Origin of the sequence: Methyloterricola oryzae (assembly GCF_000934725.1) — a bacterium.
Lineage (GTDB): Bacteria > Pseudomonadota > Gammaproteobacteria > Methylococcales > Methylococcaceae > Methyloterricola > Methyloterricola oryzae.
Window position 1 is genome coordinate 1 of record NZ_JYNS01000005.1, and the last position, 114181, is coordinate 114181.

The 114181-nt window shown below is 61.8% G+C and carries 106 protein-coding genes and 2 tRNA genes (1 of these 108 cut by a window edge); 71 read left to right on the forward strand and 37 right to left on the reverse strand.

Features of this window, described 5'->3' with window-relative positions:
• Nucleotides 1-258 (forward strand): transposase domain-containing protein (locus EK23_RS08505; RefSeq protein ID WP_045224942.1); only part of this gene is annotated, 258 nt, incomplete at its 5' end.
• A 176-nt stretch (nt 259-434) separates the two neighbouring features.
• Here EK23_RS08505 and EK23_RS08510 read toward each other — a convergent pair.
• Nucleotides 435-511, reverse strand: a tRNA-Met gene (locus EK23_RS08510).
• A gap of 144 nt (nt 512-655) precedes the next feature.
• On the reverse strand, nt 656-1090 hold the full coding sequence (locus EK23_RS08515) for a cupin domain-containing protein (protein ID WP_045224943.1): 435 nt from the start codon (nt 1088-1090) through the stop codon (nt 656-658).
• A 216-nt stretch (nt 1091-1306) separates the two neighbouring features.
• Between EK23_RS08515 and EK23_RS08520 the strand changes: the two genes are divergently transcribed.
• From EK23_RS08520 to EK23_RS08530, 3 genes are all read left to right on the forward strand, one after another.
• Nucleotides 1307-2641 (forward strand): HAMP domain-containing sensor histidine kinase, encoded by a 1335-nt coding sequence (locus tag EK23_RS08520; protein ID WP_052808052.1) that lies wholly within the window; start codon nt 1307-1309, stop codon nt 2639-2641.
• Nucleotides 2638-3324: a response regulator gene (locus EK23_RS08525; RefSeq protein ID WP_045224944.1), complete on the forward strand. Its 687-nt coding sequence runs from the start codon at nt 2638-2640 to the stop codon at nt 3322-3324. The genes EK23_RS08520 and EK23_RS08525 overlap by 4 nt, the downstream gene beginning before the upstream one ends.
• Nucleotides 3325-3389: 65 nt before the next feature.
• Nucleotides 3390-4607 (forward strand): HDOD domain-containing protein, encoded by a 1218-nt coding sequence (locus EK23_RS08530; RefSeq protein WP_082054048.1) that lies wholly within the window; start codon nt 3390-3392, stop codon nt 4605-4607.
• Between the two features lie 140 nt (nt 4608-4747).
• Here the strand turns inward: EK23_RS08530 and EK23_RS08535 are convergent, their stop codons facing one another.
• Nucleotides 4748-5644, reverse strand: a complete 897-nt coding sequence (locus EK23_RS08535) for a LysR family transcriptional regulator (RefSeq protein ID WP_045224946.1) — start codon at nt 5642-5644, stop codon at nt 4748-4750.
• Between the two features lie 206 nt (nt 5645-5850).
• Here EK23_RS08535 and EK23_RS08540 point away from each other — a divergent pair, with 206 nt between their 5' ends.
• The 7 genes from EK23_RS08540 (at nt 5851) to EK23_RS08570 (ending at nt 13992) form a co-directional block, all read left to right on the forward strand.
• The gene (locus EK23_RS08540; RefSeq protein WP_045224947.1) at nt 5851-7458 is read left to right on the forward strand and encodes a proton-conducting transporter transmembrane domain-containing protein; all 1608 of its coding nucleotides are present in this window, start codon (nt 5851-5853) and stop codon (nt 7456-7458) included.
• Between the two features lie 12 nt (nt 7459-7470).
• Nucleotides 7471-10047: a YbcC family protein gene (locus tag EK23_RS08545; RefSeq protein WP_097990924.1), complete on the forward strand. Its 2577-nt coding sequence runs from the start codon at nt 7471-7473 to the stop codon at nt 10045-10047.
• The gene (gene cysD / locus EK23_RS08550; protein ID WP_082054049.1) at nt 10044-11012 is read left to right on the forward strand and encodes a sulfate adenylyltransferase subunit CysD; all 969 of its coding nucleotides are present in this window, start codon (nt 10044-10046) and stop codon (nt 11010-11012) included. Before EK23_RS08545 ends, cysD begins: the two co-directional genes overlap by 4 nt.
• Complete coding sequence (locus EK23_RS08555; protein WP_045224948.1) at nt 11012-12307, forward strand: sulfate adenylyltransferase subunit 1; 1296 nt, start codon at nt 11012-11014, stop codon at nt 12305-12307. Before cysD ends, EK23_RS08555 begins: the two co-directional genes overlap by 1 nt.
• A gap of 477 nt (nt 12308-12784) precedes the next feature.
• On the forward strand, nt 12785-13123 hold the full coding sequence (locus EK23_RS08560) for a Rieske 2Fe-2S domain-containing protein (protein WP_045224949.1): 339 nt from the start codon (nt 12785-12787) through the stop codon (nt 13121-13123).
• 93 nt (nt 13124-13216) lie between these two features.
• Entirely contained in the window at nt 13217-13537 is a 321-nt protein-coding gene (locus tag EK23_RS08565; protein ID WP_158002472.1) for a DUF4144 family protein, read from the forward strand.
• Between the two features lie 164 nt (nt 13538-13701).
• Entirely contained in the window at nt 13702-13992 is a 291-nt protein-coding gene (locus tag EK23_RS08570; RefSeq protein WP_045224951.1) for a cupin domain-containing protein, read from the forward strand.
• A 138-nt stretch (nt 13993-14130) separates the two neighbouring features.
• Here the strand turns inward: EK23_RS08570 and lnt are convergent, their stop codons facing one another.
• Nucleotides 14131-15717, reverse strand: coding sequence for an apolipoprotein N-acyltransferase (gene lnt / locus EK23_RS08575; protein WP_045224952.1), 1587 nt, complete (start codon nt 15715-15717; stop codon nt 14131-14133).
• A 324-nt stretch (nt 15718-16041) separates the two neighbouring features.
• Here lnt and EK23_RS08580 point away from each other — a divergent pair, with 324 nt between their 5' ends.
• Together EK23_RS08580 and EK23_RS08585 are read left to right on the forward strand one after the other, a co-directional pair.
• On the forward strand, nt 16042-16773 hold the full coding sequence (locus tag EK23_RS08580) for a LuxR family transcriptional regulator (RefSeq protein ID WP_045224953.1): 732 nt from the start codon (nt 16042-16044) through the stop codon (nt 16771-16773).
• Nucleotides 16774-17096: 323 nt separating this feature from the next.
• Complete coding sequence (locus EK23_RS08585; protein ID WP_145998607.1) at nt 17097-17984, forward strand: Calx-beta domain-containing protein; 888 nt, start codon at nt 17097-17099, stop codon at nt 17982-17984.
• A gap of 599 nt (nt 17985-18583) precedes the next feature.
• Here EK23_RS08585 and tnpB read toward each other — a convergent pair.
• On the reverse strand, nt 18584-18949 hold the full coding sequence (gene tnpB / locus EK23_RS22425; RefSeq protein WP_082054050.1) for an IS66 family insertion sequence element accessory protein TnpB: 366 nt from the start codon (nt 18947-18949) through the stop codon (nt 18584-18586).
• A 221-nt stretch (nt 18950-19170) separates the two neighbouring features.
• Here tnpB and EK23_RS08590 point away from each other — a divergent pair, with 221 nt between their 5' ends.
• The 4 genes from EK23_RS08590 to EK23_RS24660 are packed head-to-tail and all read left to right on the forward strand — an operon-like array spanning nt 19171 to nt 20179.
• Nucleotides 19171-19560: an IS66 family transposase gene (locus EK23_RS08590; RefSeq protein WP_158002473.1), complete on the forward strand. Its 390-nt coding sequence runs from the start codon at nt 19171-19173 to the stop codon at nt 19558-19560.
• The gene (locus tag EK23_RS08595; protein ID WP_045224956.1) at nt 19561-19764 is read left to right on the forward strand and encodes a hypothetical protein; all 204 of its coding nucleotides are present in this window, start codon (nt 19561-19563) and stop codon (nt 19762-19764) included.
• Nucleotides 19765-19773: 9 nt separating this feature from the next.
• Nucleotides 19774-20067: an IS66 family transposase gene (locus EK23_RS08600; RefSeq protein WP_082054051.1), complete on the forward strand. Its 294-nt coding sequence runs from the start codon at nt 19774-19776 to the stop codon at nt 20065-20067.
• Nucleotides 20054-20179: an IS66 family transposase gene (locus tag EK23_RS24660; RefSeq protein WP_145998608.1), complete on the forward strand. Its 126-nt coding sequence runs from the start codon at nt 20054-20056 to the stop codon at nt 20177-20179. Before EK23_RS08600 ends, EK23_RS24660 begins: the two co-directional genes overlap by 14 nt.
• A 12-nt stretch (nt 20180-20191) precedes the next feature.
• Here EK23_RS24660 and EK23_RS08605 read toward each other — a convergent pair whose 3' ends face one another.
• On the reverse strand, nt 20192-20560 hold the full coding sequence (locus tag EK23_RS08605) for a DUF488 domain-containing protein (RefSeq protein WP_045224958.1): 369 nt from the start codon (nt 20558-20560) through the stop codon (nt 20192-20194).
• Entirely contained in the window at nt 20526-21044 is a 519-nt protein-coding gene (locus tag EK23_RS22430) for a cbb3-type cytochrome c oxidase subunit I (protein ID WP_268748172.1), read from the reverse strand. Before EK23_RS22430 ends, EK23_RS08605 begins: the two co-directional genes overlap by 35 nt.
• Between EK23_RS22430 and EK23_RS24665 the strand changes: the two genes are divergently transcribed.
• Nucleotides 21016-21300 carry a site-specific integrase gene (locus EK23_RS24665; RefSeq protein WP_369112105.1) on the forward strand — a complete coding sequence of 95 codons (285 nt, stop codon included), beginning with the start codon at nt 21016-21018 and terminating at the stop codon, nt 21298-21300. The genes EK23_RS22430 and EK23_RS24665 overlap by 29 nt on opposite strands.
• 35 nt (nt 21301-21335) lie before the next feature.
• On the opposite strand, the gene EK23_RS08610 is transcribed toward EK23_RS24665, so the two are convergent.
• Nucleotides 21336-21410: transfer RNA gene (locus tag EK23_RS08610), tRNA-Val, on the reverse strand.
• A 154-nt stretch (nt 21411-21564) separates the two neighbouring features.
• Entirely contained in the window at nt 21565-21915 is a 351-nt protein-coding gene (locus tag EK23_RS08615; protein WP_045224959.1) for a hypothetical protein, read from the reverse strand.
• A gap of 242 nt (nt 21916-22157) precedes the next feature.
• On the opposite strand from EK23_RS08615, the gene EK23_RS08620 reads away from it, so the two are divergent.
• On the forward strand, nt 22158-22538 hold the full coding sequence (locus EK23_RS08620; RefSeq protein WP_045224960.1) for a hypothetical protein: 381 nt from the start codon (nt 22158-22160) through the stop codon (nt 22536-22538).
• Here the strand turns inward: EK23_RS08620 and galE are convergent, their stop codons facing one another.
• From galE to EK23_RS08640, 4 genes are read right to left on the reverse strand one after another with little or no spacing between them, the layout of a single operon-like run.
• Nucleotides 22539-23528, reverse strand: a complete 990-nt coding sequence (gene galE, locus EK23_RS08625; protein ID WP_045224961.1) for a UDP-glucose 4-epimerase GalE — start codon at nt 23526-23528, stop codon at nt 22539-22541.
• A 50-nt stretch (nt 23529-23578) separates the two neighbouring features.
• Nucleotides 23579-24835, reverse strand: a complete 1257-nt coding sequence (gene moeA / locus EK23_RS08630; protein WP_045224962.1) for a molybdopterin molybdotransferase MoeA — start codon at nt 24833-24835, stop codon at nt 23579-23581.
• The gene (gene mobB, locus EK23_RS08635; protein WP_045224963.1) at nt 24810-25352 is read right to left on the reverse strand and encodes a molybdopterin-guanine dinucleotide biosynthesis protein B; all 543 of its coding nucleotides are present in this window, start codon (nt 25350-25352) and stop codon (nt 24810-24812) included. The genes moeA and mobB overlap by 26 nt, the downstream gene beginning before the upstream one ends.
• Nucleotides 25349-26359, reverse strand: coding sequence for an NAD-dependent epimerase (locus EK23_RS08640; RefSeq protein ID WP_045224964.1), 1011 nt, complete (start codon nt 26357-26359; stop codon nt 25349-25351). Before EK23_RS08640 ends, mobB begins: the two co-directional genes overlap by 4 nt.
• A 339-nt stretch (nt 26360-26698) precedes the next feature.
• Between EK23_RS08640 and EK23_RS08645 the strand changes: the two genes are divergently transcribed.
• From EK23_RS08645 to EK23_RS08710, 14 genes are all read left to right on the forward strand, one after another.
• Complete coding sequence (locus tag EK23_RS08645) at nt 26699-28090, forward strand: TIGR03013 family XrtA/PEP-CTERM system glycosyltransferase (protein ID WP_045224965.1); 1392 nt, start codon at nt 26699-26701, stop codon at nt 28088-28090.
• 66 nt (nt 28091-28156) lie between these two features.
• Nucleotides 28157-30235 (forward strand): XrtA/PEP-CTERM system histidine kinase PrsK, encoded by a 2079-nt coding sequence (prsK, locus tag EK23_RS08650; RefSeq protein WP_045224966.1) that lies wholly within the window; start codon nt 28157-28159, stop codon nt 30233-30235.
• A gap of 15 nt (nt 30236-30250) precedes the next feature.
• A complete protein-coding gene (prsR, locus tag EK23_RS08655) occupies nt 30251-31600 on the forward strand; it encodes a PEP-CTERM-box response regulator transcription factor (RefSeq protein ID WP_200892126.1) in 1350 nt (449 codons plus the stop codon).
• A gap of 160 nt (nt 31601-31760) precedes the next feature.
• Complete coding sequence (gene phoU, locus EK23_RS08660; RefSeq protein WP_045224967.1) at nt 31761-32489, forward strand: phosphate signaling complex protein PhoU; 729 nt, start codon at nt 31761-31763, stop codon at nt 32487-32489.
• 141 nt (nt 32490-32630) lie between these two features.
• Nucleotides 32631-34913, forward strand: a complete 2283-nt coding sequence (gene bamA / locus EK23_RS08665; protein WP_200892127.1) for an outer membrane protein assembly factor BamA — start codon at nt 32631-32633, stop codon at nt 34911-34913.
• A gap of 180 nt (nt 34914-35093) precedes the next feature.
• Nucleotides 35094-35612, forward strand: coding sequence for an OmpH/Skp family outer membrane protein (locus EK23_RS08670; protein ID WP_045224968.1), 519 nt, complete (start codon nt 35094-35096; stop codon nt 35610-35612).
• Between the two features lie 47 nt (nt 35613-35659).
• Nucleotides 35660-36100: a 3-hydroxyacyl-ACP dehydratase FabZ gene (gene fabZ, locus EK23_RS08675; RefSeq protein WP_045224969.1), complete on the forward strand. Its 441-nt coding sequence runs from the start codon at nt 35660-35662 to the stop codon at nt 36098-36100.
• Nucleotides 36097-36867 carry an acyl-ACP--UDP-N-acetylglucosamine O-acyltransferase gene (lpxA, locus tag EK23_RS08680; RefSeq protein ID WP_045224970.1) on the forward strand — a complete coding sequence of 257 codons (771 nt, stop codon included), beginning with the start codon at nt 36097-36099 and terminating at the stop codon, nt 36865-36867. Before fabZ ends, lpxA begins: the two co-directional genes overlap by 4 nt.
• 17 nt (nt 36868-36884) lie before the next feature.
• Nucleotides 36885-37472 carry a ribonuclease HII gene (gene rnhB, locus EK23_RS08685; protein WP_045224971.1) on the forward strand — a complete coding sequence of 196 codons (588 nt, stop codon included), beginning with the start codon at nt 36885-36887 and terminating at the stop codon, nt 37470-37472.
• On the forward strand, nt 37460-38128 hold the full coding sequence (locus tag EK23_RS08690) for an MOSC domain-containing protein (protein ID WP_045224972.1): 669 nt from the start codon (nt 37460-37462) through the stop codon (nt 38126-38128). Before rnhB ends, EK23_RS08690 begins: the two co-directional genes overlap by 13 nt.
• A 111-nt stretch (nt 38129-38239) precedes the next feature.
• Entirely contained in the window at nt 38240-41752 is a 3513-nt protein-coding gene (smc, locus tag EK23_RS08695; protein ID WP_045224973.1) for a chromosome segregation protein SMC, read from the forward strand.
• Between the two features lie 9 nt (nt 41753-41761).
• Nucleotides 41762-42520 (forward strand): cell division protein ZipA, encoded by a 759-nt coding sequence (locus tag EK23_RS08700; protein WP_045224974.1) that lies wholly within the window; start codon nt 41762-41764, stop codon nt 42518-42520.
• A 6-nt stretch (nt 42521-42526) separates the two neighbouring features.
• Entirely contained in the window at nt 42527-44563 is a 2037-nt protein-coding gene (gene ligA / locus EK23_RS08705; RefSeq protein WP_045224975.1) for an NAD-dependent DNA ligase LigA, read from the forward strand.
• Between the two features lie 31 nt (nt 44564-44594).
• Nucleotides 44595-45404, forward strand: a complete 810-nt coding sequence (locus EK23_RS08710; protein WP_045224976.1) for an NAD(+)--dinitrogen-reductase ADP-D-ribosyltransferase — start codon at nt 44595-44597, stop codon at nt 45402-45404.
• A 19-nt stretch (nt 45405-45423) separates the two neighbouring features.
• On the opposite strand, the gene EK23_RS08715 is transcribed toward EK23_RS08710, so the two are convergent.
• From EK23_RS08715 to EK23_RS08740, 6 genes are all read right to left on the reverse strand, one after another.
• The gene (locus EK23_RS08715) at nt 45424-45882 is read right to left on the reverse strand and encodes a molybdenum cofactor biosynthesis protein MoaE (protein WP_045224977.1); all 459 of its coding nucleotides are present in this window, start codon (nt 45880-45882) and stop codon (nt 45424-45426) included.
• A 1-nt stretch (nt 45883) separates the two neighbouring features.
• Complete coding sequence (moaD, locus tag EK23_RS08720) at nt 45884-46123, reverse strand: molybdopterin converting factor subunit 1 (RefSeq protein ID WP_045224978.1); 240 nt, start codon at nt 46121-46123, stop codon at nt 45884-45886.
• Between the two features lie 73 nt (nt 46124-46196).
• On the reverse strand, nt 46197-48560 hold the full coding sequence (locus EK23_RS08725) for a DUF1631 domain-containing protein (protein WP_045224979.1): 2364 nt from the start codon (nt 48558-48560) through the stop codon (nt 46197-46199).
• Between the two features lie 146 nt (nt 48561-48706).
• Complete coding sequence (locus EK23_RS08730; RefSeq protein ID WP_045224980.1) at nt 48707-49249, reverse strand: NADH-quinone oxidoreductase subunit B family protein; 543 nt, start codon at nt 49247-49249, stop codon at nt 48707-48709.
• Nucleotide 49250: 1 nt separating this feature from the next.
• Nucleotides 49251-49973, reverse strand: a complete 723-nt coding sequence (locus EK23_RS08735) for a 2Fe-2S iron-sulfur cluster-binding protein (protein WP_045224981.1) — start codon at nt 49971-49973, stop codon at nt 49251-49253.
• Nucleotides 49970-51805, reverse strand: coding sequence for an NAD(P)H-dependent oxidoreductase subunit E (locus tag EK23_RS08740; protein ID WP_045224982.1), 1836 nt, complete (start codon nt 51803-51805; stop codon nt 49970-49972). The genes EK23_RS08735 and EK23_RS08740 overlap by 4 nt, the downstream gene beginning before the upstream one ends.
• 153 nt (nt 51806-51958) lie before the next feature.
• On the opposite strand from EK23_RS08740, the gene hemW reads away from it, so the two are divergent.
• The 21 genes from hemW to glmS all read left to right on the forward strand — a co-directional run bounded on the left by hemW (nt 51959) and on the right by glmS (nt 73941).
• Complete coding sequence (gene hemW / locus EK23_RS08745) at nt 51959-53170, forward strand: radical SAM family heme chaperone HemW (protein WP_438941137.1); 1212 nt, start codon at nt 51959-51961, stop codon at nt 53168-53170.
• 10 nt (nt 53171-53180) lie between these two features.
• Nucleotides 53181-54137 carry a DUF58 domain-containing protein gene (locus EK23_RS08750; protein WP_045224983.1) on the forward strand — a complete coding sequence of 319 codons (957 nt, stop codon included), beginning with the start codon at nt 53181-53183 and terminating at the stop codon, nt 54135-54137.
• Complete coding sequence (locus EK23_RS08755; protein ID WP_045224984.1) at nt 54134-54607, forward strand: DUF4381 domain-containing protein; 474 nt, start codon at nt 54134-54136, stop codon at nt 54605-54607. Before EK23_RS08750 ends, EK23_RS08755 begins: the two co-directional genes overlap by 4 nt.
• Nucleotides 54604-55599: a vWA domain-containing protein gene (locus tag EK23_RS08760; protein WP_045224985.1), complete on the forward strand. Its 996-nt coding sequence runs from the start codon at nt 54604-54606 to the stop codon at nt 55597-55599. The genes EK23_RS08755 and EK23_RS08760 overlap by 4 nt, the downstream gene beginning before the upstream one ends.
• Nucleotides 55596-57416 carry a VWA domain-containing protein gene (locus EK23_RS08765; RefSeq protein WP_045224986.1) on the forward strand — a complete coding sequence of 607 codons (1821 nt, stop codon included), beginning with the start codon at nt 55596-55598 and terminating at the stop codon, nt 57414-57416. The genes EK23_RS08760 and EK23_RS08765 overlap by 4 nt, the downstream gene beginning before the upstream one ends.
• Nucleotides 57413-59191, forward strand: coding sequence for a BatD family protein (locus tag EK23_RS08770; protein WP_082054055.1), 1779 nt, complete (start codon nt 57413-57415; stop codon nt 59189-59191). Before EK23_RS08765 ends, EK23_RS08770 begins: the two co-directional genes overlap by 4 nt.
• Nucleotides 59192-59280: 89 nt before the next feature.
• Complete coding sequence (gene mnmG / locus EK23_RS08775; protein WP_045225128.1) at nt 59281-61155, forward strand: tRNA uridine-5-carboxymethylaminomethyl(34) synthesis enzyme MnmG; 1875 nt, start codon at nt 59281-59283, stop codon at nt 61153-61155.
• Nucleotides 61155-61775 carry a 16S rRNA (guanine(527)-N(7))-methyltransferase RsmG gene (rsmG, locus tag EK23_RS08780; RefSeq protein ID WP_045224988.1) on the forward strand — a complete coding sequence of 207 codons (621 nt, stop codon included), beginning with the start codon at nt 61155-61157 and terminating at the stop codon, nt 61773-61775. The genes mnmG and rsmG overlap by 1 nt, the downstream gene beginning before the upstream one ends.
• Nucleotides 61776-61781: 6 nt before the next feature.
• Nucleotides 61782-62555, forward strand: coding sequence for a ParA family protein (locus EK23_RS08785; RefSeq protein ID WP_045224989.1), 774 nt, complete (start codon nt 61782-61784; stop codon nt 62553-62555).
• Between the two features lie 13 nt (nt 62556-62568).
• Entirely contained in the window at nt 62569-63429 is an 861-nt protein-coding gene (locus tag EK23_RS08790; RefSeq protein ID WP_045224990.1) for a ParB/RepB/Spo0J family partition protein, read from the forward strand.
• A 280-nt stretch (nt 63430-63709) separates the two neighbouring features.
• The gene (locus EK23_RS08795) at nt 63710-64042 is read left to right on the forward strand and encodes an ATP synthase subunit I (protein WP_235281969.1); all 333 of its coding nucleotides are present in this window, start codon (nt 63710-63712) and stop codon (nt 64040-64042) included.
• A gap of 15 nt (nt 64043-64057) precedes the next feature.
• On the forward strand, nt 64058-64840 hold the full coding sequence (atpB, locus tag EK23_RS08800) for a F0F1 ATP synthase subunit A (protein WP_045224992.1): 783 nt from the start codon (nt 64058-64060) through the stop codon (nt 64838-64840).
• Nucleotides 64841-64886: 46 nt separating this feature from the next.
• Nucleotides 64887-65153 carry a F0F1 ATP synthase subunit C gene (gene atpE, locus EK23_RS08805; protein WP_045224993.1) on the forward strand — a complete coding sequence of 89 codons (267 nt, stop codon included), beginning with the start codon at nt 64887-64889 and terminating at the stop codon, nt 65151-65153.
• A gap of 46 nt (nt 65154-65199) precedes the next feature.
• Nucleotides 65200-65679, forward strand: coding sequence for a F0F1 ATP synthase subunit B (locus EK23_RS08810; protein ID WP_045224994.1), 480 nt, complete (start codon nt 65200-65202; stop codon nt 65677-65679).
• Nucleotides 65679-66215 carry a F0F1 ATP synthase subunit delta gene (locus EK23_RS08815; protein ID WP_045224995.1) on the forward strand — a complete coding sequence of 179 codons (537 nt, stop codon included), beginning with the start codon at nt 65679-65681 and terminating at the stop codon, nt 66213-66215. Before EK23_RS08810 ends, EK23_RS08815 begins: the two co-directional genes overlap by 1 nt.
• Before the next feature lie 15 nt (nt 66216-66230).
• The gene (atpA, locus tag EK23_RS08820; protein WP_045224996.1) at nt 66231-67772 is read left to right on the forward strand and encodes a F0F1 ATP synthase subunit alpha; all 1542 of its coding nucleotides are present in this window, start codon (nt 66231-66233) and stop codon (nt 67770-67772) included.
• A 10-nt stretch (nt 67773-67782) separates the two neighbouring features.
• Nucleotides 67783-68646: a F0F1 ATP synthase subunit gamma gene (gene atpG, locus EK23_RS08825; protein WP_045224997.1), complete on the forward strand. Its 864-nt coding sequence runs from the start codon at nt 67783-67785 to the stop codon at nt 68644-68646.
• A 43-nt stretch (nt 68647-68689) separates the two neighbouring features.
• Nucleotides 68690-70072, forward strand: coding sequence for a F0F1 ATP synthase subunit beta (gene atpD / locus EK23_RS08830; protein ID WP_045224998.1), 1383 nt, complete (start codon nt 68690-68692; stop codon nt 70070-70072).
• A 21-nt stretch (nt 70073-70093) separates the two neighbouring features.
• Complete coding sequence (locus EK23_RS08835) at nt 70094-70513, forward strand: F0F1 ATP synthase subunit epsilon (protein ID WP_045224999.1); 420 nt, start codon at nt 70094-70096, stop codon at nt 70511-70513.
• A 142-nt stretch (nt 70514-70655) separates the two neighbouring features.
• Complete coding sequence (gene glmU, locus EK23_RS08840) at nt 70656-72029, forward strand: bifunctional UDP-N-acetylglucosamine diphosphorylase/glucosamine-1-phosphate N-acetyltransferase GlmU (RefSeq protein ID WP_045225000.1); 1374 nt, start codon at nt 70656-70658, stop codon at nt 72027-72029.
• 79 nt (nt 72030-72108) lie between these two features.
• Nucleotides 72109-73941: a glutamine--fructose-6-phosphate transaminase (isomerizing) gene (glmS, locus tag EK23_RS08845; protein ID WP_045225001.1), complete on the forward strand. Its 1833-nt coding sequence runs from the start codon at nt 72109-72111 to the stop codon at nt 73939-73941.
• Between the two features lie 109 nt (nt 73942-74050).
• Here glmS and EK23_RS08850 read toward each other — a convergent pair whose 3' ends face one another.
• Nucleotides 74051-74401 carry a hypothetical protein gene (locus EK23_RS08850; protein WP_045225002.1) on the reverse strand — a complete coding sequence of 117 codons (351 nt, stop codon included), beginning with the start codon at nt 74399-74401 and terminating at the stop codon, nt 74051-74053.
• 234 nt (nt 74402-74635) lie between these two features.
• Entirely contained in the window at nt 74636-75511 is an 876-nt protein-coding gene (locus EK23_RS08855; protein ID WP_045225003.1) for a carbohydrate kinase family protein, read from the reverse strand.
• Between the two features lie 349 nt (nt 75512-75860).
• On the opposite strand from EK23_RS08855, the gene EK23_RS08865 reads away from it, so the two are divergent.
• Complete coding sequence (locus EK23_RS08865) at nt 75861-77552, forward strand: ABC transporter ATP-binding protein/permease (RefSeq protein WP_045225005.1); 1692 nt, start codon at nt 75861-75863, stop codon at nt 77550-77552.
• 49 nt (nt 77553-77601) lie between these two features.
• Here the strand turns inward: EK23_RS08865 and EK23_RS08870 are convergent, their stop codons facing one another.
• Nucleotides 77602-78267, reverse strand: coding sequence for an alpha/beta hydrolase (locus tag EK23_RS08870; protein ID WP_045225006.1), 666 nt, complete (start codon nt 78265-78267; stop codon nt 77602-77604).
• Between the two features lie 130 nt (nt 78268-78397).
• Between EK23_RS08870 and EK23_RS08875 the strand changes: the two genes are divergently transcribed.
• Nucleotides 78398-79456 carry an SPM autocatalytic domain-containing protein gene (locus EK23_RS08875; RefSeq protein WP_045225007.1) on the forward strand — a complete coding sequence of 353 codons (1059 nt, stop codon included), beginning with the start codon at nt 78398-78400 and terminating at the stop codon, nt 79454-79456.
• A gap of 79 nt (nt 79457-79535) precedes the next feature.
• On the opposite strand, the gene EK23_RS08880 is transcribed toward EK23_RS08875, so the two are convergent.
• Complete coding sequence (locus EK23_RS08880; RefSeq protein ID WP_045225008.1) at nt 79536-80036, reverse strand: aminoacyl-tRNA deacylase; 501 nt, start codon at nt 80034-80036, stop codon at nt 79536-79538.
• A gap of 149 nt (nt 80037-80185) precedes the next feature.
• Between EK23_RS08880 and EK23_RS08885 the strand changes: the two genes are divergently transcribed.
• Nucleotides 80186-80446: a hypothetical protein gene (locus EK23_RS08885; protein ID WP_045225009.1), complete on the forward strand. Its 261-nt coding sequence runs from the start codon at nt 80186-80188 to the stop codon at nt 80444-80446.
• Nucleotides 80447-80465: 19 nt separating this feature from the next.
• Here the strand turns inward: EK23_RS08885 and EK23_RS08890 are convergent, their stop codons facing one another.
• Nucleotides 80466-81260 carry a cyclase family protein gene (locus EK23_RS08890; RefSeq protein WP_045225010.1) on the reverse strand — a complete coding sequence of 265 codons (795 nt, stop codon included), beginning with the start codon at nt 81258-81260 and terminating at the stop codon, nt 80466-80468.
• 209 nt (nt 81261-81469) lie between these two features.
• On the opposite strand from EK23_RS08890, the gene EK23_RS08895 reads away from it, so the two are divergent.
• The 3 genes from EK23_RS08895 (at nt 81470) to EK23_RS08905 (ending at nt 83049) form a co-directional block, all read left to right on the forward strand.
• On the forward strand, nt 81470-81742 hold the full coding sequence (locus EK23_RS08895) for a hypothetical protein (RefSeq protein WP_045225011.1): 273 nt from the start codon (nt 81470-81472) through the stop codon (nt 81740-81742).
• A gap of 132 nt (nt 81743-81874) precedes the next feature.
• Nucleotides 81875-82123, forward strand: coding sequence for a cysteine rich repeat-containing protein (locus tag EK23_RS08900; protein ID WP_200892128.1), 249 nt, complete (start codon nt 81875-81877; stop codon nt 82121-82123).
• A gap of 116 nt (nt 82124-82239) precedes the next feature.
• Nucleotides 82240-83049, forward strand: coding sequence for an SDR family NAD(P)-dependent oxidoreductase (locus EK23_RS08905; RefSeq protein ID WP_045225012.1), 810 nt, complete (start codon nt 82240-82242; stop codon nt 83047-83049).
• 37 nt (nt 83050-83086) lie between these two features.
• Here EK23_RS08905 and EK23_RS08910 read toward each other — a convergent pair whose 3' ends face one another.
• The gene (locus EK23_RS08910; RefSeq protein ID WP_045225013.1) at nt 83087-83482 is read right to left on the reverse strand and encodes a Rieske (2Fe-2S) protein; all 396 of its coding nucleotides are present in this window, start codon (nt 83480-83482) and stop codon (nt 83087-83089) included.
• 372 nt (nt 83483-83854) lie between these two features.
• On the opposite strand from EK23_RS08910, the gene EK23_RS08915 reads away from it, so the two are divergent.
• Complete coding sequence (locus EK23_RS08915; RefSeq protein WP_045225014.1) at nt 83855-85318, forward strand: protein adenylyltransferase SelO; 1464 nt, start codon at nt 83855-83857, stop codon at nt 85316-85318.
• 55 nt (nt 85319-85373) lie between these two features.
• A complete protein-coding gene (locus tag EK23_RS08920; protein ID WP_045225015.1) occupies nt 85374-86123 on the forward strand; it encodes an HAD family hydrolase in 750 nt (249 codons plus the stop codon).
• A 46-nt stretch (nt 86124-86169) separates the two neighbouring features.
• Here EK23_RS08920 and EK23_RS08925 read toward each other — a convergent pair whose 3' ends face one another.
• The 4 genes from EK23_RS08925 to EK23_RS08945 all read right to left on the reverse strand — a co-directional run bounded on the left by EK23_RS08925 (nt 86170) and on the right by EK23_RS08945 (nt 89418).
• Nucleotides 86170-87264 carry a hypothetical protein gene (locus tag EK23_RS08925; protein ID WP_045225016.1) on the reverse strand — a complete coding sequence of 365 codons (1095 nt, stop codon included), beginning with the start codon at nt 87262-87264 and terminating at the stop codon, nt 86170-86172.
• Nucleotides 87265-87295: 31 nt separating this feature from the next.
• Nucleotides 87296-87982, reverse strand: coding sequence for a DUF4410 domain-containing protein (locus EK23_RS08930; protein ID WP_045225130.1), 687 nt, complete (start codon nt 87980-87982; stop codon nt 87296-87298).
• 85 nt (nt 87983-88067) lie between these two features.
• Entirely contained in the window at nt 88068-88937 is an 870-nt protein-coding gene (arsC, locus tag EK23_RS24670; RefSeq protein ID WP_200892129.1) for an arsenate reductase (glutaredoxin), read from the reverse strand.
• A 25-nt stretch (nt 88938-88962) separates the two neighbouring features.
• Nucleotides 88963-89418 carry a CBS domain-containing protein gene (locus EK23_RS08945; protein ID WP_045225017.1) on the reverse strand — a complete coding sequence of 152 codons (456 nt, stop codon included), beginning with the start codon at nt 89416-89418 and terminating at the stop codon, nt 88963-88965.
• Nucleotides 89419-89681: 263 nt separating this feature from the next.
• Here EK23_RS08945 and groES point away from each other — a divergent pair, with 263 nt between their 5' ends.
• Entirely contained in the window at nt 89682-89972 is a 291-nt protein-coding gene (groES, locus tag EK23_RS08950; RefSeq protein ID WP_045225018.1) for a co-chaperone GroES, read from the forward strand.
• A 49-nt stretch (nt 89973-90021) separates the two neighbouring features.
• Nucleotides 90022-91662 carry a chaperonin GroEL gene (gene groL / locus EK23_RS08955; protein ID WP_045225019.1) on the forward strand — a complete coding sequence of 547 codons (1641 nt, stop codon included), beginning with the start codon at nt 90022-90024 and terminating at the stop codon, nt 91660-91662.
• A gap of 167 nt (nt 91663-91829) precedes the next feature.
• Here the strand turns inward: groL and EK23_RS08960 are convergent, their stop codons facing one another.
• Genes EK23_RS08960 through EK23_RS08970 form a run of 3 tightly spaced genes read right to left on the reverse strand, consistent with a single transcriptional unit; the run spans nt 91830 to nt 96362 of the window.
• Nucleotides 91830-93080 (reverse strand): glycosyltransferase, encoded by a 1251-nt coding sequence (locus tag EK23_RS08960; protein WP_045225020.1) that lies wholly within the window; start codon nt 93078-93080, stop codon nt 91830-91832.
• Between the two features lie 4 nt (nt 93081-93084).
• A complete protein-coding gene (locus EK23_RS08965) occupies nt 93085-93903 on the reverse strand; it encodes an HAD-IIB family hydrolase (RefSeq protein WP_045225021.1) in 819 nt (272 codons plus the stop codon).
• Nucleotides 93900-96362, reverse strand: coding sequence for a sugar phosphate nucleotidyltransferase (locus EK23_RS08970; protein ID WP_052808057.1), 2463 nt, complete (start codon nt 96360-96362; stop codon nt 93900-93902). Before EK23_RS08970 ends, EK23_RS08965 begins: the two co-directional genes overlap by 4 nt.
• Before the next feature lie 228 nt (nt 96363-96590).
• Here EK23_RS08970 and EK23_RS08975 point away from each other — a divergent pair, with 228 nt between their 5' ends.
• Together EK23_RS08975 and EK23_RS21640 are read left to right on the forward strand one after the other, a co-directional pair.
• On the forward strand, nt 96591-97133 hold the full coding sequence (locus EK23_RS08975; RefSeq protein ID WP_045225022.1) for a MarR family winged helix-turn-helix transcriptional regulator: 543 nt from the start codon (nt 96591-96593) through the stop codon (nt 97131-97133).
• A gap of 214 nt (nt 97134-97347) precedes the next feature.
• Nucleotides 97348-100725 carry an EAL domain-containing protein gene (locus EK23_RS21640; protein ID WP_052808058.1) on the forward strand — a complete coding sequence of 1126 codons (3378 nt, stop codon included), beginning with the start codon at nt 97348-97350 and terminating at the stop codon, nt 100723-100725.
• Between the two features lie 33 nt (nt 100726-100758).
• Here the strand turns inward: EK23_RS21640 and thpR are convergent, their stop codons facing one another.
• Together thpR and EK23_RS08990 are read right to left on the reverse strand one after the other, a co-directional pair.
• Entirely contained in the window at nt 100759-101280 is a 522-nt protein-coding gene (gene thpR, locus EK23_RS08985; RefSeq protein ID WP_045225023.1) for an RNA 2',3'-cyclic phosphodiesterase, read from the reverse strand.
• Nucleotides 101281-101284: 4 nt separating this feature from the next.
• Nucleotides 101285-101770 (reverse strand): CinA family protein, encoded by a 486-nt coding sequence (locus tag EK23_RS08990; protein WP_045225024.1) that lies wholly within the window; start codon nt 101768-101770, stop codon nt 101285-101287.
• Nucleotides 101771-101906: 136 nt separating this feature from the next.
• On the opposite strand from EK23_RS08990, the gene mutS reads away from it, so the two are divergent.
• The 5 genes from mutS (at nt 101907) to EK23_RS09015 (ending at nt 109636) form a co-directional block, all read left to right on the forward strand.
• A complete protein-coding gene (gene mutS, locus EK23_RS08995) occupies nt 101907-104471 on the forward strand; it encodes a DNA mismatch repair protein MutS (RefSeq protein WP_045225025.1) in 2565 nt (854 codons plus the stop codon).
• Nucleotides 104472-104588: 117 nt separating this feature from the next.
• Nucleotides 104589-105722 carry a calcium-binding protein gene (locus tag EK23_RS24450; protein ID WP_145998609.1) on the forward strand — a complete coding sequence of 378 codons (1134 nt, stop codon included), beginning with the start codon at nt 104589-104591 and terminating at the stop codon, nt 105720-105722.
• Nucleotides 105723-105805: 83 nt separating this feature from the next.
• The gene (locus EK23_RS09005; RefSeq protein WP_097990931.1) at nt 105806-108580 is read left to right on the forward strand and encodes a cation-transporting P-type ATPase; all 2775 of its coding nucleotides are present in this window, start codon (nt 105806-105808) and stop codon (nt 108578-108580) included.
• Entirely contained in the window at nt 108577-109230 is a 654-nt protein-coding gene (locus tag EK23_RS09010; protein ID WP_045225026.1) for a phosphatase PAP2 family protein, read from the forward strand. Before EK23_RS09005 ends, EK23_RS09010 begins: the two co-directional genes overlap by 4 nt.
• 4 nt (nt 109231-109234) lie before the next feature.
• On the forward strand, nt 109235-109636 hold the full coding sequence (locus EK23_RS09015; RefSeq protein WP_045225027.1) for a diacylglycerol kinase: 402 nt from the start codon (nt 109235-109237) through the stop codon (nt 109634-109636).
• Nucleotides 109637-109796: 160 nt separating this feature from the next.
• On the opposite strand, the gene EK23_RS09020 is transcribed toward EK23_RS09015, so the two are convergent.
• The 3 genes in view from EK23_RS09020 to EK23_RS09030 are tightly spaced (each overlapping or abutting the next) and all read right to left on the reverse strand, a layout consistent with a single transcriptional unit that may run on beyond the window.
• Entirely contained in the window at nt 109797-111212 is a 1416-nt protein-coding gene (locus EK23_RS09020; RefSeq protein ID WP_052808060.1) for a TolC family protein, read from the reverse strand.
• Nucleotides 111209-112558, reverse strand: coding sequence for an HlyD family secretion protein (locus tag EK23_RS09025; RefSeq protein WP_045225028.1), 1350 nt, complete (start codon nt 112556-112558; stop codon nt 111209-111211). The genes EK23_RS09020 and EK23_RS09025 overlap by 4 nt, the downstream gene beginning before the upstream one ends.
• Nucleotides 112551-114181: the 3' portion of an ATP-binding cassette domain-containing protein gene (locus tag EK23_RS09030; RefSeq protein ID WP_045225029.1), read on the reverse strand. The gene runs 67 nt beyond the window's last position; only the last 1631 of its 1698 coding nucleotides appear in the window; the start codon falls outside the window, past its right edge; the stop codon is at nt 112551-112553. The genes EK23_RS09025 and EK23_RS09030 overlap by 8 nt, the downstream gene beginning before the upstream one ends.

Below are 114181 nucleotides of genomic sequence, written 5' to 3' on the forward strand. Positions count from 1 at the left end.
GTCCCCCTGGACAATAACTGGTTGGAGAACCGCATCCGCCCGGTGGCCTTGGGGCGCCGCAATTGGCTATTCGCCGGAAGTCTGCGTGCCGGTCAGCGCGCGGCTGCCATCATGAGCCTGATCCAGTCGGCGAAACTCAATGGTCACGACCCCTACGTCTATTTGAAAGACGTGCTCACGCGACTTCCGACGCAACCCGCCCATCGGATTCATGAACTTCTGCCGCATCGCTGGCAGCTTGAAACCACTCCCGCTTAGTTCCTCCAAGCGCGATCCGATTCCGGATTGCGTCAACATGGGATCGCCACGCGCTTACCCCTTGCGGGCGCGATGAATAGAACAGAAACGTCACTTAAGCCGCTGTCCAATATTCCTGAGCCCTTTCTTATCGGACAAAAAAAGGCCTTGAGTGTTAGTCAAGGCCTTGGTTTGATTGGTAGCAACGGGTGGGCTCGAACCACCGACACCAGCATTATGAATGCTGTGCTCTAACCGACTGAGCTACGTTGCCATAAGATAATTATCAAAAAAATTAGGACGCTAGTCAATAGCTAGTGTCTGAGACACCCCCGCCTAACAACAGCGGTGCCGAACGGAAGTTAATATTTGGCGGGGCCGTCGATTGGCGTATCACGCCACAGGCGCTCACCTCCATTCAGGCTCTCATCCCGTTCTGAAGGTCGATGAAATCCTGCATGCCTAGGGTGGTGACAGTGTGGAGATCGTCGTCCAATATTTCGTAGAACACTCCATCACCACCACGGATACTAAATAGCACGATTGCATCGGTATCCCCGCCACCTTCGCGGTGAGGTTCATCACTGGCGGGACTAACGGTGTAGCTGCCCACTGGGCGAATCTCCTTAAGCTTGCCGTCGGCATGGTAGAGGCGGTGCTCGCCCTGGATCACAAGAGTCTTGTTCAACACTCTATGTCGGTGAAGCACGATTTGCCGGTTAGCGGAGAACCTGAACAGCACATCCACGATGCCGTTTTCTACGTCGATATCGAGGATGGCGTATTGTAAATGTTCAAAGCCGCCAAGGCTTCGCCAGGGAATGTTGCGATCGTCGAATAGATGGGTGTTCATCGTTGCTCCCTATCAGTCTTTTGGTTTTGGCACTATCAGTCAGCTGGAAAAGGGGAATCCGCTGTACGAGCCGTCCAAGACAATTTAGGGGCCGCCCGGCGCGACGTAACCCGAATATTGCCTGCAGAAGTCGGGCAATTTGCCCGCCGTGCTTGTGGCAACATAAATCACTATGAGTCGGCTTGTGCCCATCACGAGAGCCCCACGAATCTGCAATTGCACCTACTGTTCCGCATCGTTGCCGCGGCTTTTTTGTGTCTTTTGCTCAGCGGCGGCCTTTTGCTTTACCGCAGTGACCGAGAGGCCAGACAAGCAGTGCAGGATGCCGTGGACCAAATTAGCCAACGCCTGGAACTGCAACTTCTCAAGTTGAGCACCGGTATCGGTAACAGCAATCCCTTCCCAGACTTCGAGTTTTGGCAGCCGCAGTCAGCGGGAACTTGCGTCGAATTTTCCCCGGCTGGCGCTGGCACCCCGCGGCAGTTGTGCAGTAACGTGGATCCGTTCGCTCCGGCGCCGCCATGGTTCGAGCGGCTCTATCAGGTTTTCTTCACGCCAGCCGTGCCAGTCGCCAGAGCTTTGGTCTATCACCGGCACAACTATGGAACGCTGACCCTCAGGCCTAGCGCGCGCTGGCAGTTGGCCGCAACCTGGGCGCAATTGCGTGCACTGATGGAGCTGTCCGGGGTTACGGTGTTGTCGGTGTGCTTGTTGGTCGTTGTCAGCATCCGACGGGCCTTGCATCCCGCAGGGGTGATTGTTGCCGGGTTGCGAGCCATTCAGCAGGGCGATCTTGACCAGCGCCTGCCAATCTTCAGACTCCATGAGTGGCGTAACATTGCCCAGGCGTTTAATCAGTTGACCGCCGGCCAGCAGCGACTTTTGAACGAGCGGCAGGCGCTTGCGGTCCGGCTCATGGGGTTGCAAGAGGAGGAGCGCGCAGGACTTGCCCGGGAACTGCACGACGAATTTGGACAGAGCCTCGCCGCCATCAACGCCTTAGCGCTCGCCATCAGTCAGGGGGCAGGCAGCCGGTGCCCCGACGTCGCTGCCGACGCTGGACGGATTCGCACCATAAGCCAGCACATGTTGGCAAACATTCGCGACTTGCTGCGTCGGCTTCGGCCGGCGGAGCTTGACGAAACGGGTCTTGAATCCAGCCTCAGGAGTCTGATCGCCGGTTGGCGAAGGCAACGCCAAGCCACCACTGAATTTCACCTCGTCATCGCTGGAGACTGTGGTGGACTCCCGGAAGCCGTGTCCGTTGCATTGTTCCGTGTGACTCAGGAGTGTCTGACCAATGTGGCCAAGCACGCTTCTGCCACCCGCGTAGCTGTCGAGCTCGAAGTCAGTGCAAGCGATGTACGCCTAAAAATTGAGGATGACGGACGCGCGGTTGAGGTTCCCAAGAGTTCCGGCATCGGCTTGCTAGGCATGCGCGAGCGGGTGACACCGTTGCACGGGCGCATGAATCTGGCTATTGGACAGCCCCATGGCCTTGTCGTTGACGTCTGGCTTCCACTTACGGCCGATCGTGGGCCAACATCATGAACCAGAATGGAACCATCAAGCTTCTGCTGGTTGACGATCACGCTATTGTCCGAGAAGGCTACCGGGCGCTGCTGGGCAGGCAGCCGGGCCTTGCAGTGATCGCGGAGGCGGAAAGCAGCGCGCAGGCTTACGAGCAGTTCAAGCTGTGTGAGCCCGATGTGGTGATTACCGACATCACAATGGCCGGTAGTAGCGGTCTTGAACTGATCGGTCGCATCCGTGCGCGGTGTCGCGATGCAAAAGTGCTGGTATTCAGCATGCATCAGAACCCGGGTTTTGCCAGGCAGGCTCTGCGCGCCGGGGCTTTAGGCTATGTTAGCAAAAGCAGTCCACCGGAGGAACTGCTGCGAGCTGTGTTTGAGGTGCATGGAGGACGGCATATCCTCAGCGCCGACATTGCCCAGGTCTTGGCTTTGGAAAAATTGGGCGCCGAGCACCGCGCGCTGGAGTCCCTGACAGCGCGCGAGTTCGAGATTCTGCGCCTGCTCCTGAATGGTGAGCCGGTCGAACGCATCGCCGGCTACCTCAATATCAGTCCCAAGACCGTTGCTAACTGTCACTACCTGATCAAACGCAAGTTGGGGGTTGCCAGCGACATCGATCTGATACGCCTGGCTATACGCCTCGACGTGCTGGACCTGCTGCACTTGACGGCGGAAAGTGAACCGAGCAACCAGCGGTAGCGGCAGTGGACAGCCTGGGATCTCGGGAGTGATTTCCCGCTTTCGTGTTTGACCGTGGTGTGTGCATGCGGCCCAGACTGAAATGGCAACCGATTTCTAGCTTCGGTACTAGACTTTCCAGCCGGGGCGCGATTCGCGGCTCGGACAAGGCGGGCCGCAGCGACAACTATATTGATCCATTCCACCCGCCCGCGCTGCGAGGGCGTGTTCAACTGCAGAGGTATTCTTTGGGCTTCAGTTCCTTTTGGCGCAGGCTGTTCGGGAAGAAGGCACCTCGGCCCCCAACCGCGCAGTTGCAGCACGAACCGACACCCGTTGTCATTCAGTCCCCGCAAAGCGATCCAGACTACGTGGGGATGGACCGTCATGCCCTCGCTAACAGCTTCAACGAACTTTTGCTGGAAAGCGGACCTGGATCGGAAGGGCTGATCCTCAACGACGCTGAGCACTACATTGTCGAGCGTATTGAGAAACTGCTTTCGGGCAGCATTCCTGATTCCATGATTCCCAAACTTCCAGAGGTAGCAGCCAGCCTGTTCCGCGATTTATCCGATCCCGATGTGCACCAGGACCGCATCCTGTCTCATTTAAGGCGCGATCCGGCCATGGTTTCGGAGGTTTTGCGGCTTGCAAACAGTCCGATTTACCGGGTTACAGAAGAACCCCTGGAGAACCTGGAGCGGGCGGTCGTACTGCTGGGGCTGCAGAATCTAAAATCGCTGGTTAGCTCGGTGTTGATGAAGCCAGTCATGGAGATACGTCCCATCTATTTCCGGATGTTCGGCCAACATTTGTGGCAACACTCGCTGGACTGCGCGCAAGCTTGCCAAAACTTGGACCTCGTCAGACGCCGCGCTGACCCGTTCAATAGTTACTTGGTCGGACTGATGCACGATGTCGGCAAGCTGGTGATCTTTCGCTTGCTAGTGGATTCATTCCGCGAGGTGGCGCCCAGCATCCAACCCAGGGGTGAGTTTTTCTCCCAGGTTGTTCGCGAGAGGTCTGCCCGATTGTCACTAAGTATGGTGGAACAGTGGTCGCTGCCGCCCTATCTCCGATTGGCGTTAGAAGAGCAGCAGGAAAGCTGGCTTAGCCAAAATCTCAGCGTATACGGACACTGTCTGCAGCAAGCCAATATGCTGGCCGAATTCAAACATATTGTGGAGAGCCGCGCAGGCGGTTCTGAAAGTCTCACAGACCTGGCAGCCCGTTTTCGCATCCCCGTCGATCTGTACTATCAGGTATTCCCGCAGAGCTGTCTTGGTCAAGGGAAAGATCGATAGATGTTGGTTTCCTCGATCCGCTAATGAGCGGAGACCTTCCGCGTTTATCTCAGCACGATGCCGATTGCTCCTGGATCATGGGACACTCTGCAAATAGGCAGATGGTCATCCGCAGAGTTAACAGGCAACACCACCGGACTTTACGGAGTGACCTCCTCTTTCTTGCTTCCCAGCAATAACTCGCGGACTAAGGCGTTGGGAAAGCGACGTGACGGGGTGATCGCATAAAAGCGCTCCTTTAACCCTGGGATGCGGCATCGTTCAACCAGCATCCCGCTCTCAAGCTCGTCCTGAACGACCACGGGTGGCACCAAGGCCAGGTTGCCGCTCTCCCGGCACAACAGGCGCAACATGGCCATATCATCGACCTCCGCCAACACCCGTGGCCGGATACCGGCCTGCTCGAGGATGAAGTCGAAGGCGGCCCTGATCTCACTTTCCACGCTGGGCAGCAACAAGGAGGCCCAGCGCAAATCCTCCGGAAACTGGAACGGCTCAGCGTCTGGGCTGGGCTTCCCGATCAAACTGACCGGTTGCTCATCCAGCAGGTGAGAATGCCAGTTGATTTCGGCATCCCGCGGAACGGGCCGGTTGGACAAGACCAAATCCAGCGTGTGTGTGTGCATCTGCGCCAGCAGGTCGCGTAGGCTCCCCGACCTCAGCACCAACTCGATCTGAGCCTGGCCCAGGAGTGGCTTGAGCATCTGCAATTGAAAGTTGCGGGACAGCGTCGCAACGGCACCGATCCGAAGCACTTGCTGCGCACCGACCGGGCGGTTGTGCATCAGACTGAACAGTTCATCCCCGGTCCTGAATATCGCGTTGGCATAGTCCAGCGCGATCCTTCCCGCCTCGGTCAGCACCAATCGCTTGCCATCACGCTCGAACAGCGCCTGACCCAGGGACTCCTCGAGTTTGCGCAATTGAATGCTTAGCGCGGACTGCGATACGTGCAAGCGCTCGGCGGCCCGCGTCAGGTTTGATTCGGTTGCGATCACCCAGAAGTAGCGGAGGTGGTGGTAATTGAGTGCCGCCATACATTAACAGAATAGAACGATTGATTTAAAAACTTATATTGGATGAAACAAAGTCGGATTGCTAGCATTCTCGCGTGACTCAACGAATGGGAGGCTGCCACGATGAAACGAGCAACACTGACGTTTGTCCAGCGTGAAATCTGCGAGCGGCAGGCTATTCGGGGCCATGGTGCTCTCAGGCATCCACTATGCCAGGAGGTGGTGCCATGGATACGCTGATCGTCTCTTTGGTAATGCTTGGCCCCGGTCTGCTCATACTGACCGGACTGCCGCCGTCCAACTGGGCGGACCGCCATCCACGCTTCATGGAGAAGGCCAGCAGCGTTGTCGCCAAGACCGCACTGCTGGGGGCCGTAACGGGAAGCCTGCTTTACGCGGCCAGTTCCGAGGGCCCCATCGAGTTGGGCTGGGGGCCGATGGATCTTCATTTCGACGCGCTGACGGCGATCATGTTGCCCTTGGTCGGACTGATCGGAGCCGTGGTCGTCCGCTACTCGCGTAACTATCTCCGCGGGGACCCAGGCCAAGGTCATTTCTTCAAGTGGATGACGTTGACCTTGGGCGCCGTGCTGGCGCTCATCGTGTCCGGAAATCTGCTCCTGCTGGCCGCCGCGTGGATCTGCACCAGCCTCGCGCTTCATCAACTGCTGGTGTTCTATCCGGAACGCAAGGGCGCGCAAGTCGCCGCGCGCAAGAAGTTCCTGGTCAGCCGCGCGGGTGATGCGTGTTTGCTGGTAGCCATCATCTTAATCTACGACCTGTTCGGTACGCTGCGCTTGAGCGAAATCTTTACCGACAGTGCCATCCTCGCCGAGATGTACAGCCCGGGTGAACTGTACCTGCATTTTCCGCAAATATCCTGGATGGGTGGCTGCCTCGTGGCGGCAGCCCTTCTGAAATCCGCGCAATTCCCGTTTCACAGCTGGCTGCCCGAGGTGATGGAAACGCCCACCCCGGTGTCGGCCATGATGCATGCCGGGGTCATCAATGCCGGAGGTTTTCTGGTGGTGCGGATGAGCCCGCTCCTCGCCTTGGCGCCAGACGTGCTGAGCGTGCTGGCGCTGGTTGGGGCCGTCACCGCCTTGTTCGGCTCCATGGCCATGCTGACGCAGACCAGCATCAAGCGCTCGCTCGCCTTCTCCACCATCGGTCAGATGGGGTTCATGATGCTGCAGTGCGGGTTGGGCGCGTTTTCCTCCGCAACCCTTCACATCGTCGCCCACGCGCTCTATAAGGCCCACGCCTTCCTCTCCAGCGGCAGCATCGTGGATATGGCAAGGGCCGCCTGGACGCCTCCGGCCCAAGCTGCGCGTCATCCGGCCCATCTATGTCTTGCGCTGTTGGCCGCCGCCGGTATGACCTACCTCGTGGCTGGCTGGTTCGGATTCACGCTGGAAAGTCATCACGGCATTCTCGTGCTGGGCTTCATCTTGATGGCGGCCTTGACTTATCTGATGTGGAGCTCGATGCAGGGTAGCCCTGGCTGGGCCTTGCTGGGGCGGGGCGTTGCGCTGGCATTCGTGGCCTGTGTGGGCTACTTCGCCATGCAGGCGGCATTCGTGGTGACCTTGGATCAGGTGCTGCCGGTCGAGCCGAGCGAGATCAGTCCTTTTGAGGCGGTGCTGATGGCCAGCGTCGTGCTGCTGTTCATGGGCGTTCTCTTGTTGCAGGTGCGCTTCCCCGGAGTCCACGGGGACCGTGCCTGGCAGGCCGCCTATGTGCACTTATACAACGGCTTCTATATCAGCACTCTGGCAAACCGCTGCATCCGCAAGCTGTGGCCGCTGACTCTTGATCGCCAGACTAAACAGTAAGGAGGGAAAGTCGTGATAACTCCAGAGTATTTGACCAGTGAACTGTCGGACCAGGCTGCCGGCCATTCATCCGACGCTTCCTTTCAATCCGCTGCGCGCACTGAACTGCTCCGGGCCGTTGATGAAGCGTGTTCCCGTATTCCCCCGCTGTGGCCGCTGCGCCGTTTCGTGGCGGTCAATCCCTTCGTCGGTCTGGGTGACTTTCACTTCGACAAGGCCTGCGCGCTCATCCGCAAGGTGGGTCGCGGCGAATTGCTGATGCCTGCCGGGTTTTACCTGGAGCAGGTCGAAGCAGGCCATGTCACGCCTGCCGATATCGAAAGGGCCATGCATCTAAGGAATTCTGGCGAGCGCCCGGAATCGGCGTCGGAGCTTATCGATTTCCTGCGCAGGAGCGCCCATGCTTCGCCATCACCCGTCGCTGCCATCGAGACCCTTGCTGACGCCATCGACCGGGAGCGTGGGAGCGAGTGGGCCGCCTTCGTGGTGGAGGAAATCTCCAAGTGGTGCGCGGCCTATTTCGACCAGGGGCAGTCCTCCTGGACCATGCCGTGGCGGCATTTGTCCTTGTACGCCGCCTGGAAGCGGGCCGCGGAGTTGGATTACAACCCTGAGGCAGCCGGCATACCCGGATTCCGCGCCGCCGTCGCAACACTGCCGGATGAGCCTTGGGAACTCATTGCGCTGGCGGTTGACGAGTTAGATTTCTCCGCCGGAGCCCGGACGGACTTCCTGCATCGGGAACTGGCCACCATCGGCGGATGGAGTGCTTATGCCCGCTTCCGCGTCTGGGAGTCGGATATGCGCGGAGAGCGGGACGACGCTCTCATTCACCTGCTGGCCATCCGGCTTGCCTGGGATGTCGCGCTCAATCGCGTCTTCCGTCCCAAGCTCACGGGCCGGACGTTCCAACCGGCACAGTGCGCGGCCGAAGGCAGCGATCTGCGCATCCGCGTCCTGATGCAACTGGCTTATGAGCTGGCTGACCAGAGGCGCTTAATGCGGGTTCTCACCTCAGGTTCCGAAAACCATGCCGCCGCCAGCCCGGTGCCGGCGCCGCGCAAGGCCGCGCAGGCCGTGTTTTGCATCGACGTGCGCTCGGAAGTCTATCGCCGCGCTTTGGAGACCGTGAGCCGCCAGGTGGACACCATAGGCTTTGCAGGTTTCTTCGGCTTTCCCATCGAATACGTGCCCTTGGCCCATGAGCATGGCGAGGCTCACTGTCCGGTGTTGCTCTCGCCCGGCTACCGCGTGCGGGAGACACTGAAGGACGCGTCGGTGCACGAATTGCTTAAAGTGTATGACCGCCGCTGGCTGCACAAGCGCACCAGCGTGATCTGGAAGGCCTTCAAGCAATCCGCGGTCTCGTGTTTCTCCTATGTCGAGGTGAGTGGCCTGCTTTATGGGCTGAAACTCCTGACGGACAGCTTGGGACTGACGCGTCCGGTCCTTCATCCGGCCACCGCTGGCGTTTCGCCTCGCCACCAGGAGCGTATCGGCCCCACCGTCACCCGCCAGCGCGGGCGGCTGGTGCGGGGTGGCGCTGTCCGGGAGACTGGCATCGCTTTGAGCGAGCGAGTGAATCTGGCGCAGGCTGCCCTGAAAGGCATGGGTTTGACCTGTGATTTCGCCCGTCTGGTTCTGCTGTGCGGGCATGCCAGCCAAACGGTCAACAACCCCTATGGCTCGGCCCTGGACTGCGGGGCCTGTGGCGGACACTCCGGCGAGGCCAATGCGCGCATCGCCGCCACCATACTCAACGACCGCGACGTGCGCGCCGCACTTGCCGCTCAGGGACTGCGCATACCGCGAGACACCTGGTTTGTCGCCGGCCTGCACGACACCACCACTGACGAGGTGCGACTGTTCGACCTGGAATCGGTCCCCCACGGACACGAGGCAGACGTGGCGCAACTTCAATCCTGGTTGAACCTGGCTTCACGCCTGGCGCGTGGTGAAAGGGCTGATCTCCTGGGACTCGGTGACCTGTCATCGTTTGACTTAAGTCAGGCGGTCGAAGCGCGTTGCCGCGACTGGTCTCAAGTCCGCCCGGAGTGGGGACTGGCCGGCAATCGAGCCTTCATCGCCGCGCCGCGGGAACGTACGCGCAAGCTGGTGCTCAACGGACAGGCTTTCCTGCATGAATACTCGCCCGAGAAAGATCCCGGGGGGGCGATTCTGGAACTGATCATGACCGCGCCGCTGGTGGTCGCCAGTTGGATCAACCTCCAGTACTACGCATCCACGGTGGACAACCGCTTGTTCGGCAGCGGCAACAAGACACTGCACAACGTCGTTGCAACCTTGGGCGTTTTCGAAGGCAATGGCGGCGATCTCAGGACTGGCCTGCCCTGGCAGTCGCTTCACGACGGAAGCCGTCTGGTCCATGAGCCCCTGCGTCTGAGCGCGATCATCGAAGCCGAGGAAGACGCCATCGAGCGGGTGATCGCCAAGCACGAATCCTTGCGTCAGCTCATCAATAACCAATGGCTGCATTTATTCCGGATCGTACCCGGCGGAGCGGATGTGTTTCGCCGTCGCGGTCCCGGCAACTGGGTCAAAGAAACCAACTGGAGGTTCGAGGCATGAAGACACAGCAACTGCTGGACGTATGCGAATCAGGAATTGGCGGAGGCGCCGCCGCGGCCTTGGGCACGGAGCGGAAAGACCACCTGGATCTGTTGGAGTCGGAGGCCATCTTCATCATGCGGGAAGTGGCGGCGGAGTGCCGAAACCCGTTTATCTTGTTTTCGGGCGGCAAAGACTCGGCGGTGCTTTTGCACCTCGCGCACAAGGCCTTTCATCCCGAGCCGGTCGGTTTCCCCTTGCTTCACATCGACACGGGGCACAACTATCCGGAAGTGCTGCAGTACCGCGACCAGATGGCAAGGCGCTACGATGGCCGGCTCCTGGTGCGCAGCGTCCAGGATTCGATACGCCGGGGGAGCGTGCGTTTGCGCCGGCCTGACGAGTCGCGCAACCGCCATCAGTCGGTGACGCTGTTGGAGGCCATCGCTGAACTACAAATCGACGCCTGCTTGGGTGGGGCGCGCCGCGACGAGGAAAAGTCGCGGGCAAAGGAGCGGGTCTTCAGCGTACGGGATGAGTTCGGGCAGTGGGATCCGAGAAGCCAGCGGCCGGAACTTTGGGCACTGTACAACACCGCCCTGGCGCCGGGTGAGCACCTGCGCGTGTTTCCCATCTCGAATTGGACCGAACTGGATGTATGGCAATACATCGCGCGCGAGAGGATCGCCCTGCCTTCCCTTTACTTTGCCCATCAGCGCGAGGTGGTGCGCCGCGGCGGGCTTCTGGTGCCGGTCACCCCGCTGACGCCGCCCCGTACCGGCGAGACTGTTGAAACCATGACCGTCCGTTTCCGCACCGTCGGCGATATATCCTGCACGGCGCCTGTCGCCTCCAAAGCCGCGACGGCCGCCCAAATCATAGATGAATTAGCCCGTTGTACGGTCACCGAACGGGGTGCCACACGCCTCGATGACCAGACTTCCGAGTCCGCCATGGAACAACGCAAGAAAGAGGGGTACTTCTAATGCACGTGATTTCCCTGGAACCGTTTTCACTACAGGCACGCCCTGTTTCGAGCACGGGCCTGCTTCGCTTCGTGACCGCAGGCAGCGTCGATGACGGCAAAAGCACCCTGATCGGCCGCCTGCTGTATGACACGCAGAGCGTGCCCCATGACCTGATCGAGGCCATCAGACGTAGCGCCGCCGGTAGGGGAGGTGCAGAGTTGGATCTGTCCCTGATCACGGACGGACTGGAGGCTGAACGCGAGCAAGGCATTACCATCGACGTCGCCTACCGCTACTTCGCCACGCCGCGGCGCAAGTTCATCATCTGTGATGCGCCCGGGCACGAGCAGTACACCCGCAACATGGTCTCGGCGGCGTCCACGGCCGGCGCCGCAGTCGTGCTGGTCGATGCGAAAAAAGGAATCACGACGCAGACCCGCCGCCATTCCTGCCTGGTTCACCTGCTGGGCGTGAGCGAGATCATCCTCGCGGTCAACAAGATGGATCTGGTTGGATGGCGGCAGTCCGTGTTCAATGACATCGTCGCAGAGTACGCAGAGTTCGCCACGGCCTTGGGAGTCAGGCGTGTACAGCCTATACCGCTATCGGCGCTGCACGGCGACAACGTCGCACGAAACAGCGAGGCATCACCCTGGTACGAGGGGCCGAGTCTGCTCGAGCATCTCGAATGCTTGTCTGTCGACATAAAAAGCGAGGCGGCTGCGCTGCGTTTTCCCATTCAACGGGTCGTGCGCCCCCATTCGTCCAGAGGCATCGGGCGAAGGATCTATCAAGGCACCCTTGCCGCCGGATTCCTGCGGGAAGGTGATTCCGTGTTGCTCCTGCCATCCGGACGGAAAACCCGCGTGACATCCATCCGTCAGGCGGGCGAATCCTTGGCAGTCGCCGCTTCCGGCCAGGCCGTTGCGATTGAGCTGGAGGGTGACTTGGACGTGTCGCGCGGTGACATGTTGGTTTCCCCCGAGGCGCCCGCGCGAGTTGCCGGCGAGATCGAGGCACAGATTTGCTGGCTGGGCACGGCGGCGCTGGATCAGCGGCAAAAGTACAGGATCAAGCACACGACTCGGAGTGTGACTGGACGCTTTGCCGAAATACTTGGCATAGTCGATGTCAACACACTGGATATCCTGAGACCCTCAGGCGCGATCGGCATGAACGATATCTTTGCAGCGAAAGTCAGGCTCCAGCAGCCTCTGATTGTGGACCGCTATTGCAGCAATCAGGTGACTGGAAGCTTCATCATCGTGGATGAAGCGTCTTGCCTGACGGTTGGCGCAGGCATCATTCGCTGAGCGTTACAAAGGCTTCTTGGTCCTGCACTGGCGCTTTATCACCTCGGTCGACCGTATGCCACCATTGTTTCGAGAATTTGCAAGGCCCGAGTTGATGACACAAGCGCTTTGCATGCTCCAAAGGCCGATCCAGAGACAGTCACCCCAAGGCCATAAATGGCAGCAAGACTCCTGAAGGAGAAAGACAAGGGCACAGGTAAGGATGTCTTGGAGGTCAATAAGGTGGCAATTGTCTGGTTTCCAACACTCATTGGGGCGATGCCCGTTTTGTGGGCCAGACATGCGACTTGATGGCTCCTTTCAGGGGTTTCGCGCGGAATTGCCTGTTGCAGCGTGGAAGATCGTATTAGTGGCGAAGCTCTAGGAGATGAACAGGGCATCTGGTATCGGCCTGACTAGCCGATTAAATCCACCTGGGTCCATGGTCCGCGAATTGCTTCCTCCTGGGGAAAGGTTCACTTTTGACGGGAGGAAGTTATGGCGTTCACTGCGATTTGTCACAAGAATGACGTAACTGAAGGGGAGATGGGGTTCTTCCAGGCTGGCAAGAAGAGCGTGCTGGTGGTTTGGCCCAAAGGCAGTGAGTTGAGGGCGTTTCGTGGTCGCTGCCCCCATGCGGATATGCCTTTGAACGAGGCGAGCTTTGACGGGAAGACCGTCAAATGTCAGCACCATCAGTGGGGTTTCGACTGCACCAGCGGCAAGTGCGTGACACATCTGGTCCGCCACGCCATCCATCCCTACGATTTACGGATTGAGGGTGACGAGATCCAGGTCGACCTCGGGCCTGTCAGGCCACCGCGCGCAGCGGCCTGAGTCCACTGGATCTCGGGTGCGCATTCGAGCCACATCGCCAGCATTTAGGCATATTTGCCTCCTCCAGTGAGCCCCATGGTTGCATGGCCTGCCGTGGTCAAATACCTCGGCGACGACGAGTTGACCTTTGTCGATTCCCCGGAACAGCTCGATGAGCGCCCGGAGTTGCAGGGTGGCCAATTTCATCCGGGAGATGTCCTGATCGATTCCGCCGGTCAGGTTTACAGGCCACAAAGACGGCTGAGCCGGACCGAGGTCTCCGAGGAACCCTTGGAGAGGTTAACGCTTGATGCCGTGCTCGCTCTGGTACGCCGGCATGCTGCAAGCGGCGGCGCATGCTGCGTCAGCAAAATCTCTGCGCCGAGCGTGGCCGAGGCGATCGCCCTGATCAAATGCCTGGAATCGCCAGGCTGAGCAAGCCGGCCAGCGCGATGGCAGGTTTATCTTGGGGGCGAGTAAGACGGCGCTTCGGCCTTTGTTGGTTTGTGGGCGCGATAGCATCTGCCTCGGCGCAGTGGCTTCGTGATGATCACGGTGGTACGATCCCGCGCTTGTAAACTGCATAGTCAAGCAAGAACATGAGCAAAATCACGATTGAGCACAATCCGAGCGAAGACCGTCTGAAGGAACTCGGCGTTGACGCGTGGCCGATTTGGGAAAAGGAAGTGTCCAAATTCCCGATTGATTTTGATGAAACCGAAACGGCCTACGTGCTTGAAGGCGAGATTCTGGTGACGCCTGCCGGTGGCGAGCCGGTGCGGATTATCCCGGGTGATCTGGTCTCGTTCCACGCCGGCCTGGACAGTCAGTGGGAAGTGGTCAAGCCCTTGCGCAAGCACTATAGCTACGACTACCCGAACGGCGTCTAGTCGCGAACGAACAAAACAAAAGGCATCCTCGGGTGCCTTTTGGTCGCTGGACATGGGCTGGAGCCTTGATGGGCGGCATCCGCTTGTAGCCCTATTCCCTGCCGTGTCCGCCCACCGGCGGTGCGCGCTGATACCCGTTCAACCGTCCTGGAAACAAGTCTTTCGGGGTGTCCGCAAGCGCAAGCCCACGGCGATCAGCACTATCAGACTGCCCCATAGCAGCGTAGGAACCAGCCAAAACCACGTCTGATAGAACGTCGCCGGCGGACTTTTCAGGAACGGGACGTCATACGCGGCGGCCCATTCTTGGTTGATGGGTGATTTCTGTAATATCTCGCCCGAGGCCAGCGCCACCGTCGAGATACCAGTATTGGTGGCGCGCAAGACGGGCCGGCGGAATTCCACGCTTCTCGCCAGGGTCATCATCATGTGTTGATAAGGCTCCTGCCAGTCTCCGTACCAGGAGTCGTTGGTGGCATTGACGATGAATTGGGCACCCAGTTCAGCCAGGGCGCGGGTGAAGGCGGGAAAGAGGCTTTCATAGCAAACCTGCGCTCCCATTCTGAATTCGCCCAGTTTCAGCAAAGCCGTGGGGCCCTGCCCGCGGGCAAACTGTCCGATCTGCGGAAACCATTCGCGGATTTGCGGGAAGAAATGCTCGCCCGGTATGTATTCGCCAAAGGCCAGCAAAATGGTTTTGCTATAGGCAGGCGGGACCAGTGCACCCGTGTGATCCAGCACAAATATCGAGTTGGTGAGCAGGCCTGTCGGACGGTCTACGCCGAAGGCGCCGGTCACCAGCGCCAACTGGCGGTCCTTGAGATATTCCCGCAGGATCGTTGGATACACCTTGTTTTTGAAGTCTTCGCCGAGCAGCGTTGGGAATGCGGTTTCCGGCCAGAGGACGAAATCGACTTTTCCCCTAGCGCGGCTGGCCGCCTGATCGGTCAGCGCAAAGTAACGCCTAAGAATTTCCTCCCGAAACGAGTCGCCCGGCTTAGCTTGCAAAGTCTCGGGGTTACCGATATTGCCCTGCACCAGGACCGCTCGCACCGAGGCATCCGGCGAAGGCAGGCGATTCTTCAGCCAGAGGCCGCCAAGATTTAGCATCGCGACGCCGAGTAGGACGCTAGCCAGCAGCATCTTACCGCGCCCCATGGCCCTGTGTTGCCAGGCGAGATACAGGGGGAGATTGGCCAATAAGGTCAATGCACTGAGGCCGCTGAAACCGATCACTTCCGCCCAGTGATAAACGGGAAGGCCCGCACCATACCAGGAGTACCCAAAATTCCAGTCAAACAAGGTGAGGGAATAGGCTTCGCACAAGGTGGTTATCAACGCCATCAGGGCGACTGAAAGTCCGTCTGGCCATCGGAAGCGGGTGTGGCCCCAGAACCATAATGCGCCCGCCACAGGCACGAACAAGTGCGCTACCAAGGCAAATGCCAGCATGCCGATGACAGCCAGCGGCCAGTCCAGGCCGGCAAATTCATGGAGCAGATAGGTGACCCAGTTGAAGCCGATGAGCGTGAACACGAACGATGTGGTCAAGCCGCCAAGGAGCACCGCCTTGAAGGTGGTTTGGCGGCGCCAGAACAGCCATAGCGGGACGAAGCAGAACAGTGAGGCCCAGGGAGGAAAGGGAATATAGCTAGTTCCTATGAACAAGCCTGAAAGGACCGGGAGTAGCCACTGGGTTCGACCGCGGTCAGGTGGGGCATTCATTGATGCGGAGTCCTTAATGAAGTCATGGAGTCATTTATTTGATGTTGCGACCGCCAACCTTGCTCTTGCACGCTATCGATTAGGATGAATCATCTCCGCCCAGACTCCCTGAAGTCACTTCGGTAATGTTTTGGAAGGGATGTGCGTTTCGGGCATTGCGATCAGATCGGGATCTTGGATGGATATCTGTTGCGCTATAAATGAGTTTAAAAAGGGGTGCCGGTCTTGCGAGTTGCCTGACGCGCTCACCGAATCCATGTCCTGCGTGCGCGGAGGATAGCGTAAATCCAAGAATGACTGTTTTCTATTTCGGAATGTAATTTGATGGAAATTTATGAATTTCAAGACAGCTTGGGGGGGCTAGCCACGGCGGGAACACTGGATGAGATTACCGATCGGGTTCGCACGTACGTTGGACAACTGGGATTTGAGTATTTTATTTACGTCTTGCGCCTGCCAACCCGATTCGCCGAAGCCAGGGTCATCATGATTAACGGCTACCCGGAAGCCTGGCTGGAGCGTTATTGGGAGGCAAGTCACTACACTCACGATCCAGTAATCGCCCATTGCGCGCAACGTCTGGTTCCAGTCATCTGGCATGAGCTGCCCTCAGAAGGCCTCAGCAGGCAGGTCATGAATGAAGCCACCGAGTTCGGCTTGCGGTATGGCCTGAGCATGCCCATTCACGGCCCCAATGGTGATCTGGGAATCCTGAGCCTTGCGGTGGACCGGAAATTGGCGGCGGCACAGGAGATTTCGAGACGCGCCTTGCCCTACGTACAGATACTGGCCGTACATATTCATGAGGCAGTGCGGCGCGTCACTATTCAGGTCGGGGAAACGGCACCGATCCTGCTCACCGAGCGGGAACAAGATTGCATGCGCTGGGTGGCGGATGGCAAGACATCTTGGGAGATATCGCAGGTGCTCCACATGTCGGAGCGTACCGTCAACTTTCACATCAATAACGTCATGATCAAGCTCGATGTCCGTAACCGGCAGCACGCAATAGCCCGTGCAGTGTTGCAGGGCTTGATCAATCCGCGCCCCTTCTAGTTTCGGTATGAAGCAATCCAGCCGGGACTGCTTCGCACCGCCTATCACAACACGTGTCCCGCGGCGGTCGGCATAGTTTCCCGTCTGTAGAAAACGATTGGGGCAGCGTCAGTGTCCACGGAAAGTGCTGAAGGATTATGCTGACCTGTTACACGTCCGGATGAAGTTGCTGTCAGATTTGACAGGTTTCCGGGCTTAGCGATTTCCCCTTAAATTGAGCGACAGAAAAGATTCCACATCTGTCTCACGCCGTTACTGCTCGTCGTGCCTTGATGAGCGCTTCAGTCACACGTAGACGGAGCAGGAACGTCGCGAAGCGTCGGATGGACCCAGAGCAAGACGGCAACAGCCGGCCGCTTGACCGGGGTCTAAAGAAGCAGGCCCGCCAAGTTCAGTCAATTCCAATTTCATCGTTTTCTGGAGGATCAATGCAAATTGTGTCGCACAAGTCATCCTGGCTGCTGACTGTTGCACTTTGGCTGGTCAGTTCTTGGGCCATCGCCTTGGATTCAGATGGCAAGGGCAACTGGACCGCGATACAGGTCGATCGCTATACAGCCAACGGCAACAAGTTCGGAGATAACCTATTGGGCGTCAAGCGGGAAACTGGCGACTTGTACAAGGACGGCACGTTTTTGCCATTTTCCGTGCTGGAATCGACACAGATCCGGGTGGATGAGGCAACGTTGAACGCTTTCAGCGGGCGTTTCGTCATGTCGTTGGCTATATGGACAAATTTCGATGGCGCCCAGAAGCCACTGGGCAACAACAATGCCATGCGGTATTTCCCTCGCTCGGCAGAGACCTACTCCATCGATAGTGTGCCTTATGTCATCGTGACACCCGGAGGAGGCGAGAACCCGCCGAGTGCTGGAAAGCCCACGGTCACGTTGAGCGTGGTTCAAGCCGCAGTCTCGGAAACCGGCCCCAGCGCCGGACGTTTCCTGGTCGCGCTGGACTCTGCCAGGGGCAAAGATGTTAAGGTGCCTTACGCCATTTCCGGTAAGGCCAAGAACGGCAAGGACTACACCAAGATTGCCAAGTATGTATTAATTCCAGCCGGGAATGTCTCTGCGTTTTTAGACATTATCCCAATCGACGACAACATTCAGGAAAACGCCGAATCTGTGAAACTCAAATTGCAGAAGCGGCCTTCATACAAGCTGGGCGGCGCCAAATCGGCAACCGTTGAGATACTGGACAACGATTGAGTGTTCTTGAATGGATAATCTCGCCAAAACTCGAACTTCTTGTTTCGTCCTCCTATTAAGCCAGCCGAGGCTTGGCCATCCCTTGGTTTTCTGGTGATAGGGACAGAAAGCGCCGAGCGTGAAAAAAGGGTATTGCCATCGCGGCGGAAAGAACTGAGTTAGAGAATGTTCGTCCGCAAGTCCTACGGAAGATGTGCGGTAGGTCACTGGTTCCGGTTAGGGTGCCGATTCAGTCGGTATCAGCCGCGCCTCGACATGGCGACATCCGCATGACAGACCGGGTTTTACCCCATCGGCCGTGTGAGATTGCGCGTAATGCAGTAGAGGCGAGGCAATCAGCGGGGTTCCGATTTCACGTTGAGTCGGATTGGGAAAAAATCGAAGCGAAAGTGCCCCAGTATGGTAACCGTTCGGCGGAGCACATTCTTCCCGCGGGGTGATGGTTGAGAGACATTGTTGTCACTTTCTGTTGCCTGGAGGAATGTGATGACATTCGAAGAACGTGGGAATTATTGGGAGCGGCGCTTGGCCGAGCAGTCGGTCAGTGGATTGTCGGCGCGGGCCTGGTGCCGGCATGCGGGGGGTGGCGTATGGGACGTTCAGCTATTGGCGTCGTCGCGTACAGAGCGAGTCGCCATTGGCTTTGTTGACGTTGATTCCGGTCGTTGACGAGGCACCTGAACCAGTCGGGCTGCGGATCGTGGTGCGCGGTGCCAGCATCGCAGTGGCGCAAGACTTCGACCCTTCTCCAGACGCTTGCAAGCCAGCCAGAAGCCATGCCGGTCCCACCACAGCAGCTTCACTTTGCCCCGACCGCGATTGAAAAACACATAGACCGATCCCGACAACGGCGAAGCCCCCAGGCTGGTTGCCACCGCCAGCGCCAGCCCATCGATCGACTTGCGCAAGTCCACCGACTCCGCCACCACGTACACCGCGCTCGCACCCAACAGCGTCGTCAACACGTCGACAACGCCGCGACGACCCGACGCAGCAGTTCGCTATCGAATTCGCCGACCGCCGACGGCGTCAATTTCGCGTTCGGAACTGCTGTTGTTGCTGGAGGGGTGGATCTGTCGGTGCGGCGTCTTCGTGAGGTTCGGGCGGGGCGGGTGAGCTGATGGAATGGCTTGCCAAGCCGCATGAAACAAGGGACTTGGTGGTTTTCGGCGGGTGTCATAGGGCCATGAATGCAGATGCCCTCGCCGAAGAAATTACGACCCTGAAAGCCGCTTTGGCGGAGCGTGACGGCCGCATCGAATACTTGGAATTCGAGATGGCGAATCTCAAGCAGCTGATCTTCGGTGCCCGCTCGGAACGCTTGCAGACCCTGCCTGATCCCGCGCAAATGCCTCTCTGGGATGAACAGCCGGAAGACATCCCGCTCGCCAGCCCGGTGGAGTTCAAGACGGTGGTGAAATCCCCGGCCAAAGGGCAACCCAAGCGCGTCGTCTTGCCGGAACATCTGCCGCGAGAGATCGTGGTGCTGCCCCTCTCGGCCGAGGAACGGGCTTGCCCGGAATGCGGCGAAGAGCGGCCCGTCATCGGCTATGAGAGCTCCGAACGGCTGGACTAAGTGCCCGCACAGCTCAAGGTGGTCGAGACGCGCTGCGAGAAGTGCGCCTGCACCAAGTGCCAAGGACCGTTGGCTACTGCGCCGGCGCCGGCACAGGTGAGCGAACAGGGTATCCCACTGCCGGGGCTGTTGGCGTATGTGCTGATGGCCAAGTTCGGCTATCAACTGCCCTTGTACCACATCGAGCAAGTCTTCACCCACTAGGGTGTTCCCATCGCCCGCACCAGCCTGTGCGACTGGGTGCTGCAATGCGGCGTGGCCCTCAAGCCGCTGAGCGACCGGCTGCTGGTGTTGCTCAAGCGGCAGGCGGTGATTTTCTCCGACGACACCACTGTGGCGGTTCAAGACTGGGGCAAGACCTGCGAGACACGGTTCTGGGTCTATGCCGGTCACTCCTCGCCGATCATAGTCTACGACCACACCGAGACGCGGGCGGGCAAGCACCCCAAGGGCAGGCTGGAGGACTACAGCGGCTACCTGCAGGCGGACGCCTATGCGGGCTTATGACCAGGTCTTCGCCGATGGCAAGATCGTCAAAGTGGCCTGCTGGGCGCATGCACGTAGGAAATTCTTTGAGATTGCCCGACAGGCCGAGCAGGGTTCGCTGTGGTACCTTTAGCATCCTCTCCGGCTAAAGTAAAAGCCAGAAATTTTCCTGGATCACAATCGCCTGGTTGTGCTCCTCATCCTTAGCGCCGTAGACGAGCGTAACCATACCTTTTTGCAGTTCTTCCTTTAAGAGCCGTATCTGCTGGTGGTTGCCCCTGAGTTCCGCGAGATAACGATCCTTGAAGTCTTCCCATCTTTCAGGGTCGTGGTCAAACCATTTCCGGAGCTCCGTGCTGGGGGCAATATCTTTAAGCCATAGATCGATGCGTGCTTTTTCCTTCGTCAAACCGCGAGGCCAGACTCTGTCGACGAGAATGCGCCGACCGTCAGATCGATCCGGCAAGTCGTATACCCGTTTAATCTTGAAAATATGGCGCACTGACGGTTGCATTTGTGAGTCGAATTGGCCAGTTCAGTTTTGGCGTTAATAACGACGTATGGTACAGACGCACACCCAGCCAGCCATTGATGGATGCAATTGCCAATGGCAAGGCACCGAATAGAATAAATATCAGGTCACCGGGCAGGCGTAGCCATTCGATCAGGCGCGATCTTTCACTGCCTGTGTAATCAAGGCTGCGCGCATGCCAGTACCCATGCTGGACGACATCCCAGAACTTTAACACGCCACTGGGGAACAAGCTCATCGTTAACATCAGAGGCAGTCCGACATTGGTTCCCCAGAATCCGACCTTTACGAATCTTTCGATACCGACCCATCTTAGATCGGTGCTGGTCTGTCGCAACACGAATACCATGAGCGCCAGTGCCAACATGCCGAATACGCCCATCATCGCGGAATGGCCATGATTAGGGGTCAGTTGAGTGCTCCGCCAAACGGTTACTGTGTTTTGTGATTCGGAGGGTAACCGGATTCAGTCTATCAAGCGGAGTTTTGGAACCGTTTGTAGTCGCGCAGGCATCGAAGATTTTCATATCCACGATCTTCGGCGTGCGTGCGCCGCTTGGTTGGTTCAGGCCGGAGTGCCACTAATTCAGGTCCGGGACCTTTTGCGTCATAGCACCGTCGAGATGACGGAGCGCTACGCACACTTGTCGCCTGATAATGTGCGTACTGCTGTGGCTGCTTTAAATGGGTTGTCACGCTCTGGTCACGCCACATTTGGATAACATCCAATTTTATGGAGTAACCTACTGATTTTTAATGGTGGGCGGTGTAGGGTTCGAACCTACGACCCCTGCCGTGTGAAGGCAGTGCTCTCCCGCTGAGCTAACCGCCCATATATGATGGGACGCATAGGATCGCAACGTTTGCGAATTCTGTCAATTGGATTGCGATTTAGCGCCATCTCGGAATTGTTGCTTTCGCCCCGCTACATATATGAAAGCGTGACCGGCTGAATGCGAGGCATTTTGCTTCAAATTCATTAATTTTTAGCCACATTCGCCGCTTTCCAACAGGGCTGTTTCGAATGCGTCCTGCTCGTCGGCGTTTTGTTTCAAGTTGGCCTTGAGCACCTTCATACGTTCCTCCGCAGGCTTCAATTTAGCGCTGATCGCCTCGACCTTGGGCCAGAGCTCTTTTAGCGAGGCGTCGTCGTGATCGCGGTGCGCGAGCATCACTTTTCCCCTCAACTCCTGCTGTTGGCACTGGTCTTCGTGCATTTGCTGCAACAAGGCTTTTGCTTCCTCGAGATCGGCCGGCGATGACCGGGCAAGCGGGGGGAGCGACGCCAATCCAAGTGCGCAGAAAGGTAAGATGATTAAATTCGCCGCTATTTTCATTGATCGCCCCGAAGTTCTTATTGTTGATTTCAATTGCCCGTGTGGACGGACAAGGGTCGCTTAACTGGCTCGCCGAGCATAGAAATGTGTCATTGCGATGTCAACGCCCTGGGTTCGAAATCCGCAGTCAATCAAACCATCCCGTCGCTTCGAAACCTGAGTTTGAAGTGCGTCACAGTTTGAGCGCTTCGCAGAACGTATGCTGTCAGTGTGCTTTCTAGGACCGAGGAATATACAAAGCCATGGCCGCCACGTATTCAAGTATCTCAGATATCGATGTTTTTTCGTTTTCGATAGCGTTTGAAAGCATATTCAGCGTCATGTTGAATGTGGAATTGTATGTATTCGATGGTGATGGTCTTCTCATTGACCATCAACCGGTCTGGCGCGGAAAAGCTAATGTGCCAATGACCGAGGACGAATTGGTTTCGGCGCAAATCTTCGTTGGTCCCGCATTGGCGGGCCGAAAAATCACGACGTTGGCAGCACTGGAAGAAGCACGGTTCTGCCGGGTCGCGATTGGTTTTCGACCTGGGTTGCGCCATTACCATCTCACCGCCATTCCGGAGCGGGTTTGGCGATGGTGGCTGATCGATGAGGTCTGGCAGCGTGAGGAAATGTGACTAGACGCGAGCCAGTAGTTGTTTTTCCCATTCCAACGATGTTTTTACGATAAATTCCAGATCGTCAAAACGCGGCTTCCACTTCAGCGTGCGGTGAATTTTGTCGACTGCAGCGACGAGCGCGGGCGGGTCGCCGGCCCGACGCGGTTGCTCCTGGACGGTAATCGGCGAGCCATGCACTCGGTTAACGGCATTGATGACCTCACGCACGCTGTAACCATGCCCATAACCGCAATTCAAAAGCGTTGACTGCCCTCCGTGACGCAGATAATCCAATGCTTGGATATGAGCATCGGCCAGATCGCTCACGTGGATATAATCGCGCACACCGGTACCATCGGCTGTCGGATAGTCGGTTCCAAACACGTATAATTTCTCGCGTTTCCCCACTGCGACTTCTGCGGCCACCTTTATCAAGAGCGTTGCGTTTTTCGTGGACTGCCCAATCTGACCGTCCGGATCGGATCCGGCTACATTGAAGTAGCGCAGGATTACGTGCCTGAGATCACATGCCAGCGAGAGGTCTCGCAACATGGTTTCGCTCATCAGCTTGGACATGCCATACGGGTTGATTGGGCTGGTTGGCGTATCCTCCGTGCATAGGCTCCCTTCCGGTATCCCGTAGGTGGCGGCGGTAGAGGAAAATATGAAGTGCTTTACCCCCGCTTTTTGGCAGCATTCCAGCAGATTGCGTGTTTTGCAGGTGTTGTTGCCGTAGTATTTCAAGGGGTTTTCAACGGATTCGGGCACGATGGTATGAGCAGCGAAATGGATCACGGACTCCACGTCGTATTCCCGAAGGACACGGCTGACTAATTCCATATCCCCCGTGTCGCCTTCCACGAAGTCGCCATGGAGAACCGAGTCCCTGAAGCCCGTGGACAGATTGTCGATGATGACCAGACGCTCTCCCATGGGGCCCAATTGCTTTACCACATGGCTACCAATGTAACCCGCGCCGCCTGTGACCAAAATGCCTCGTTTGCTCATTTTCCGCTCCTTGATTCTGTATCGGATGCTTTATATCTGATTGCCAAAGCTTACCAACCGCCGCTATAGGGCTTGATGCTCACTGTTTCACCCGGCTGCACCGGTCCGCTCTCGGGCTGCAAGATAATGAAACAGTTGGCCTGGCTGGCACCGCTTAAGCGATGCGAGCCCTGCTTGCCACAGGCTGTCACCACGATCTGGCCGCTTCCGTTTTGCTCATAGTAACCTCGTTGGAATTCCATTCGTCCAGGTGCTTTACGAAGGTAGGATTGGCACACGGCGCTAAGCCTTAGATCCGGGTGAAGGTCGGTTCCCGCCATGCGCAGCAAGCCTGGCCGCACCAATTCATGAAACACAACCAAAACGGCCACAGGATTACCTGGCAACCCGAAAAAGCGAGCCCGCCCGATCGAACCAAAGGCGAATGGCTTGCCAGGTTTGATTGCGACTTTCCAGAAATTTACCTGCCCCAGATCATCGAGCAATTTGGCCACGAAATCGGCATCGCCTACCGAGACGCCGCCAGTAGTCAAGACCGCGTCTGACATCTCCGCGGCGGTCTCCAGGGCCTGCCGCAGCGACACCGGGTCGTCTCTGACCACGCCCAAGTCGCATGCTTCTAGAAACGGACGGTCCAAGAGCGCGCTCAGCGTATAGCGGTTACTGTCGTAAATCATACCGGGGACCAATGCCTCGCCTACTGGGCACAATTCGTCCCCGGTGGAGAAGTGTGCGACACGGATCCGGCGCCTCACTTGGACGGCGCCTATGCCGGCTGAGGCGAGCAATCCGAGATCGGCCGGCGTCAGTAGCTTGCCGGCTCGTAGCAGGGGAGCTTTGGCAGGTAACTCATCACCGATCGGACGAATATTCTCCAGGGGACGCGCAGGCCGGGAAAAGCGTGCATAACCCTCCTCGACGGCCACCTCTTCTTGCATGACAACGCTGTCTGCGCCTTCGGGAATGGCGGCACCGGTGAAAATTCGCACACATTCGCCGGCTTTCAATGCGCCTACGTAGGGGTGTCCGGCATAGGAGGTTCCAACGACCCGTGCCCGGAACTGAACAGTGCCGGCATCAGCGCAATCGGAACTGCGTAAGGCGTAGCCGTCCATGGCAGAGTTGGCAAATGGCGGTATGTCAAAGGGGGCGAGAATGTCTTCGACCAGCACCCGGTCTCTGGCCTTGGCGAGACTGAGGCGCTCGGTTTCCCTGGCCGGGCCTACGGTTTCCAATATGCGCTTTCTGGCCTCGGAAAGCGTGAGCGTCCTGGCCTTAGGCTCAGCGCAGCGGTCTAAGGATTCCATCGGGGAAGAAATGGCGGTGGATGAATTCAGCGATCTGGGCAGGCGCGTTCAGGTCGAGGGTCCTAAGTTCGGGCGGCACTGGTATCTTGGCGTCCGTGGCAACGGCAATGATGCTGGCGTCGTCGGGAAAAATCGGCGGATTATTCAACGAAGGCCGGCAGATTTCGATTTTGGGCATGATCTCTTGCTTGAATCCCTCCACCAGAATCAGATCGACGACCGACTGGTCGAAATGCGCCAATTCTTCGTCCAGCGAGAATTCGCGGGGTTCCGCGTGCTCGGTGATCACTGCGCGTCGATGCGACGAAGTCAGCATGACCGGCGAAGCACCGGCCATTCTCAACGTATGGCTGTCCTTGCCCGGGTAGTCGATCTCAAAATTGTGATGGCTACGCTTGATCAGACCGACCCGCAAGCCTTGTTGCTTCAAGAGCGGGATCACTTGCGTGAGGAGGGTGGTTTTGCCGGTACCACTGCGGGCAACAAAGCCAATAATGGGCACGCGGGAATTGATCATGTCACGTGGTAGTAATCGCGGTACCATGCGACAAATTTTGCGATCCCGGTTTCGATGGGCGTCTTCGGCGAATAGCCCACGTCGCGCATGAGGTCATCGACGTCGGCGTAAGTCGCCGGCACATCGCCTTTCTGCATGGGGAGAAAATTCTTCTCGGCCTTCTTGCCCAGGCAGTCCTCCAGCACTTCGATGAAGCGCATCAGTTCGACAGGCTGGTGCGCGCCGATATTGTAAATTCTGTAGGGCGCGCGGCTGGTGCCCGGATCGGGTCGCTCGCCTGACCAAGCCTCATTGGGTCGTGCCACATGGTCCAGAGTGCGCATTACACCTTCGACGATATCGTCGATGTACGTGAAATCTCTTTGGTGTTTGCCGTAGTTGAATACGTCAATGGGCCTGCCCTCCAATATGCTCTTGGTGAACAAGAACAATGCCATATCGGGACGGCCCCAAGGCCCATACACGGTGAAGAAGCGAAGCCCGGTTGTCGCGAGTCCATAGAGGTGGCTGTAGGTATGCGCCATGAGCTCATTGGCCTTTTTCGAGGCCGCGTACAGGCTGACGGGGTGGTCCACGTTGTCATGCACCGAGAATGGCATGGAGGTGTTGGCCCCATAGACAGAACTGCTGGAAGCGTAGACCAGATGCTCCACCGAATGATGCCGGCAGGCTTCAAGAATGTTGCAGAACCCCGCCAGGTTGGAATCGATATAAGCGTGCGGGTTGGTTAGGGAATAACGCACGCCCGCCTGCGCGGCGAGATTGACCACGCGGCGCGGCTTATGCTCGGAGAACGCCTGATTCAACGCGGGACGATCCTCCAGCCCGATACGCACTTCGGTGAAGCCGGGAAAGGCGTTCAAAATCTCCAGTCGGGCTTCCTTCAGGCTCACGTCATAGTAGTCGTTGACGTTATCCACGCCGATGACTTCGTCCCCGCGCGACAATAGAGCCTGGGCCAGATGGAAGCCGATAAAACCGGCGGTTCCTGTGACCAGCACTTTCATTCAGATCCTCTCCAGTGTTGCTTTTGTTCGCAAGTTTACACTGTCAGCCGGGAACGCAGAACGTCTGCCTGGCTGGGTCACGCATGCATCTGTATTTGGAAGGGGCTGCGCGCGCCTCGCGCCATGAGTGTCATGGCGGAACTGTGAGCTCGTTATGCTTCAGCTAGAATAGGTGCACATCATCATCGTCAGGTGCGAGCACCACGCTGGCTTCATCTAAAGAGTGATGGCGCTCTCACTGAGCCACGTCTGAACCGTTCACTTGCGTCCTGGAGGATTCACGACGCTGCCTGCTGTAACATCGCCGCAGAAATCGAATGGAAGAACAATCTTAGGACAATGATACGAATTTTTCGCCACTATATCTCCGGGATCTATCTGGTCCTGTTCGTCCTGGAGCTTCTGGTCTTCGGCGCCGCATTCTTCTTGGGTAATGTGCTGCGTTTCTACGCTAGCGTGCAGCCCCTGGTTCCAGTTGAATTGCTGAGCATACCGGCGCTGGTTTATACCGTCGTCATGCTGATGAGCATGGCGGGCATGGGGCTCTACCAGCGTGCGCACGATATCAGCGACGCCGCGCTGCTGCTGAGAATCCTCGCGAGTTTTCTGTTGGGTACGGCGGTGCTCAGCATCGTATTTTTTCTCTTTCCCCGGATATTTGTCGGACGCGGCCTGTTCGGGCATACCTTGCTGGTGTCGCTGACAGGGGTGTTGTTGTGCCGCTTTCTGTTTCTGCGCTTTGTGGACCGTCAATCGCTGAAGCGGCGGGTGCTCGTGCTAGGCGCGGGATACCGCGGCCACATGATCATGGATTTCGAGCGCCGTAACGGTGGCAAACGCTTTCATGTGATCGGCTATGTGCGCATGAATGACGAGCCGGTGCGCGTGGATCCCGAGCGCCTCATGGGCCTTCGCGGTCCGCTCAACCAATTCGTCCACAAGGAGGATATCGATGAGATCGTGGTGGCGCCGGACGATCGCCGGGGTGGCTTGGCGGTTGACGAGATTCTCGACTGCAAGATGGCCGGAGTGGCCGTGGTCGACCTATTGAGTTTCTTTGAGCGCGAGGGGGGCTTGTTGCGGGTGGACTGCCTGCATCCCAGCTGGCTGGTGTTTTCCGATGGATTTCGCTTGGGTGGCGCAAGACACGGCATGAAGCGGATGTTTGATGTTGTGGTGAGCCTGCTGCTGCTCGCGCTGGTGTGGCCCGTCATGCTGCTGACGGCAATCGCCATCTGGGTGGAAAGCGGATTTCGCGCGCCTGTTTTCTATCGCCAGTTGCGCGTGGGGCTCAACTGGAAAATGTTCCCGGTACTGAAATTCCGCAGCATGCGCACCGATGCCGAGCGCGGCGGAGTCCAGATGGCTAGAAAAAACGACGACCGAGTCACCTGGGTTGGCAGTTTCATCCGCAAGACGCGAATCGATGAACTGCCGCAGTTGTTCAATGTGCTGGCGGGGGATATGAGTTTTGTCGGCCCGCGTCCGGAAAGGCCCGAGTTTGTTGAGAAATTTGCCGAAACCATCCCCTATTATTCCGAGCGACACCGCGTCAAACCCGGCATCACCGGCTGGGCGCAGCTATGCTATCCCTACGGATCCAACTACCAGGACGCCATCGAGAAGCTGCAATACGATTTGTATTACGTGAAGAATTACAGCCCCTTTCTCGACATGCTGATCATCCTGCAAACCCTCGAAGTGGTGTTATGGGGGCGGGGAGCACGTTGATTAGGCCGTGCTTCGAAGTCCACGCTGGCGTCTTAGCCGGTCATTGCCCATCTTGAATCCAATTGCATGAGTATCGGTGCATTAAGCTATCTGGCAGGGTTCATTGCCAATCTGTTACTGACCGTACTGCTCTTATTGAGTTGGCGAGGGCATCCGCGCGGGCGTTGGCTGATCGTAGCCTGCGGGACCATGGTTATGTGGTCAGGCGTCCTGGCATTGGACGAAGCCTTTCACATGGTCTTCCCGCCGCTGCTGGCTACCCTGGAGGTGCTGCACATCTATGTGTGGCTGGCTTTTTTCAACCGACTGATGCGGACCGGCGCTGCGCCCTCGCTTTACGACAGCCGTTGGATTCGCTTCCTTATCCACGCGCTGGCCTGGTCTCTGATCGGTTACATCTGGATTGCCATGGGGCTGGGGCTTACGCCGGCGCCAATGTTTCATTCCACCGTGCAGTTGTCCGGACACATAGCCCTCGCGGTGATTGGCCTCCACCTGATCGAGCAGTTTTACCGCAACGCGCGACTCGATCAGCGTTGGCGCATCAAGTTCCTGTGCTTTGCCCTCGGCCTGCTATTCGCTTATGACCTCTACATCTACCTGGACGCTCTTTTCTTCGATCAGGTGAGGGTGGATCTGTGGCAGGCGCGGGGGGCGGTGACAGCCATGCTGGCGCCATTCATTGCGGTCGCCGCTGCGCGCAATCCGGATTGGTCCGTGGACATCTTTATCTCCCGACAAGTGGTTTACCAGTCGGCGGCTCTGCTGGTGACCGGGGGATACCTTCTTTTGGTGGGAGTCGGCAGCTATTACATCGAATACTATGGTGGCGAATGGGGAGAAGTAGGGCAGATCCTGTTCATGATGGCGGCACTGCTGATGCTCATGAGCGTGGTGTTTTCCGGCCAGATGCGCGCACGCCTTAAGGTATTTCTGAGCAAGAACTTCTTTAACTACGTTTACGATTATCGTCAGGAATGGCTACGTTTGATCAATACGCTGGCGGATAACCACACGGGCCTCAGCTTGGGGCAACGCGTCATCCTGGGGTTGGGGCAGGTGGTCGAAAGCCCGAGCGGCGTGCTCTGGCTCACTGAACCATCCGGGCGGCTCGTGCATCGCGCCAGTTATGGCGATCCGGAGATCGATGTTCCGGTCATTGAGGCCAACGATCCGTTGGTGGTGTTCGTTCGCGACAAGGAATGGGTCGTGAATTTTGAGGAATTGCTTACCCGCCGGGAGCTTTACGAAGACCTGAGCTGGCCCAACTGGCTGGAGCCGCACAGGCATGCCTGGCTGCTGGTGCCCTTGTGGAATACGGAACAGGCCTTGCAAGGCCTGGTGCTACTGACGCGGCCACGCACCGAAATTGCCTGGAACTGGGAGGTCATCGACATGCTTAAGAGCACGGGCAGTCTGGCCGCCAGTTACCTGGCACTGGAGGAAGCCGCTAGCGCCTTGGCCGAAGCAAGGCAATTCGAGGGCTTCAACAGATTGTCGGCCTTTGTCATCCATGACCTCAAAAATTTGGTGGCCCAGTTGAGCCTGGTGGTCTGCAACGCCGAGAAGCATCGGGACAACCCGGAGTTCATGCGCGATGCCATTACCACCGTGGAGCACGCGGTAGGCCGGATGAACAGCCTGATGTCGCAGTTGCGCAATTCAAGTCCGGCGGCTTCAGCGGCGCCTGTGGACTTGTGCAGTGTCCTGAAGGAAGTGCTTGAAACGCGCAAGAAGCAGGCGCCGCTTCCGGCGCTTGAGATAAGAGGCGCCGGGATCATCGTGATCGCCAATCGCGACCGGCTTGCCTCGGCGCTCGAGCACGTGATCCACAACGCCCAGGACGCCGCCGGAAAGGGCGGCTACGTGAAGGTGTGCCTGCGCGTGCCCGATAGGAATGCGGCCATGGTGGAGGTTGAGGACAATGGCTGCGGGATGGATCAGGACTTCATCCGCACGCGCTTGTTCCGGCCTTTCGATACCACCAAAGGCCTGACCGGAATGGGTATCGGCGCCTATGAAAGCAGGGAGTACATTCGCTCCATGGGTGGCGACCTCACGGTGCGCAGCGAGCCGGGAAAGGGCAGTAGCTTTTTGTTTACGATTCCCCTCGGTACGGGGAAGCAGATGGAATCCGTGGAATAGCTTGGGAGAAGTCGGGTGAGTGATCAGACATTGTTGATCGTCGAGGACGATCCGGGTCTGCGCAGCCAACTGCGCTGGAGTTTCGATCAATACAAGGTTCAGGTGGCAGAAGACCGCGAATCGGCCATAGCGGCGGTCAAGCGTCACGAGCCTGCCGTGGTGACCCTGGATCTTGGGCTGCCCCCCGATCCTGGCGGCACGCGGGAAGGATTTGCGGCGCTTAGCGAGATTCTGGCGATTGCGCCGCAAACCAAGGTGATCGTGCTGACGGGCAATGATGATCGCATCAACCCGGTCAAGGCCGTGGGCCAGGGCGCCTACGATTTCTATCAAAAGCCCGTGGATCCCGAGATCCTGTCCTTTGTGGTGCAACGTGCCTTCCGGCTATTCGACCTGGAGGAGGAAAACCGCAAGCTGGCCCGAATGCATGTGAGCAATCCCATGGAGGGCATCATCGCTGCGAGCCCGGAAATGCACGAGGTCTGCAAGATGGTGGAACGCTTCGCCCCCATCGACATGAATGTCCTGATTCTGGGCGAGAGCGGTACGGGAAAGGAAGTCGTGGCCCGCGCTCTGCATGCCCTCAGTCCGCGCGCAAAGAAGCCTTTTATCGCTGTCAACGCGGCTGCCATTCCGGAAAACCTGCTGGAAAGCGAGTTGTTCGGCTATGAGAAGGGCGCCTTCACCGGTGCCACGCAAATGGTCAAGGGCAAGTTTGAGCTGGCCGACGGAGGTACCTTCTTTCTTGACGAAATCGGCGATATTCCTCTGGCCTTGCAGCCCAAATTGCTGCGCATACTGCAGGAACGCGTAGTGGAGCGCATCGGCGGGAGGCAGCCCATCAAGGTGGATGTCCGGATCATCTGCGCGACCCATCAGAACATCGGGCAGCTGATCGAGGAACGGCGCTTTCGCGAGGACCTTTATTTCCGCATCAACGAGATGATCATCAACCTGCCGCCGCTGAGGGGGCGCACGGGCGACGTGACAGTGTTGGCGCGCGCATTTCTGGAACGCTTCGCCAAGCAGATGCGGCGTAACCTGCTTGGATTCACTGAGGACGCCCTGGCCGCCATGGAAGCGTATCACTGGCCGGGGAACGTGCGCGAGCTGGAGCACAAGATCAAGCGTTCCGTGGTCATGGCAACGGGTACCCAGGTGGACGCAAAGGACTTGGAACTGGCGTCCGGCGCCTATCCGCGCCGCATAATGACGCTACGCGAGGCGCGTGACATCGCCGAACGCCGGGTTATCTGCGAGGCTCTGAGCGAGGCCGGGGAGAATGTTTCCAAGGCGGCGGATCTGCTGGAGGTGACGCGGCCGACCCTGTATTCCCTGTTGAACAAGTTCAACCTGAAGGTCTGAATGCCGCCACAGCGCCGCTTGGCTTTGTTTTGTGGCGGCGCCACTGGAACCGGATGTCGGTGGGCCGCGCCCCGCCGCTTTAATGTCACTCATCGAGTTGATAGAATCGAGGAGAATTACCGACCGGAAACCCATCTTCTATCACCCTATGCAACGGCCCATGGCAAGCTTTAACGACGGAGATCTTCTCAACCAGCATACATCCCGTCAGTACGACCATGAATTGCTGGACATCCGCAGCCGTGTACTGAGCTTAGGCGGGTTGGTGGAGGAACAGGTAACGGCGGCGGTAACGGCGCTTCTCGATGGCGACACGGAATTGGCGCAGCGGGTCATTACCGACGACTACAAGGTCAATTCGCTTGAGGTCTCCATCGACGATGAGTGCACCCAGATACTGGCCTTGCGTCAGCCTACGGCACGGGATTTGCGCTTGGTCGTGGCAGTCATCAAGACCATCACGGACCTAGAGCGCATCGGCGACGAAGCGAAGCGCATCGCGCGTCATGCGATTGACATGGCGTTGCATTTTCCAAAGCGCAATCAGTTGACCGAACTGGAGCAATTGTCGAAGGCCGCGCGCAGTCTCTTGCGTTCCGCGCTGGACGCCTTCGCGCGCATGGACGTGGACGCCGCTTTCAGCGTGGTCCAGGGAGACCGCCAATTGGACCGGGAATATGAGAGCATCATGCGTCAGCAGATTACGTATATGATGGAGGATGCCCGCTCCATTCCAGTCAGCCTCGACATCATGTGGTCCGCGCGTTCCCTCGAGCGCATAGGCGATCGTTCCTGCAATATCTCCGAATACGTGATTTATTACGCGAAAGGCAAGAATATTCGTCATATCAGCCTTGAGCAGCTCGAACAAGATCTGAGGGGCGACTAGTTGGCAGCCAATCGCGCCACGGCGCGACGGTTCATATGCTAAGGCACTTCCAGTTTGCCCCGCGGACTCGCTGGTGTTGTGCGGGAAGCCGAGCTTCAGCGCGCCGCCGCTTGCAAGGAACGCCCAATCAACCTGCGATTCATGAAACTTTTTAAGTTCATTCTGCCGCTGGTCGTGGCTATATTGCTCGCCGGCACCGTTCGCGGTGCCGACTCGTTCGTCATCGAGGATATCCGGGTCGAGGGATTGCAGCGCATTTCGGCCGGAACGGTATTCAACTACCTGCCGGTGAAGGTGGGCGATATCTTCGACCGGCAGAAATCGGTGGAATCCATCAAAGCCCTGTTCAAGACCGGTTTTTTCAAGGATGTGCGGATTGGTCAGGAAGGTGATGTTCTGGTGGTGACGGTGGAGGAGCGACCTTCCATCGCCAGCGTGAAGATTCAAGGCAACAAGGACATCAGCACCGAGGACTTGACCAAGGGCCTCAAGAATATAGGTCTGACCGAAGGGCGCGTCTTCGACCGTCAGATATTGGACAAGGTCGAGCAGGAATTGCGGCGGCAGTATTACAGCCGCGGCAAGTACGGTCTTAAGATCGATTCGGAGGTGCAGGACCTTTCGCGCAACCGGGTGGCGGTGGTGCTGAAAATCTCCGAGGGCCGCGTCGCCAAGATCAGCCAGATCAACATTGTCGGAAACAACGCCTTTGCCGACGACGACCTGCTGTCCGTCTTCGAACTGAGCACGCCCAATCTGCTCTCGTTCTACACCAAGAACGATCAGTACTCCAAACAAAAGCTGGCCGCGGATCTGGAGCGCTTGCGCTCATATTATCTCGACCGCGGCTATATCAACTTTGATATCGAGTCGACCCAGGTCTCCATCACGCCAAACAAGAAAGAGATCTACATCACGATCAACGTCAAGGAGGGCGACATCTTCGCCGTCAAGGAAGTAAAGCTTACCGGCAAGACCATCGTATCGCCCGACGAACTGGTGCCCCTGGTCAAGATTGGTCCTACCGACACCTTTTCACGCAAACTTGCGACGGAGACATCCAAGGCAATCTCCGACCGTTTGGGCGATGAGGGCTACATCTTTGCCAACGTCAACATGGTCCCGGACATAGACAATGCCGCGAAGACCGTGAACATCACGTTTTTCGTGGACCCTGGCAAGCAGGTCTACGTCCGGCGCATCAACATGAGCGGGAACACCAAGACGCGTGACGAGGTACTGCGCCGCGAAATGCGGCAGATGGAAGCTGCCTGGGCATCGACGGCCAAGATCGAACGCTCCAAGACCCGTCTGGAACGCCTCGGCTATTTCCAGGAAGTGAACGTGGAGACTCCGGCGGTGCCGGGCACCAACGATCAGATCGACGTCAACTACACGGTGACGGAGAAGCCCTCGGGCAACCTGATGGCGGGCGTCGGTTACTCGCAGTTGCAGGGCATCGTGTTCAATGCCAGCGTGACCCAGGACAACGTGTTCGGATCGGGCAAGCGGGTCAGCTTCACGTTCAACAACAGTTCGTTCAACACCATCTACAAGCTGGGCTATTTCAATCCTTACACCACGCTGGACGGCATCAGTTCCGGTTTCGATCTCAGTTACCGCGACACCAACGCGTTTCAGTTGAACGTTTCCAGTTATTCGAGCAAGGTCTTCTCGGCGGGCATCAATCTGGGCATTCCCCTGGGCGAGTTCAGCAGCCTGCGCGCCAACCTGGACTACGAAAACACGCTGATCCGGACCAACAGCCGCACCTCGATTCAGATCATCGACTTCATCAATCGCTACGGCGACCAGTACAACACCTTCGCGGCGTCCCTGGGTTGGACCCACGACACCCTGAACCGGGCCATTTTCCCGACCCACGGCGGCATGGAGCGTATCCAGGCGGTGGCTACGGTGCCCGGCAGCGACCTGACCTACTACAAGGCAAACATCCGGGTACAGCACTATTTCCCTATCGCCAAGGACCTTACCCTCATGCTGGATGGTGAGGTCGCTTACGGCGACGGCTACGGTAGTACCGATGAGTTGCCCTTCTACACCAACTATTATGCCGGCGGCCCGCAATCGGTACGCGGCTTCATGGCCAATACCCTGGGCCCGCGGGACAGCAACAACCGCGCCTTCGGCGGATCCAAGAAGCTGGTGGGTACGGCGGAAGTGTTTTTCCCGGTGCCCTTCCTCGAGGACAGCAAGAACTTCAGGCTCGGCGCATTCCTGGATGCGGGTAATGTGTTTGTGGACAGCTACGAATTGGGCGATCTGCGCTATTCAACCGGCCTCTCGGCCAAATGGCTCTCGCCATTCGGTGCGCTGGTATTTTCCGTTGCGCAGCCCCTCAATTCCAAGGATCCACCCGACCAGTTGCAGCGCTTCCAATTTTCCTTCGGTTCCGGCTTCTGATGATGGTGTCGACACTAAAGGGGACAGAAGTTCGATGATAGCCCGGCAGTTCTTGTATAATGCGCGGACGTTATCACCTGCCTGTCCTCTACGGCGGGCTTCTGTCCGGCTAAATCGGGCCGCCGCGATTCGGAAGCTGTTGCGCTGAATCAACCATTTTTCTCTGGAGAGAGATAGAACATGCTAAGAAAAAGCCTTTATTGCGCGCTACTTGGACTGTTGGTGAGCAGTGCAGCTCAGGCGGCAGATCTCAAGATCGGCTTTGTCAACGTGGCGAGACTGCTGGAAAAGGCTCCGCAAGCCGAGCGCGCAAAGAAAGAACTGGAACGGGAATTTTCCCCGAGAGACAAGAAGCTCGTGGCCGAGCAGAAGTCCATCAAGGCCATGGAGGAACGCTTGACCAAAGATGCGTCCATCATGAGCCAGTCCGAGCGCGACAAGCTGGATCGTGATTTGCTGAATCGCAAGCGGGAGGCCAAGCGGGCCCAGGACGAGTTCCGTGAGGACTTCAATCTGCGCCGCAACGAGGAGTTGACCCAGTTGCAGAAGGAGATCTTCGAGGCGATTCAGACGCTGGCGAAGGAAGAGAGCTTCGACTTGTTGCTCACCGACGGGGTGGTCTATGCATCCGAGGGAATCGATGTGACCAGCAAGGTGGAAAGCAAGCTTGAAACTGGTTTCAAGGGCTCCAAGAAATAACCGGCCTCCTCGGTTACCACAATCAGATCAACCGGAAGGACAGCCCATTGGATATTCAACAAATAAAGGAATTTCTGCCCCACCGATATCCCTTTTTGCTCGTTGACCGCGTGCTGGAATGCGAGCCTGGCAAGCGTTTGCTTGCTATCAAGAATGTGACCTACAACGAACCTTGCTTTCTCGGCCATTTCCCGGACCTGCCCATCATGCCGGGCGTCCTGATTATCGAGGCGCTGGCCCAGACCACCGGCCTGCTGGCCGGCAATTCCGCCCCGGACGTATTGGGGAAGGGGCGTACTTACTATCTGGTCGGTCTGGACAAGGTACGCTTCAAGCGCCCGGTAGTACCCGGTGACCAGCTCAAGCTGGAGGCCACTTACCTCCGGCACAAACGCAATATCTGGGCATTTTCGTGCAGAGCAGAGGTGGATGGCGAGTTCGTCGCCAGCGCTGAAATCATGTGTGCCGCAGCGGAGCAGGATTCTTGATCCACTCGACGGCAATTATCGATGCCTCAGCCCAGATCGATGAGAGTGTCGCCATCGGTCCCTACACGATCATTGGGGCGAATGTCCGGATAGGCGCCGGCAGCAGCATAGGCCCGCATGTGGTAATCCGCGGTACCACGACCATAGGCAGGGATAACCGGATCTTTCAGTTCGCCTCCATCGGCGAGGACCCGCAGGATAAAAAGTATCATGGCGAGACGACTCGCCTCGAGATTGGCGACCGCAACGTCATCCGTGAATACTGCACCATTCACCGCGGCACGATGCAGGACAAGGAGGTCACTCACATCGGCGATGACAACTTGCTGATGGCCTACACCCATGTTGCCCATGACTGCCACGTCGGTAATCATGTGATCATGGCCAACGCGGCCTCCCTGGCGGGTCACGTGAGCGTCGAAGATCACTCCATCCTGGGGGGATTTTCTCTGGTTCATCAGTTCTGCAGGGTGGGCCAGTATGCTTTTTCCGCGATGGGCAGCGTAATATCGCGGGACATTCCTCCCTACGTCATGGTAGGCGGCCGCCCCACCAAGCCCCATGGAATCAATACAGTCGGTCTTGAGCGGCAGGGCTTTAGCGGCGAGGCGATCCGCCAGATACGCAAGGCATACAAGATCCTCTATAAGTCGGGCTTGAAGCTTGAGGATGCCATCCGGATGCTAGAGGAGATGACCGCGGAGACCCCAGAACTGGAAAGCATGGGGCAATTTCTCAGGGCGACTGGGCGCAGCATCATACGCTAAGGCGCGAAGTCGGGGCTATGAGCGAGCGACTCGTCATCGCCGGAGTGGACGAAGTGGGCCGTGGCTGCATCGTAGGTCCGGTCGTCGCCGCCATCGTGATCCTGGGTGAGGGTATTAAAATTCACGGTTTGGCTGACTCCAAACAGCTGAGCCCGGCTCGCCGCAGCAAATTGGCGCTGCTCATCCAGGAACAGGCCCAAGCCTGGGCTATCGGCCGGGCCGAGCCCGGCGAGATCGACCGCATCAACATTCACCACGCCTCTCTGCTGGCCATGCGCCGCGCCTTTGACGCACTCAGCGTGCGGCCGGACCGCGTGCTGGTGGACGGCAAATTTTGTCCCCAACTGCCATGTCCGAGCGAGGCCATCGTCGGCGGCGATGCCCGGGTGCCGGAAATTTCAGCGGCCTCCATACTCGCCAAGGTGGCCCGCGATGGAGAAATGCAGATTCTGGACGCACTTTTTCCCGGATATGAGTTTGCGAGCCACAAGGGTTACCCCACGGCCGAACACAAGTCGCGTCTTAAATCCCTCGGCGCGACGCCCTTGCACCGTTATTCCTACGCTCCCCTGCGAGCCCTGCAGAAAACGCCATGCTCAGCCTGAAAGCCGGGGAACCGCCACGGCTACTCGCCATCTGCGTCGCGGCCAGTTCCAGGGAGATTCAGCACAAGGGGCGCACGGAGCCAACCGGTATCTACAAGCAGCCTGTCAGCGGCGAACATCGAGTCACCTCGCTGGGTCTGGAGGGTGATTGCCAGATGGACCGGGAGAACCATGGGGGCGACGACAAGGCCATCTACGTCTACACGGCGGAAAATCACGCCTATTGGGAGCGCGAGTTGGGGCAACGCTTTCCCTTCGGGCAATGGGGGGAGAACTTCAGCGTGATCGGTTTGCCCGATGAGGCGGTCTGCATAGGTGATGTGTTTGCCATCGGTTCCCTGCGGCTACAGGTCACCCAGCCCAGGGTCCCGTGCTTCAAGCTCGGCGTAAAAATGGGGGATCCAGGTTTTGTCGGCCGTTTCCATCATTCTGGGCGTGTCGGTTTTTATCTGCGCGTGCTTGAATCTGGAACGGTATCCGCGCCCTTGGACATCCATGTCGTGGATCATGATCCTGCCGGGCTGAGCATTCAGGAAGCCATGCTCGCGCTGAGCCCAGGACCTAGGCAAAAGGAAGTCATCGCCCGTGCGCTGGGCCAGCCAGCCCTTTCCGCCGCCTGGCGGAAGAGCCTGACGAAGCGGCAGGCATCCCTGTAGCGCGGGAGACGGCAATGATCGCTGCATGGATGGCTATGTGTGTTTCGGCGCAACCTGGGCTGGAGGCCGGAACAATCCCGAAGCGCTGCTGGCCCGCTGGAGCTTGAGCAGATGCGGCTGGAAAAGATCAAGTTGGCGGGTTTCAAGTCCTTCGTCGATCCCACAACCATTCCCTTGCCGAGCAACCTGGTCGGGATCGTTGGGCCCAATGGCTGCGGCAAGTCGAATATCATCGACGCCGTGCGTTGGGTCATGGGGGAGAGTTCGGCCAAACATTTGCGCGGCGAGTCCATGGCGGACGTCATTTTCAACGGTTCCGCATCGCGCAAGCCGGTGGGTGTCGCTTCCGTGGAACTGGTGTTCGACAACACCGACGGCGACGCCCCCGGCGAATATGCGCAATACCGACAGATATCCATCAAGCGCCAAGTCGCGCGGGATGGCCAGTCCAGCTACTTCCTCAATGGCTCCCGCTGCCGCCGCCGCGATATCACCGATATCTTTCTCGGTACCGGCCTGGGTGCGCGCAGTTACGCCATCATCGAGCAAGGCACCATTTCCAGGCTCATCGAAGCCAAGCCCGACGAATTGCGCGAGGTGATCGAAGAAGCGGCCGGCATCTCCAAATACAAGGAGCGTCGCCACGAAACGGAGATCCGCATGCGCCATACCAGTGAGAACCTGGAACGGCTGCAGGATCTGCGCGACGAACTGGCCAAGCAGATCGCGAGCTTGCAGCGGCAGGCCCGCAAGGCCGAGAAATACACAGCGCTCAAGGCCGAGGAACGCAGCTATCGTACCCAACTGCTGGGCCTACGCTGGCGCAAATACAACGATTTGCTGCAGCAACATCACGCCGTGCTCGAGGAGGGCGGCGAAGCCTTTCGTCGTCTGATCAGCGAGGGCAATGGCCTGGCCGAGATGGAGTCGGCGGCCAAGGAACAGCAGGCTGAGCTGCAGCGCGCCACCCATGGCAAGCAGGGCGAGTTTTATGAACTGGGGGCCGAAATCAGCCGGCTGGAGCAGGCGATCAAGCATGCTCACCGCACCCGCGAGGATTTGCTGCGCGAGATTGATCGGCTCCGTGCCGACCAGGGGCGCTCCCTGGTTGAACTGGAGAGTGACCGCGAGCGGGTCGCCGCCGTGCGAGAGGAACTGGCCGAACTGCAGTCGCAGCAGGACGGCAGGTCACAGGAGGTGAGCGCCGCCGAGAGCCGCAGGCAGGGCGCCGAGCAGGCGCTGAGCGCCTGGCGCGAAGCCTGGGACGCGCACCGCTCGGAACTCGCCGAAACACGCGCGCAGATCGATTTGCAACGCACGCGCATCCGTCAGATCGAGGATCAGCAGCGTCAGCAGCAAGCGCGGCGGGAACGCCTGCAGTTCGAGCATGATGAACTACAGGACGCGCTCATGGATTCAGAGGTCGAAAGTCTTACCGAAAGCTTGACCGGTGCAGAGGACGAACTTGGGCATCTGCGTAGCCGCTTGGATGTGCTCTCGGAATCCATCCAAAGCGAACGCGACCGGGTGCGCACCCTGCAGACGGAGCTCAACGGGGCTCGTGCCGAGCTGCATGAAATGACCGGGCGCATCGCTTCGCTGGAGTTGTTGCAACAGCATGCCATGGGTAAGGACCGTGAGGGATTCGTGGATTGGCTGGCGGCACAGGGGTTGGTCGCAGCCCCCCGGCTGGCAGAGAGTCTGGAGGTGAGCCCCGGCTGGGAGGCGGCTCTAGAATCCGTCCTCGGTGATCACCTGCAAGCCATCTGCGTCGAGGATGCCGGTGTCTACCTGCCTCGGCTCTCGGAGGACCAGCCGCCGGACAATTTCTGCCTGTTGCAGATGAGTCCCGCGGATGCCCGGGAGAATTCCGGCGGACTTCCCCGTTTGGGCGAATGCGTAATATCCAGTTGGAGCCTGGAAGCTTTGATTGGCGGCGTCTACCTGGCCGAAGGGCTCGCGGACGCGTGGACTTTGGCGCAGGGGCTCGCGTCCCATGAATCGGTCGTTACCCCGGATGGCACGCGCCTCGGACCCGGCTGGATGGTCATCAAGAAGCCCCAGGACAGCGGAGCCGGCGTGCTGCTGCGTGAGCGGGAGTTGCGCGAACTGCGTCAGAGGCGCCAAACACTGGCCCTACAGACCGAGAGCCTGGAAACCGGCCTTGCCGGTGCCGAGGAGGCCTTGCACAGCGGCGAATTCGAGCGCGAGCACAAGCAGCGCGAGGCCAATCGCCTGGCAGCCGAGGTGACCCAGATCAAATCGCAGTTGAGTGCGGCTCTCGCGCGCGCCGAACAGGCGCGAAAGCGCCTGCAGCAGCTGGAATTCGAAATGGAAGATCTGGAAGATCAGTTGTTGCAGAGCGCGGAGGGTCTCGCCGAAGCGCGGACGCTGCTGGAGCGGGCGGAGAGCGTCTCGCGAGACCTTGAGGCTCAGGCATCAGGTCTCGCAGAGCGACAGGTACTCTTGGAAGAAGAGTCGCGTAATGCCGAAGCGGCGCTCAGATCCGCGAGGGACGGCATCCACGCCCTCAAGAGCCGCATCGAGACGCTGAAGTCGACCGACCAGCTCACCGTCAAGCATCTGGAGCGTGTTCAGACGCAACACGATGAGTTTCACCTGCGCTTGCAGGAAGCCAGCGCACGCTTGGCTGAAACCGGCGATCCCAAGGACGTGGAACAGCACGTTCTGGATGAACTGCTGGAGCGCCGCTTGCAACTGGAACGCGAGCTTGCCGAGCTGCGCCACCGCAGCGGCGAGGCTGATGCTCATGTTCGCGGCATAGTGGAGTCGCGAATGCGCGTCGAGCGTGAACTGAATGGTGTGAAGAGCCGCCTGGAGCAGGGCAAACTGGACTATCAGGCCGCGGAGTTGCGCCGGCAGACCATACAGGAGCAGTTCGAGGAGTTGGGAATCGAGGCACAGGATGTCGTTCCCGACTTGCCGGACGGCGCCGACGAGAAAGTCTGGCAAAGCCGCGTCACCGAATTGGGGGATGAGATCGCCCGGCTTGGCGCCATCAACCTGACCGCCATGCAGGAGTTCGAAGAGCAGTCCGAGCGCATGCAGTTCCTCGACCAGCAGCATCACGACCTGACCGAGTCTCAGACCACCTTGCAGCAGGCCATTGAAAAGATCGATCGCGAATGCCGGGCCCGCTTCAAGGAAACCTTCGAGCGGGTCAATGGCGGGATCCAGCGCATGTTCCCAAAACTGTTCGGCGGTGGTCAGGCCTACCTCGAACTCACCGAGCGGGATTTGCTGGAGACGGGCGTCACGGTCATGGCGCGGCCACCGGGCAAGCGCAATAGCTCCATCCATTTGCTTTCAGGCGGGGAAAAGGCGCTGACCGCCGTGGCCCTGGTGTTTGCCATTTTTGAATTGAATCCCGCCCCCTTCTGTCTGCTGGACGAGGTGGACGCCCCGCTGGACGATGCCAACGTTGGGCGGTTCAGCCAGTTGGTCAAGGAAATGTCCGAAAGGGTACAATTTCTGTATATCTCGCATAACAAGGCAACCATGGAAATCGCCCAGCATTTGGCCGGGGTCACCATGAAAGAACCGGGTGTCTCTCGCATCGTCGCGGTGGACATCGATGAAGCGGTCGAACTCGCAGCAGTCTGAGGTAAGGTAATGGATAGAGAAACGGTGCGCATGATTTTGCTCGTCCTCGGCGTGATGGTGATCATGGGCGTCTATGTGTGGGGTCGCTACAAGGAAAGGCTGTTGGACTTTTTCTACCGGCGCGGCGAGTTCGACGAGTTGGGTTACGAGGCCGAGGGTAACCCCGCCGAAATGGACCAGAGCTTCAGCCCCCGCGAGCCGGTGTTCGACACCCGCAACGAACTCGACGACGAACCGGCGCCCCTGGTGATCCCTGAGGTCAATGACGAGGAGGATTACAGCCTGGGGCGCGAGGCCGCTCAGCCGCATCGGAGCCAACCGGCCATGGCCCGCGCCGGCGAGAGCGCGAAAGCCGCGCCACTGGGCGCGCCATTCCTGATCCAACTCAGCGTGGTAGCCGGGGATTCCGCTTTCTTCAATGGCGAAGACCTGCGCGACGCCTTGGTGGAGCTGGATCTCATCTATGGCGACATGGGTATCTACCACCGTTACGACCGCGAGTACCGCGAGCCCTTGTTCAGTGTTGCCAGCCTGGTGGAGCCGGGCACCTTTCCCATCGAGAACATGGAGACGTTTGAGTGCCCTGGCGTTGTGCTGTTTTTCCAGCCCTCCCAGGTCGCGGACCCACTTTCGGTGTTCGACGACCTGGTGGCCACTTGCCACGAACTGGCGGTCAAGCTCGATGGGGTCGAATGGGATGAGCGCCGCGAGATTCTGACTGAGGACAAGCTTGCTCTGATGCGGGAGCGCCTCGAAGACGCGTACTGATTGCCGATGAGTGTTCCCGAAGCGGTCAAGGAGCGGCTGATCCAGCTACGCCAGGAGATCGAGCAGCACAATCGCCGCTACTACCAGTTGGATGAGCCCGCCGTTAGCGACGCCGAATACGACGCGCTGCAGCGCGAGTTGCGGGAACTGGAGCAGCAATATCCCGAACTCCTGACGCCGGACTCACCGAGCCAGCGGGTCGGCGCGGCGCCGATATCCGCCTTCGCGGCGGTGCGACACGAAGTACCGATGCTGTCCCTGGACAACGCCTTCGACGATGAAGACGTGCAGGCTTTCGACCGCCGAATTCGCGAGAAACTGGAACGCGAGTCGGTGGAGTATGTGGCCGAACCCAAACTGGACGGTCTCGCCGTCAGCCTTCTTTATGAAGACGGTCTGCTGGTGCGCGGCGCCACCCGTGGCGACGGCCATGCAGGTGAGGATGTGACCCATACCGTTCGCACCGTGCGCGATATTCCCCTGAAGCTCAAGGGCAGTGGCTACCCTGGGCGCTTTGAAGTGCGTGGCGAGGTTTTTATGCCCAAGGAGGGTTTCCAGGCCATGAACCGCCGTGCCCTGGAGGCGGGCGAGAAGGTCTTCGTCAATCCGCGCAATGCCGCCGCGGGCAGTCTCCGGCAGCTTGACCCAAGGATCTCGGCTGCTCGTCCGCTGGCGTTCCTGTGCTATGGCTACGGCGTGTTTCCCAAGTCTGCCTTGCCAGCCAGCCAGCAGGACATCATTGCCCGTTTCGGTGAATGGGGGCTTCCCGTCTCTCCGGAATTGCGGGTGGTCAAGGGGGCGGAAGGCTGCCTCACCTACTACCGGGAATTGCTGGCCAGGCGACATCAACTGCCCTACGAGATCGATGGCGTGGTCTACAAGCTGAGCCGCTTCGACTGGCAGGAGGAGTTGGGCTTCGTGGCCCGCGCGCCGCGTTGGGCGATCGCGCACAAGTTCCCGGCGGAAGAGATGACCACAACCGTTCTCGCCATCGAAGTGCAGGTCGGGCGGACCGGCGCCTTGACGCCGGTGGCGCGGCTGCAGCCTGTCTTCGTCGGCGGCGTCACGGTCACGAATGCCACCTTGCACAATGCCGACGAGGTCAAACGCAAGGATATCCGGGTGGGCGATGCCGTGGTCGTGCGCCGGGCTGGCGATGTGATTCCCGAAATCGTCAAGAGCATCCCCGAGAAGCGGCCGGCTGACGCCGAGGAGTTCGTCATGCCGGGCCACTGTCCCGTTTGCGGCTCGGAGGTCGAATGCCTGCCCGAGGAGACCATCGTCCGCTGCAGTGGTGGCTTGTTCTGTCCCGCGCAGCACAAGGAGGCCATCAAGCATTTCGCCTCGCGCCGCGCGCTGGATATCGAGGGCTTGGGCGACAAGCTGGTGGATCAGTTGTTGGAAAAGCACCTTGTCAGCGACGTCGCCGACTTGTTTGCGCTAACGGCGGAGCAGTTGGCCGGCCTTGACCGCATGGGGCAGAAGTCTGCGGAAAATCTCATTGCCGCTTTGGAAAAGAGCAAGCGTACGAGCTTGCCGCGTTTTCTATACGCGTTGGGGATACGCGAAGTTGGCGAGGTAACGGCGGCCAACCTGGCCACCCACTTGGGAAGCCTGGATGCTCTCAAGGCGGCGGATGAAGAGCGGCTGCAGGCCATTCCCGATGTCGGGCCAACCATGGCCCGCCACATCGCCACCTTCTTCCGCCAGTCACACAATCTCGAGGTAATACGCAAACTCCTTGACGCCGGCATCGCCTGGGAAGAGTGCGAGCCGCCGAAACTCGAGTCACAGGTGTTGCTAGGCAAGGTGTTCGTTTTGACCGGTACCCTAGCAGAGCTTACCCGCGACGAGGCCAAGTCAAGGCTGCAGGCCCTGGGCGCGAAAGTCACGGGCAGTGTCTCCAAGAAGACCGATTTTGTCGTGGCTGGCGCCGAGCCTGGTTCCAAACTCGACAAGGCTCGGGAACTGGGTGTCGAAGTGATCGACGAGGCAGTTTTGCTGAAGATGTTTTCAGGCGACTTGCCGGAGGGCGGGACCTGACCGGCACCCTTGCAGATTTTGGCGCAACACCGTGACGCAAGCGGGACGATGCATCGGGCATTCCATCAATATGCTGGGAATTCCAACCAGCCTCCTTGCCAGCGTTGAATTCAACGAAAATCCGGTGCCACTGCACATCCACGGCACTCGTGAGGCCAACAGCAGTTTTTTTTCCATGTTGGCCAAGGTTCCAAGTCTAAGTCGGGCTGGGGTTGTCTTTCAGGATTACATGAGCCTGCTGTTCGGGTTCGAGGAAGAACAGCGACAAGGTACCGATGCTTCGGGGCGTCGCCGCTTCCGCAGTAGTTACCTCCGTTTGCTCCAGGATTGGGGCTTTGATTCCAATCACCCACAGGGTGCGGTTCTCAAGGGTTGGGTCGAAAGTCGTTTTGGCATTTTTCCAACCTACCACAAGTCACCGCTGGAAGGTTTGCTCACTCCGGCATGGATGGAATACTTGGAGGAGAAGATGACCAGTCGCTATCACAACAACTGCATCTTCCTGCAATTGGACCTGCTCTTTGAGTTCTGCCAATTTGCGCTAGAACGCTTTGTCGCGCCTGGAAGTCGGCACCTGCGTTTGTTTCGTGGCGTCGACCGGCTCGATGAGCTGAGATTGGGGAATTCAGGCATTAGGCAAGGTGTGGCGCGGCTGAATAATGTCGTTTCGTTTACCGACAGCCGCGAGATGGCGGGGCAGTTCGGTTCCTACATCATCGAAACGCGAGTGCCGCTGGTCAAGATTCTATTTTTCAATGAGCTGCTGGTCTGTCACCCATTGCGCGGTGAGGCGGAGTATCTGGCGATCGGGGGCGACTATCAGGTAAGGATAAGTTCCTGACGCAACTTCCCGTCTCGAATCAGCGGGATGAGCCAACGTAGCCGTCGGTATTCTTCTCGACCCAGCGCTGCTCACCGGTGGGCAAGGTTTCTCGTTTCCAGAACGGGGCCCGTGCTTTCAGTTCCTCCATGATCTTGCGACAGGCGTCAAACGCCGGTCCACGGTGGGAGGACCATACCGCCACCAGGACAATCGATTCTCCCGGGGAAATGTCGCCGACGCGGTGAACCAGCAGACAATCCATATCAGGCCATTTGGCCAATTCGCTTTCGACGATACGCTCCAGGCACTTTTCCGTCATCCCGGGGTAGTATTCGAGGGTCATGTTGGCGACAGCCGTGCCGTCATTGAAATCACGCATGGTACCTACGAAACTCGCGGTTGCGCCGAACTGGAAATTCCCAGGGAGCCTCCCGGACTGGTAGCGCTCGAGTTCATGGTAGGCGTCGAATGGCGCCGCGCGCAGGCTGACCAGCATCCTAACCTCCCGTCACAGGGGGGAAGAACGCAACCTCGTCCCCGTCGCGCACCGGCGCGTCCGGGCTCGCATATTCCATGTTGACCGCACACAACAGGCGCGCGAGGGGTACATCTTCGCCGCGGACTCGCGCCCAGACGGCGGAGACCGTGGTGCTTGCTCCCTCATCCAGGTTCAGGATTTCCTCATGTTTGCCCATGGCATCCTGCAGACTTGCAAAGTAGCGTACTTTGATTGGCATTGATGTGCTTTGGAACTGAAGGTAACAAAAAACCCCTCCTTCCCACGGTAAGGAGGGGGGGCGGTGCAGTTGATCAAACCTGCGGTTCCGCCTTCTTCACAGGGTTCTTCAAAGTGTTCATCAACGCGGACAAGGCACGGTCCATCAAAGGAACCGTCGCTCCCTCGACCACGCGGGCGGCGCCGATCCGGAAGCGCCTCGCCAGTTCGCCCAAGCTCATTTCGGCGACCTTTACGCCCTTCCGGTTGACGAACACATAGAGCGAAGTCACCTGGCTTTTCCAGGAAAGCTTAGCGCGCGAACTCTTGTTCGAGCTTTCGTCCACAAACTCCACCCACTCGCCGATGTTGAGCGACCGGGCCTTGCAGTCGAACTCGTCGTTGCCGACGCTGAAATCGCGCAGGCTCTCCAGCACGATCTCTTCCGAGTTTGGGTGGTTGCCGCCGATCTCTAATGCATCAAGGTTGTCGATGTCTGGCAGATTGGCGCGGATTTCACGGATAGCCTCGGCAAGTTCCGGGTCGCGGATCGTGATTTCCAGCCCACTGTCCGTTTCCTTCCTCGGTTTCGTTAGCGGCTGGGGCGCGGCACGCAGAGCCTCTCGATGGACTTCTTCCAAATCCTGGATCAGAGCTCTGCCACGCAACGAGTCGAACGAGATACCATCTAGACCTGCGGTCAGTGATTTGACCAGACCCGGAATGGCTGCCAGCAGTTCACGACGGCCTTTGTCATCGACCGGAGGCGTCACGCTCCATAACAGCTTGTCCATGACCGCCAGGCCATGTTCCCAATCTTCACCACCCTTGTCTTTGCGCAGGTAAGCCAGGACGAGGACATCGTTCCATGCGTTGAGGAGAAAGGCCTTTACCGGTTGCGCAACCTCGCGTTGGCGCAGCCTGGATTCGATTTCATAGGCGACCATGCGTTTGGCCAGGCGCAATTGCTCCTTGCTTTGAGTCGACTGCCGCGTCCTTTCCTCCAGCACAGAACTTCGCTGGGATTCCTTGCCTACGAACTCGGTGAACTCCTCCAGCAACTCCGCAAACAGGTCTACGTTCTGGTCGAATTCCCCTAGTACCCGACCGACGACCTGTTCAATCTTGAGAAAGACAGGGTTCTCGCTGTCCGCAACATCGAGGGCGATCCCGGCTTGGGAAAGGCAATTCAGCAGTATGCGCGCCGGATGATTCTTCTTGGCGAAGAAGGACTTGTCCAGAATCGCCACCTTAACCAAGGGAATTTGCAGTCGCGCGATTAGCGCCTTCACCGGGTCAGGAAGGTTCCGGTCCTCCAAAATGAAATCGAAGATCATCGCCACCATGTCAATGATGTCTTCTTCCAGCCTCCCCAAAGGCCGGTTCGAGCTATCCGGTGCAATCCTGCCCAGCTGGTTTGCCACATACAGCTTGAGCCCTTCCCCGGTGATGCCTTCACCGCCCACGTTGGGCAGCAGCGAGGGTTGCTGAAGCAGGCTCAGGGCGTTGAGCACCTCACCCGCTTCACAGGCGGTTTCGCCGGGCAGCAGTCCCGCCGCCTGAGCCGGTAAGCCCAGTTGTTGCCTCCATCCGTCCAACAGCGATTGCATGGCGTGAAACGCTTCGATATAGACCGCTGCGTCGCTGGGGTCGTTCTCCTCCAGCGCGCGGCCAATCTTTTGCGCTGCCTGATCCAACTCGTTCCGGGTTGCGGGCGAGACAAGGCCGCCCTGGCGTTTGAAGTTCTTGGCAATGGAAGGGAGCACACCTTCATTGGCCAGGTAGGCGTTCATGTCCTGATAGGCATTGCCGAAGGCATTCAGCACCTGATGCTCAAAAAGTTTGTAGATCAGCAGCTTAACTTTAAGCTCCAGAAGCTGTGGCTTCATGACGGACTCAAAGCCACGGCACAGGACAGTTGGTGAAACCGGGTTCAACTCGGCTGCCACTTCGTCCCTGCCAAGAAAGCTGCCGAAACGCTTGCCCAGGGCAAACAACTCGCGATGAAAGAGGGTGTTGCCCTTTTCGATCATGGATGTGATCGCCAGATTTTCTTCCAGGATCTCATCGTCTACTAGGGCAAAGTCGTCTTCGCCCCCGAGCAGGCCGGCTCCATCCTTGGGCGAGACCGCTTTAACCGGCTTGGAGCGCCAGAATTCGTCATAACGCTGCGAAAGTTCCTCGATATAACGCGTGGTGAGGTTATCCCTTTCTCGCCTGATATAGCGCATGGCCTCGAAATAGAGCGACTGAGTGGCGCTGTTCTCCGCCTTGTCGGACATCTTGAACAACTCGTCGTCCACTTTGGCGAAGAAGGCCTGCATCAGCTCGTGGGACTGATCCGTCAGGATGGTGCGGCATTCCGCAATCAGGCGTGTTTGGTCGTTGCGCCGATGCACATCCTTATGTTTGTTGTGCATCGCGTCAAAAGCGACGACATTGGATTCTAGGGCAGCCATGGCATATCTCCTGGCATCAAGGGTCAGCATTTCCAGCCGAGATTCGGGGTTCTACGTGCAAGGCTACACGAGTTGCCTCCACGCATTGAGTGAAGTCCACCGCAAAATCCTGATGCCACCCGAGAGGCCGGGTTGACCCGCCAAACTCAATCGTAATGCACTAACGCATAGGGCAACGAAGGCTCCCTTCCCGATGCAAGATCGGTCAGGAATTTCCAGAAGGTGTCAGCCGATGGTGGGCAGCCGGGCAGAAAGTAATCCACTTTCACGACCTCGTGCACCGGGTGAACCTTGTTCAGGAGTAGCGGCAACTCGGGATCGTTGGGGATCTGCGGATTGTCTACGCCGACACCGTCCAGATAAGCCTCCTGCAAACATTCCTCCAGTGGGATGTGGTTGCGCATCGCCGGTATGCCGCCATTGATGGCGCAAGCCCCGACCGCTACGAGGATCTTGCAGTGCTTGCGGAACTCCCGAAGGGTGTGCACATTCTCTGCATTACAGAGTCCGCCCTCGATCAGTCCGATATCCACCTGCTCGCTGCAGTGCTTGATGTCGGTGATGGGCGAACGGTCGAAATCGGCCACTTCCGCCAGTTCCAGCAGTCGCTCGTCGATGTCCAGGAACGACATATGGCATCCGAAGCACCCGGCCAGGGAGGTGGTCGCCACTTTCAGTTTATCCGCCATTTTACTCTCCCGCCTCGCTGGCTTCCCGCTCAAGACTCCAGTCGCTGATTTCCTGTCCGTCGAAGATGCGCTTGCCGATGGGCACTTCAAAACCGTGCCGTTTGACGATGATGGCTCCCACCGGGCATACCTGCGCGGCCTTGTCGGTCGCGGCCATTGCCGTGTCTTTCAGCAGGCCCGAATCGGAATTCACCACCAGATGGCTGGCGATGCCACGCCCCGATAGGCCGAACACGTTCTTGCCGTCCACGTCGCGGCTGGCCCGGACGCAGAGTTCGCAGAGGATGCAGCGGTCACGGTCCAGCAAGATGTCCGGGTGGGAGGCGTCCACGCACCTTTGGGGATAAAAGTGCGGGAAATGGCCGTCCAGCATATTCAGGAAATAGCCCACCGCCTGGAGTTGGCAATTGCCGCTCTTCTCGCAGGAAGGGCAGAAATGATTGCCTTCAACGAAGAGCATCTGGGTGATGGTCCTGCGGGTGTCGTTCAGTTCCTTGGTGTCGTTCAGCACTTGCTGGCCGTCCGTCGCGGGGAAGGTGCAGGCCGAGCAATTGCGGCCGTTGACCTTCACCGTGCACAGCTTGCAACTGCCATGCGGGGTGAATTCCGGGTTGTGGCACAAGTGCGGAATGTAGACGCCGGCCCGGGTCGCCGCCTCCATGATGGTGTCACCTTCTTCGAAGGGAACCGCCTTGCCGTCTATTTCGATCTTCATGCCACTCATACGCCCTCCTGCTCCAGATGCGCGAAGGCGTCGTCGCGCCCCGTCATCCGCCGTGAAATCTCAAGTTCGCCATCCAGATCGAAGCCGGGTTCGAAACTGATTTCCTTGAGCCGCTGTTCGTAGAGTTCAGGGAAGCGCTCCAGCGTGGAAAGGATAGGGTTCGCGGCCGTTTGCCCCAGTCCGCAGTGGCTGGCGCTTTTCACCAAGTTGCTCAGGCGCGTCAGTTCCACCAGATCGCCCGCGGTGCCATGGCCGCCGCAAATCTTGTCCACTTCCTTGCGCAGCAGGCTGGTGCCTACGCGGCAGGGCGTGCAAAAGCCACAGCTCTCGTGGGCGAAGAAATGGGCGAAGTTACGCACCACTTCCAGCACGTCGCGGCTCTGGTTGAAGATCATGAACGAGCCGCCGGTGGCGAGATCTTCAAAGGCCAGCTTGCGGTCGAACTCCCGCGCGGAAATGAAGGTGCCCGAAGGGCCGCCGACCTGTACGCCCAAGGTATCGCTGGCGCCACAATCGCGCAGGATCTCGGCGATGGTGACGCCGAAGTCGTACTCGTAAATGCCGGGTCGGGCACAGTCGCCGCAGATGCTCAGGATCTTGCTGCCGGCGGACTTGGCGGTGCCGTGGCTTGCGAACCAGGCGCCTCCACGCAGCGCAATGGCGGCGGCAGCGGCATAGGTTTCGACATTGTTGACGACCGTGGGCTTACCCAGATAGCCGTGAGTCACGGGGTAAGGCGGGCGATTGCGGGGCACGCCCCGCTTGCCCTCGAGGGATTCGATCAGCGCGGACTCCTCGCCACAGATATAGGCGCCCGCGCCCAGGTGAATGTCGATGTCGAAGTCAAAACCGCTCTGGCCCAGGATGCCCTTGCCCAGCAGATTTAGACGGCGCCGCTCCGCGAGTACCTTTTGCAGATGCGGCACGAGATAGAGGTATTCCCCGCGCAGATACAGGAAGCCCTGGCGCGCGCCGATGATGGCGGCGCATAAGGTCATGCCTTCGAACACCTGATGCGCATGGCTTTGCAGCAGCACCCGATCCTTGAAGGTGCCGGGCTCGCCTTCGTCGGCATTGCACACTACGAAGCGCTCCAGTTCCTTGCGCTTGTCCACCGGGCACTCCGCCAGTTCTTCCGGGCCTTCGAAACAGAACTTCCATTTCCAGGCGGTCTGGAATCCGGCGCCGCCGCGTCCGCGCAAGCCTGATTTTTCGATTTCCGCAAAGGTGGACTCGATACCCCGCATCATGGACCACTTCAGGGCTGATCCAGGCGCCACAGGCTCCTTAAGCAGTAGTCCGGGGCGGCGCACATTGTCTTTGACCTGGAAAAACTCTCGCGGCCAAATCTCAAGCGGCGCTTCCTGCTCGATCAGGGCGGCAATCTTCGCGATGCGGGCGCTGTCCAGTCGGCTGATCGCCATGCCGTTGACCAGACCGGCCGGCCCCTGGTCGCAAAGGCCGGAGCAGGACGTGAAGTCCACGCTCACCTTGCCGTCGGACCGGGTCTGCCCGGGCTTGATGCCCAGCCGCTCGCACAACTGCTGCATGAGTTCCCGACTGCCCAGCATGTGATCGCTGATCGAATCACTGATCAGGACGTGGTAACGGCCCTGAGGCTCGGTGGAGAGGAAACTGTAGAATTCGGTGACCGCCAGCACGCGCGAGATGGGCACTTCCAGTCTATCGGCGATGAGACCCCGCACGGCGGGAGGAACGTGGCGGAAGTGCGCCTGAATGTCCCGGAGTATTTGCAAGAGGCGTGTTTCCTGAAAGCTGTGCCGTTCCAGGATGCCCAACACGAATTCCTGTTCTGCCTCGGTGAGAGTCATAGTCTGCTCCAGGTGGTTTCTCCCGCAGGATTCTACCGCGTAAACCGGCGCCATGAACGGGGGCCGGGGACTTTTTAGATGGCGGCCAGGTGCCGCTGCCGCCTAAGCCAAGTTTAGCGCGAGTCGCTCCGGGCAGGGCCGTGTGCCTGTAGAATGGCGCGGATAGTTCGCGATACGACCGTCATCGTTTCCACCGGCCCCACCTGCATGCTTCGAAATCCGCCACTTGCCCTCTACATTCATATCCCCTGGTGCGTGCGCAAGTGCCCCTACTGCGATTTCAACTCCCACGCAGGCGATGGTGCCCTGCCCGAGGAAGCCTATGTGGCCGCGTTGCTTGCGGATCTGGAGCAAGACCTTCCCCTGGCGGTGGGGCGCAGCCTCAGCACGCTCTTTATAGGCGGCGGCACGCCCAGCCTGTTCAGCGCCGAGGCCATCGCGCGCTTGCTGGAAGGCATTGCCGAGCGAATCGACATCGCCGACGACGTTGAGATCACTTTGGAAGCCAATCCGGGCACGGTGGACGAAAGCCGTTTCATAGGGTTCCGTCGGGCCGGCGTAAACCGGCTCTCCATCGGCATCCAGAGCTTCAATGATGCGCATCTTGCTCGGTTGGGGCGCATCCACGATGCCGCCGCCGCTGTGCGGGCCGCGCAGGCGGCGAGGAGCGCGGGTTTCGATAACTTCAACCTGGACCTGATGTTCGGCTTGCCCGGGCAGGGCGTCGCCGAAGCCTTGGCGGATGTGCAAACGGCCATAGGCCTGAGCCCAAGCCACATCTCGTTCTACCAACTGACCCTGGAGCCGAATACTTGGTTCCACCGGCACCCGCCAGCACTGCCAGAAGATGAGGTCATCTGGGAAGCGCAGCGGGCTTGCCAAGCCATGCTCGCCGAGCATGGCTATGCGCAGTACGAGGTTTCCGCCTACGCGCTAGATGGCCGAAGGTGCCGGCACAACCTCAACTACTGGCGCTTTGGCGATTACCTGGGCATAGGCGCCGGGGCCCACGGCAAGATCACGGATGCCGAACGCGGCACTATCGCCCGCCGCTGGAAGCAGAGGCATCCCAAACGCTATCTGGAAACCGCGGGCACACCTGAGTGTATAGGTGAACACATGGTGATCGCTCCCGGCGAACTGCCTTTGGAGTTTCTCATGAACCATCTGCGCTTAAGGGAAGGGTTCCGTTTGGCAGATTTTTCCTTGAGCACCGGGCTGGCTGCCGATGTGCTGGACCCAGGCATCCAGGCATGCGGCGAGGCCGGATTGCTGCATGCGGCGGACGGCCACATCCGCTGCACAGACAAGGGCTGGAATTTCCTGGATAATGTGCTGGAACATTTCATGTCTGAACATTCTTAGCCCGATCCCCATGTCCGCAATTCCCGCCCTAGGCCAGGCGCCGGCAGCCCAGCCGGCAGATGAGGTTGCGCGCGTATCGCTGGCGTCCTTGATCAACCTGAGCCAATCGGCCGCCGGCCTGCATTTCCGGCATCGGGGCGTGCGTTCATCGCAGGGCGGTAATTATCTGTCCAGCTTCAAGGGGCGTGGCATGGAGTTCGATGAGACCCGGCCGTACACGCCGGGCGACGATATCCGCAACATGGACTGGCGCGTGACCGCCCGCACGGGCAAGACCCACACCAAGCTGTTCCGCGAGGAGCGCGAACGACCGGTGTTCATCTCGGTGGACGCGCGCGCCAGCATGTTCTTCGCCACTCGCGGCAGTTTCAAGTCGGTGCTGGCGGCGCGCATGGCGGCGCTGGTGGCCTGGAGCACCGTGCAGCACGGCGACCGCGTCGGCGGTCAGGTCTTCGCCGAGGACGGCAGCCGCGAAATCAAGCCCGAACATGGCAGGCGCACCGTCCTGCGCTTGCTGCAGATGCTGGCCGCGCTGGATCCGGCGGATGGCGCGTCCGCGCATGCGCCGCACACCCTGGACGATGCCATGGCGCGCTTGTTCCGGCATGCCCGCCCCGGCAGCCTGGTGTTCGTATTCAGCGACTTCCGACAGCTCTCCCCCAGTGGGGAAGCCAGCCTGATCCGCCTCAGCCGCCACTGCGATCTGGCGCTGGGTTTTGTCAGCGATCGCCTGGAGCGCCAACTGCCGGACACAGGGCGATTGCGCTTCGCCTACGGTGAGCGCGAGCTGTTCCTGGACGCGACGCCCGCCGCGGCGGCCGCCCATGCGCAGGCCTTCGAGGCGCGGCTGGAACGGGTGCAGACCCTGGCGCGCCAGCACCAGATCCGCTTCCTGAACTGCGACACGGCGGCCGATCCCGTATCCATCCTGCGGGGCAGCCCCCCGCCAACTGTCCACACGGCATGAATCCGGAACTGCCGCTGCGCGATATTCATCTGCCGCCCGCCGTGGGCTGGTGGCCGCTGGCGCCTGGCTGGTATGCCCTGGCTGTGGGCATTCTGGCACTGCTCCTGCTCGGCTGGTGGCTCTGGCGGCGGCTTCGGCGGGTAACCGTGGTCAAGGCGACCCTGCGCCAACTCGACGCCATCGCCGCCCGCCAGCAAGCGCCTGTCGAACAGGTGCGGGAACTGGCCCTTGTATTGCGCCGGGCTTGCCTGAGCGCCTACCCGCGGGAGGATGTGGCTGGACTCACGGGCGAGGAATGGCTGCGCTTTCTCGATCAGTCCCTGCCAGAGCGGCCTTTCAGCGAAGGCCCGGGCCGTTTGTTGCTGGACGCGCCCTACCGCCCGCACTGCGAAGGCGACCTGAACGCCTTGCTGGATGTGTGCCGCACATGGGCAAGGCGCTTGCCGGTAGTCACCCTGGGAAAAGCATGATCCAGTTCGCCTGGCCCTGGCTGTTCCTGCTGTTGCCGCTGCCCTGGCTGGCGCGGCGTCTGTTGCCGCCTGCCGATCTGGGGATGAGTTCCGCCCTGCGTGCGCCGTTTCTGGACGAACTGGACCGGCTTCCCCGCACCGCGCAGACGCTGCGCGTCGACCGCAGGCACGTGCTGTGGGCGGCGGCCCTGGCTTGGCTGCTGCTCGTCGCCGCCAGCGCTCGCCCGCAGTGGCTGGGGGAGCCCATCGAGCAGACCGTGAGCGGCCGCGACCTGATGCTGGCGGTGGATCTATCCGGCAGCATGGAAATCACGGACTTCTTGCTGCAGGGCCGCCAGGTGGACCGGCTCACCGCCACCAAGGCGGTGGCCGGGCAATTCATCGAGCGCCGGGTGGGCGACCGTATCGGGCTGATCCTGTTCGGGGACAAGGCCTATCTGCAGGCACCGCTCACCTTCGACCGCAAGACGGTGCACACCCTTTTGGACGAATCCGCCATCGGCCTGGCCGGAGAAAAGACCGCCATCGGCGATGCCATCGGTCTGGCCATCAAGCGCCTGAAGGACAATCCGGACAAGCAGCGGGTGTTGATCCTGCTCAGCGACGGCGCCAATACCGCCGGGGCCGTTTCTCCGCTGCAGGCGGCGGATCTGGCGGCCAAGGAGGGTCTGAAGATCTACACCATCGGGGTGGGGGCGGACGAGATGGTGGTGCGGGACTTTTTCGGCACGCGCAAGGTCAACCCATCCGAGGACCTGGACGAGGACACCATGACAGCGCTGGCGAGCAAGACCGGCGGGCGTTATTTCCGTGCCCGCGACACCGCCGAACTGGCGGAGATCTACAACCTGCTGGACACCCTGGAGCCGGTGGAGCGCGACCGGCGCTATTTCCGCCCGCACATCGAATTGTTTCCCTGGCCCCTGGGGTGCGCGCTGATGCTGGCCGCGGCCCTCAGCCTGGCGCGAGTCCGCGGGGCGGAGCGGGCGTGAGCGAATTCCATTTTCTCAGGCCTTTGTGGCTGCTGGCCTTGCTGCCCCATGCCTTGCTGTGCTGGCGGATGCTGCGGCGCGGCGGGCGGGCCGGCGCCTGGGAAAACCTGATCGAGCCAGCGCTGCTGCCCCATATCCTGGTGCATCATCGGGTCGGCAGGCGCGGTCGATTCGTCCCTGTGGTCTACGCACTGGGCGGCTTGCTGGGCATCGTTGCCCTGGCCGGGCCGGTATGGGAGCGATTGCCGGCACCCGTCTTCCGCGACGATGCGGCCCTGGTCATCGCCCTGGACCTGTCCCGCACCATGGATGCGGCGGACATCAAGCCCAGCCGCCTGGAGCGCGCGCGCTTCAAGGTGGCCGACATCCTGGCGCAGCGCAAGGACGGGCTGTTCGCCCTGCTGGTTTACTCGGGGGGCGCCTTTACGGTCACCCCGCTCACGGACGATGCCCACACCATCAAGGCGCAGTTGTCCGCCTTGAGTTCGGCCTTGATGCCGGCGCAGGGCAGCCGCGCCGACCTGGCCCTGGATCTCGCCGAACGGCTGCTCAAGCAATCCGGCCTGACCCACGGGGATGTGTTGCTGATCACCAGCGGGGTCAATCTGACCCGGGCCGAGCCCGCGGCGGAACGCCTGGCCGGAGAGGGCTACCGCGTGTCGGTGCTGGGCGCGGGAGGGCTGGAAGGCGCGCCCGTCCCACTGCCCCAGGGCGGGTTCCTGGAAGACACCCAGGGCAATATCATCGTATCCAAGCTGGCCGCTCCCGCGCTGCAGCAGCTGGCCCGGAGCGGACGCGGGTTCTACGAGACCATGACGGCGGAAAACTCGGATATCGCCCAATTGCTGGCCTTCATGTCTCGCAGCGGGAGAGGGGCAGAAGGCGCGGAAGGCCAGACCAAAATGGATCTGTGGGAAGAGCGCGGCCCCTGGCTGCTGCTGCCGCTGCTGCCGCTGGCGGCCCTGGCCTTCCGGCGCGGCTATCTGGCCCTGCTGCTGTGCCTGCTGCCGATGCCGGACCCGGCGCATGCCTTGGAATGGCAGGACCTGTGGCGCACGCCGGACCAGCAGGCGCGGCAGAACTTTGAGGCGGGGGACGCCGCCAAGGCGGCGGAGACCTTTCAGCGCCCTGACTGGAAGGCCGCCGCCCAGTACAAGGCCGGCCAGTTCAAGGAGTCGGTCGCCACCCTGGATGGGCAGTCGGGCGCTCTAGCGCAGTACAACCTGGGCAATGCCCTGGCTCGCCAGGGGCGCTACCCGGAGGCCATCCAGGCCTATGACCGGGCCCTGGCGCAGAATCCCGGCGACGAGGACGCCCGCTATAACAAGGAACTGGTGGAAAAGGCCTTGCAGGAGCAGAAGAAGCAGCAACAGCAGGACCAGAAAGGGCAGGGCAAGGATAAGTCCGACGAAAAGCAGGACGGCAAGGACCAGAAGGATCAGCATTCGCAGCAGGATTCCTCCGAAGAGTCCCAGTCCGGCGACGAGGGCAAGGATCAGAAGCAGCCGGACCCGTCCCAGGAACAGAATGGCAAGGAAAACGAGGGACAGCAGGGGCAGCAGGGGCAGCAGCCGGAACAAGGCAATAAGGAGCGGGAATCCGACCAGCCCCAGACCGGCCAGGGGAAGGAGCAGGACAAGGCCGAACTCCAGGAGCCTGAAAGCCGAGGCGAGTCCAACTCGCGTCCCAATGAGGAGCAGCAGGCCAGCGAACAGTGGCTGCGGCGCATTCCCGATGACCCGGGCGGCCTGTTGAAGCGCAAGTTCTATTACCAGTATCAGCAGCGGCAAGGCCAAGGCAGGGGCCGACAACCATGATGCACACCTTCTCCCGAGGTTGGATTCAACTCCTCCACGATGGATGGACCTGGCGCGCCGTCGCGCTGATCTGTCTGTTCGCGCTGTTCGGTTCGGCGGCCCAGGCGGCCAGTATCCGTGTGGCCCCGGACCGCAATCCGGTCTCCCTGAACGAGTCCTTCAATCTGGTGTTCACCGCCACGGAGAAGCCCGACGACGACCCGGATTTCTCGCCCCTGGAGAAGGACTTCAAGATTCTGAGCCAGGGGCAGAGCAGCCAGATGTCCATCGACAACGGGCATTTCAGCCGCACCACCGAGTGGACCTTGACCCTGATGCCCAAGCAGGCGGGCACGTTCACCCTTCCGCCCATCGCTTTCGGCAGCGACCACAGCGAGCAGACGGTCATCACCGTGCAAGCCGGATCAGAGGAAACCGCAGCCGGAAGCGGAAGCACGGCGCCGGGTGAAGTGCTGCTGGAGGTGCAGGCCGAGCCGCGCAACCCCTATGTGCAGGCCCAGGTGCGCTACACCGTGCGGGTGCTGCGCCGGGTCAATTTCAATGGCGCGGAACTGAGCGAGCCGGTGGTGCACGACGCCCTGGTGGAACGTCTGGGCGAGGACCGCGGCTACCAGGCCGAGCGCGGCGGTCAGCAATACGCCGTGATAGAGCGGCAGTACGCCATCTTCCCGCAGAAAAGCGGCCCGCTGCGCATCGAGCCCTTGACCCTGGAGGCGCAGATTCCATCGGGCGGACGCTCCCGCTTCAACAGTTTCTTCGGGATGGGATCGCGGGTGGCACGCGCCCAGTCCAAGGCCGTGGAACTGAACGTGCGGCCCATTCCCGCCGGGTTCACCGGGCAGCACTGGTTGCCGGCGGAATCGCTGGAACTGACGGAGGCCTGGTCTCAGACACCGCCGCGGACGGAGGCGGGCGAGCCCATCACCCGCACCCTGGCCTTGCGCGCCAAGGGCGCGACGGTAGGCGTCCTGCCCGAACTGGCCCCCAATCTGGAGCGCGCCATCGGCGACCAGGCCAAGCTCTATCCCGATCAGCCCGCCATGAACGAGGAAAAGCGTCCGGATGGGATCATCAGCAGCCGTCAGGAAAAAACCGCCCTATTGCCGGGGAGGGCCGGCAGGATCGCGCTGCCCGCCATCGAGATTCCCTGGTGGAACACCCGGAGCGACCGCATGGAGGTGGCCAGGCTGCCGGAACAAACCCTGACCGTCACCGGCGCCGCCGGCGAACCCGCACCCACCGCGCCGCCGGCCGCAGAGCCTGCGCCCGCGGAGGCTTTTCCCGCGGTTTCCCGGAAGCCGGACGCGGCGAACCCGGCGGTTCCTGCTGCCCAGCTCACAGCCGACCCCTGGTTCTGGAGCACCCTGGTGGCTGCTATCGGCTGGTTGCTTACGGCCCTGTTCTGGCTGCGTGCTCGCCATTCCCCGGCTTCGCCCGCGCAGGACGGCGAGCAGGCGGAGCTTCCGGGGCTTCGGGCCGCCACGCGTGCGGCGAAAGAGGCCTGTGGGACGGGAGATCCGACGCGTGCGCGCGATGCCCTGCTGGTCTGGGCGGCGGCGCGTTGGCCGAAGGATGCGCCAAGCTCCCTGGCCGCATTGGCGCGGCACACCGGCGGCGAGCTGGCTCAAGCAATCGCTGAACTGGAGCGGGCGCTGTACAGCCGTTCCGGCAGCAGCTGGAATGGCGAGACCCTCGGCAAGTTGATCGCTGAGCCACAGCGGGGAGACGCGCAGACTCAGAAGGCGCCGGATCTGGAGCCCTTGTATCGCAGTTGAGGGTTTTCCGCCCCCCGGCGCCGGTTCCGGGCGGCCGGTATGGTATGATTTCGCCCAGTTTCAGCCAGCGCCATCCAGAGTTTTCCAGCATGCAGTACCCCAGTGAATTCGACGTGATCGTGGTCGGCGGCGGCCATGCGGGCACCGAGGCGGCCCTGGCGGCGGCGCGCGCGGGCGCGAGCACCCTGTTGCTGACGCAGAACATCGAAACCCTCGGTCAGATGAGCTGCAATCCCGCCATCGGCGGCATAGGCAAGGGGCATCTGGTCAAGGAGATCGACGCCCTGGGCGGACTCATGGCGTGCGCCATCGACCGCGCCGGCATCCAGTTCCGCATCCTCAACGCCAGCAAGGGGGCGGCGGTACGCGCCACCCGGGCCCAGGCGGACCGCCAGTTGTACAAACAGGTGGTGCGGCATGCCCTGGAAACCCAGCCGAACCTGTTCCTGTTCCAGCAGACCGTCGCCGACCTGATCGTGGAAAATGGCAGCGCGCGCGGCGTGGTGACGCAGATGGGGCTCGCCTTTCGCGCCCGCTGCGTGGTGCTGACGGTGGGCACTTTTCTGGCCGGGCGCATCCACATCGGCCTGGAGAACTACGAAGGCGGCCGCGCCGGCGATGCGCCGTCCAATGCCCTCGCGGCGCGCCTGCGGGAACTGCCGTTCCGGGTGGAACGTCTGAAGACCGGCACGCCGCCGCGCATCGCCAGCGCCAGCATCGATTATGCGGTGATGGCCGAGCAGCCGGGGGATACGCCCACGCCGGTGTTTTCCTTCCTCGGCTCGCGCGAGGAGCATCCGCGCCAGGTGTGCTGCCATATCACCCGCACCAACCCGGGCACCCATGACATCATACGCGGCGGATTGGATCGATCGCCCATGTATTCCGGCGTCATCGAAGGCGTGGGACCGCGTTACTGTCCCTCCATCGAGGACAAGGTGGTGCGCTTTGCTGAGCGCGATTCCCACCAGATCTTCGTTGAACCGGAGGGCCTGGACAGCCGGGAAATCTATCCCAACGGCATTTCCACCAGCCTGCCTTTCGACGTGCAGCTGGCCCTGGTGCGCTCCATCCGGGGTTTCGAACGGGCGCACATCACGCGGCCCGGCTACGCCATCGAATACGATTATTTCGATCCCCGCGATCTCAAGGCGTCGCTGGAGACCAAGCATCTGGACAGCCTATTCTTCGCCGGCCAGATCAATGGCACCACCGGCTACGAGGAGGCGGCGGCGCAAGGCCTGATCGCGGGCCTCAACGCGGCACGCAAGGCGAAGGATCTGGAAGCCTGGTCGCCGGCCCGGGAAGAAGCCTACATCGGAGTGATGATCGACGACCTCATCACCCGGGGTACCGCCGAACCCTATCGCATGTTCACCAGTCGCGCAGAGTACCGCCTGCTGCTGCGGGAAGACAACGCGGACCTGCGCCTCACCGAAATGGGCCGTGAGCTGGGTCTGGTGGATGATGATCGCTGGCGGCGCTTCGAGGACAAGCGCGAGCGCATTGCCCGGCTGCAGGCGGAACTGGACGCCACCTGGGTGAAGCCCAACAGCGGCGCGGCCGAAGCTCTCGGCGGCCAGTTGAGCGCGCCCCTGCAGCGCGAGGCGACCCTCACCGAATTGCTGCGCCGCCCGGAACTGGTCATCGCGGCCCTGGGCGGCATCTGTCCGGCCCTGGACGCCGAGGATGACCCGCAGGTGCTGGAGCAATTGGAAATCCAGGCCAAGTACGCGGGCTATATCGACCGCCAGCAGGACGAGATCGAGCGTTCGCGGCGCTACAACCATTGGCGCCTGCCGGAGCACATGGACTACGGCAACGTGGTGGGCCTGTCCAACGAGGTGCGCGAAAAGCTCAAGCAGCAGCGGCCCGAGACCCTCGGCCAGGCCTCGCGCATACCGGGCGTGACGCCCGCGGCCATTTCCTTGTTGCTGGTGCATCTGAAGAAGAAAAGCGCCTGATGGCACAGGACCTGGATCGCCTGCTCGCGGAGGGGCTGGCGCAGATGGGCGTCGCCGCCGATGCGGGTCAGCGGGAGCGGTTGCTGGTCTTCCTGCAGTTACTGCGCAAATGGAATCGTGTCTATAATCTCACCTCCATCACGGACCCGGCCGACATGGTCAGGCTGCATCTGCTCGACAGCCTGGCGGTCTTGCCGCACCTGAAAGGGTGGCGTGTGCTGGATGTGGGCACGGGGGCGGGTCTGCCGGGCATTCCCCTGGCGCTGTTGGCCGGAGAGAAGGATTTCACCCTGCTGGACGGCAACTCCAAGAAGACGCGCTTCGTGCAGCAGGCCATCATCGAACTGGGCCTTCGCAACGCCCGCGTGGTGCATGCGCGCATCGAGCGCTTCGCCGACCCGGAGGGCTTCGATGTGATACTGGCCCGCGCCTTCGCCAGCCTGCCGGTGATCGTGGAACACACGCGGCGGCTTTTGGCCCCGGGCGGCGTGATCCTTGCGCAGAAGGGCAAATGGGCGGAACAGGACTCACCGACCCCGTTTGCCGTTGAAAGCGTTCCCTTGAAAATTCCCGGAGTGGATGCCGAGCGGCACCTGCTTTCCGTCACCTTGCCAGGATAAAGAGCCATGGGAAAAATCATTGCGGTGGCCAACCAGAAAGGGGGGGTCGGCAAGACCACCACCAGCGTCAACCTCACCGCCTCGCTCGCCACCGCCAAGCGCCGCGTGCTGCTCATCGACCTCGATCCCCAGGGCAACGCCACCATGGGCTGCGGGGTCAACAAGAAGAAGCTGGTCCATTCCTCCTATGAGGTGCTGACCCGCCAGTCCAAGCCGGGCGACGCCATCCTGCCGCTGAAGGAGCTGGGCTTTCATATCCTCCCCGGCAATGCGGACCTGACCGCGGCTCAGGTGGACCTGCTGCATCACGACAACCGCGAGCGCGCCCTGCGCGAGGCGCTGGAGAGTTGCCGCGGCGACTACGATTTCATCTTCGTGGACTGCCCGCCGTCTTTGAACATGCTCACCGTCAACGCCATGGTGGCGGCGGACAGCGTGCTGATCCCCATGCAATGCGAGTACTACGCCCTGGAAGGCCTTTCCGATCTCATGGACACCCTGGAAAACATCCGCCGGACGGTGAATCCCAAGCTGGCCATCGAAGGGCTGCTGCGCACCATGTTCGACCCCCGCAGCCGACTGGCCAAGGAAGTTTCGGATCAGTTGCTGGAGCACTTCGGCGACAAGGTGCTGCGTACCGTCATCCCGCGCAACATCCGCCTGGCGGAAGCGCCCAGCCACGGCCTGCCGGCCCTGATGTACGACAAGTCCTCCCGCGGCGCCGTGGCCTATCTGGCCCTGGCGGGAGAGATCATGCGCCGCAACGAGAAAGCCGCCTGACCCGGAGAGTCACATGACAGCGAAGAAACGAGGCCTGGGGCGCGGACTGGATGCCCTGCTGGGGGCGGTTAGCATCGAGCCGCCCGGCGACAAGGAGCGCGACAAGCTCAAGACGCTGCCGGTGGAGTTCATGCGCAGCAGCCGTTTCCAGCCGCGCAAGGATTTCGACCCCGCGCGCCTGCAGGAACTGGCCGACTCCATCAGCGCCCAGGGCGTGGTCCAGCCCATCGTGGTGCGCGAGGTGGCGGAGAACCGCTACGAGATCATCGCCGGCGAGCGACGCTGGCGCGCCGCCCAGATGGCGGGGCTGCACGATATCCCGGTGGTGATCCGCGAAGTGCCGGACCAGGCGGCCCTGGCCATCGCCCTCATCGAGAACATCCAGCGCCAGGACCTCAACCCCCTGGAGGAGGCCGAGGCGCTCAAGCGCCTACTGGAGGAATTCTCCCTGACCCACCAGCAGGTGGCGGACGCCGTGGGCAAGTCCCGGGCCGCCGTCTCCAATCTGATGCGCCTCAACGAACTGCATCCGGACGCCAAGGCCCTTTTGGTCTCGGGCGAGATCGAGATGGGCCATGCCCGCGCCATTCTGGGCCTGCCCTACGAACGCCAGGGTGCGGTCGCCGCGCAGGTGGCGGCCAAGCGCCTGAACGTGCGCGAGACCGAGGCCCTCGTGCGCAAGCTCCAGGAGGCCGGTCAGGCAACCCGTCCCGGCCGTCAGCAGGACCCCGACATCACCCGCTTCGCCGAACAGATCACCGAGAAGCTGGGGGCCCGCGTGCAGATCCAGCACAGCAGCAAGGGCGCCGGCAAGCTCATCATCAGCTACGACAGCCTGGACCAATTGGAAGGCGTCATCGAACGCCTGGGTTGAAGGTCTGACGGCAACGGACTGTTTCCGGGGCGCCGGCGATCCCTGGCCCGTCCATGGCCTGTTGCGGGACGCAAAGCCCCGTGATGCCATGAATTTAGGGCCTCTGCCGGCGCAGTCCGGCCTGCCTTCTCACCTCCCCGAACCAGCCCGTCAGAACCGCACGTGACCGCCCCGGCGGACATAAATCGTTGATCTCCTGCACAACGGTTGATATGATTCCGACCGATTCAGAGGGGGGACGCCTATGAGCGGGACCGGCCTGTTCGTTGCAGTCAGGCACGTGCTCCTGATTCAGGTGCTAACAATAATTGGGATTTTCGCTGTAGCCTACGGGCTGGCTGGCTTCCAGGAAGCCAAGTCGGCGCTGCTGGGTGGATTGGTGGGGTTCTTGCCCAACGCCTATTTTGCCTTCAAGTTCGGTCGGCGCGATCCGACCAAGACGGCTCAGGCGGTGGTCAAGGCTTTCTATCTGGGCGAAACGGTCAAGCTGACCATCACCGCCCTCCTGTTTGTCATTGTATTCCAACTTCCAGGCATCTTGTTCATGCCGTTATTCATCGGCTTTGTCGCGGTGATAATGGTTTTTTGGTTTGCACTTTTGTTGCGCAATTAGGAGAGAAAAAGAAAGATGGCAACCGAAGCACATGGTTCCGAGGGCGGCGCGACGGGCTACATCGTCCATCACCTGACCACACTCTCAGCGGGTGAGGGCTTTTGGACCTTCCATCTGGACACCCTGTTTTTCTCCGCTTTTCTCGGCCTGACATTCATCCTGGTGTTCAAGACGGCGGCGGAAAAAGCCACCAGCGGCGTACCCGGTCCCCTGCAGAACTTCGCCGAGATGATCGTCGAGTTCGTCGACACCCAGGTCAAGGATAGCTTCCACGGCAAGAGTCCGCTGATCGCGCCCCTGGCGCTGACCATCTTCTGCTGGGTGTTCCTGATGAACACCATGGACCTGCTCCCTGTGGACCTGCTCCCGGACATCGGCAAGGCCGTGGGCCTGGACTACCTGCGCGTGGTGCCCAGCACCGACCTGAACGGCACCTTCGGCATGTCCATCTCGGTGTTCTTCCTGATCATCTTCTACAGCCTGAAAGTGAAGGGCCCGGTGCATTTTGCGATGGAATTCCTGTTCCATCCGTTCAACCACTGGCTGCTGATCCCTTTCAATCTGTTGCTGAACACGGTCGAGTATCTGGCCAAGCCGGTTTCGCTCGGTCTTCGACTTTTCGGAAACATGTATGCAGGCGAGCTGATCTTCATCCTGATCGCCCTGATGCCCTGGTATGTCCAGCCGCTGCTGAGCTTCCCTTGGGCCGTGTTCCACATCCTGATCATCACCCTGCAAGCCTTCATCTTCATGGTGTTGACCATCGTGTATCTGAGCCTCGCTCACGAAGATCACTAAATCCTTGTTATTCAACTCAACCTGTCTGAAATAATCGGAGAAAAAAATGGAAGCAGTAGCATCTGTACAAGGCCTGACCGCTATCGCCGTGGGCATCATCCTGGGTTTGGGCGCCATGGGCACCGCTATCGGTTTCGGTCTTCTGGGCGGCAAGTTCCTGGAAGGCGCCGCGCGCCAGCCGGAGATGGTCCCCATGCTGCAGGTCAAGATGTTCATCGTTGCAGGTCTTCTGGACGCAGTGACCATGATCGGCGTCGGTCTCGCTCTGTTCTTCACCTTTGCCAACCCGTTCCTGTCCGCGGTCAAGGGTTAATCGGAGCGAACTCGTTCCTTGATGTTTCTATTAAGAGGAAAGCGCTGTGAGTATTAACGCCACTCTAATTGGGCAGATGATCACCTTCGCGCTTCTGGTGTGGTTCACCATGAAGTACGTCTGGCCGCCCTTGATGCAAGCCCTCGAAGAGCGCAAGAAGAAGATCGCCGATGGACTGGCTGCCGCCGACAAGGGCAAGCACGAGATGGAGCTGGCCGAGAAGAAGGCCAAGTCCGTGCTGAAGGATGCCAAGGACCAGGCCGCGGAAATCGTCAACCTGGCGCAGAAGCGCGCCAACGAGCTGGCGGACGAGCGCAAGGAAGCCGCCAAGCAGGAAGGCGAGCGCATCATCACGGCTGCCAAGTCCGAAATCGACCGGGAGATCCAGCAGGCGAAGGAACAGCTGCGCAAGGAAGTGGCCACCCTGGCGGTTTCCGCGGCGGAGCAGATCCTGAAGAAAGAAGTCGACCAGGATAAGCACCGGGAAATCATTGACAACCTCGGCAAGCAGTTGGGTCAGGCGTAATGAGTGAAATAGCGACGTTGGCCAGGCCCTACGCGGTAGCGGCCTATAAACGGGCCAAGGAAACCGCGTCCACCGCCCAGTGGTCGGAAACCCTCGCCTTTCTGTCCGCCGTCATGAAGGACGAGCGGATCGCGCAGGCCGCGGACAATCCCAAGGTCAAGAAGGAGCAGTTCACGGCGGCGTTTCTGGATCTGTGCGCGGGGCACCTGAACGGCGAGAGCGAGAACTTCGTCAAGGTTCTGGTCGCCAACGGCCGCCTGGACCTCATTCACAGCATCGCCGAGCAGTTTGAGTACTACCGGGCTGAAGAAGAGGGCTATCTCGATGTGGAGGTCTGTTCGGCTTATCCACTGGAGGACGGGGAGCACGCGAAGCTGGTGACGGTTCTGCAGACGGAACTGGGCAAGCAACCGCGCCTGCACGTCCGGGTCGACGAATCCCTGATCGGCGGCGTGCTGATCAAGGCCGGCGACCGGGTGATCGATGCCTCCGTCCGCGGACAAGTTCAACGATTGGCAACAAGACTCTACAACTAGAGCGAGACAAGAATCATGCAACTAAACCCCTCTGAAATCAGCGAGCTCATCAAGAGCAAAATCGAGAACTTCGATTTGGGCGTCGAGTCCCGCAGCGTCGGCACCATCGTCAGCCTGACCGACGGCATCGTCCGCATCCACGGCCTGAGCGACGTCATGCAGGGCGAAATGCTGGAGTTCCCCGGCAACACCTTCGGCATGGCGCTCAACCTGGAGCGCGACTCGGTTGGCGCCGTGGTGCTGGGCTCCTACGAGCATCTGGCGGAAGGCGATTCCGTCAAGTGCACCGGCCGCATCCTGGAAGTGCCGGTGGGCGAGGCACTGCTCGGCCGCGTGGTGGACGCCCTGGGCAATCCCATCGACGGCAAGGGCGCCATCAATTCCGGCCTGCGCTCCCCCATCGAGAAGATCGCGCCCGGCGTTATCTCGCGCCAGTCGGTGAGCCAGCCGCTGCAGACGGGTCTGAAGGCCATCGATTCCATGATCCCCATCGGCCGCGGCCAGCGCGAGCTGATCATCGGCGACCGCCAGACCGGCAAGACCGCCATCGCCGTCGATACCATCATCAACCAGAAGGGCACCGGCGTTAAGTGCATCTACGTGGCCATCGGACAGAAGCAGTCCTCCATCGCCAACGTGGTGCGCAAGTTGGAAGAGCACGGCGCCATGGACCACACCATCGTGGTGGTGGCTTCCGCCTCCGAGTCCGCTGCGCTGCAGTTCATCGCGCCCTACGCCGGCTGCTCCATGGGCGAGTACTTCCGTGACAACGGCCAGGACGCCCTGATCATCTATGACGATTTGACCAAGCAGGCCTGGGCCTACCGCCAGGTGTCCCTGCTGCTGCGCCGTCCGCCGGGACGCGAAGCCTATCCGGGTGACGTGTTCTACCTGCACTCGCGTTTGCTGGAGCGCGCTTCCCGCATCAATGCCGAGGAAGTGGAGAAGCTGACCAACGGCGCCGTGAAGGGCCAGACCGGCTCCCTGACCGCGCTGCCCATCATCGAGACCCAGGCCGGCGACGTGTCCGCCTTCGTTCCGACCAACGTGATCTCCATCACCGATGGCCAGATCTTCCTGGAAACCAACCTGTTCAACTCCGGCATCCGTCCGGCGGTGAACGCCGGTCTGTCCGTGTCCCGCGTCGGCGGCGCCGCGCAGACCAAGGTGATCAAGAAGCTCGGCGGCGGTATCCGTCTCGACCTGGCGCAGTACCGCGAATTGGCGGCCTTCGCCCAGTTCGCCTCGGATCTGGACGAGAGCACTCGCAAGCAGATCGAGCGCGGTCAGCGCGTGACCGAGCTGATGAAGCAGAACCAGTACTCGCCCATGAGCGTGGCGCAGATGGCCGTGTCCCTCTATGCGGCCAACGAAGGCTATCTGGACGACGTGGAAGCCGCCAAGGTGCGCGATTTCGAGGATGCCCTGCAGAGCTACATGAAGGCCGAGCACGGTGCGTTGCTGGACAAGATCAACGAGAGCGGCGACTACAACGACGAGATCGCGTCCGGCATCGGAGCAGCCATCAAGAAGTTCAAAGCAACGCACGCCTGGTAAGGGTTAAGTCATGGCCGTAGGTAAAGAAATCCGTGTGAAGATTGCGAGTATCAAGAATACTCAGAAGATCACGCGCGCCATGGAAAAGGTGGCGACCAGCAAGATGCGCAAGACGCAATCGCGGATGCAGGCTACTCGGCCCTACTCCCGCAAGATTGCGCAGATCATCAAGCACCTGGCCCACGCCAAGCCGGAATATCAGCACCCGTTCATGATCGAGCGGGAGGTGAAGAAGGTGGGCGTCATCATCGTCTCGTCGGACCGCGGCCTGTGCGGCGGTCTGAACTCGAACCTGTTCCGCATGGCCTTGCGCCAGATGCGGACCTGGTCCAACGAGAAGGTCGAGGTGCAGGTCAGCGCCATCGGCTCCAAGGGCACCGGCTTCTTCAACGGCATCGGCGCCAACGTGGTGGCGCAGGTGGCCAAGCTGGGCGACACCCCGCACCTGGAGCAGATCATCGGCGTCATCAAGGTGATGCTGGACGATTACTACGCGGGCAACATCGACGCGCTGTACGTGATGTACAACGAGTTCGTCAACACCATGACGCAGAAGCCCAAGCTCGACCAGTTGCTCCCGGTCAAGACCGAGGAGATTGCGCCGGAGTTGAGCGGCCACTGGGATTATCTCTACGAGCCGGATGCCAAGGAGGTGCTGGATGACCTGCTGGTGCGCTACATCGAGTCCATCGTGTTCCAGGGCCTGGTGGAGAACAACGCCTGCGAGCAGGCGGCGCGCATGGTGGCCATGAAGAGCGCATCGGACAACGCCGGCAAGCTCATCAACGAGTTGCAGCTGATCTACAACAAGGCGCGCCAGGCGGCCATCACCCAGGAAATTTCCGAGATCGTCGGTGGCGCGGCAGCGGTCTAGCCGATAGTCAAAGCATACCTTTAAAGAGTTAAGAGGACGAAACATGAGTTCGGGCAAAATCGTTCAGATCATCGGCGCCGTTGTCGACGTGGAATTCCCCCGCGAGTCACTGCCGAAAGTGTATGACGCCCTGCGCGTCGAGAGCGCCAACCTGGTGCTGGAAGTCCAGCAGCAGCTGGGTGACGGCGTCGTCAGATGCATCGCCATGGGCAGCAGCGACGGTCTGCAGCGCGGCCTGGACGTCACCAACACCGGTGCCGCCATCTCCGTGCCGGTGGGCAAGGAAACCCTGGGCCGCATCATGAACGTGCTGGGCGATCCCATCGACGAGAAGGGCCCCATCGGCGAGCAGACCCGCTGGGGCATCCACCGCAAGGCGCCCAGCTACGAAGATCAGGCGGCAGCCAACGAGCTGCTGGAAACCGGCATCAAGGTGATCGACCTGGTCTGCCCCTTCGCCAAGGGCGGCAAGGTGGGCCTGTTCGGCGGCGCCGGCGTGGGCAAGACCGTCAACATGATGGAGCTGATCCGCAACATCGCCATCGAGCACAGCGGCTACTCCGTGTTCGCCGGCGTGGGTGAGCGCACCCGCGAAGGGAACGACTTCTACCACGAAATGAAGGACTCCAACGTTCTGGACAAGGTGTCCCTGGTGTACGGCCAGATGAACGAGCCGCCGGGCAACCGCCTGCGCGTGGCGCTGACCGGCCTCACCATGGCGGAGTACTTCCGTGAGGAAGGCCGCGACGTGCTGCTGTTCATCGACAACATTTACCGTTATACCCTGGCCGGCACCGAGGTGTCCGCGCTGCTGGGCCGTATGCCCTCAGCCGTGGGCTACCAGCCGACCCTGGCCGAGGAAATGGGCGTGCTGCAGGAGCGCATCACCTCCACCAAGACCGGTTCCATCACCTCGATCCAGGCCGTGTACGTGCCTGCCGACGACTTGACCGACCCGTCGCCGGCCACCACCTTCGCCCACTTGGACGCCACCGTGGTTTTGTCCCGCCAGATCGCCGAGCTGGGCATCTACCCGGCGGTGGACCCGCTGGATTCCACCAGCCGCCAGCTGGACCCGCTGGTCATCGGCCAGGAGCACTACAACGTCACCCGCGCCGTGCAGGGCACCCTGCAGCGCTACAAGGAACTGCGTGACATCATCGCCATCCTGGGCATGGACGAACTGTCGGAAGAAGACAAGCTGGTGGTGGCCCGTGCCCGCAAGATCCAGCGCTTCCTGTCACAGCCCTTCTTCGTGGCGGAAGTGTTCACGGGCTCGCCGGGCAAGTACGTTTCCCTCAAGGACACCATTGCGGGCTTCAAGGGCATCATCAACGGCGACTACGACGATATTCCCGAGCAGGCCTTCTACATGGTCGGCAGCATCGACGAAGTGCTGGAAAAAGCCAAGAAACTGGCTGCTTAAGCCGCGTTTGGAGAGCCTGATATGGCCATGAAGTTCCATGTGGATATCGTGAGCGCGGAGGAGCAGATCTTCTCCGGGCTCGCGGAATTGGTGGTGGCGCCGGCGGAAGAGGGCGATGTGGGCATCGCGGCCCGTCACGCGCCCCTGCTGACCCGCCTCAAGCCGGGCGAAGTGCGGGTGATGACCGACGACAAGGAGACCCTGCCGTTCTACGTCTCCGGCGGCATCCTGGAGATTCAGCCGCACATCGTTTCGGTGCTGGCCGACCGCGCCGTGCGCGCCAAGGACATCGACGAAGCGGCGGCCCTGGAAGCCAAGCAGCGCGCCGAGGAGGCGCTGAAAGACCAAAAATCGGCCATGGACATGGGCAAGGTGCAGCGGGAGCTGGTGGAAGCCATGGAGCAGCTGCGGACCCTGGAGCGCTGGCGCCAACGTCGCTGATCACAGCGGCCTGCGCTCCCGAAACCCGGCCTGTCATGGACATTCTCCATGGCGGGCCGGGTTTTTTATTTGCTAAGCTTTGCCGAAAGCCGCCGGTCTGCTGGCGGGCTTCAGTAAAACCCACGCAATCGGAATGGACCCAATGACCTTACAGACCCTCATCCTGGCGGCGGGCCAGGGGACGCGCATGCGCTCGCAACTGCCCAAGGTGCTGCACCAGATCGCCGGCCGCCCCTTGCTTGCCCACGTGCACCGGCTCGCCTCAAGTCTCGGCGACAACGCTATCAGCGTGATTTACGGCCACGGCGGCGAGCAGGTGCTTAAAACTCTGGGCGAACTGCCGGCCCGCTGGGTGGAGCAGAAAGAGCGCCTGGGCACCGGCCACGCGGTGATGCAGGTGGCCGACTGGATCCGGGATGACGCCACCGTGCTGATCCTTTATGGCGACGTGCCCCTGCTGCAGCAGAGCACCGTGCAGCGCCTGCTGCACCACGCCGGCGAGGGCAGCCTGGGGCTTTTGACCATCACGCTGGACAATCCCACCGGCTACGGGCGCATCATCCGTAACGGCAATGGCGACGTGGTCAGCATCGTCGAGGAAAAGGACGCGACGCCGGAGCAGCGGACGGTGCGGGAAGTGAATACCGGCATCCTGGCGGTCAGGGGTGGGCACTTGAAGCGCTGGCTGGGCCGGCTGACCAACGACAACGCCCAGAAGGAATACTACCTCACCGACATCATCGCCATGGCGGTGGCCGACGGGATCTACGTCGACACCACCCAGCCCGGCGAGGAAGCGGAAGTACTGGGGGTCAATAACCGGCAGCAGCTGGCGGAGCTGGAACGCTTGTTTCAGGCGCGCCAGGCGTGCAGCCTCATGGAGCAGGGCGTGACCCTGCGCGATCCGGCCCGCTTCGATTTGCGCGGCGATATCGTGCAACTGGGACAGGACATCGAGATCGACGTCAACGTAATCCTGGAAGGGCGGATCGAACTGGGCAGCGGTGTAAAGATCGGCCCCAACGTGTGGATCCGCAATGCCTCCATCGCCCAAGGCGTGGAAATTCTGGCCAACAGCGTGATCGAGGACGCGGTGATCGGCGCCGACAGCCGCATCGGCCCCTTCGCCCGCATCCGCCCGGAGACCCGGCTTTCCGCCCATGTGCACGTGGGCAATTTTGTGGAAATCAAGAAGGCCGAGGTGGGGGAGGGCTCCAAGATCAATCATCTTAGCTATGTGGGCGATGCGCGGGTCGGCTCCGGGGTGAACGTGGGCGCGGGCACCATCACCTGCAATTACGACGGCGCCAACAAGCACCTCACCGTGATCGAGGACGGCGCTTTCATCGGTTCGGATACCCAGTTGGTGGCTCCGGTGACGGTGGGCCGCAATGCCACCATCGGCGCGGGCTCCACCATCACCAAGGACACGCCCGCCGACACCCTGACCCTGAGCCGCGCCAAGCAGATCAACGTGGAAGGCTGGCAGCGGCCGGTCAAAAAGCCCAAGGCCTGATGCGGCTGCCACCGGCCGGTTCCGAGGGGTTTGCGGTCCCGGCCAACCCTATTCAAGTCCCCGAAAAGGAGAGTAATCCATGTGTGGAATCGTAGGCGCAGTCGCCCATCGCACCGTCACCCCTGTCCTCCTGGAAGGCCTGCGCCGCCTGGAATACCGCGGCTATGACTCGGCGGGCATCGCCGCCCTGGACGAATTCGGCCAGCTGCTGCGCGCGCGCCGTCCCGGTAAGATCCGCGAGTTGGAAGCTTACCTGGAGACGGCGCCGGTGAACGGCAAGATCGGCATCGCCCATACCCGCTGGGCCACCCACGGCGTGCCCTCGGAGCGCAATGCCCACCCCCACATGTCCCGCGACACGGTGGCGGTGGTGCACAACGGCATAATCGAGAACCACGACGAAATGCGCCGTACCTTGACGCAGAAGGGCTATCAGTTCACCTCCGACACCGACACCGAGGTGATCGCGCATCAAGTGCACGAGTTCCTGGAGCAGGGCATGGACCTGCTGGCTGCGGTCAAGGCGACGACGGCGCTTTTGCACGGCGCCTACGCCATCGGCGTCATCAGCAGCCAGGAGCCGCGCCGCCTGATCGGGGCGCGCCAGGGCAGCCCGCTGGTGGTGGGCCTGGGCGAAGACGAGAACTTCATTGCTTCCGACGTATTCGCCCTGGTGGGCGAAACCCAGCGCTTCATCTACCTGGAGGACGGCGATCTGGTGGATCTGGCCACCGACAGCCTAGTCGTCTACGACAAATCCGGCACCCGGGTGGAACGCCCGGTCAATGAGACCAAGCTGGTGGCCGATGCGGTGGAGCGCGGCGATTACCGCCACTACATGCAGAAGGAGATCCACGAGCAGCCGACGGCGGTGGAAAAGACCCTGGACGGCCGCGTGCATGCGGGCCATGTGCTGGAGGCAGGCTTCGGGCCCCTCGCCGAGCAGGCCTTCGAGCACGTCAAGTCCGTGCAGATCGTGGCCTGCGGCACCAGCTACCACGCAGGCATGGTGGGCAAGTACTGGATGGAATCCATCGCGGGGCTCCCCTGTAACGTGGAGGTGGCCAGCGAGTTCCGCTACCGCAAGAACGTGGTGACGCCCGGCACCCTGTTCGTCACCATTTCTCAATCGGGCGAAACCGCCGACACCTTGGCGGCCCTGAAGGACGCCAAGACCTTGGGCTACGCCCACACCCTGGCCATTTGCAACGTGCCGGAAAGCTCCATCGTGCGCGAGTCCGACTCCACCCTCATGACCCGTGCAGGCCCCGAGATCGGCGTCGCCTCCACCAAGGCCTTCACCACCCAGCTCACCGCGCTGCTGCTGCTGGTGGTGGCCTTGGGCCGGCGCAATGGCATGACGGTGGAAGTGGAAGCCAAGATCGTGCGCCAGTTGGAGGGCCTGCCCGCGCAGATCCGCCATGTGCTGCAACTGGAAGGGGATATCGAGCGCTGGGCCGAGCGTTTCGGCGACAAGCAGCATTCCTTGTACCTGGGCCGCGGCGCGCAGTACCCGGTGGCCATGGAAGGCGCGCTCAAGCTCAAGGAGATTTCATACATCCATGCCGAGGCGTACCCCGCTGGCGAGCTCAAGCACGGTCCCCTGGCCCTGATCGACGAGGAAATGCCGGTGGTGGCGGTGGCGCCCAACAACGAACTGCTGGAGAAACTCAAGTCCAACCTGCAGGAAGTGCAGGCGCGCGGCGGCCAGCTTTACGTTTTCGCCGACGTGGATGCGCCCATGGAGAGCGTGCCCAATGTCAACATCCTGCGCGTCGCCGAAGTGGACGAAGTGGTTGCCCCTATCGTCTACACCATTCCGCTGCAACTGCTGGCCTACCACGTCGCCCTGATCAAGGGCACTGACGTGGATCAGCCGCGCAACCTGGCGAAGTCGGTGACGGTGGAATAGCTCGAACAGGGTGTGCCAACGCGGGAGGCGCGCCGGGGTCCGACTCGATCGTTCGAGCGGCCCCGCCGTCACGTTCCGGCGACTGCACCCAAGTCCAGGCGCTTCGTCCCTACTTCTTCATCATCCCCGCCTTCAGGGCATTGAACAGCGCACTGCCGGCGTCCACGTCGGAACTGCTCACCAGGACCGCGATGACCAGTTTGTCGCCGAAGGGAATGCACTCGGCGACGCCCACGGTCTTCTCGCTCCAGGCGCGGACGGAATCGGCCGAACTGGTGATTTGTCCGGCCTGCTGGGCGGTCATGAGGCTGACCGCCTGTTTGACGCACTGGCCTTGATCAGGGGTCGGCGCTTCGAAATGGTCCCACCATAGATTGGGCGCGGCCCAGGCGCACGGGCTGGCGCCGATCATCAAGATGCTGACCAGGAAGAGTTGGCGGATTGTGATTGATCTGAACATCGGTTGATCCTCCCTCATGGATTAGTTTTCACAACGAGGCTTGCGCGGAGCGTGACCACGCTTGCGGCCGGGCTCGGGTGTCTAGCCGGTGAAGGAGTTCCCTCGAATCCGGCACCGGATGAGCGTCAAAGGACGAGCCCTAGGATCGAATTTCTGGCTGCGGGTCGCAGCCGTACATCCACGTAGTGGGGCGTGGACGAGTTGCCCATCGCGCCGTGGGCGCGCGCTGGGGAGCTAGGCGGGAGCTTGCGCAGCGTCGCCGGACGCGCCAAGGTCGGGCCGGCTGCCCGGCAGGGCAATGACCCGGGAAGCCAGCCACAGGCCATCGCGCAGACATTCCGTGACTGGAAACCCGCCGGCAAGGCCATGCAGGAAGCCGGCGGCGAACGCGTCGCCGCCACCTGTGCGGTCGATGACCTCCACCGGAAAAGCCGGGTGGAACTCTGCGCCATCCGCGCCCAGCACCCAGGCCCCTTCGGCACCGCAGGTCACTGCCAGATGCGTGCCGGCTGCGAGAAGTCCGCGCGTTGCTTCGGGATCGTCCGATCCGGTCCAGCGCTTGAGGCTGCTGTGATTCATGAAGAGCCAGTCCAGACAGGCTGACAGTTCGGCAGAGGGCGCGTCATCCAGGTCGGCGGAGACCGTCGCGCCGCGCGACTTGGCCAATCGCGCCAGGGGCAGGACTCGATCCAGCAGGGAAGTCGCCACATGCAGGTGCAGGCCGGGCGCGAAGACATTCATCGGAACCGCGCGTGGATCGAAGCGGAGATTGGCGCCGCCGGAGCTGACCATGCGCTTGCTGCGGGGATTGACGAAAATCGCCGCCATGCCTGACAGGATTTCCGGTGCACGCTGAACCCATTCCGTGCCAACGCCGGCATCGGCCAGCGCCTGGATTGCCAGATCGCCGAAGGGGTCGGCGCCGACACAGCCGAGCATGTCCACGCGGTGGCCAAACCACGCCAGCCAGTGTGCCGTGTTGGCCGCACCGCCGCCGAAACTCAAATAGGCCTCCGGACAGCGGAGCTTCTCGTGCTCGGCCGGCATCCGCTCCACGGGGAAGGTGATGTCCACGTTGAGGCTGCCCAGACAGAGGAATCGACGGATCATCGTTGACTCAGGCTCGAATGGCGGTCGGACCACGTGTGGCGCCAGTGGCTGCGCGTGCTCGCGGGCACGAGAGGCGAGCAAACCGTGGAATGGTATTCCGGCCTTTCGAATATCGAAAGACGTGGCCTCGACTTACACGCACAGCTGGACGAGAAAATGCCAGTGGCTCATCAATTGATTGAAGCGCTGCAGATCGCGCGCCGCGGGGACTTTTTAGCCCGGCCCTTAGTGGCCGGGTTAATGCGGGGCACGGATGCCCCGTCGGCCCGAAATACCATGAGGGTATTTTGGGCCTAATCAATAACAGATTCACCAAGCTAGAATGGGGCTCCCACGTTAAGGAGTCTCCATGGCAACGAGAACCAGGCAAACCTTTCAACTCGCCATCCCATTCTGGTTTCACTCGCCTGACCGCCGGTCGGCATGGCTGCTGTTGCTGGTGCTGGTGGTACTGATATCGGCCGTAACAGGACTGGTCGCCTGGGAGACCCAACTCCAAAAGGGCTTTTACGACGCCCTCCAGGACCATAACGCGCCTGCCTTCTGGCATAGCATGGGCATGCTGTTTTTCTCCATCGTGCTGATCGTCGCAGTCATGGTATTGCGCAGCTATCTGGAGCAGGCCTTGCAGATCAAATGGCGCAAGCACCTCACCGACGACCTGGTGGGCCGCTGGCTGCGTGGCCAGACCTTCTATCGCATCGAGCGCGACAATCTGGTGGATAACCCCGATCAGCGCGTGACCCAGGACATTACTGAGTACGGGCGCTTGATGATCAGCTTGTCCCTGGACTTCCTGACCAATCTGGGAACCTTGGGCTCCATGGGCTGGATTCTCTGGCAAAGCGCCGGCTCCGTGAGCTTCTTGCTGGACGGGAGCGCCTTCACCATCCCCGGCTATATGTTCTGGGTCGCCCTCGTCTGGGGTATCCTGCAGACGGGGGTGACCCACCTGGCGGGCCACAAGCTGTCCGGCGTGACCGTGGAGCAGCACAAGGTGGAGGCCGATTTCCGCTTCGCCCTGGCGAAGGTGCGCGATGCATCGGAACAAATTGCGCTTTATCGCGGCGAATCCGTGGAGCAGCAGCGGCTGTGGCGCTTGTTCGACGAAATACGGCGCAACTGGTTCGATCTCATGCGCTTCCATGTGTTTCTGAACATGGCCAGCGGCGGTTTCAGCATCATCTCGGTGCTGGTGCCCGTCCTGGCCCTGGCGCCCAAGGTCCTGTCGGGGGAAACCTCCATCGGCACCCTGAGTCAGGATATTGCCGCGTTCTCCGCGACGGCCGGGGCCATCGCCTGGTTCGCACGCTCCTATAGCGAACTGTTCAATCTGTCGGCGGTGGTGCAACGACTCACGGGCATGAACGCAGCCATCGACACGCCATTGCCTTTGGGCATCCGTGCGGAACTGGAGGCAGGGATCAGCGCCGTCCAGGGCGAGGACGTGGCGCTCAGCCTTCCGGACGGAAAGGCCCTCGCGGCAGTGGGCGACTTGAATTTTGCACCGGGCGAGCGCTGGCTGATCCGTGGCCCCTCGGGTTGCGGCAAGAGCACGCTCCTGCGCGCCATCGCGGGCTTGTGGCCTTTCGGTCGGGGAAAAATCAGCATCCCGAAGCGGGCCAGGCTCATGTTCATGCCACAGAAGAACTACCTTCCCGATGGTCCCCTGAAGGAAGCACTGACCTACCCGGCCCCTGCGGATGCCGTGGACGACGCTACCTGCGCCCGAGTGCTGGACTCCTGCAAACTGCCCCATTTGAAAGACAAGCTGCAGGAATCGGCGCGCTGGGCACAGCGGCTTTCGCCGGGTGAGCAGCAGCGCCTGGCCTTCGCGCGCGCCCTGCTATACAAACCGGACATCCTGTTCATGGACGAATCAAGCAGCGCCTTGGACAACGCCACCGAGGCCCATCTGTACCAACTCGTCATGGATAGCTTGCCGCGCTGCACCGTGGTCAGCGTGGCACATCGCACCACGCTGGAAGCCTACCACGACCGGCAGCTGACTTTGGGCGGCGACCTGGCCATCGTTTCCTGAGTCTTTATGCGATGGCTTCGGCCTGATTCAAGGGCCGGCTCTGGCTTGTTCAGCCGGGCTGTGGGTTGCTGGCCAATGCGGCCGACAACCATTGGCCGATGTCGTCGATTTCCTGCCCGCACACGGCGTGGGGCATGGGATAGGCGTGCCAGGACGGCTGGTAGCCTTTTTCCACCAGAAGGTCGCGGCTGCGCTCGCCCAGGGCGTAGGGCACCATGGTGTCCTGGGTGCCGTGGGCGATGAACAGGGGAAGTGCGTCCTGCGCATCCGGCAGATGCTGGGGCAGGGCCACGTAGGAAGAGAGCACCAGCGCGCCGCCGACGGCAGGGCGGCGTTTGGTCGCCAGGCCCAGGGCGATGACACCGCCCTGGGAAAAGCCCGCCAGGATGATACGCCCGCTCGGCACGCCTTTGGCGATTTCCGCTTCCAGCAGTTCTTCCACCTGCCGTTCCGACTCCAATATGCCTTTCTCGTCCACGGTGCCGTCCAGCGCCGGGGATGCGATGTCATACCAGGCGCGCATTACGAAACCGCCATTGATGGTGATCGGCCGGTGGGGCGCATGGGGAAACACGAAGCGCACGCCGTGGTCCGGCGGCAGGTCGAGTTCATGGACGATGGGCTCGAAATCGTGGCCGTCCGCGCCCAGGCCATGCAGCCAGATGACCACGGCCGTGACCGGCCCCTTGGGATTGATTTCAACGGTGGGAAGCATGTCGATGGGGATGCCTGTAGTGGGGAGGCTCCATCTTATCAATCGTCCTCTCGGTTTCAAAAAAGTGCGTTGGCATCAAAGGCGGGTGCCGTCCGCCGCTATAGGGAAAAACACTCGCGGAGTCCCGGCCATGAAAATCGAAAATGCCAAGCTGAACCTGGCGGCCCAGCATATCGCGCAAACCCGTATCACGGAGCAATCCAGCCTCAAGACCTGGGTGGGCGAAAGGCGCCCTGATTTCGAAGGCCGGTCTGCGCGCCAGGGCATGCGGCAGGATCTGTTGACCCTATCGCCTCAAGTACGTGACGCCGCGCCGACGCGCCAGTGTGCAAAGCTCGACGATGGCTGCGAGATGGACACGGTGGATTCCCTCAAGGCCACCATCGTCAAGATGATGGTGAAGGCCTTGACCGGTCGGGACTTCGAGATCTTCGATCCGTCGGAACTGGCCAAAGCCATGAGCGGCGGCGAGGTGCCGGTGCCGGAGGACGTTCCGCAAAGCCAGCCCGCTCCCAGTGCTGGCTGGGGTCTTGAATATGATTATTCCGCCAGCCACTACGAGTACGAGTCCCTGTCGTTTTCGGCCGAGGGCGTCATCAACACCGACGATGGCCAGGCCATCAATTTCTCGGTGTCATTGAACATGACCCGCGAGTTCTACTCCGAACAACGGGTGCAGGTGCGGGCAGGCGACGCCAAGGCGATCGATCCACTGGTTCTGAATTTTGGCGGAAAAGCCGCGGAATTGACCGAGACCCGCTTCAACTTCGATCTGGATACCGACGGACGCCTGGACCAGATCGCCTGGCTCGGTCCCCAGAGCGCTTTTCTGGCCCTGGACCGCAATGGCGATGGCGCGGTCAACGACGGCAGCGAGCTGTTTGGCCCACGGACCGGCAATGGTTTCGCCGAACTGGCCGCGTGGGACGAGGACGGTAACCAATTCATCGACGCCGGTGACAGCATCTATGACCGGCTGCGCCTGTGGATGCGTGGCGAGGACGGCAGTCAGCAACTGCTGGCGCTCGGCCAGAAAGGGGTGGGCGCCATCTATGTGGGCCACCTGGCAGCGCCTTTCGCCGTGAAGGATGCGCAGAACGCGCTGTTGGCGAATGCGGTTTCCGCGGGCTTTTTTCTGTCCGAATCGGGAGAGGCTGGAACCGTCCAGCAGTTGGACTTCACTGCTTGATGAGCGCTTGTATTCGAGGAGTCGGCGCGTGCGTTGCGCTTGCACATCGCGATTGCTCCCCCGAAATCATCAACTTTGATCATTCAGGCGCTTTACCGAAGCGCCCGAAATCCGACAATTCCATGAGATCACAGAGGTCGGCGCCGGCCAGGCCGAAGGCATAGCCCAAAACGCCGCTGCCGATGATGATCTTGTCGAAATCCCGAAGCGATTCATCCGCCAGCACCTGAATCGCTTCGGGGAGCGCCAGCGGCGGCACCGCGCCGATGACGCTTCCCGTCTGCTCTGCCACTTCCGGAGGTTCCGCCAGGGTCAAGCGCCGCTCGTTCAGGTGCTTGCGCAGCACGCCCCAGTCCGCCTTGTTCAAGCCGGCGATGGCCAGCAGCACATAGCGCCGGGCATCGGTGCGAAACAGGATGCTGCGCACCACGGAACCGGGCCGATAACCGTGTTCGTCCAAAATTTCCTCCAGCGCCCGGATCGGCTTCTTGTCCGGGGACAGGGGAATCACGATCTGTTCAAAGGAAATACCGCGGCTTTGCAACAGTTCGGCGACGGGTGATTGGACGGTTTCGCTCATGTCGTCTCTCCTGGGTCGGTCAGCACAAGGTCAAGCCGGTCTGCGACAGGGTGAATACTCGGTTTACCGGGGCCTAAGGTCCAGCGCGCCGGCGTCGGCGTATAGTATCGGCAGCGCAACAATCCAGGTTCAACCCTACACCGCTCGCCATGCAGACAGCCAGACACAGAATCATCTTATCAAGCGGACGGGAGATACATTGTCTCGGTCCGAATATCGGCATCAGCCTGGTCGCCTCGGGTGGCGGCTGGCGCATCACCACCGGGTATGACGACGTGATTCACACCCAGGCCGACGGCTCCTGGCACGACGACGCGCTGTCCCACGCCGAAGCCAGGGAAATCGCGGAGCACATGATCCGGGTCTGGACCGAATACCGGGAGGGTCTTCCCGGTAGCGACTCCATTTGAAGCGCCGCTGCGGATAGAGTCATCTTCGCACCCGCACGCCTGAGTCGGGATCCCATCTCAGCGGCTTTTCCAGTTTTGGCAGCGGGGCGCCGGGCTCTTCCCGGATGGTGAGGCCATGGGCCGAGTCCTCGGGGCAGATGGCGATGTAGCGGGCGTAGCCGCCCAACCCGCCCTTGAATTTCGCATAGCCGATGCTGACGAGGCAGCCGGTCTCCGGCACCTGGTCCAGGTGGGCCACGCCTTCGGCCTGGGCGTAGCCTTGGTGCATCAGCCAATGCTCCCCTTCCAGCGTGGGTGTGCTGTCGGTATCCAGGGGCTCATGGCCATGCATCAGGATGTGCCGCTGCGTGTGCAGCCACTGCAGGGCCGCGAGGGATACGCCGGGAAAGCGGGTTTGCGCCGCCAGACGCGGATAGGGCCAGGCCTTGGACCAATCGCTGCGAACCATAACCACGGCACCTTCCGGAATGCGTCCGTGCCTCGCCTCGAAGGTGGCGGGTAACTCGTCGATGGCCGGAAATTCGGGCGCCCAGTGCGCGGGAGGATCGAGTTGGGTGCCCAGTTGATCGGTACTCAGATCGTAGTGGGTCGCCTCGAAGCCGTCGCTTCCATAGCGATATGGGCGGCCGGTCGCGGGGTCGCTGGCCGGTCCGAACCGGGATGGGCCGAAACCCTTCCAGACCGGCATGGAAGGCGTCATGGCGTGGGTTAGATCAATATAGCGAGCATATTTCAAAGCACCCTCATAGACCGGCCACAGTCCGTCACCGCGCTCCCGCACGGGCTGCGGGCCGCAGGCGCTCAAGATCAACATCAGCGCGGCGGAAGGTATCCGGTAGCGCCTCAATAGGTTTGGCTGGCGTGAATACTTCACACGGACTTGGTTAATCATGAACTGAATTGAGGTGCTTAATCACCGAGTATAGAGTCCAACCCCGAGCGATCATGATCCGGATGCCCAGGGGCATCCATTCGGGGCTAAAGCGCTTGTCACACACATACAATGGAAGAAGGAGTGGACTCATGCCAATTCAAACCGTTCATGCTGTTTTCGCCGCTGCCGCGCTCATTCTGGTTGTTTTGCCCCTGAGCCCGGTTCACGCCATGGGCCGGTCCAGTGTTCAGCCGAAATCGGACACTAGTGCTTCGCCTGCCTACACCAATCAGGGCGCCCGCGGCAGCATCGCGAGGTCGCCGACGGGGGCCACGCCCGCCGAGGTGGCGGACCTGCGCAAGCAGATCGCGGACCTGCAGATGCAACTGGCTTCCGTCAAGGAACGAATTCCCGCAGAATAAGGTCCCTTGGGGCCGCAGACGGTCGAGGGGCGGCTCCAAGGGCCGCCCCGTTTTTGTCCGGGGCCATGGAATCGACGACTGTTTGCATCTTCGACCGCGCCCGGCGAGACACTACCACGAGGAGACAGTGCCATGAAATGTCGCTTGTTCGTTATTGCCATGCTGACGTTCGCGTCCACAGCAGGTTTCGCCCTCGGGATGGGGGGCATGGATCCAGCGGAAATGCAGGCGCTCCGCACCTACTGCAAGGCTGATGTGGAGCGGCTTTGTGCGAACGTGCAGCCGGGAGAAGGCAGGATCAAGGCTTGCCTCATGGCGAACAAGGAGCAGATGAGCGTGGGCTGCGCCCAGGCCCTGCAGAAACTGAAGCAGTCCAAATAGTCGCTGCCGGCCTCGGCAGCCTGAGGGTTTCAGTGCGGGTCCCTGGAATCAAGGCGGTTCCTGGATCGGGTAGCGGCTGATCCGGCACTCCTCGGGCAAACCGACAAAGCCCAAGCATGGCGTCCACCCAAGCGCATTACGCTCTCATCACCGGCGCGAGCCGCGGGATCGGCGCGGCGTTTGCAAAGCGTCTGGCCTCCGAGCATCAGCCCCTGATCCTCGTCGCCCGGGACAGGGAAAGCTTGGAGACACTCAAGGATGAACTGAGCCGGCACTACGGGATTCCGGTCCATGTGCTGGTTGCCGACCTCACCCAAGCCGGGGCGGCGAGGGAAATCCATGCTGCGTGCAAGAGCCATGGCTGGCCGGTGGCCTTGCTGGTGAACAATGCCGGCATGGGCCGATTCGGTGATTTGCTCGGACATCCGCTGGAAGACTACCGCGGGATGATCAGCCTCAATGTCCAGGCACCGGTGGAACTGACCCACCTGTTTCTTGCCGATATGCGCGATGCGGGGCAGGGCGAAATCATCAATGTCGTGTCCATGGCGGCGTTTCAGCCGACGCCTTATCTCGCGGTCTACGGCGCCAGCAAGGCGTTTCTGCTGTCCTTCTCCGAGGCGGTCGCGGCGGAGTGTTTCGGCACGCCTATCCGCATTCTGGCGCTGTGTCCCGGCGCGACCCGCACGCACTTCTTCCAGGCCGCGGGTCTGAGCAATGCGGCGATTCTCGAAACTTCAACCATGCAGACCGCCGAGGCGGTGGTCGATGCGGCCCTCTGTGCCTTGAGGAGCGGCAAAATTCGCTGCGTGCCCGGCCGGCTCAACCGCCTGATGGCGGTGATGGGCCGGCTCGGTGGCGGACGCTTGAAGTTGTGGCTGACAGCCCGTGCCATCAAACGAAGTTTCGGTCTGGGCGAGCGCTAGCCCCCCGGGCGCCTGACATCAAGCGCCCGCCGAGCTATCAGCCCGCGTCCAGATCCAGTCCGTCCTCGTCGGCGAGGTCGATACCGGTCACGCAGACATCGCCATCGTCGATCACCAGCATCACGGGCTTGAGGCTCTGACCCTGGCAGGGCCCGATGAAGCAGCGCCCCGTGTCGATATCGAATTGCGCGCGGTGTCGCCCGCAGGTTAGGAAGTTTCTGTCCTCATCCATGAATTCTCCCGGCGTGACATCCAGCCGGTTGCCGGTATGGGGGCAGGCATTCTCGAATCCGAAGAACCGGCTGCCCTTGCGGGTGATCAGGATGTGCCACGGCTTGGATTCGCCGGTTTCCGTGCGTATCGCCAGGCAGAATCCATGGCCCTGCTCTTCCTCGATTTCGTTGGTACGGCAAATTGCAAACAGCTCGCTCATAAGGGGTCGTCCAGGTTTGGAGGGTCAATTCGAACGCGCGTGGCGCCGCTTAAGGGCTTGAAGCAATTCCGGTACCAGCCGAAACTTCTGCCCCGAGCACCCACTTTTCCCTTATCTGGCGGCGAATTACCCGAACTCTTCCGGAAGGCTGCGAGGGGAAAGCGAGCGAAAGCCGACAATCTTTGTCGCGAAGCCTTCAAGCAGTGAGGTAGGGCGGGACGTATGCCGAGGGGCAACCCAAGCCGGCAGGATTTCTGCGCGCGCGGGTAAACAGTCTGGCAGCGCGCAAGGGCACGGAACTTTGGTAACCTAACTGGCCTAAGTCCTCGCCGAACCCAGATTGCTCGCGTCATTCGCCAGCCCGGAAATCCCATGCCCTTTTCCTTCGACAACACCTATGCGCGCCTGCCGGAGCGCTTCTACGCCCAACTGCCGCCGGAGCCCGTGGTACAGCCGCGGCTGGTCCGTCTCAACGAGGTGCTTGCCCGCCAATTGGGTTTGGACCCCGACGCCTTGCGTTCGCCCGACGGCGTGGCGGTGCTCGGCGGGAATCGGGTACCCGAAGGCGCGGAACCCCTGGCCATGGCCTATGCGGGACACCAGTTCGGCGGCTTCGTGCCGCAGTTGGGTGACGGCCGCGCCATCTTGCTGGGCGAGATACTTACTCCAGGCGGCGACCGCTTCGATATCCATCTGAAGGGTTCCGGGCGCACGCCCTTTTCCCGCGGCGGTGACGGGCGCGCCTGGCTGGGGCCGGTACTGCGCGAGTTCATCATCAGCGAAGCCATGCACGCTTTCGCCATACCGACGACACGCTCCCTGGCCGCCGTGGCCACCGGCGAGCCGGTTTTCCGCGAGACCACGCTGCCTGGCGCCGTGCTGACCCGCGTGGCGCGCAGCCATGTGCGTGTCGGCACCTTCGAGTATTTCCGGGCGCGGGGTGACACAGATGGACTCAAGCAGCTGGCCGATTACGTGATCGGCCGCCATTACCCCGAGGCAAGCCAGTCCGATCAGCCCTACCGAACTCTGCTGGCGGCGGTGGCAGAGCGGCAGGCGGAACTGGTCGCGCAATGGCTGGGGGTTGGCTTCATTCACGGCGTCATGAATACGGACAATATGTCCATCACTGGCGAGACCATCGACTACGGGCCCTGCGCCTTCATGGACGATTTCCATCCGGACCGGGTCTACAGCTCGATCGACCGTCACGGGCGCTATGCCTACAGCAATCAGCCGCCCATCGCACAGTGGAATCTCGCCCGCCTGGCCGAGTGTCTGCTGCCGTTACTGCATGCGGATGCCGACAAGGCGCTTGAGGCGGCGGAGCAGATCGTCATAGACTTTGCGCGCCATTACGAAAAAGCCTACCTGCGGCGATTCCGCGCCAAACTGGGGCTGCGGGAGGCGTGCGCCGAGGATGCCGGTCTGATCGATAGCTCGCTGCAGGCGATGGCTCAGGCCCGTGCCGATTTCACCAATACCTTCCGCGCCCTGTGCGATGCCGCCGAAGGCAACTGCGAACCGGTCCGGGCGCAGTGGGGCGAAAGCGAGCCGTGCGAGGCCTGGCTGGCGCAGTGGCGCGAACGCCTGGCGGTTGAAGCCGCCACGCCGCAGGAGCGTGTGGCTGCAATGCGCCGGGTGAACCCCTACGTCATCCCGCGGAATCACCGGGTGGAGGCGGCGCTGAGTGCGGCCGTGGCGGGTGATCTGGAGCCTTTGGATCGGCTTCTGCAGGCGCTTGCCGACCCGTGGACCGAGTGCTCGGCAAATGCCGATTTCACCCGGTCGCCCGAGCCCCACGAAGTGGTGCAGAAGACTTTTTGCGGAACCTGAAGTGCCATCCGTCCGGACGATAGTTTTGTAACATCAGACCGATTTCTCCATTTGCATGAAAGATTCGATCGTTTACGCCCTCGACTTCGACGGCGTCATCTGCGACAGCGCCATCGAGACCGCCATTGCCGGCTGGAAGGCGGCCTGCCAGCTCTGGGGCGACATGCCGGCGGAAGTGCCACCCGAGCACGTGGAAGCCTTTCGCCAGGTCAGGCCCATCATCGAGACCGGCTACGAGGCGGTCCTGGCCATGCGCATGTTGCATCAGGGGGCGTCCGTTCCAAACCTTTGCGACACCTACACGCGGGAATTTCCGCGTTTGATGGCGCAAGTCGGCATCGACAGCGAGGGCCTCAAAACCTTGTTCGGCGCAACACGGGATGCCTGGATCGCCGAGGACGGCGCCGGTTGGGTGTCGGAGAATCCGCTTTATCCGGGTGTCGCGGAGAAGCTGACCAAGTTGGGCGAAACGCGGGAATGGTACATCGCGACCACCAAGCAGGAGCGTTTCGTGGAGATGATCTTTAAGGCCAACGGCATCGAACTGGATGCGGAGCGGATTTACGGCCTGGATCGCAACATCGGCAAGGGCGAGGTCTTGAAACTCCTGTTGGAAAGACATCCTGGCCAGATGATCCAGTTTGTCGAGGATCGCTTCCTTACCCTCCAAAAAGCCGCGGAACTGGCAGAACTCGCGCCGGTGCAGATGGTCTTCGCCCTGTGGGGTTATAGCAGCGAGGAAGACAAACGTCTCGCGCAGGTTCATGGCTTCGCGTGTCAGCCACTGGACCAGTTTCTATCCTGAGCGCGACCAAACCCACCCTCCTGAATGACGGGAAGGGCGCCGCGTTTCAGCGCACCGGTATGGTCAAGGTCGGTCCTACGGATTTCGCGGCGCCTGCCTGCAGTCGGAACAACTGCATCAGCAGCATGAAGGTGGACTTGGATTCCAGGTCGTTGTCCGCCAGGTAGAACCAGTGCCCCCGGTAGGGAACGGCCAGGAAAGCCATGTCCGGCGGATCGTCGCTCTGGCGAACGTGGAACACGTTGCCGGCCGGTGTGCTGCCCCAGTCGAACTGGGTTCCGTCGGGATTGCGCGTCACGGTCACCAGGCCTGCCGTCTCGTGCGCTTTCGGCGCGTCCACATGCTGGGACAGGTAGAAGAAGATACTCATCAGCGAACGCGTGCGGATGGAGATTGTGTCCGGCCCCGCTTTCGTGAAATCGCTGGTGACGCGATAGACCTCCCGCGCCGGGTCCAGCCCCAGCAGTGCCTTGAACTCCGCAATGCGATCCCGGTAGGCCGGGGTCGAGAGCACGTGCAGTTCCGGTTCCTTGGTCGCGGGATTGACCTGCGGAACGATCAGGTGTTCGCGGCTGACCTCCTCGGCGAGATCTACGAGGCGGCGAAATTCTCGGTCAGGTTTGGGGGCTCGGGCAGGCGTGGGTCCCGAGGCGCTGGGCGCATTCTCGATGCCATTGATCCGTTCCACGCAGATGCCGAACACGCGTTTCGCACTCCAGCCCGAGCCCGACAGGGAAAAGAGGGTTTCGATGGAGATGGGGCTGAGCAGGCTCTTGACGAAGCCTTCTCCCTGCAAGGGCGTGTAGGAGATGGTTGGCGAGGTGGTATAGGCGGCGCCCAGGCTGTACTTGATGAGGTCGCTGCCGCCGTTCAGCCCGATTTCCGACTGGTCGAGCCCTGCGCTCATGTCCAGTTTGAGGGTGGCGGTCACGTTGGCCACGTCGAGGAAGAAGGCGGGGTCGCGATAGTGCAGGCGCACCACGTTATGCACGAACTGCTCGTTCATGCTGCCGACAATGGCCTCATTGTAAAGCGGGTGAGTTCCGCGGAGCCGGTCGGGGCCAAACGAATCGCAGCCGGTCAGCAGGCCGGCTGCCGCGAGCAGGAAAACCCTCATGGCGGCGCGGCGCGTCTGTCGCATGCGGCAAAACCCCGCGAGAACGCTGAACGACTCAGTTGCTCGAATGGCTCCCACCCTGTTCCACTTGCCGCCAGAGCTTCATGAATTCCCCGGCAATCTGTTTGGCCGAGTTGGAAACATCCTTGCCCGTGGCATTTTTCTCCAGAACGAACTTGGCTGCCGCGACGTAAGGGTTCTTGGACACGATGGCGCCAGGCATTTTGCTCCCATCCTTCGACGTCCCGAAAACGGCGAACGGCGCCGCGCTATGCTGGCTTTGCAGATCGCTGACCGTAACCTGGATTTCCATCTGCGTGGAGCCTTTGCCGAACCCCATGACCGCGCGCTTGATGCGGTTGCCTTCGTCCACGTCGAGAAAAACTCCTTGGATCAGCCACCCTTGCGAAGGTCGCCCGTACTGGCCGCCGGACAGACGCACGGCGTTGACGCCCTGAGCCTGCAGTTCCTGGGTGAGGTCCTGCGCCAGGCCGCTGACGATGGTCGCGGCGCTCTGCGCGGGGTCGCCGCTGCCCAGCGGCGTGGGCATGCCATTGCCCGCCTCGGCCAGGGGCCGGTGCATGAGCCCGGGCAGCAGGCCGCGAGCGCCCTCATCGGGATGAAAGTTGGCGGAATCCAGCTGAAAGTCCGTGACATAGACCTGGCTCGGTAGCGCTTGGGGTAGTGCGGCGTGCGGGCTCTCCTGAGCGACCTCGATGCCGCCGGTGGCGCTGCGATTCAAGACGCGGCAGCCAGCTGTCGTCAATGTAAGCAGTGCCAGCAGGCAGACTGTAAATCGATAGGCGAACACTGGCGATCCGGTTCAGTTAAAGTATTTCCAGCACCTTCTCGGGGGGGCGGCCGATGACGGCCTTGCCGTCGGCAATGACGATGGGGCGCTCGATCAGGATGGGGTTGTCCACCATGGCCTGGATCAGAGCCTGGCGGGTCAGGTCCTTGCTGTCCAGGCCCAGTTCCTTGTAGATGCTTTCACCCGTGCGCATCAACTCTCGCGGTTCCATGCCAAGCAGGGCCAGAATTTCCTCCAGCCGCGCCGCGCTTGGGGCGGTCTTTAGATATTCGACCACATCCGGTGCCAGCCCTTTGTCCTGCAGGATCTGCAAAGTCGAGCGGGACTTGCTGCAACGGGGGTTGTGGTAGATGGTGATGCTCATGCGTGTCTCCGTGCCGGGTGTAGGGAATGGCCGCGTCTGCGCGATCGTCTCCCGATGCGGGCGGTGGCCCGCGCAGTAGGAGCGCGCCGGGTCGATTATAAAGCGTTCCGCCAGGGCGCTCCGCCCCAGCAGCACGCGGAACATCATGGTTTCGCGGTTGTTCAGGGTCAGTTCAATGGGCCAGGAATGCGATCCGAGGGTGATGTCGGACTGGATCACATAGCGCAGTGCGCGGTGACCGCCGGAGTCACTCACGCGGCGGCGGTCAACGACACGCGCCTCGCACTGGCAAAGACGCTTGCGGTTGCGGCGCGCCGGGTGGACTTTAAAACGGACCCAGTCATCGCCGGCGCGCTGGAAGGGCTCAAGATCGAACGCGCCCAGGGAGGAAGTGCGGGCGCCCGTATCGATCTTGGCCTGCATGGGCGGCAGTCCGAGTCCGTCCAGCCGGATCCATTCCCGCCAGCCGATGGTTATTTTGCCGGCGGGTGACAGCCCAGGGTCGTTGCTGACCGAAATCACGCGCCCGGGACCTCGGCACCACGCCTCAGACGGGAGGACGAACCTTGCTTTCGCGCTGGCGTTCGCTGGCTGCGAGCTTGGAGAGTTCGGTCAACTGGGTCGCCATCACTTCCAGGATGTCGTCCCAGGACAGGATGCCTACCACGGCGCCCGAGGAATCCACCACGGGAACCCGGCGCACGCCCTTGGCATGCATGTTTTTCAGTGTCTCGTAAAGGCCGTCCTGTTCGTGGGCGGTAACCAGTTCGAAGCTCATGATATCGCCGATGGTGACATCTTCGGGACCGATTTGCGCGGCCAGCACTTCGATGACCAGGTCGCGGTCGGTGACGATACCGATGGGCTTGCCGCCTCCCGCCTGCTTTTCCACCACGACCAGACTGCCGATGTGATGCTGCCGCATCAGCTTGGCCGCTTCGACGATGGAATCCTCCTTGCTGATGACGACGGTATTGCGGTTACAGAATTGGCCGACAGACATAAGGGCTCCGGGAGAAGGTTCATTGTGGGCGGATATTTTAACCCGGATTGCAGTCCGGCGCTGATTCGCTCCGAAACGGCTCTTGAAATCCGCGACAGGCGCCTCATATCTGGCAGGACTGACGCGGCGCCGCGCGGGCCGAAACCCTTGACAAGCATCATCAGGCCGCTATTATTGGCACTCGCATTGAGCGAGTGCTAACAGGCAGGCCGCCGGCGCTCCAGGAATCCCGATTTTTTGCTTCATCTAAACAGGAGAACCCGATGAAAATTCGTCCGTTACATGACCGTGTAATTGTCAAGCGTCTGGAAGAAGAGCGCACCACCGCCGGCGGGATCGTGATCCCGGACTCGGCCGCTGAGAAACCGATGCGTGGCGAAATTATCGCTGTCGGCAACGGCAAGATCCTGGAAAACGGCCAGGTCCGTGCTCTCCAGGTCAAGGTCGGTGACAAGGTGCTGTTCGGCAAGTACGCCGGAACCGAGGTCAAGATGGATGGCGAGGAAATCGTCGTGATGCGCGAAGAAGACATCATGGGCGTGATCGAAGCCTGATCCACCTCCGTTCCCCGAACCAACTGACTCAATCAAGCAAGGTAATACTATGGCAGCAAAAGACGTGAAATTCGGTGATGACGCTCGTTCCCGCATGGTGCGCGGCGTCAATATTCTGGCCACCGCGGTGAAAGTGACCCTGGGCCCCAAGGGCCGCAACGTGGTCCTGGAGAAGAGCTTCGGCGCGCCGACCGTGACCAAGGACGGTGTTTCCGTCGCGAAGGAAGTCGAACTGAAAGACAAGTTCGAGAACATGGGCGCGCAGATGGTGAAGGAAGTCGCTTCCCAGACCTCCGACGTGGCCGGCGACGGCACCACCACCGCCACCGTGCTGGCGCAGTCCATCCTCAATGAAGGCCTGAAGGCGGTTGCCGCCGGCATGAACCCCATGGACCTGAAGCGCGGCATCGACAAGGCCGTGGCCGCCGCCGTGGAAGCCATCCATGAAATGTCCGTGCCCTGCACCGACAGCAACGCCATCGCCCAGGTGGGCTCCATCTCCGCCAACTCCGACGAGAGCATCGGCAAGATCATCGCCGACGCCATGGACAAGGTGGGTAAAGAGGGCGTCATCACCGTCGAGGACGGTTCCGGTCTGGAAAACCAGCTGGACATCGTGGAGGGCATGCAGTTCGACCGCGGCTACCTGTCTCCCTATTTCATCAACAACCAGCAGAGCATGAGCGCCGAGCTGGAGAATCCCTTCATCCTGCTCTACGAGAAGAAGATCTCCAACATCCGCGAGATGCTGCCGGTTCTGGAAGGCGTGGCGAAAGCCGGCCGTTCCCTGCTGATCATCGCCGAGGACGTGGAAGGCGAAGCCCTGGCCACCCTGGTGGTCAACACCATGCGCGGCATCGTGAAGGTCGCGGCTGTCAAGGCTCCGGGCTTCGGTGACCGCCGCAAGGCCATGCTGGAAGACATCGCCATCCTCACCGGTGGCACCGTGATCTCCGAAGACGTGGGTCTGAGCCTTGAGAAGGCCACCCTGAACGAGCTGGGCACTGCGAAGAAGGTCCAGGTCAGCAAGGAGAACACCACCATCATCGACGGCGCCGGCAGCCACGACAAGATCGCTGGCCGTGTGCAGCAGATCCGCAAGCAGATGGATGACACCACTTCCGACTACGACAAGGAAAAGCTGCAGGAGCGTCTGGCCAAGTTGGCAGGCGGCGTTGCGGTGATCAAGGTGGGCGCTGCCACCGAAGTCGAGATGAAGGAAAAGAAGGCCCGCGTGGAAGACGCCCTGCACGCTACCCGCGCTGCTGTTGAAGAGGGTATCGTTCCTGGCGGCGGCGTGGCCCTGATCCGTGTTCTGCAGAAGATCAAGGAGCTGAAGGGTATCAACCACGACCAGGATGTGGGCATCAGCATTGCCCGCCGCGCCATGGAAGAGCCGCTGCGCCAGATCGTCAGCAACGCCGGCGACGAGGCCTCCGTGGTCTGCGCCAAGGTTGCCGAGGGTACCGGCAATTTCGGTTATAACGCGGCTACCGGTGAGTATGGCGATATGGTTGCCATGGGCATCCTGGACCCGGCGAAAGTCACCCGCACCGCGCTGCAGAATGCCGCTTCCGTTTCCGGCCTGATGATCACCACCGAAGCGATGGTGGCCGAGGAGCCGAAGGACGAGAGCCCGATGCCGGGCGGCGGCATGGGAGGCATGGGCGGCATGGACGGCATGATGTAATCAGGCCAGTCCCATCTGCTCCAGCCCGCTCGTTCCGCGAGCGGGCGACAGCCAGATCGAAAAGCCTCGTCCGGGTAACCGGGCGGGGCTTTATGCTTCTGGCGCTTTGGGAGTCAGCGAGTGACGCTTTGCATGGCTGGGTGCTGAAGTTTGGGTGTTTAGCCGTGTTAAGCGGGTAGCAGGGCCTCGTACGTTCCGGCAATCGCTTGCGCCACGGAGGTCCAGGCGTAGCGCTTGTGCGCCTTGCCGTGGGCTGCCTTGCCCATGGTCTGGCGCTGAGCCTCCGGCGCCAACAGGAACTCGGCGATGCGTCCGCCGAACTCCTCCGGGTCCAGGGGGTTCGCCAGAAACCCATCGACCCCTGGACTGACGATGTCGACCGGACCACCGTGGCAGGTAGCCACCACCGGCGTGCCCGAGGCGAAGGCTTCCACCAGCACCAGGCCGAAGGGTTCATAGTGGGAGGGGCAGAGGAACAGGTCGGCGGCGCGGTAATGGGCCTTGAGCGCCTCATCGTCCAGGCGCTGGAACCAGTGGATATGCCGCTCGATGCCCAGTTCGCCGGCGCGTTTGCGCAGGGCATCGCGATAGGCTCGTTCCTCGGGGTTGGGCCGCGCGGGGCCAGTCGGAAGGCAAAAGGTGACGGTCTGACCCGTTTGGCTCAAACGCTGCGCTACGACGTCCACCGCCTCCAGCAGTTCCAGAAACCCCTTGCGCGGGTCGAGGCGCCCAGCGCTGAACAGCATGAAGTCCGTGTCATAGCCCAGTTGGCGCTGCAAGGCGCGCTTGTCGGCGCAGGGCGAGAAGCTTTCCACGTCCACGCCGCCGGGCACGATCGCGATCTTGCCGGGCGCGCAGCCGTAACGGCCGGTGAGGGCCTCTCTTTCATTTCCGCTCAGGGCGATGACCGTGTCCGCCGCCGCCAGTATCCGGCTTTCGGCGCGGACGCGCAGGTCATAGCGAAACTGCGAGCCATCGGGCGTTTCGTCGGGTAGGCGGTCGCGCTTGAGCGCGCCCAGGGAATGGCTGGTGAACACCAGCGGCTTGCCCAGGGCGAGGCTCGCCATGAGCGCCGCTGCGCCGCCGTCCCAGTAGTGGCCATGGAACACGTCGGCGTCGGCCAACCAAGGCCCATGCTCCTGCAGCACCTCGGCCACGAAGGCGGGCAGGTGGGGCCCCAGGTCCTCCTTGCGCAAAAAGCCTTCGGGCCCCATGGCGATGCGAAAGACGTCGGCACCCGCCGCGATGGCCTCCTGGGGAGGCTTGTCGCCCCAATGGCGGGTGAAGGCGCGCAATTCATGACCCTGGGCTGCCAGTTGCGCCGCCACCTGGGCCTCGTAGAGGCATTGGCCGCCGGCATCCGGCTCGCCGGTAGCCGCCAGGGGGTCGCTGTGGGGGCAGAAGAAGGCGATGCGCATGAACCTAGTGCGCTTGCCGCCGCGCGGCTTGCTGTGCCTGTTCGGGCAAGGGCCAGAGCCGATAATGGCGGAGCCCTTCGATCACGCCATCGCCGTAAGCGGCGCGCGCGAAATAGCAGCGCGACCCCGATGTCTGGCCTCTCAGCCACTGCGATACGACGTCTTCCGGCGTATTTCCCACCAAGGTCCCGCGTACGCCCGAGATCAGCAGGTCCAGGTCGTTGCCGGAGTCGCCGGCAAAGAACACGTCCCCCGTGCGCACGCCAAGGCGCCTCGCCAGGTAGGCCACCGCGTTGCGCTTGCCGGCCCGGCCGGGAACGATGTCCAGCAGCGCCCTGCCGCTGCCTTCCTCGGTGCTGACGATGAGTTGCAGGCGCTTGTCCGTGTCGGCAAGTCGCCGGACGATGTCTCTCTGCAGGTCCGGGCAGGCGGGACGCGGGTAGTAGAAGCTCAGCTTATGCGGTCCCTGCTTTGCCTTTTCCTGCGGGCTCAGTTCGGCAATATCGGCCAGCGCGCCGAGCAAGGCCTGGCTGTCCAGTGGCGCGCCGAGCCGGGTCTGCCATTCCATGTCGGGCGTGCCGGCACCGTCGTGGATCTCCGTGCCTACGTTGCATACCCAGATATCTGGATTGGGGAGCCCGAATGCCTGGACGCCTTCGCGGCCCAAGGCCAGGTGTCTTCCGGTCACATAGCAGACGGGAATGCCGGCATCCTGCAGGTGTTGCAGCAAATAGCGGGTTCGATCCAGGCAGCCCGGTGCCTTGGGTGCGCCCGTGTTGGGCAGCAAAGTGCCATCCAGATCGGAGGCGAACAGGAATTTCATGGCGCTACCCTGCGCAGGCGTTGATTCACCTCGCTTTCCAGGGTCGCGAGCAGGGTGGCGTTGGGGGCTTCCAGGGTGATTTCCAGTTGCGGCAGGTCGGAGCTCGGCAGGACGTAGACCCAGCCGAACTCCAGCGCCAGGCGCAGGCCCTCGGGGATCGATTCGCGCTGGGCCTCGGGGAGTTCGCCGAGTTCGCGCATCACCCTGCCCATCTCCCCCCAGGGGCAGGGGATCGACATGCTGCGGCGGTAGCTCAAGGGAACCTGGCGCTCGAACTCGTGCAAGGACAGATTCCGACTACCCAGATATTCCAGCAGCCGCAGCGCGCCCGCTACCGCGCCGTAGCCTAGATAGTAATGGGTCAGATGCAGCCAGGCTTCGTTGTGCCGGGTGCTGGACAGCACGGCGTGCACCTGCGCGCCGGCGTCCTTGTGGGTTATTACGACGGGCCGCCCGTTCGCCTCGGCCAACTGGTCGAGGAATTCCGGATGGTCCGGGGGCAGAAACACGGGATCGTCGGCCGGGGCGCTGAGGATGAAGGCGGCCGCCAGCAGTTCCTGGGTTCGCTGGGGACGGTGCACGGCGCCCACTTCGTCCACCAGGGTGAGTTGTTCGCCGTGCTTTTCAATCACCATGGCGATCTTGTGGTTGAGTTCGGCGGCGCTGGCGATTCGCTCGTAGGGCACGGGCGATGTGGGCCAGCGCTCGTCCGCTTGCTCGCCCAGGCCGGGAATCCGGCTGCTGCCGAGGAGCTCGGTAAGGATGTGCGCCAGGCTGAAAAAGGGGCAGTAGTGGAGCACTCGGTCATGCCAGGGGCGCAGCGCGTCTCTGTGGAGGAACTGCTCGATGTGTTCCAGATAGCGTTCATTCACCCGGCCCGGATAGGTAAGGTTCCCCACGCTGTCCACCGCCACCTTGGGGAATTCGCCGCGGAAAAATACCGCTTCGATCTTGCGTCGGGTCTGCCGGACCAGGGGCAGCCCGTCGCTGTCGAACAATTCGATGACGGAGACGCTGGCGTGGCTGTCCGACATGCGGATGTACGCGCCGCCATCGGTGTGGCGGCTGAAGCCGGTGATGAAGCAGGTTTCCGGCACGCTGGTTTCCTCCAGGTCTTCCACGCTCACCCCGACCGCCAGGAGTCCCGAGATGAAGGCGCGCTTGATGATGCGCGAGAAGGCGTGGTTGTCGCGGCCCACTGTGACGCGCGTGCCGCGTCCCAGGGAGCTGCCGAACGCCTTGCCCAGGCTGACTGCGAATTCCGGCGTGATGTGCAGATTGGCCAGGCCATTGACGCCTCGTGAGGCAAAGATGGAGGGCCGCAGCAGGGATTCCCAGACCAGGTTCTCCTTGAGGGTGCTGTGGCTGTCCACCTCCTTGTCCGGCCAAACTAGTACGCCGGGCAGCACCGACACCTGCCGGCCGAGATGGCAGTGGGCGCCTATCACTGACTCGTCGGTCACCTCGCAGTGCGCTTCGAGGATATTGTCGTTGGCGATAATGCAGTTGCGCAGGTCGCTGGCTTCACCGATGAAGCTGTTGTTCATCACGATCCCGCGGGTCACGGTGGCGCGGGCGTCGATCTCCGCGTCCGGGCAGATGACGCTATAGGGGCCGATCTTGGCCTGGGGGCGGATACGGGCGTTGTCACCGATCCAGCAGGGGGCGATCAGTTCAGCGTCCGGGGCGATGCGGGCGCCATTGCCCACCCAGACCCTGTCGGCGATCTGGTGACCGCTCAGGGGCAGGCGCAGGCGGCCATCCAGGAAGTCCCAGTGGGACTGCTTCAATTGCACGAGGTTACCGATGTCGCTCCAGTAGCCCTCCGCCACATAGGCGCCGAGCGGCACGCCCTCTGCGAGCAGTTCGGGAAACAGGTCGCCGGCGAAATCGTAGGCGGTGTTGTCCGGGATGCGCTTGAGGACTTCCGGCTCGATCAGGTAGATGCCGGTATTCACCGTGTCGCTGCAGACTTCGCTGACCCCGGGTTTCTCCAGGAAACGGCTGACCCGGCCTTCCTCGTCCATCGCCACGACGCCGAATTCCCCCGGTTCCTGTACCCGCGTGAGGCAGAGGCTGACGGCATTGCCGCTGCTCTGATGGAAACGCCAGAAGGCGCTCAGGTCGAAATCGGTGAGGGCATCGCCGGCGATCACCAGGAAGGTTTCGTCCAGGAAGTCCGCTCCCAGCTTCACCGAACCGGCGGTGCCCAGGGGGCTGCGCTCCAGGGTGTAGCGCATGTCCACCTGCAAGTCGCTGCCATCGCCGAAATGGTCGCGGATGGCGCGGGGGCGGTAGTGCAGGGTCGCCATCAGGCTGGTGAAGCCGTGCCGGCGCAAGTGCAGCACGATGTGCTCCATCAGGGGACGTCCCAGCAGATTGGCCATGGGCTTGGGGATGTTTTCCGTCAGCGGCCTCAGGCGCGTGCCTTGTCCGCCGGCGAGAATGACTGCCTTCATTGGCTCGGTTCCGCAAGTCGGTTGTGGGCGAAATATTTTTGATTTCAAACGACAGAATTTTTCTTGTCAAGCGAGGAGTTTAACGGATTGTGTCTGAATTCACGCTATTGTAAGTTTCCAGTGTGGAGACTGCAGGCGAAGAATTCTCGTGTAATACTTTGAGTTGTAATGATGGAGCGGCGTACTCCAGAGCCGCAATGAGCGGGCGGCAGCCCCTAAAGGAGGTTTATGAACCCACGCATCGAAAAGTCCCCCGTCGAGACCCACGAAGAAGTACTAATACAACTGCGCCGCATTGCCCGGGCCATGGATGTCTATTCCAAGCAGCTGCAGAAATCCGGCATAACCAGCTCGCAACTGGCGGTCTTGCGTGCCCTGGCGGCGCAGGGACCCATGACTGCCAACCGTCTCAGCCGCGCTGTGGAGTTGAGTCAGGGAACCGTAACCACCGTGCTGGACCGGCTCGACCGCAAGGGACTGATTCAACGCAGCCGCCGGGAAGGTGACAAGCGCCAGGTATGGCTCGACCTGACCGAGGCCGGTGCCCAGGCCTATAGCGACGCGCCTTCGCCCTTGCATCTGGATTTCGTGAAGGGATTTTCGCAACTGCAAGATTGGGAGCAATCCATGATCCTGGCGGCTTTGCAGCGGGTGGCGGGCCTCATGGACATCCCGCACGAAGAAAAGCAGAAGCGGCGCAGGACCGTCCGGCCGCACCTGGAGCCGCTTCTGGAACTGGCGCTGCGCGAGCCCGAGGAAAGCGAGGCCTAGCCGAGGGCTAGATGTACCCGCGGTGCCCTGAGGCCTCGGGCATTGGCTGAATCCGGGCCTTCGCATAGACTGGATGATGTCACCGGGCGGCATGTACTAACACACGCCAATGCTGCGGCGTTCCGGTGAGTTCCCCCGCAGTCCAGCCTTGAGATGCAGGCACGGGCGGTCGTTGCGGCGGGCCTGAAATGCTCGCGGCGACGAGACGAATGTCATGAATGACGAAGGTCTGGCTGCCTCCCCTCGGCGGCGGGTTATGGGAGTGACCCTGGGGCTCACACTGGTCGGCGTCACAGGTGTTGTTCTCGCTATCGCGATCAGCCTGTGGGGAGAGCGCCAGGCGGCAGAGCGCAACACCCTGCTGGAACTGGAAAATCTGACCCTGGTGATGGCCGAGCATGTCCGCAGCAGCATGGAAGCGGTGGATCTTGAATTGCGCGGCCTGCTGGAACGCCTGAATTCTGAGCGCTGGCGCGAAGACGCGCAGGGCGCGGCGGCCTGGAGCGAGTTGCTGGGCGAACGCCGTCTTACGCAAGTCAGCAAGCTTGCGGTGTACGACCTCCATGGTGCGTGTCTCGCAGCGAGCGTCCCAGAGTGCCCCCGTCTAGCTGCGCCGGTGCCCGAAGGATCGGGGGATCTGCAGGTTGCCGCTCCGACCTTGAATCCCACCAGTGGCCGTTGGGAAATCATGCTCAGCCGCCGCGGCACGGGCCCTGGGCGCTTCGACGGTATGGCCGCGGCGTGGGTCGACCTGGATTTTTTCGCACGTTTCTACACCGCACTCAGCCTAGGACCGCACAGCGCGGTGCTGCTGAGGGACCGCGAGATGCGGCTTCTGGCCCGCAACCCGGCGAGCACGCGCGATCTGGGCATCGAGGTGCCGGGACATCATGCCTTGCCGTTCCTGGCGCGTGGGCTGACCCACAATACTTATCTCGGCATCAGCGTAGTTGACGGCCGGGAGCGGATGTACAGCTTCCGCCAGGCCGGCACCCTGCCTTTGTATACGTTGGCTGGAGCGGCCACATCCGATTACCTGGCGCAGTGGCGCCGGCATTGCTGGTACTTCGGCATTCTGGGCGCGCTGGTCAGCGCGCTCATCTTGGGGCTGGGCAGTCTGCAGCGAAGTTCCGAACGGCGGCTGCGCGTCTCGCGCGAGGAATTGCGGCTGCTGCTGGACTCCATGGGCGAGGCGGCTTTCGGGCTGGATCCCAGGGGACGCTGCACCTTCGTCAATCGCAGTTTTCTGAACCTCATGGGTTACGCCAACGCCGGCGAGGTGATCGGCAGGCCGGTCCACGCGCTGGTGTGCAAGGAAGGGGCTGCTTCGAACCATTGCCCGGAGGGTCTCTGCCAGATTCAGGAGGTCCAGCGCAGCCTGCAGCCCAGCCCGGTTTGCCCTGCCGTGTTCCGTCGCCGGGATGGCGGCGAACTGCAGGTGGAATACCGCAGCAGTCCCATCATGAAAGGGCGCGCAGCCATCGGCGCCATCGTCACCTTTGTCGACATTGGCGAGCGGCAGCGCATGCTGGAAGCCCTTCAGCAAAGCGAGGTCAAGTTTCGGACCTTGTTCGAACTCTCGGAGGACGCCATCTTTCTGATGAACGGCCCCACCATCATCGATTGCAACCACCGCGCTTGGGAAATGTTTGCCTGCGGACGCGAGGATCTTGTCGGTCAATCGCCGGACCGGTTTTCCCCGGCTCTGCAACCGGACGGGAGCGCATCCAGCGAAAGCGCCTACGCCAATATCGAGGCCGCACTGTTGGGGGATGCTCTGCATTTCGAGTGGCAGCACCGGCGGGGTGACGGCAGCCTGTTCGACGCGGAAGTGTCGCTGTCGGGTTTCGAAATGGACGGCAAGTCCTATCTGCACGCGATCATTCGCGACATCACCTTCCGCAAGGAAGCGGAACAGCAATTGCGGATCGCCGCTACGGCCTTCGAGGCCCAGCAGGCCATCGTCATCACCGATGCCGACGCGCGCATACTGCAGGTCAACCGCGCCTTCACCGAAGTCACGGGCTACAGCGCGCAAGAAGCGGTGGGCCAGACCCCGAAGGTGCTCAAGTCGGGCCGCCACGATGCCACCTTTTATGAGCAGATGTGGCGGGCGATCCTCGGCGAGGGCGTGTGGCAGGGCGAAATCTGGAACCGCCGCAAGAGCGGCGAGGTGTATCCGGAGTGGCTCACCGTCGCCGCGGTCAAAGACGACAAGGGGCGGGTGACGCATTTTGTGGCCTCGCACACCGACATCACCATGCACAAGGCCGCCGAGGAGGAAATCCGGCATCTGGCTTTCTATGACCCCCTCACCCGCCTGCCCAACCGGCGGCTGCTGATGGAACGCTTGCAACGCGTGCTGGCCGGCGGCAAGCGTTGCCGGCAGCACGGCGCGCTGCTGTTCATCGATCTGGACAACTTCAAGACGCTGAACGATACCCTCGGTCACGACCAGGGTGACCTGTTGCTGCAGCAGGTGGCCGAGCGGCTGCCGCCCTGTGTTCGCGAGAGCGACACAGTCGGCCGCCTGGGGGGGGATGAGTTCCTCATCATCCTCGACAAGTTGAGCGAGAGCGCCGCGGACGCTGCCAGCGACGCGCGCTGCATCGGCGAGCGCATCATGGGTGCATTGAACCGCCCTTACCAGATTGCCGGGCGTGACTACCACAGCACACCCAGCATCGGCATCACTCTGTTCGGCGAGCCCCAGAGCGGCGTGGACGAGTTGCTCAAGCAAGCGGACCTGGCCATGTACAAGGCCAAGGGGACCCGCAACAATCTGTGCTTCTTCGATCCCGATATGCAGGCCGAAGTGGAGGTCCGCGCCCGGCTGGAGTCTGACCTGCACGATGCCGTTTGGGGGCACCAATTCGTCATCCATTACCAGGGGCAGGTCGACCGCGACGAACGCCTCATCGGTGCCGAGGCGCTGCTACGCTGGCAGCACCCGGAGCGCGGCATCGTCTCCCCGGCCCAGTTCATCGCCCTGGCGGAGGAAACCGGACTGATCCTGCCTCTGGGGCAGCATGTGCTTGAGGCCGCCTGCCGCCAGTTGGTGAGCTGGGAGGCGGACGCGCGCACCGCGCACCTGAGCCTGGCCGTCAACATCAGCTCGTTGCAGTTCCGCCAGCAGGATTTCCTCGACAAGGTACTGGATGCCCTGCAGCGCACGGGAGCGAATCCGCAGCGGCTCAAGCTGGAATTGACCGAGAGCATGCTGCTGGAAAATATCGACGAGTGCATCGTCAAGATGCGCGCGCTCAAGGAGCGTGGCGTGGGATTGGCCCTGGACGATTTCGGCACCGGCTATTCCTGCCTGGCCTATCTGAAGCGGATGCCCTTCGACCAACTAAAGATCGACCGTTCCTTCGTGTTCGACATGCTCAATAGCGCGCACAGCGCCGCCATTGCGCGAACCATCGTGGAACTGGGCAACAGCCTGGGGCTGACCGTGATCGCCGAGGGGGTCGAAACCCAGGCGCAGCGGGACGCCCTGGTGGAACTGGGCTGCCATGCCTTTCAGGGCTACATGTACAGCAGGCCTTGCTCCATCGAACAGTTCGATGCTTTCTCCCGGTCCTTCGAGTGAACGGCGTGCCGGGACTTCATGGGCGGCGCCGGGCTAATCCGGCAAGGGCCAGGAGCGCAGGATCTGGTAGCGTGACTCGCCGTTCTCCTGGCGCGATTCGCACAGGGTCAGGGCTTTGGGACTCCATTCCAGGGTGGGATGCCGGGACAGATCGTAGTCGGGGCAGGCGCTGGCCCTGCGGGCCAGGGTCAGGTGAGGGCGGAATGCGCGCCGTTCCAGGTCGAAACCGGCCTGGCGCAGGCGTTGCGACAAGAGGTCGTTCAAGTCAACCAGTTGCGTCGGTTCTTCCCGCGGCACCAGGCACAGCACGCCTGGCCGCCGCCACAGTTCCAGTCGGTCCAGCAGCAGGGCGCCGCCGGGCGTGCGCATGTCCGCGCCCACTTCTTCCAGTTGCGGCAGACGCGCCGCTGGCTGCTCGCCAAGAAAAGCGAGGGTGAGGTGGAGTCTGGCTGCGTCGATCCAGCGGGCCTGCTGGGTGGATCTCAGGCGGTCGATGACGCTGCTGACCTCGCGACGCAAGTGCGGGTCGGGCCAGAGGGCAAAGAACAGCCGCATGCCGCTATTCCTCCCCGTACAGCCAGAGGATGCCTCGCAAGGCCCACATGACGGACTGCCGGCGCACAGCGCGGCGATCGCCGTCGAAGCGGCGGGTTTCGCTCATGGCCCGCCCTTGGCGCAGGGCCCAGGCGAAACAGACGGTGCCCACCGGCTTCTGCGGTGTGCCGCCGTCCGGTCCGGCTATACCGCTGATGGCAAGCGTGCAGTCGGCGCTGCTGCGGCGCAGCGCGCCCTGGGCCATGCTGAGCACCGTGGCCTCGCTCACCGCGCCCTCGATGTCCAGCACGGATTCCGGTACGTCCAGCAGCTCGCGTTTGGCGGCGTTGCTGTAGGTGACGAAGCCCCGGTCGAACCAGCCGGAACTGCCGGGCACTGCGGTCAGCGCCTGGCACACCCAACCGCCGGTGCAGGACTCCGCCGCCGCCAAGCGATGGCCGTGCGACATCAGCAAGGCGCCAACCCGTTCCGCGAGCGGGTATAATTCCATCTCCGTTTCCAAGGACCTTGCCTCCGCTGAAAGCGATGCCGGGCAGTGTAACCGAGCTTGCGGCCGGGCCGCCACCGGCCCCCGGCACGTGTCCCTGTGCACGATGGACGCCACCCTTGCCTGAATGATCCCGCCCATGAGCACCGACGCCCTCGACAAGCACACTCCCATGATGCGGCAGTACCTGGCCATGAAGGCCGAGCATCCGGACCGGCTGCTGTTCTACCGCATGGGCGATTTCTACGAGCTGTTCTTCGAGGATGCGCGACGCGCGGCCCAGCTACTGGACCTGACCCTCACCAGCCGCGGCGAGTCCGCGGGCGCCCGTATTCCCATGGCCGGCATTCCCTATCATGCGGCGGACAATTATCTGGCGCGGCTGGTGCGCATGGGCGAGTCCGTGGCCATCTGCGAGCAGATCGGCGATCCGGCCACCTCCAAGGGACCGGTGGAACGCAAGGTGGTGCGCATCGTTACCCCAGGCACGGTCACCGACGAGGCCCTGTTGGAGGAACGGCGCGAAAACCTGCTGGCCGCCCTCGCCCCGCTGGATCAGCGTTACGGCCTGGCCTACCTGGACCTGGCCAGCGGACGCTTCGCCGTGCAGGAGTTGTCCAGCCTGGAGCGCTTGCTGGGCGAGCTGGAAAGGCTCAATCCCGTCGAGCTGCTGCTGATGGAGGACTGGCCGGGGCCGGAGGGCATCGCCGGGCGCAAGGGCGTCACCCGCCGACCCGCCTGGCATTTCGATCCGGTGAGCGCCAGGCAATTGCTGCTGCGCCAGTTCAATACCCGCGACCTGGAGGGCTTCGGCTGCGAGGATGCGCCGGCCGCCGTGGCCGCGGCCGGTTGTCTGCTGCAGTATGTCAAGGAGACGCAGAAGACCGCGCTGCCTCATCTGCGGGGCCTTCGGAGCGAGACCGGAGAGGAGACCATCATCCTCGACGCCGCCAGCCGTCGTAACCTGGAACTCGACTACCATCCCTCCGGCAACAGCCAGTTCACCTTGTTCGGCATCCTCGACCGCACCGCCACGCCCATGGGCAGCCGCCTGTTGCGGCGCTGGCTGCACAGCCCCTTGCGCGAGCCGGCGCGCTTGCGTGAACGCTATCAGGCGATCGGCAGCTTGCTGGAGAACCGCCGCGACCAAGACCTGCGCGGCCACCTCCAGCAGATCGGCGACGTGGAGCGCATCGCCGCCCGCATTGCCCTGCGCTCGGCGCGTCCACGGGATCTGGCGACCCTGCGCCTTTCCCTGGCGGTGTTGCCCGAGTTGCGGGCGCGGCTGGCTGCCTGCGACAGTCCGCTGCTGGAAAGGCTGCATGGGGAAATTGGCGAGCACCCCGAAACGCTGGACCTGCTCCGGCGTGCTCTGGTGGACAATCCGCCCATGCTGATCCGCGATGGCGGCGTCATCCGCGATGGCTATGACGGCGAACTGGACGAGCTGCGCGCCCTGAGCCAGAACGCCGACCGCTTCCTGGTGGACATGGAGCAGCGCGAGCGCGAACGCACCGGCATAAGCAACCTCAAGTTTGGCTACAACCGGGTCCACGGCTTCTATATCGAACTCTCGCGCACCCAGGCGGATAACGTGCCGGTGGACTATACCCGCAAGCAGACCCTCAAGGGGGTTGAGCGCTACATCACGGCGGAATTGAAAGCCTTCGAGGACAAGGTGCTGAGTGCCCGCGAGCGGGCCCTGAGTTGCGAAAAGGCGCTGTACGAGGGGCTGCTGGAACGGCTCGCCGGGCAGTTGGAGGGCCTTCAGGCCTGCGCCGCGGGGCTGGCCGAGGCGGACGTGCTGGCGACCCTGGCCGAACGCGCCGATGCGCTCAACCTGAATCCGCCCGCGTTGAGCGAGTCGCCAGGCATCCGCATAGCTGGAGGCCGCCACCCGGTGGTGGAACAGGTTTCGGACCTGCCCTTCGTGCCCAACGACCTGCAGTTCGATGGCGACACGCGCATGCTCATCATCACCGGCCCCAACATGGGCGGCAAGTCCACCTACATGCGGCAGGCGGCGCTGATCGTGCTGCTGGCCCATATCGGCTCCTATGTGCCGGCGGACAGCGCCGAGATCGGCCCCATCGACCGCATCTTCACCCGCATCGGCGCATCCGACGACCTCGCCAGCGGGCGCTCCACCTTCATGGTGGAAATGACCGAGACCGCCAATATCCTCCACAACGCCACCCCCAACAGCCTGGTGCTGATGGACGAAGTGGGGCGGGGCACCAGTACCTTCGACGGCCTGTCCCTGGCTTGGGCCTGCGCCGAGCATCTGGCGCGGGAGGTTAAGGCCTTTACCCTTTTCGCCACCCACTATTTCGAGCTGACCGGCCTGGCCGATGAACACGAGGGCATCCGCAACGTGCATCTGGACGCGGTGGAGCACGGCGAGCACATCGTTTTTCTCCACGCTCTCAAGGAGGGGCCCGCCAACCAGAGCTACGGCCTGCAGGTGGCGGCCCTGGCGGGCGTGCCCCGCGAGGTGGTGGGGCGGGCGAGGCAGAAACTGATGGGCCTGGAGAACAAGGCCTACCAGGAGCAACGGCGCGAGAGCGGCGCCCGCCAGCTCGACCTGTTCGCGCCGCTGGAGCCCAGCCCGGCCCTGGCGCTGCTGGAGGGTGTGCGGCCGGATGAACTCAGCCCGCGGGAGGCCCTGGACCTGATCTACGAATTGAAGCGCCTGAGCGGCTGAATGCCGTGGCGGCGCGGTGGTAAACTGTCGCGTATACATCGGCTCGGGCGGGTCTTTTATCGCCTCAGAAGCCTTGGATACATTCAATAGTTACTCGATACCGTGGAACCGCATGGGATGAACCCTCCATTACTGACAGCCGGCTATCCTCATCCACTCTTTCCGACCGAGGCAGGGCCATACGATCCGGCCAGTCCCCGGCGGAAATGGAATCGCGCCGCCTTGCTGGCGATCTCCGCCTTCTTCCTGCTGTTCTGCGGTCACGCCTGGGCCAAGCTGATCCCCACCGGGGTGGTCCAGGACAAGGCCCACAGCACTGAAAAGACCAGCGACTATGCCACCCTCCCCATCGGCTTTCAGTGGCAGATTCTGGACAAGCACCATGCCGAGATTTACTTCGAGAAGCCGAATTCGTATCAGGACCTGAACTACCTGGTCAACACTGCCAACAATTTCGCGAGCTACAACATCCTGCTCACCCCTTACGCAAGCGGCGTGGCGGCCGGCGTCAACCGTTGGGCCATCAAGAATCAGCCGACCCTGTTCACCGTAAAATGCGGCGACACCAGTTGCACCGGCCAGGTCAGCCACAAGAAGGCCTGCGTCGACAAGACCTGCACCTTGCCGGACAAGTTCGGCAACCTGACCCTCACCGGCAGCGGCACGCTGAACGGCGTCGGCAACCTGAACCCCAATGTCATCCGGGGAAACACCGCGGCCAACAGCCTGAACGGCGGTGCCGGCGATGACAAACTCAAGGGTGGGCAGGGCAAGGACACCCTGGTGGACCTGGAAGGCAACAACAAGCTCGACGGGGGCGACGGCAACGACGATCTGACGGCGGGTGACGGCAACGACACCCTCAATGGCGGCACCGGCAAGGACACCCTGACCGGTGGAGGCGGGGTGGATGCCTTCCGCTTCGGCAGCGCCCTGGACGCTACGACCAATGTGGACACCATCACCGACTTCACCCCCGGCAGTGACCAGATCTTCCTCAAGACCAGCATCTTTTCCATCCCCCACAAATACATGGGAAAGAACCTCGGCACCATCACCGACGCTGCCCAGTTCGAGTCGGGGCCCGGTCAGAAACAGGCCACCACTCCGCAGACGCGCCTGATCTACGACACCACCGGAGGCAACTTGTACTACGACGCCGACGGTTCGAATAAGGCTGCGCCCCCGGTCAGGTTTGCGGTGTTGAGCAACCTGCCGCTGCTCTCCGTCACGGATTTCGCGCTGTTCTAGCCGTCTCCACGCTCTCCGGGAACTTTCAGGGCCCTGATCGCGCCGAATGTTCAGGCACCTTCAACTGAACCGGAGCGATGAGCATGGCAAACAAAGCATCCCCGCCGCAGGCGTGGCACGCCCTCAGTGCCGAGGCGTGCCTGGCGGCGCTGGCTGCAGATGAGACCACGGGATTCAACAGCGACGAGGTTTCCCGGCGGTTGGAAATCCACGGCCGCAACCGGCTGACCCCCAGGCCCGGCAAGGGTCCGGTGCGGCTGTTTCTTTCGCAGTTCCATGATCCCCTGATCTACATCCTGCTGATTTCCGCGGCGGTGACCGGAACGCTGAAGGGCTGGGTCGATGCCAGCGTCATCTTCGGCGTGGTGTTGCTCAACGCCATCATCGGCTTCGTGCAGGAACTGAATGCCCTGCGGGCCATCGACGCCCTCGCCCGGGGGCTGAGCATCAGTTCGGCGGTGCTGCGCGGCGGGGCGCGACAGGTGATTCCCGCCGAGGAACTGGTTCCCGGCGATATCGTATTTCTGCAGTCCGGCGACAAGGTGCCCGCGGATCTCCGCCTGCTGCGCGTGCGCGACCTGCAGGTCGACGAGTCCCCGCTCACCGGCGAGTCGGTGCCGGTGGAAAAGCGCAGCGCGCCGCTGGAGGCGTCCACCCTGCTGGCGGACCGGGCCAATATGGCCTACTCCTCCACCCTGGTGACCTATGGCACTGGCCTTGGCCTGGTGGTGGAGACCGGCGATGCCACGGAAATCGGCCGGATCAACCGGCTGATCGCCGAGGCCAGCGAGTTGGAAACCCCGCTCACGGTCAAGATTGGACAGTTCAGCCGGCTGCTCATGTGGTTCATCCTGCTTCTCGCGGGGCTGACCTTCCTGGCTGGCTGGCTGCGCGGGGAGGATGCGGTGGAGACCTTCATCGCCTCCGTCGCCCTGGCGGTGGCCGCCATTCCCGAGGGCCTGCCGGTGGCTGTCACCATCACCCTGGCCATCGGCGTTGCTCGCATGGCCCGGCGCAACGCCATCATCCGCAAGCTTCCAGCGGTGGAGACCCTGGGCAGCACCACGGTGATCTGTTCCGACAAGACCGGCACCTTGACCCAGAACGCGATGACGGTGCAGGCCGTCTACGCGGCGGGCGAATGTTACCGGGTCAGCGGCGCGGGCTATGAACCCGAGGGCGGCTTCAGCCTCGATGGAAAGGCGGCGGTGGCGGGACAGCGCCACGCTCTGATGGAGTGCCTCAAAGCGGGCCTGCTGTGCAACGACGCGCGCCTGGTGCATGACCAGGACGGCTGGCGCATCGAGGGCGATCCCACCGAGGGCGCCCTGCTGGTCTCCGCGCGCAAGGCAGGGCTGACGCCCGAGGAGGTCCATGCCGAGCATCCGCGCGTGGATGCCATTCCCTTCGAGTCGGCCCATCAATTCATGGCCACCCTGCATCGGCTGCAGGCGGCGGACGCCAGCCACATCTACCTCAAAGGCTCGGTGGAGAGCATCCTGGGACGCTGCAACGCTGCCCTGGACGCGGCTCTGCAGCCTGTCGCCCTGGATGCGCATGCCATCAACCAGCAGGTCGAGCGGATGGCCTCGGAGGGCATGCGGGTGCTGGCCTTTGCCCGGGTGGAGGCGGCCAAGGACCTTGGCCGCCTGGAGCATGGGCAGGTTGCGCAAGGCCTGAGCTTCATCGGCCTGCAAGGCATGATAGATCCGCCGCGCCCCGAGGCGGTACGCGCCGTGGCCGCCTGCCGACGCGCCGGCATCGGGGTGAAGATGATCACCGGCGATCATCTGGCCACCGCCGTGGCCATCGCCCGCCAGATCGGACTGGGCGGGGAGGATCTGGAAGCCCTGGACGGTCGGGCGCTGGCGGCCGTACCTGATGCGGACCTGCCGCAGGTGGCCGACCGTGTGACGGTGTTCGCGCGCGTGGCGCCGGAACAGAAGCTGCGCCTGGTGAGAGCACTGCAGGCACGCGGGCATGTGGTCGCGATGACCGGTGACGGCGTCAACGACGCTCCGGCTCTGCGCCAGGCCAATATCGGCATCGCCATGGGCATCACCGGCACCGAGGTGTCCAAGGAGGCCGCCGCCATGGTGCTCACCGACGACAATTTCGCCTCCATCGGCGCCGCCGTGGAAGAGGGCCGTGGCGTGTACGACAACCTGGTGAAGTTCATCACCTGGACCTTGCCCACCAACATCGGCCAAGGTCTGGTCATCCTCACGGCGGTGCTCGCGGCGGTCGAACTGCCCATCCTGCCGGTGCAGGTACTGTGGATCAACATGACCACAGCGGTGTTCCTGGGGTTGACCCTGGCCTTCGAGGCGCGGGAGCCGCAGGTGATGCTGCGCCAGCCGCGTCACCCCGACCAGCCCATCCTCACCGGCCACTTGATGTTCCGCACCGTGTTCGTGGGCCTGCTCCTAACGGCGGGCGCCTTTGGCCTGTTCGAATGGGAGTTGTCCCATGGCGAGACGGTGGAAAAAGCGCGCACGGCCGCCGTAAACATGTTTATCGTCGGGCAGTCCCTGTATCTGTTCAACTGCCGGTCCCTCACGCGCTCCATGTTCTCTCTGGGCGTGTTCTCCAACCCCTGGCTGTGGGTCGGGCTGGCCGTCATGCTGGCTTCCCAGGCGGCCTTCGTCTACCTGCCGGTGATGAACTGGCTGTTCCACAGCGCGGCCCTCGGGGTGGATGAGTGGCTGCTGAACCTGCTTGGCGGACTGGTGGTGTTCACCCTGGTAGGGCTGGAGAAATTCGTTTCTGCCAGCTGGCGCTCACGCCGCGGCGGCACGCTCACGCGGCCGGGGCGAACCAAGGTGCAGCGCCAGCACGTTTCGGAGCGGGTGCCGTGAACGCCCTAGACAGGGCCGCCTGGAGTCACTGGCTTTCGCTATGGCCGGCTTGGCTCCTGTGGGCCGGCGGCGCACTGGGCTTGATCCTGCTGGAGTCGCTAACCGCGCAGCCCTTTGTTCCGGACCGTTGGGGCCTGGCGGCAGCCCAGGCCCTGCGGGGCGCCCGTCTGGACGCCTGGTTCGGGGCGCTGACCTGGACCGGATCCCTATCCGTGCTTATTCCGGTCACCGGCTTGGGAGTGGCTGCCCTGGCCTGGAGCGGCCGTAGCGGACAGGCCTGGTTGCTCGCCTTGGGCCTTTTGGGTGCCAGCCTGGCGGCCCATGCCAGCAAGCCCTGGTTTGCGCGCCTGCGGCCCGACCTCTACGCACCGGTGGGTAGCGTGCCCCTGGATGCCTCCTATCCCAGTGCCCACACCGCCCAGGCGATGGCGTTTGCCCTTTCGCTCTTTCTGGCCCTGCGGCCCCAGACTGCCGGCGACGCCGTCTGGCTGGGTGCCGGGCTGTTCGCCTGGGCCGCCTGCGTCGGGTTTTCCAGGGTTTATCTGCAGGTGCATTACCCCTCCGACGTGGTGGCCGGAGCCTTGCTCGCGCTGAGCTGGGTCCTTGGGCTGGGCTATCTGTTGAAACACCTTAACGTTCCGCTGGGGTGATGGTATGCGTAACAAGTTTCTCGGAACCGGGCAGGGCGGCTATCACCCCCTGCGCAAGCTCCACGTCTGTCTGTCGGGACTGCGCTATGCGGTCATATATGACTTCAGCGTCGCTTACAAGCTGGTGCTTTCCGCTGTCGTCCTGGGGATAAGCTTTCATTTCCGACAGTGGTTGGACCTTGTGTCCGTGTTTGCCGCCACGGGATTGATGCTGATCGCCGAGATGTTCAACACCACCATCGAGGCCCTGTGCGATTTCGTGGAAACGCGGCAGAACGAGAAGATCCGCGTGATCAAGGATATTTCCGCCGCGGCGACGGGCATCAGCATCCTTATCTGGGTCGTGGTGCTTGCCTCGGAACTCGGCCATCTGTGGACCCTGTCCGATCAGGTGCTGCCGGTGTGAAAAACGACCCCGTGGTCAGCACACGCCCACGGCGGAATCCGGCGGTTCCGGTCCATGGTGGCGGGGCACAGCCTGGTTGAGTAGCCCTCCGGCAGGTTCGATGTGGTGGGGTTGTTCAGGTCACCCGGCCCGCACACCGCATGAGGTCGTGTCGGGTGGCTCAGCGGGCGGCGGCGGGCATATGGTCGCTGCCGATGGCGGCAAGAAAATCCGCCTGGGCTCTTTGCGCCGATGCCAGGGCATCGGCCAGGAGCAGGGCGGCATCGCCGTGGGCGATCTCGCGCAGGTTCACCACCAGCAGGGTGCTGTCGCCCAGTTCAAAGCGCTCCCGTTCGCCGTCTTCCAGCTTGTGCGCCGCCTCCCGCTGCTGGCGGGCGAGTTCGGTGCGCTTATGCGCGGCGGCCAGGGCGGAGAGGGCGTCGCGCACCTCGTTGGCGATGCGGTCCTCGGCCAGTTTGGTTTCCTGGGCAATGCGCCGGAGGTTGGCCTCGGCCACCCGGGTGCGGCCCGTGGCCACACGGCGTTGCAGGGGAATGTCCAGGGTCACTCCGGCGTAGAACTCCTCCCGGTTGGGCTTCTGTTTGCTGGTGCCGAAGTCCTGCGCGCCTTGCAGCGTCAGGTCCACGCCCGGCGCCTGCTGGTTGCGCTGCAGTTCCAGCTCCGTCTCGTTCTGCCGCCGCTGCAGGTCGAGACGCTTGAGCTCCGGGCGGCCCGCGTGGGCAAAGGTCAGGGCCTGTTCGAAACGCGCCGGCTTCGGCGGCGGCGCGGGCGGCAGGTTGGCGGGGAGCCGTTCCGCTTCGGGCAGCACCGGCTGGCCGGCGGCGTCCCGGTAATAGAGGGAGAGCTGGATGGAGGCCTGTTCCAGCAGGCGTTGGGCAGCGACCACCCGTTCGCGGCGCTCCAGGATGGCGCGCTGGTTGTCCAGCACCTCGAATTCGGGCAGATCGCCAGCCGCCACCCGCTCGCGCAGGCCGGCGTCGCGGGATTCGGCCACTTCCAGCAGGTCACGGGCGATGCGGGCGCGCTGGCCAGCCAGTACCCAGTCCCAGTAGCGGTAGGCGGCGATGCGGCGCAGGTCGATCATGGCCTGGTCCACGTCGTGTGCGGCGATGCCCTGGCCCAGTTCGGCCTGGGCGAGGGCGGCGCGGCGGCGGTCGATGGGGCCGTTGCGCCAGAGCGGAATGTTCACGCCCATGCGCGCCTCGCCGTCGCTGGCGGTGAGGCTCTTGCCCTCGTACACCGGATAGTCCCCCGTGCCGCGCCGCCAGCCGCCGAAGAAGGTGGTGCCCCATAGCCCCGTGGGCTGTTCCAGGGATACGTCGTAGTTGTTGTTGTGGTAAAGCCCCGCCAGGGACCAGCGGGTCTGGGTCTTGAGGTTGGTGTCGAAGCCGCCTTCGGCAGCCAGTTTCTCGCCATCGGCCACGTCCTGCCGGGTCTGCGCCGCCAGAAGTCCCGGAAAGGCGCGCACGGCCGCATCCACCACCTCGCCCAGTTCCAGGGGCGGCGCGGCGGCGCCTGGCCGCGCCGTGAGGCCGAAAATCACCACCGCCAAAAGGCGAACCGCGTGCCGCCTCATTTCTCCTTGTCCTCCGAGGATTTCTTGTCGTCCCCGTCGGCCTTGTAGGGAATCGGGTACTCGGGCAACACGATGGGCGGGAAGCCGTTGAAGATACGCCACAACTCGTAGCCCAGGGTGACCCGCGCCAGCAGCACCCAGCCGTTGGTGCGCACGCCCTGCCTCAGGAAGCGGGCGCTGGGCCAGGGGTGGTCGTCGGGGTCGGGAGTCACCAGGAGGCGGAAGTGGCCTTTGCCATCGTCCGTGGCGTCGATCAGGGCCACGCGCCCGCCGAAGCTTCCGATGGCCACTTCCGGCCAGCCGCCGAACTGCACCGCGGGATAACCTTCGAACTGCAGACGCACGGGCCGCCCCAGGGTGATAAGGGGGACATCGTTGCCATCCACCCACAATTCCACGGCGCGCTCCACCGTGTCGGGGATGAGGATGGCGAGAGGCTGACCAGCCTTCAGCATTTCCGCCCCGGGATTGGCGAGCAGGCGCAGCACCACGCCCTTGCGGGGCGCCGTGATGGTCTGGGTGCGCTGGCGGGCCAGGCGGGTGTCCAGCTTGAGCAGATCCGCCTGCACGTAATTGAGGTCCTCCTGCGCCTTGTTGAACTCGGCCCGGCTCTTTTCCACGGAGGCCGTGGTGTCCGCTTCCAGCTTGCGCAAATCGGCCTGGATGGCCGCCAGTTCGCTCTCGGCGGCGCGTAGCGCCGCACCGCTGCGCTCGGTCTCGGTACGGCGCTGGGTCATTTCCAGTTGGGCCAGTTCCAGGGTGCGGCGGGAGGACAGGCCTTTGCCCTGCAGGCGCTCCTGCCGGTCCAGGTTGTAGCGCGAGGTCTGCGCCGCCGCCTGCGCGGCGGTGAGGGCGTGGCGCGCGGCGAGCCGCCGCTCGTCGGCCATTCGCACCCGCGATTGCGCGGCCTGAAGGGCCTGGGGCCGGGCCGCCTCGGCCATGCGCAACTGCTCCCGCGCCGTTTCCAGGCGAGCCCGGGTCGCCGTCTGGCGCGCCAGCACGGTCTCGCGCTCCGCCTCCAGGCGCTGCAGCAGCATCGGATCGTTGTCGCTCAATTCCGCCAGCACATCGCCGGCCTGCACCTGGCTGCCTTCCCGCACCAGCCAGCGCAGCAGCCGCCCCTCCACCGGCACACCCACGGTCTGTTGGCGCTCGACCGGCGCGTAGGCCACCACGCGCCCGATACCGGTGATGTTCTGCTGCCAGGGGGTGAAGGCCAGAAGGACCACCAGGACCAGCAGGATCACTGCCAGCCAGCGAGCCAGGAGACGCGCCGCCGGGTGGGTCTCGGCCTGGGCCAGCGCCGCCAGCGGCTCGCGCGGGAACAGGGACTGCCGATCAGCCATGCGGCGCCCCCCGATTCATGTGAGGTTCAACCAGCTGGCCTTGTTCCAGGCGAAAAACGCGCTTGCAGCGGTCCAGCGCCGCCGGGTGCTGCGTGCTGACAACCGCCGTCCAGGGTGCGTCCGGGGCCAGAATGCGGGCGGCAATGGCTTCGACCCGGTGCGCCGCGATCCGCTCGAACACCTCGTCCAGCAGCAGCAATCTGGGACGTCCCGCCAGGGCCCGGGCCAGGGACAGGCGCAGCAACTGTTCCGGCAGCAGCGGCATGCCGTGGTGATTCAGTTCGGTCTGAAGGCCTTGGGGCAAGGCCAGTACTTCGTCCAGGAGGCCGACGGCTTCCAGGGCCGCGAAGGCCTCGTCCGCATTCACATCGGGGCGGCCCAGGCTCAGGTTTTCCATGACGCTGCCAGCCAGGATTTCCGGGCGGTGCACCAGGGCCACCTGCCTGCGCAGACTGTCCAGATCCAGGCTGCGCAGGTCATGGCCGTCCAGCAGCACGCTGCCGGCCGAAGGCCAGCGCAGGCCGAACATCAGATCCAGCAGGGTGCCTTTGCCGGCTCCGCCGGGGCCCGTGAGCGCCGCGTGATCCGCCGGTTTCAGCTCCAGTTCGATACGGTCGAGCAGGGGCGGCCCGCCCGGATAGTGGAAGCTGACCGCGTGCAAGGTCACCGTGGCGGGGGCGGACGTGGGCGTAAGCGGCTGGCTTCCACCCTGTTCTGCGGGCAGGTCCAGCAGATGGCCCAGCTTGTCGATACCCGCCATCATTTCGTAGAAGTTCTCCAGGGTCTTGCCCAGGCGGGTGAGGCCATAAATCATGGCGCTGACCACCAGTTCGGCCGCCACCAATTGGCCGAGGGTCAGTTGCCGGTCAATTACCATCCAGCCGCCCAGGCCCAGAAGAGCGGTGCTGGCCACCGCGTGCAGGCTCAGGGCGCCAATGCTCTGGCCCATGAGGATGCGGAAATGGGCCGCGGATGCATCCAGGTAATCGCGGGCGATCTGGTCGCTGTGGCGGGCGACGAATTCCGGTCCGCCGCCCGAGCGGAACAAATTGGGATTGTGCGCGATATCCTCCAGCCAGCCGGCAGCGGCGTATTTGGCCTTGGACTGGCGGATGGCGCTGGCGATGCCGCCACGGCCCAGGCCGAACAGGATCACCGCGAGACATGCCGCCAGGAGCACGTCGAAAGCCAGCAGAATGGGATGGTAGAAGGCCAGCAGGATCATGCCCATGCCGGTCTGCAGCAGATAGCCGCCGCCTTCCAGCAGGAGCACGGAGCCGGCTTTCTGCAGGGTCATGACGTCGAAGAAGCGGTTGGCCAGTTCGGTCACGTGTTCGCGGTCGTGGGTCTCGGCGCTGGCCCGGTGCACGCGATCGGCGGCGGCGCCGAAGAAGCGCACGAACACGCGCCGCTGCAGCATCTCCACCACATAGAACTGGATGCCTACCAGCAGGTTGCTGAATGACACCGAGGCCAGCAGGATCAGGGAGAGCACCAGCAGAGGCTGGTAGAGGGCGCCAAAGGTGATGGTGCTGACCAGGGCCTGCACCGCGATGGGTGTGGCCAGGGACATGATGCCGATGCCGATGCCGTAGCCGACGATGATCCAGATGTCCTGGCGCT

Coding starts and splice junctions, on each gene's coding strand:
- EK23_RS08945 (WP_045225017.1), bottom strand. CDS start 89,418: ATGTCTGTCGGCCAATTCTGTAACCGCAATACCGTCGTCATCAGCAAG.
- EK23_RS08850 (WP_045225002.1), bottom strand. CDS start 74,401: ATGTTCAGATCAATCACAATCCGCCAACTCTTCCTGGTCAGCATCTTG.
- EK23_RS08645 (WP_045224965.1), top strand. CDS start 26,699: ATGATACGAATTTTTCGCCACTATATCTCCGGGATCTATCTGGTCCTG.
- atpE (WP_045224993.1), top strand. CDS start 64,887: ATGGAAGCAGTAGCATCTGTACAAGGCCTGACCGCTATCGCCGTGGGC.
- EK23_RS08640 (WP_045224964.1), bottom strand. CDS start 26,359: ATGAAAGTGCTGGTCACAGGAACCGCCGGTTTTATCGGCTTCCATCTG.
- EK23_RS08730 (WP_045224980.1), bottom strand. CDS start 49,249: ATGGCGGATAAACTGAAAGTGGCGACCACCTCCCTGGCCGGGTGCTTC.
- EK23_RS21640 (WP_052808058.1), top strand. CDS start 97,348: ATGAATGACGAAGGTCTGGCTGCCTCCCCTCGGCGGCGGGTTATGGGA.
- EK23_RS08755 (WP_045224984.1), top strand. CDS start 54,134: ATGAATCCGGAACTGCCGCTGCGCGATATTCATCTGCCGCCCGCCGTG.
- rsmG (WP_045224988.1), top strand. CDS start 61,155: ATGGCACAGGACCTGGATCGCCTGCTCGCGGAGGGGCTGGCGCAGATG.
- atpG (WP_045224997.1), top strand. CDS start 67,783: ATGGCCGTAGGTAAAGAAATCCGTGTGAAGATTGCGAGTATCAAGAAT.
- EK23_RS08750 (WP_045224983.1), top strand. CDS start 53,181: ATGTCCGCAATTCCCGCCCTAGGCCAGGCGCCGGCAGCCCAGCCGGCA.
- glmU (WP_045225000.1), top strand. CDS start 70,656: ATGACCTTACAGACCCTCATCCTGGCGGCGGGCCAGGGGACGCGCATG.
- EK23_RS08915 (WP_045225014.1), top strand. CDS start 83,855: ATGCCCTTTTCCTTCGACAACACCTATGCGCGCCTGCCGGAGCGCTTC.
- EK23_RS08690 (WP_045224972.1), top strand. CDS start 37,460: ATGCTCAGCCTGAAAGCCGGGGAACCGCCACGGCTACTCGCCATCTGC.
- cysD (WP_082054049.1), top strand. CDS start 10,044: ATGAAGACACAGCAACTGCTGGACGTATGCGAATCAGGAATTGGCGGA.
- EK23_RS08960 (WP_045225020.1), bottom strand. CDS start 93,080: ATGCGCATCGCCTTCTTCTGCCCCCACAGCGACCCCCTGGCGGCTACC.
- EK23_RS09015 (WP_045225027.1), top strand. CDS start 109,235: ATGCGTAACAAGTTTCTCGGAACCGGGCAGGGCGGCTATCACCCCCTG.
- atpD (WP_045224998.1), top strand. CDS start 68,690: ATGAGTTCGGGCAAAATCGTTCAGATCATCGGCGCCGTTGTCGACGTG.
- EK23_RS08865 (WP_045225005.1), top strand. CDS start 75,861: ATGGCAACGAGAACCAGGCAAACCTTTCAACTCGCCATCCCATTCTGG.
- EK23_RS08975 (WP_045225022.1), top strand. CDS start 96,591: ATGAACCCACGCATCGAAAAGTCCCCCGTCGAGACCCACGAAGAAGTA.
- EK23_RS08895 (WP_045225011.1), top strand. CDS start 81,470: ATGCCAATTCAAACCGTTCATGCTGTTTTCGCCGCTGCCGCGCTCATT.
- mutS (WP_045225025.1), top strand. CDS start 101,907: ATGAGCACCGACGCCCTCGACAAGCACACTCCCATGATGCGGCAGTAC.
- EK23_RS08900 (WP_200892128.1), top strand. CDS start 81,875: ATGAAATGTCGCTTGTTCGTTATTGCCATGCTGACGTTCGCGTCCACA.
- lnt (WP_045224952.1), bottom strand. CDS start 15,717: ATGAATGCCCCACCTGACCGCGGTCGAACCCAGTGGCTACTCCCGGTC.
- smc (WP_045224973.1), top strand. CDS start 38,240: ATGCGGCTGGAAAAGATCAAGTTGGCGGGTTTCAAGTCCTTCGTCGAT.
- EK23_RS24450 (WP_145998609.1), top strand. CDS start 104,589: ATGAACCCTCCATTACTGACAGCCGGCTATCCTCATCCACTCTTTCCG.
- EK23_RS08885 (WP_045225009.1), top strand. CDS start 80,186: ATGCAGACAGCCAGACACAGAATCATCTTATCAAGCGGACGGGAGATA.
- EK23_RS08790 (WP_045224990.1), top strand. CDS start 62,569: ATGACAGCGAAGAAACGAGGCCTGGGGCGCGGACTGGATGCCCTGCTG.
- EK23_RS08555 (WP_045224948.1), top strand. CDS start 11,012: ATGCACGTGATTTCCCTGGAACCGTTTTCACTACAGGCACGCCCTGTT.
- prsK (WP_045224966.1), top strand. CDS start 28,157: ATGAGTATCGGTGCATTAAGCTATCTGGCAGGGTTCATTGCCAATCTG.
- EK23_RS08715 (WP_045224977.1), bottom strand. CDS start 45,882: ATGCTGGTCAGCCTGCGCGCGGCGCCATTCGACGCCTACCATGAACTC.
- bamA (WP_200892127.1), top strand. CDS start 32,631: ATGAAACTTTTTAAGTTCATTCTGCCGCTGGTCGTGGCTATATTGCTC.
- EK23_RS08670 (WP_045224968.1), top strand. CDS start 35,094: ATGCTAAGAAAAAGCCTTTATTGCGCGCTACTTGGACTGTTGGTGAGC.
- EK23_RS08615 (WP_045224959.1), bottom strand. CDS start 21,915: ATGAAAATAGCGGCGAATTTAATCATCTTACCTTTCTGCGCACTTGGA.
- EK23_RS08925 (WP_045225016.1), bottom strand. CDS start 87,264: ATGCGACAGACGCGCCGCGCCGCCATGAGGGTTTTCCTGCTCGCGGCA.
- EK23_RS08890 (WP_045225010.1), bottom strand. CDS start 81,260: ATGTTGATCTTGAGCGCCTGCGGCCCGCAGCCCGTGCGGGAGCGCGGT.
- EK23_RS08875 (WP_045225007.1), top strand. CDS start 78,398: ATGAAAATCGAAAATGCCAAGCTGAACCTGGCGGCCCAGCATATCGCG.
- EK23_RS08725 (WP_045224979.1), bottom strand. CDS start 48,560: ATGGCTGCCCTAGAATCCAATGTCGTCGCTTTTGACGCGATGCACAAC.
- thpR (WP_045225023.1), bottom strand. CDS start 101,280: ATGCGGCTGTTCTTTGCCCTCTGGCCCGACCCGCACTTGCGTCGCGAG.
- EK23_RS08785 (WP_045224989.1), top strand. CDS start 61,782: ATGGGAAAAATCATTGCGGTGGCCAACCAGAAAGGGGGGGTCGGCAAG.
- phoU (WP_045224967.1), top strand. CDS start 31,761: ATGGCAAGCTTTAACGACGGAGATCTTCTCAACCAGCATACATCCCGT.
- EK23_RS08585 (WP_145998607.1), top strand. CDS start 17,097: ATGGACCCAGAGCAAGACGGCAACAGCCGGCCGCTTGACCGGGGTCTA.
- EK23_RS09020 (WP_052808060.1), bottom strand. CDS start 111,212: ATGAGGCGGCACGCGGTTCGCCTTTTGGCGGTGGTGATTTTCGGCCTC.
- moaD (WP_045224978.1), bottom strand. CDS start 46,123: ATGCCAATCAAAGTACGCTACTTTGCAAGTCTGCAGGATGCCATGGGC.
- EK23_RS08990 (WP_045225024.1), bottom strand. CDS start 101,770: ATGGAATTATACCCGCTCGCGGAACGGGTTGGCGCCTTGCTGATGTCG.
- EK23_RS08535 (WP_045224946.1), bottom strand. CDS start 5,644: ATGGCGGCACTCAATTACCACCACCTCCGCTACTTCTGGGTGATCGCA.
- EK23_RS08530 (WP_082054048.1), top strand. CDS start 3,390: ATGCGGCCCAGACTGAAATGGCAACCGATTTCTAGCTTCGGTACTAGA.
- glmS (WP_045225001.1), top strand. CDS start 72,109: ATGTGTGGAATCGTAGGCGCAGTCGCCCATCGCACCGTCACCCCTGTC.
- galE (WP_045224961.1), bottom strand. CDS start 23,528: ATGAGCAAACGAGGCATTTTGGTCACAGGCGGCGCGGGTTACATTGGT.
- EK23_RS08855 (WP_045225003.1), bottom strand. CDS start 75,511: ATGATCCGTCGATTCCTCTGTCTGGGCAGCCTCAACGTGGACATCACC.
- mnmG (WP_045225128.1), top strand. CDS start 59,281: ATGCAGTACCCCAGTGAATTCGACGTGATCGTGGTCGGCGGCGGCCAT.
- EK23_RS08740 (WP_045224982.1), bottom strand. CDS start 51,805: ATGACTCTCACCGAGGCAGAACAGGAATTCGTGTTGGGCATCCTGGAA.
- atpA (WP_045224996.1), top strand. CDS start 66,231: ATGCAACTAAACCCCTCTGAAATCAGCGAGCTCATCAAGAGCAAAATC.
- EK23_RS08515 (WP_045224943.1), bottom strand. CDS start 1,090: ATGAACACCCATCTATTCGACGATCGCAACATTCCCTGGCGAAGCCTT.
- groL (WP_045225019.1), top strand. CDS start 90,022: ATGGCAGCAAAAGACGTGAAATTCGGTGATGACGCTCGTTCCCGCATG.
- EK23_RS09025 (WP_045225028.1), bottom strand. CDS start 112,558: ATGGCTGATCGGCAGTCCCTGTTCCCGCGCGAGCCGCTGGCGGCGCTG.
- EK23_RS08590 (WP_158002473.1), top strand. CDS start 19,171: ATGAATGCAGATGCCCTCGCCGAAGAAATTACGACCCTGAAAGCCGCT.
- EK23_RS08970 (WP_052808057.1), bottom strand. CDS start 96,362: ATGAAGGCAGTCATTCTCGCCGGCGGACAAGGCACGCGCCTGAGGCCG.
- EK23_RS08580 (WP_045224953.1), top strand. CDS start 16,042: ATGGAAATTTATGAATTTCAAGACAGCTTGGGGGGGCTAGCCACGGCG.
- EK23_RS08910 (WP_045225013.1), bottom strand. CDS start 83,482: ATGAGCGAGCTGTTTGCAATTTGCCGTACCAACGAAATCGAGGAAGAG.
- atpB (WP_045224992.1), top strand. CDS start 64,058: ATGGCAACCGAAGCACATGGTTCCGAGGGCGGCGCGACGGGCTACATC.
- EK23_RS08560 (WP_045224949.1), top strand. CDS start 12,785: ATGGCGTTCACTGCGATTTGTCACAAGAATGACGTAACTGAAGGGGAG.
- EK23_RS09005 (WP_097990931.1), top strand. CDS start 105,806: ATGGCAAACAAAGCATCCCCGCCGCAGGCGTGGCACGCCCTCAGTGCC.
- groES (WP_045225018.1), top strand. CDS start 89,682: ATGAAAATTCGTCCGTTACATGACCGTGTAATTGTCAAGCGTCTGGAA.
- EK23_RS08905 (WP_045225012.1), top strand. CDS start 82,240: ATGGCGTCCACCCAAGCGCATTACGCTCTCATCACCGGCGCGAGCCGC.
- EK23_RS08620 (WP_045224960.1), top strand. CDS start 22,158: ATGGCCGCCACGTATTCAAGTATCTCAGATATCGATGTTTTTTCGTTT.
- EK23_RS08770 (WP_082054055.1), top strand. CDS start 57,413: ATGATGCACACCTTCTCCCGAGGTTGGATTCAACTCCTCCACGATGGA.
- rnhB (WP_045224971.1), top strand. CDS start 36,885: ATGAGCGAGCGACTCGTCATCGCCGGAGTGGACGAAGTGGGCCGTGGC.
- EK23_RS08570 (WP_045224951.1), top strand. CDS start 13,702: ATGAGCAAAATCACGATTGAGCACAATCCGAGCGAAGACCGTCTGAAG.
- EK23_RS08540 (WP_045224947.1), top strand. CDS start 5,851: ATGGATACGCTGATCGTCTCTTTGGTAATGCTTGGCCCCGGTCTGCTC.
- EK23_RS08605 (WP_045224958.1), bottom strand. CDS start 20,560: ATGCAACCGTCAGTGCGCCATATTTTCAAGATTAAACGGGTATACGAC.
- EK23_RS08835 (WP_045224999.1), top strand. CDS start 70,094: ATGGCCATGAAGTTCCATGTGGATATCGTGAGCGCGGAGGAGCAGATC.
- EK23_RS08760 (WP_045224985.1), top strand. CDS start 54,604: ATGATCCAGTTCGCCTGGCCCTGGCTGTTCCTGCTGTTGCCGCTGCCC.
- EK23_RS08870 (WP_045225006.1), bottom strand. CDS start 78,267: ATGCTTCCCACCGTTGAAATCAATCCCAAGGGGCCGGTCACGGCCGTG.
- EK23_RS08815 (WP_045224995.1), top strand. CDS start 65,679: ATGAGTGAAATAGCGACGTTGGCCAGGCCCTACGCGGTAGCGGCCTAT.
- EK23_RS08920 (WP_045225015.1), top strand. CDS start 85,374: ATGAAAGATTCGATCGTTTACGCCCTCGACTTCGACGGCGTCATCTGC.
- ligA (WP_045224975.1), top strand. CDS start 42,527: ATGAGTGTTCCCGAAGCGGTCAAGGAGCGGCTGATCCAGCTACGCCAG.
- EK23_RS08700 (WP_045224974.1), top strand. CDS start 41,762: ATGGATAGAGAAACGGTGCGCATGATTTTGCTCGTCCTCGGCGTGATG.
- EK23_RS24660 (WP_145998608.1), top strand. CDS start 20,054: ATGCGGGCTTATGACCAGGTCTTCGCCGATGGCAAGATCGTCAAAGTG.
- moeA (WP_045224962.1), bottom strand. CDS start 24,835: ATGGAATCCTTAGACCGCTGCGCTGAGCCTAAGGCCAGGACGCTCACG.
- EK23_RS08735 (WP_045224981.1), bottom strand. CDS start 49,973: ATGAGTGGCATGAAGATCGAAATAGACGGCAAGGCGGTTCCCTTCGAA.
- EK23_RS08525 (WP_045224944.1), top strand. CDS start 2,638: ATGAACCAGAATGGAACCATCAAGCTTCTGCTGGTTGACGATCACGCT.
- mobB (WP_045224963.1), bottom strand. CDS start 25,352: ATGATCAATTCCCGCGTGCCCATTATTGGCTTTGTTGCCCGCAGTGGT.
- EK23_RS08965 (WP_045225021.1), bottom strand. CDS start 93,903: ATGAAATTCCTGTTCGCCTCCGATCTGGATGGCACTTTGCTGCCCAAC.
- hemW (WP_438941137.1), top strand. CDS start 51,959: ATGGCGCGGATAGTTCGCGATACGACCGTCATCGTTTCCACCGGCCCC.
- EK23_RS08880 (WP_045225008.1), bottom strand. CDS start 80,036: ATGAGCGAAACCGTCCAATCACCCGTCGCCGAACTGTTGCAAAGCCGC.